This is a genomic window from Nonomuraea sp. NPDC049655 (genome assembly GCF_044465465.1).
Lineage (GTDB): Bacteria > Actinomycetota > Actinomycetes > Streptosporangiales > Streptosporangiaceae > Nonomuraea.
The window spans coordinates 1-113114 of the sequence record NZ_JBITLS010000010.1 but is presented as its reverse complement, the minus strand read 5'-3'; the positions used below and the strand labels follow the sequence as shown (position 1 = coordinate 113114).

Below are 113114 nucleotides of genomic sequence, written 5' to 3'. Positions count from 1 at the left end.
AACGAGATCTTCGCCGTCTACGGCACGCTGCCCTCCTACCGGGCCATGCTCGACCGCGAGGGCGCCGCCGGGCCCGGGAACGTCGCGGTGGTCGGCGACGAGGAGTCCGTGCTCGCCCAGCTCGAACGGCTGCGCCAGGCCGGGGTGACCGACTTCGTCGGCGCGACCTTCGCCGAGCGGGAACGCACCCGTGAGCTGCTCATCGGCGCGTCGAAGGGTTCATAGGGGGACATCTCAATAAACTCCGGCAAGGTGAAGCGCTTGCTGCATGGCATAGACGTGTCGAACTGGCAGGGCTCCGTCGACTGGGCCGGTCACGCCGAGGCCGGAGTCTCCTTCGCCTTCGCCAAGGCCACCGAGGGCGGCGACTGGACCGACCGGTGGTTCGCCCGCAACTGGTCAGGAATGCGCGAGAGCTGGCTGGTGTGCGGGGCGTACCACTTCGCCCGGCCCAAGGGCGACCCGATCGAGCACGCCCGGCACTTCCTGGCGGTGCTCAGATCGGCCGGCGGCCTGCGCAGGGGCGACCTGGTGGCGCTCGACCTGGAGACCGGCGACGGGCAGCGCCCCGAGCAGGTCGCCAGGTACGCGCGCCGCTGGTGCCACCACGTCGAGCGGCACGCCGGCCTGCGGCCCTTCATCTACACCTTCCACTGGTTCGCCCGCTCGGGGAACTGCGCCGGCCTGGCCGACTACCCGCTGTGGATCGCCTCCCCCGAGAGGCCGCGCGGCGAACCCCTCGTGCCGCCGCCGTGGCGCGACTGGACAATCCACCAATATGCCAGCAGTCCGCTCGACCGGAACATCTTCCATGGCACCCGCCAGGACCTGACAAGGCTGGGGTTTCACCCGCGATAGCATCGGTGTTCACCATCGAACCAGCCTCGGTGCCGCACATCGAGCGCGATCCAAGGGAGACACCGTGTCAGCCGAGCTACGCATCACCCTCGCCGGAGCCGAGCGTGTGGTCGCGGCCGGCACGACGGCCGGTGAGGCGCTGGAGGCCGACGGCCGCACCGTCATCGCGGCCCGGGTCAACGGCGAGCCGCGCGACCTCGCCCACCCGCTGGCCCAGGACGACGTGGTCGAGCCGATCGAGGTCTCCAGCGAAGACGGCCGGGCCATCGTCCGCCACTCCACCGCGCACGTCATGGCGCAGGCGGTGCAGGAGCTGTTCCCCGAGGCCAAGCTGGGCATCGGCCCGCCCGTGGAGAACGGCTTCTACTACGACTTCGACGTCAAGCAGGCGTTCAACCCCGACGACCTCAAGCGCGTCGAGAAGCGCATGCGGGAGATCGTCAAGCAGGGGCAGCTGTTCTCCCGCCGGGCCGTCAGCGACGACGAGGCGCGCGAGGAGCTGGCCGGCGAGCCGTACAAGCTGGAGCTGATCGGGCTCAAGGGCGGCGCGGCCGACGAGGAGAGCGTCGAGGTCGGGGCCGGGCAGCTCACGATCTACGACAACCTCGACGCCAAGACCGGCGAGCTGTGCTGGAAGGACCTGTGCCGGGGGCCGCACGTGCCCTCCACCCGGTCGATCCCGGCGTTCAAGCTCATGCGCTCCGGCGGCGCCTACTGGCGCGGCAGCGAGAAGAACCCGCAGCTCCAGCGCATCTACGGCACCGCCTGGGAGTCCCGCGACAAGCAGGACGAATACCTGAAGATGCTGGAGGAGGCCGAGCGGCGCGACCACCGCAGGCTCGGCGCCGAGCTCGACCTGTTCTCCTTCCCCGACGAGCTGGGCTCGGGCCTGGCGGTCTTCCACCCCAAGGGCGGCGTGATCCGCAAGGTGATGGAGGACTACTCGCGGCGCAGGCACGAGGAGGCCGGCTACGAGTTCGTCAACACCCCGCACATCACCAAGGAGAACCTCTACCAGGTCTCGGGCCACCTCGACTGGTACAAGGACGGGATGTTCCCGCCCATGGAGCTGGAGGGCGCCCGCTACTACCTCAAGCCGATGAACTGCCCGATGCACAACCTGATCTTCAGGGCGCGCGGGCGGTCCTACCGCGAGCTGCCGCTGCGGCTGTTCGAGTTCGGCACGGTCTACCGCTACGAGAAGTCCGGCGTGGTCCACGGCCTGACCCGGGTGCGCGGCCTGACCCAGGACGACGCCCACATCTACTGCAGCCGCGAGCAGATGCGCGACGAGCTGACCTCGCTGCTGCGCTTCGTCCTCGACCTGCTGCGCGACTACGGCCTGGAGGACTTCTACCTAGAGCTGTCCACCAAGGACCCGGAGAAGTTCGTCGGCTCCGACGAGGTGTGGGAGGAGGCCACCACCACCCTGCGCGAGGTGGCCGAGGCCGAGAACCTCCACCTGGTGATGGACCCGGGCGGCGCGGCCTTCTACGGGCCGAAGATCTCCGTCCAGGTGCGCGACGCCATCGGCCGCACCTGGCAGATGTCCACCATCCAGCTCGACTTCAACCTGCCCGAGCTGTTCGACCTGCAGTACCAGGCGGCCGACGGCTCCCGGCAGCAGCCGGTCATGATCCACCGGGCGCTGTTCGGCTCGGTCGAGCGTTTCTTCGGCGTCCTGGTCGAGCACTACGCCGGGGCGTTCCCCGCGTGGCTGGCGCCGGTGCAGGTGGTCGGCATCCCGATCGCCGACGCCCACGTGCCCTACCTCCAGGACGTCGCCAAGCGGCTGCGCGAGCGGGGCATCAGGGTCGAGGTCGACGCGGCCGACGACCGCATGCAGAAGAAGATCCGCAACGCCCAGAAGGCGAAGGTCCCGTACATGCTGCTGGCCGGTGACGACGACATCGCCAACGGCGCGGTGTCCTTCCGTTACCGCAACGGCGAGCAGAAGAACGGCGTGCCCGTCGAGGAGGCCATCGCCGAGATCGTCAACGCCGTGGAACGCCGCGTCCAGGTCTGACCCGCCGCTCCAGGCCCGGCGAGCCTTCCCGGCCTGCCGGGCCTGAGCCGTTCTCCGGGCGGCCCAGGCCCCGGCCGGGTGTTCAGTGCCGGCCGGAGGTCAGTGCCGGCCGGGCGTCAGCGGGGGAACAGGCGGAAGGCGACCGCCGGGCGGCCGTCGAAGCGTTCGGCGGCCTCCCGCGCGGAGCCCTCGATCAGCTCGCGGGCGTAGACCTCCGGGGCCTGGTCGGTCAGGGCCTCGATGTAGGCGCGGTGCTCCAGCAGCGAGCGCACGCCCCGCTCCAGCCCGTCGGTGACGTCCACGGCGTGGGTGGGGGAGTTGGAGCCGGCGACGGCGACCCAGCGCACGCCGTTCCAGGGGGCGGCGTGCGTGTCAGGAAATATCCAGCGATTTCCGGCGTCTCCGGCGGCGTCCAGCACGGCCCGGCCCACCGCCCGGTGGTCGGGCGTGTTCCAGTACGTGCCGCCCCACGTGTCGTCGGGGTTGAGGGTGATCACCAGCTCCGGGCGGTGCCTGCGGATGGCGGCGGCGATGTCCCTCCTGAGCGCCGTCCCGTACTCGACGACCCCGTCGGCGTGGTCGAGGAACTCCACGGTGGTCACCCCCACCACGGCGGCGCTGGCCCGCTCCTCGCGCTCGCGCACCGGCCCGCACGCGGCGGGGTCGAGCGTGTCGATGCCCGCCTCGCCGCGGGTGGCGATCAGGTAGGAGACCTCGCGCCCGGCGTCGGTCCAGGTGGCGACGGCGGAGGCGCAGCCGTACTCCAGGTCGTCGGGGTGGGCCACGACGGCCAGGGCGCGCTGCCAGTCGGCGGGCATGGGGTCGAGTCGCTGTGCCATGCCCTCACCTTAGGCCCGTCGCGGAGGGCGGCGGATCACGCCGGAAGAGCGGCCCCTCGGCGCGGGGTCCTATGCTGCTTGGTATGCACGATCAGGCAGGAGCCGGGGCGCCCGACAACTTCCAGCGGCTGTGGACCCCGCATCGCATGGCCTACATCAAGGGCGAGAACAAGCCGACGGGCACCGGGCCGGGCGACGGCTGCCCGTTCGACGAGATCCCCCGGATGAGCGACGAGGACGGCCTGATCGTGGCCAGGGGAGAGGTCGTCTACGCCGTCCTCAACCTCTACCCCTACAACTCCGGCCACCTGATGGTCGTGCCCTTCCGGCACGTGTCCGGCTACGACGAGCTGACCCAGGCCGAGGTCGCCGAGCTGGGCGAGTTCACCCAGCGGTCGCTGCGCGCGCTGCGCAAGGCCAGCGGCGCGCAGGGCTTCAACGTGGGCATGAACCTGGGCCAGGTCGCGGGCGCCGGCATCGCCGCCCACCTGCACCAGCACGTCGTGCCGAGGTGGGGCGGCGACACGAACTTCATGCCGGTCGTGGCCCAGACGAAGGTGCTGCCCCAGCTCCTGCACGACACCCGGCAACTCCTGGCCGACGCCTGGGCGGACTGACGACACCGGTCGCGGCGCCGGCCTGAGGCGCCGGTCGGCGGCGTCGATCCCGGGCCCGCCGCCCGAGGCGTCAGTCGCCGGCGTGGGCCAGGTGCGCGGGGGCGGCGGCCTCGGCCGGCTGCTCGCGGCCGAGCGCGCCGATGCCCGCCGCGAGCAGCAGCGGCACGGCCAGCGCCAGAGCCATCGACAACACCGCGGCGCCCGAGTCGTTGACCAGCATCCCGATCACCCCGCTGACCAGCGTGCCGATCAGCCCGGCCCGCAGGGCGGGGGAGTGGCGGAACGCCGCGGGCACCACGCCCGCGCTGGCCTGCTCGGGCCGCAGGATCGCGTAGACGAGGAAGGCCACGGCCGCGATCACGATGGGCATGAGGTTGGGGCTGAGCAGCGTGGCCAGCATGGCCTGGAGCTTACGGAAGATCACCTCGAACGCCTCGCCGCTGAGCACCTGGCCCACGAACCTGCCCAGGTGCGTCTGCTCGTCGGGCGGACGCAGGTAGTTGAGCACGGCGAACGTCATCACGATCACCGCCCCGGCCACGCAGAACGCACCCAGCTTCACGATCGACACCCGCTTGCCGGCCACCAGCAGCGCGGTCACCGCGATGCCCGGCACGAACGCGATCACGCCGCCGAAGTCGCTGCCCATGCCCGAGCCGCCCAGCACCATCGCGAACGCCCCGAGCACCACGATCGCGGCCACCCCCGGCCGCCCCGGCCAGCGGTGGGCGATCACGGTGGTGGCCAGCAGCGTGCCGGTGGCCAGCAGCGCGAACGGGATGTTGCCCAGGCCGTAGTAGCGGGCCCCGACCTCGGCGCTGTAGCCCATGACGCTGTTGAGCTGCAACGTCGTGCCCGTCAGCAGGTCGCCGGCGAGTGTGAGCGCGGTGATGCCGGCCACCACGGCGAGCGGGCCGAGCGGACGGCGCCGCCAGGGCCCGCCGAAGGCCAGCGCGGTGACCACGACGACCCAGCCCAGCACCCCGGCGACCAGTTGCGGCAGGGTGGACCAGGGCAGCAGGTTGACCAGGTAGCTGGAGACCGGCAGGGCGGCCAGCGCGACCGCGGCCAGGCGCACCGGCGACAGGCCCTTGCGCCGCCGCAGCAGCAGGAACGCGACCACATAGAACAGCACCTGCAACACCGCCACGACGGTGAAGTAGACGCCCTTGACCGACCGGATGGCCTGCGCGGTGGCGTCGGCCCGGCGCAGCCGGTCGATCGTCGCACCGGCGTCGCCGAGCTGCAGCGGCACCCCGACGACCGTGGCCGGCGCCGGCACGCCGAGCCGGGCCAGCACGGTCGCGGTCAGGTCGGGCAGGATCGAGATGTCGGCGCGGCGGGTGGAGGCCGCGCCCAGCAACCGCCCCTGCGCCCCCGGCTCACGCAGCGCGGCCACCCGCAGGTGCGGCACGGAACCGTGGTCGGACAGGCCGGCGAGCAGCACGGTGGTGCCGGGCGGCAGGATCGACAGCAGCGCGCCGGCCTTGGCGTCGGCCAGGCGCAGCGCGTCGCGGCGCTCCTTCGGGCCGAGCTGCTCGGGCACCTTGGGCAGCTTGCCGCCGGCCAGGTAGGGGTGGACGAGGTCGTCGACGTCCATGGCGATCAGCGGGCACTGCTCCAGGTCGGCCGTGCGGACCTGGAGCGGGGAGGCGTGGTAGCGCGGCACCGCGCCCTGCCGGTCGGCCAGCGCGAGCGCGGCGCCGGGGCCGATCGCGATCGAGCACCGGCCCGCGGCCTTCAGCGCCTCGCCCAGCGTGCCGGCGTTGCGCTGCCCGGCCACGTCGATGAGGTAGCGGTAGTCGGGGATGACCGCGCCCGCGCCCCGGGTCTCGGGGGCGGGAGGCGCGCCGCAGGCGTAACCGGCGGCCGACCTGGTGCCGGCCGACACCGTGAGCCAGCCGTCGTAGGGGCAGGTGATGTTGCTGACCGTGCGCACCGACAGCGAGCCGATCGCGCTGCCACGCGTCAGCTCCCACAGGTTGGGGGCGTCGGCCTGGTTGACGTCGTCCCAGCTGAGGCCGGAGACGCCGATGAGCGCCACCCTGCCCGCACCGGGAGCCGAGCCGCCGGCCGTGGCCGTGCCCTGCAGGCCGAGCAGTACGGAACCGGCCAGAACGGCCAGCACCACGAGCGCGCGCCTCACCCCGACGACCTCCCGCGATCGATGACGTCCGTGGCACGCTAGAGCACGTCGCGATCCGGCGCCACCGATTCCCCTACCTTCTCACGGGCGGCGGCGGGCGCGGTCCGTCAGCCGCGCACGGGGGTGAGCCAGTGGCGGTAGCGGTCGTCGCGCCCGTGCACGGCGGCCTCGTAGGCGTCGGCCAGCTTGCCGGTGACCGGTCCGGGGCCGCCGAACTCGCAGTGATCGATCGCGCTGACGTGCACGATCCCGGCCGCCGTGCCGCAGACGAACATCTCGTCGGCCGTGTACAGGTCGGTGCGCAGCAGATCCTCCCTGGTGACCGTCAGCCCCAGGTCGGTGGCCAGCCGCGTGACGGTGTCCTGCGTGATGCCCTCCAGCGCGCCGGCGTGCGGCGGAGGCGTGGTCAGCACGCCGTCGCGCACCACGAAGACGTTGGCGCCGGTGCACTCGCTGACGTTGCCGGCCGCGTTCAGCAGCACCGCCTCGTCGAAGCCCGCCTGCAGGGCCTCGGACTTGGCCATCACCGAGTTCAGGTAGGGGCCGGTGGCCTTGGCGGCGGTCGGCGTCACCCGGTGGTCGTTGCGCTGCCACGAGCTGGTCATCAGCCGCACGCCCGCCTCCAGCAGCGCACCCCACTCCCAGGACGCGATCGAGACCACCGTCGGGCAGCCGCGCGCCGCCACGCCCATCTCGCCGTAGCCGCGGTGGGCCAGGTGGCGGATGTAGCACGAGGACTGGCCGTTGGCCGCGACCGTGGCCAGCGTGGCCGCGCGCAGCTCCTCCAAGGTGTACGGCAGCGGCATCCCGATGATCCGCGCGCTGCGCGCCAGCCGCCGCAGATGCTCCTCCAGCCGGAACACCGCCGGGCCCTCCGGCGTGTCGAAGGCCCTGGTGCCCTCCAGCACGGCGGTGCCGTAGTGCAGGGCGTGCGTCAGGACGTGCACCCGGGCCTCGCCCCAGGGCACCAGCTCGCCGTCCATCCAGATGTGCTCGGCCTCGCGCATCGTGCCGCTCCTCTCCGTAAATGGCCGCCAACAGTCACAAGATGTAGGCCAATTCATTGATAAGTGGCACAGTAACCGGATAATAGTGGCGTGGGAAGAGAAGAAAACCTTGTCACCCTGGTCCGCGACCGGCTCCGGCTCCACAAGGGCACGGCCAGCCGGCGGCTCGCGGGCGCGCTGACCGACCTGGCCCAGACCGGCGCCATCGCCCCGGGCACCCGCCTGCCCTCCGAGCGCGACCTGGCCCAGGCGGTCGGGCTCAGCCGCGGGACGGTCGCCGCCGCCTTCAACGCCCTGTGCGAAGAGGGCCTGTGCGAACGCCGGCACGGCAGCGGCACGTACGTGCTGGGCGTCCCGACGTTCGGCGGCCTGCTCCAGGGCGGCGCGGTGCTGGCCGACCTGTCGACCTCGGTCGTCCCCGACCCCTCGCATCTGGCGGTGCCCCCGCTGGACGCCGCCGCCCTGATGCGCGCGCCGAGCGGCCACGGCTACGACGCCATGGGCGACTCGCGGCTGCGCGCCGTCCTGGCCGCCCTGGACGCCGGGCCGCATCGCGAGATCCTGGTGACCTCGGGCGCCCAGCAGGGCATCGACCTGGCGGCCCGGGTGCTGCTGCGGCCCGGCGACCGCGTGCTGGTCGGCGACCCGGCCTACGGAGGCGCGCTCAGCGTGTTCCGGCGCGCCGGGGCCCACGCCGTCCCCGTGGACCTCACCGACCCGGCCGCCGTGCGCGACGCCCTGGCCCGCCACCGCCCGGCCGCCGTGTACGCGCTGCCGGTGGACAACCCGACCGGCCGCGTGGCCGACCTGCGGCACGTGGCCGAGCTGGCCGCGGCGGCGGACGTCCCGCTGGTGGAGGACCGGACCCTCGCGCCCGTGGTGTTCGACGGCCGTACGCCTCCGGAGCCGCTGGCCCTGGCCCATCCGCACGGCACGGTGACGGTGGGCTCGTTGTCGAAGGTGTTGTGGGGCGGCCTGCGGGTGGGCTGGCTCACCGCCCCCGAGCCGCTGCTGGCCCGGCTGCTGGAGGCCAAGCTCGACGCCGACCTGGCCACCAGCGCCGTCTCCCAGCGGCTGGCCGCCGACCTGCTCGACGGCGACCCCGTGCCGGCCTGGCTGGCCGAGCTGGCCCGCCGCCGCGACCACTTCACCGCCGCGCTGTCCGCGCGCCTGCCGTCGTGGACCTGGTCACGCCCTCAGGGCGGCCTGTCGGCGTGGGTGCGGCTGCCGGGCGCCGACACCGACAGGTTCGCCGCCGTCGCCCGCGAGCAGGGCGTGGCCGTCGCCCCCGGCTCACTGTTCTCCCCCGACGGCCGCCACCGCGACCGCCTGCGCCTCAGCTTCGCCCTGCCGCCCGCCCTCCTCGACCAGGCGGTCGCCGCCCTGGCCCGCGCCTGGGAGCAGACCGGCCGCTGAGCTCCCCGCCCGGAACACGGCGACGCCACGCCGGGGATCCGGCGTGGCGTCGGCGGACGAACGTGGCGGGACGGGCCTCGGCTCAGCCCACCTTGACCTTCACCGGTTTGCTCTCGTGGTGCTGCCGGTCGAGCGAGGTGATCAGGTACGTGCCCGGCTTGGCCGGGTACGACGCCGTCGTCACCACGGCCGCCAGGTTGCGGGCGTCGGTGGTGTGGCAGTCCTTGCCCGACTCCGGCACCCGGTACACCGCGTAGGCCCGCGCCCCCTCGGACGGCGTCCAGGACACGGTGGAGCCGCTCGCCTTGACGCCGGCCGGCTTGCCGGGGGCCTCGCCGCCGCGGTCCTCCATGATCGGCAGCAGCGCCGGACGGCTGTAGTGCTCCTTGGCCACCCGGTCGATCGCGCCGAGCGGGTTGGTCAGGAGCTGCTTGGCGCTGAAGTAGATGTCGCCGTCGACCTGCTCGTAGCGCCGGTTCACCGTCAGGTGCGCCGACAGCTCGCCCGGGTTGGCCCAGGCGGCGTTGGTCCTGGTGCCGACCTGGTAGAGCGCCTGGCCGATGTAGAGCTGGACGTCGGTGCCCTTGACCGCGCCCGCCCACCAGGCCGTCAGCGTCTTGTAGTCGGCCGCCTTGAAGCCGCGCGGCCAGTAGAGCTGCGGGGCGACGTAGTCGACCGTGCCGTCCTCGATCCAGGAGCGGGCGTCAGCGTAGATCGAGTCGTAGGCGGACATGCCGGCCGTGGCCGACCCGTCGGGGTCGTTGGACTTGTTGCGCCAGATGCCGAACGGGCTGATGCCGAACTTCACGTGGTTCTTCGTGTCGTGGACGGCCGCGTCGACCTTGGCCACCAGCTTGTTCACGTTGTGGCGGCGCCAGTCGGCCAGCTTCCGGCCCTTGCCGTACTTGGCGAAGGCGGCCTTGTCGTCGAACGTGCCGCCGCCGCCCGGATAGGGGTAGAAGTAGTCGTCGAAGTGCACGCCGTCGACGTCGTAGCGGCTGACCACGTCGGTGATGACCTTGGTGACGTGCTCGCGCACCTGCGGCAGGCCGGGGTTGTAGTAGAGGCCGCCGCCGTACGTGACCGTCCAGTCGCGGTGCTGCTTGGCCGGGTGGTTCGCCGGGAGCTTGGACAGGTCGGCGGTCTCGGCCGCGCGGTAGGGGTTGAACCAGGCGTGGAACTCCAGGTTGCGCTTGTGGGCCTCGTCGATGAGGAACGGGAGCGGGTCCCAGCCCGGGTCCTTGCCCGCGGTGCCCGTCAGGTACTGCGACCAGGGCTCCAGCGAGGAGCGGTAGAGCGCGTCGGAGGCGGGCCGGACCTGGACGAAGACGGCGTTGAGATTGCGCTTGACCGCGCTGTCGAGGATCTTGACGTACTCGGCCTTCTGACGGGCCTGGCCGAGGCCGGCGCGCGAGGGCCAGTCGATGTTCTTGACCGTCGCGATCCACACCCCGCGCAGCTGGCGCTTGGGGTAGCGGGGGTCGGGCTTGCAGGCCGCCGTCGCCTCGGCGGTGGCGGGGGCGGTGGTCGTCGTCTTCTTGGTCGCTGCGGGGCTCTCGGTCGCGCCGGGGCCGAACACGTAGGCGGCGCTGGTGGTCACGACCGCGAGGGCTGCAGCGGCTAGGAGTGGGCGTCCAGTTCGCATAGTGCAAACCAGTCTGGCAGCTGCTCCCGCGTGATCGGACCTGAAAAAAGAAATGCAGTCGTGATGCTTCTGTTACGAAACGGTAGATGTGGTGATCAAACGTGCGGGCCGGGAGGGACATGCCGCCCTCCCGGCTCGGCGCCGCTCACCCCGTGCCCTTCACTCGGTGGCCGCCACCTTGCTCGCCAGGTTCGGCGGCAGCGGCTCGTAGCGCAGGAACGTGCGCGTGAACGTCCCGGTGCCGTGCGACATCGAGCGCAGGTCGATGGCGTAGCGGGTGATCTCCAGCTCGGGCACCTCGGCCTTGACCAGCGTGCGCCCGGTGCCCACCGGCTCGGTGCCGAGCACGCGCCCGCGCCGCGAGGACAGGTCGGACATCACCGAGCCCACGTGGTCGTCGGCCACCAGCACCGACAGCTCGTCCACCGGCTCCAGCAGCAGGGTCGGGACCTTCGAGGCCGCCTCCTTCAGCGCCAGCTGGCCCGCGATCTGGAAGGCCATGTCGGAGGAGTCGACCGAGTGGGCCTTGCCGTCGTAGAGCGTGACGCGCACGTCCACCATGGGGTAGCCGGCCACCACGCCGCGCTCCATCTGGGCCCGCACGCCCTTCTCCACCGACGGGATGAACTGCCGGGGCACCACACCGCCGACGATCTTGTCCACGAACTCGAACCCGCCGCCCGAGGGCAGGGGCTCGACCTCCAGGTGGCAGATCGCGTACTGGCCGTGGCCGCCGGTCTGCTTGACGTTGCGGCCCATCGCCTGGCACCGGCCGCCGAACGTCTCGCGCAGCGGCACCCGCAGCTCGATCCGCTCGACCTCGACGCCGTGCCGGTTGGCCAGACGGTCGAGCAGCACGTCGGTGTGCGCCTCGCCCATGCACCACAGCACGAGCTGCCGGGTCTCGGCGTTGTTCTCCAGGCGCAGCGTCGGGTCCTCGGCCACCAGCCGGCCGAGCGCCTGGGCCAGTTTGTCCTCGTCGGCCTTCGACTTCGCCCTGATCGCCACCGGCAGCAGCGGATCGGGCATCTGCCAGGACGTCATCAGCAGCGGACGGTCCACCTCCGACAACGTGTCGCCGGTCTCGGCCCGCGACAGCTTGGCCACGGCCACGATGTCCCCGGCCGAGCCCTTGGCCGCCGGGCGCTGGGTCTTGCCCAGCGGGCTGGTCAGCGTGCCGATGCGCTCGTCGACGTCGTGGTCCTCGTGCCCGCGGTCGGCCAGGCCGTGGCCGGAGACGTGCACGGTCATGTCGGGGCGCAGCGTGCCGGAGAAGACGCGGACGAGGCTGATGCGGCCCACGTACGGGTCGCTGGTGGTCTTGACGACCTCGGCCACGAGCGGGCCGTCGGGGTCGCACGCGATGCCGCCGACCGACTTGCCGGACAGGTCGGTGATCTCGGGCATCGGGTGTTCCAGCGGCGAGGGGAAGCCCTGGGTCACCAGCTCCAGCAGCTCCGTCATGCCCACCGCGTGGCCGTCGCCTAGCCCGCTGCACAGCACCGGGAAGAAGCTGCCGCGGGCGACCGCCTTCTCCAGGTCGTCCACCAGGACCTTGGTGTCGATGGGCTCGCCCGCCAGGTAGCGGTCCATGAGCGACTCGTCCTCGCTCTCCTGGATGATGCCCTCGATCAGCTCGCCGCGCCGCTCGTCGATCTGCGCCTCGTACTCGGCGCCCGGCTCCTTCTCGGTGCGGGCGCCGGTCGCGTAGTTGTAGAACTTCTGCGACAGCAGCCCGATCAGGCCGTTGACGTGGCCGTTGGTGATCACCGGCAGGTAGAGCGGCGCGACGCCGTCGCCGAAGACGTCCTGGCAGGTGGCCAGCACCTCGTCGAAGTCGGCGCGCTGGTGGTCGATCTTGGTGATCACGACCGCCCTGGGCATGGCGACCTGGGCGCACTCCTCCCAGAGCATCTGCGTGAGCCCGTCGATCCCCTCGGAGGCCGACACGACGAACAGGGCGGCGTCGGCGGCGCGCAGCCCGGCGCGCAGGTCGCCGACGAAGTCGGCGTAACCCGGGGTGTCGAGCAGGTTGATCTTGATGCCGTTGTGCACGAGCGGCGCCAGGGCCAGGTTGACCGACCGCTGCTGGCGCACCTCGACCTCGTCGAAGTCGGTGACCGTGTTGCCGTCCTCCACCCGGCCCGGCCGCTGGACGGTGCCCGTCGCCGCGAGCAGCTGCTCGACCAGGGTGGTCTTGCCCGCTCCCGAGTGGCCGACCAGCACGACGTTGCGTATCGCGTCCGCCCTGTCGGCCGTGGGTGCCCTGCCCGCGGCTCCCATGGCCCCGCCGGAGTTCCTTTCCGCCACTTCGCCTCCCACGTCGTCGGTGCATCCAACGCCGCGCCCGCGCGGAGGGTGTCAGGAACCGCATGGACGCGGTGTGTTCACCAAATACCCCTGTGGCGAATATCACAAGGGGTGCGGGGCAAAGAAAGTGGCCGCTCACGTGATGGCCTACGATCGGACCGCGATGCTCAAACTCCTGCGACCGGCCATGACCCGGATACTCACCCCGCTGGGCAGGGCTCTCGTCGGCCGCGGGATCGGCCCGAACGCCGTCACGGCGATCGGCACCCTCGGCACGGTGATCTCGGCCCTGCTCCTGTTCCCGCTGGGCCAGCTGGCCTGGGGGGCGCTGCTCATCACCGTCTTCGTGCTGTTCGACCTGCTCGACGGCGTCGTGGCCCGGCTCGGCGGCAAGGGGGGCACCGTCTGGGGCGCCTTCCTCGACTCCACGCTCGACCGGGTGGCCGACGCCGCCATCTTCGCCGGCCTGATCCTGTACTTCGTCGCCGGGGGCGACACGCTGATGGCCGGCGTGACGCTGGCCTGCCTCGTCGCCGGGTCCCTGGTCTCCTACGCCAAGGCCAGGGCCGAGGGCCTCGGGCTCACGGCGGACGTGGGGCTGGCCGAGCGTCCCGAGCGGCTGGTCGTGGCCCTGGTCGCGACCTTCTTCTCGGGGGTCGGGGTGCCGTATGTGCTGCCGCTCGGGATGTGGCTGCTGGCGGCGGCCTCCACCATCACCGTCGTGCAGCGGGTCGTGCACGTCCACCGGCAGACGAGGGAGCGATGAGCGAGAAGACCTCCATCGGCGACCGCATCGTGGCGGCGGGCTTCGCGGCGGGCTGGAAACTGGTCCCGCTGCTGCCCCAGCGGCCCACGGCGGCGGTCTTCCGCCTCCTGGCCGACCGGGTGTGGCGCAAGCGCGGCAAGTCCGTGCGCCGCCTGGAGTCCAACCTGGCCAGGGTCACCGGCATCGACGCCGGCAGCGCGGAGCTGCGCGAGCTGAGCAGGGCCGGCATGCGCTCCTACTTCCGCTACTTCCACGAGGTCTTCCGCCTGCCCTCGATCCCGCGGCCGGAGATCGTCCGGCGCACTCACGTCATCGGGGCCGAGCACATCCACGACACCCTGGCCACGGGCCGGGGCGTGGTGCTGGCCCTGCCGCACATGGGCAACTGGGACGCGGCGGGCGCCTGGCTGGTCGGCGTCGGCCATCCGTTCACCACGGTCGCCGAGCGGCTGAAGCCCGAGTCGCTGTTCCGGCGCTACGTCGCCTTCCGCGAGGGGCTCGGCATGGAGGTGCTGCCGCTCACCGGCGGCGACGGCCACAACTTCGGCACCCTCGCCGGCCGCGTGCGCAAGGGCGGCGTGGTCTGCCTGCCCGCCGAGCGCGACCTGACCAAGAGCGGCATCGAGGTGCGCTTCTTCGGCGCCGCCACCAAGGTGCCCGCAGGCCCGCCGCTGCTGGCCGTCCAGACCGGCGCCGCGCTGCTGCCGGCCACCGTCTACTTCGTGGGCGACGACTGGGGCATCCACATCCACGAGGAGATCCCGGTGCCCGCCGAGGGCACCCGGCAGGAGAAGGTGGCGGCCGTCGCCCAGGCCATGACGGACGTCTTCGAGAAGGGCATCGCCGAGCACCCGGAGGACTGGCACATGTTGCAGCGGCTCTGGCTGGAGGACCTGCCGAAATGAAGGTCGGCATCGTCTGCCCCTATTCCTGGGACATGCCGGGCGGGGTCAAGCAGCACATCGACGACCTGGCCCAGGCGCTGATGGCGCAGGGGCACGAGGTCTCGGTCATCGCGCCGGCCGCCGACGACGACGAGCTGCCCCCGTACGTGACGGGCGCCGGCCGGGCGGTGCCGGTGCCCTACAACGGGTCGGTGGCCCGGATGTCGTTCGGGTTCCTGTCGGCCGCGCGGGTGCGGCGCTGGGTGCGTACGGGCGACTTCGACGTGCTGCACATCCACGAGCCGCTGATCCCGAGCCTCGGCGTGCTGGCCTGCTGGGCGGCCAAGGGGCCGATCGTGGCCACCTTCCACGCCTCCTTCACCCGCTCACGCGCCATCGCGGTGGCCGAACCGCTGCTGCGCAGCGCGCTGGAGAAGCTGAGCGGCCGCATCGCGGTCTCCGACGCGGCGCGCAAGAGCCTGGTCGAGCAGTTCGGCGGCGACACCGTGCTGATCCCCAACGGGGTGACCGTGGCCCGTTACACCGAGGCCGAGCCGCTGCCCGGCTGGGGCCCCGACGGCGCCACCATCGGCTTCCTCGGCCGCATGGACGAAGAGCGCAAGGGCCTGCCGATCCTGCTCGACGCCTTCAACGCCCTGGCCGCCGAGCGTCCCGGCCTGAAGCTGCTCATCGCCGGGCCAGGCGACGCCAAGGACGTCTACGACAAGGTGCCCAAGCCCTTCCACGAGCGGGTCACCGTGCTCGGCATGGTGAGCGAGGCCGACAAGATCCGCGCCTACCACTCGGTCGACGTGTTCTGCGCCCCCAACACCCGGGGCGAGAGCTTCGGCATCGTGCTGGCCGAGGCCATGGCCTCGGGGGCGACGGTGCTGGCCAGCGACATCCCGGCCTTCCGCAAGGTGCTGGGCGAGGGGCAGGCCGGCGCGCTGTTCGCCAACGGCGACGCCGCCTCGCTCGCCCGCGAGGCCGCCGCGCTGCTCGACGCGCCCGAGCGGCGCGCCAAACTGGCCGCCGAGGCGCTGGTGGCGGTCAGGAAGTACGACTGGTCCACGGTCGCCCGCGACGTGGTGCGCGTCTACGAGACGGTGACCACCAGCGGCGCGGGCCGGGTGGAGGAAGACCTGTGACCGCCTGCCGAGAGCTCCTGTAGGGAACCGCTGTGACATCCACCATGATCGTGCTGATCGTGGGCATCGTCGTCGTGCTCACGGCCGTCTACATCTCCTGGCGCGCGGGCCGGCTCGACCGCCTGCACATCCGGCTCGAACTGGCCCGCGAGGCGCTGGACGCCGCGCTCATGCGGCGCCGGGCCGTGGTGCTCGAACTGGCTGGCTCGCGCCTGCTCGACCCCGCGACCTCGCTGGTGCTGGCCGCCGCCGCCCACGAGGCCAGGATCGCCGGGCCCGAGGAGCGCGAGCACGCCGAGAGCGACCTGTCGCGGGCCCTGCGGGCCGCGGCCGACCAGGAGCGTTTCAGGGAGAAGCTGGCCGAGGCGCCCGGCGGCGGCGACCTGCTGGAGGAGCTCGACGCGGCGGTGGCCAAGGTCGTCTATTCGCGTCGGTTCTACAACAACGCGGTCGGGGTCACCCGTACGGCGCAGCGGCGCTGGCTGGCCAGGACGCTGCGATTGGCCGGTCACACCGAGTTCCCGGAATTCTTCGAGATTGATGACAATCCGCCCGCAACTATGTCGCCTGAATGACCAATTGTGGGGAGGCCGGTAAGCTTCTCCCGATTTCTGGGCAAAGGCGAGGAGTTGTTGCAAGGTGCGGCTATCCCGGATGATCTCGGTGACTCTGGCAGGAGCGGCCGTGCTGGGGCCCGTCGCGGCCTGCTCGTCCGACGAGCCCCCCGCGTCCGGCAAGGCGCCGCAGGCGGCCACCGCCGCCCCCTCCGAGGAGCCCACCGAGCAGGCCGAGGGGCACCCGTTCACCGGGCAGCCCTTCGAGGAGCTCAAGCCGGTGCTCGCGGTGAAGATCGAGAACACCGCCGCGGGCAAGCCCCAGCTCGGGCTCAAGAGCGCGGACGTCGTCTACGTCGAGCAGGTCGAGGCCGGCCTGACCCGGCTCATGGCGATCTTCTCCTCGAAGATCCCGGCCAAGGTGGGCCCGGTGCGCAGCGCCCGCATCTCCGACCTGCACATCGTCCCGCAGTTCGGCAAGCCGGCGTTCGCCTACTCCGGCGCGCAGACCAAGATGTTGCCGTTCATCGCCAAGGCCCCGCTGTACGACGTGGGCGACACCCGCAACCCCGGCGCCTACTTCCGCCAGCCGGGCCGCTACGCCCCCTACAACCTGTTCGCCAACACCAGGAAGCTGCTGTCGGGTGCCCCCAAGGCCACCGAGGCCAAGGACATCGGCTTCACCTTCGGCGACGCGCCCGCCGAGGGCGGCGTGGACAAGAAGTCGTACACCGTCAGGTGGCCCGCGGCGCGCTTCACCTTCGCCTGGTCGGAGGCCAAGAAGCAGTGGCTGATCTGGCAGGACGGCAAGAAGGACATGGCGGCCGAGGGCGGCCAGCTCGGCGCGCCCACGATCGTCGTGCAGTACACCAAGACCGAGCGCTCGCAGTTCCACGACTTCCACCAGAGCTACACCCCGCTCGTGCACACCACCGGCAAGGGCAAGGCCGTCGTGCTGCGCGACGGCAAAGCCTACGCGGCCAACTGGGAACGGGAATCGGAGGAGACCGGTACGACGTTCACCACTGAGAGCGGCGAGCCGATGAACTTCGCCCCCGGCCAGGTCTGGATCGCGCTCGCCAGCCGCAAGCCCGTCACCCCTTAGATGACCGTTCTGTATAACTTGAGCGGCAAATCCTGACATCGTGGCATGTCGGGGGAGGGGTCCATCAGGACCTACGATGGGTTTGATAACTTACCGTCCGCCCTGAGAGCCCGTGAGGAAGACCGTGTCCAGCACGCCTGAAAGCACCCCCGTCACCGGAACGGCCCGCGTCAAGCGCGGCATGGCCGAGATGCTCAAGGGTGGCGTCATCATGGACGTCGTCACCCCCGAGCAGGCCAAGATCGCTGAGGATGCCGGCGCCGTCGCCGTCATGGCCCTTGAGCGTGTGCCCGCCGACATCCGCGCCCAGGGCGGCGTGTCCAGGATGAGCGACCCCGACATGATCGACGGCATCATCGCCGCCGTGTCGATCCCCGTCATGGCCAAGGCCCGCATCGGCCACTTCGTCGAGGCCAAGGTCCTGCAGTCGCTCGGCGTCGACTACGTCGACGAGTCCGAGGTGCTCACCCCGGCCGACTACGCCAACCACATCGACAAGTGGCAGTTCACCGTGCCCTTCGTCTGTGGCGCCACCAACCTGGGCGAGGCCCTGCGCCGCATCACCGAGGGCGCGGCCATGATCCGCTCCAAGGGCGAGGCCGGCACCGGCGACGTCTCCAACGCCGTCACCCACATGCGCACCATCCGCGCCGAGATCAAGCGCCTCACCACGCTGGCCGAGGACGAGCTCTACGTGGCCGCCAAGGAGCTGCAGGCCCCCTACGAGCTGGTCGCCGAGGTCGCCAGGAGCGGCAAGCTGCCGGTCGTGCTGTTCACCGCGGGCGGCATCGCCACCCCGGCCGACGCCGCCATGATGATGCAGCTCGGCGCCGAGGGCGTGTTCGTCGGCTCGGGCATCTTCAAGTCGGGCGACCCGGCCAAGCGCGCCGCGGCCATCGTCAAGGCCACCACGTTCTACGACGACGCCGACGTCGTCGCCAAGGTCTCGCGCGGTCTCGGCGAGGCCATGGTCGGCATCAACGTCGACGAGATCCCGCAGCCGCACCGGCTGGCCGAGCGCGGCTGGTGAACCGGCGCGTCGTCGCAGGCCGGCGGCACGCCGTAGGTCCATGATCGTCATGTGACGATGAAAAGCTTCGTAAGAGGCGGCATTCGCGAAGGATGTCGCCTCTTTCGTGTTGTCCGCGGTTCACCGGCCTGTCATGAGACTCGGTCAGGCTACGGGCGACCCTCACCCTTGATCGTCCCGAGGAGCGCACCGTGTCCCAGCTGAACCGACGGCACTTCCTGGTCACCGGCCTGGCGGCGGGCGCCGCCGCCGCGATCCCCGCCACGGCGGCGAGCGCCGAGCCGGACCCCGCCGCAGAGACCGCCACTGAGACCGCCACTGAGACCTCGCAGGCACTGGCCTCGCGCGGGCTGTCCACCGACCCCTTCACGCTCGGCGTGGCCTGCGGCGACCCCGACCACGAGGGGTTCGTGCTGTGGACCAGGCTGGCGCAGAACCCGCTGGCCGAGGACGGCTTCGGCGGCATGCCGCAGCGCCCGTTCCCGGTGCAGTGGCAGGTCTACGCCGACGAGCGCGGGCGCCGCGTCGTCCGGTCGGGGGTGGCCGTCGCCGTGCCGGCGTGGGGGCACAGCGTGCACGTCGAGGTCGACCGGCTGAGCTCGGACCGGGACTACTGGTACCGCTTCCGCGTCGGCCCGTACGTCTCGCCCATGGGACGGGCGCGCACGGCCCCGCATCCGCTGTCCTACGGCGGCGCGCTGTCGATGGCCTTCGTCTCCTGCGCCCAGTACGAGCACGGCTGGTTCACCTCCTACCGCAGGCTGGCCGAGGAGCACCCGGACCTGATCCTGCACCTGGGCGACTACCAGTACGAGTACACCAAGGACACCTACACCATCCCGGGCGGCAACGTCCGCGACCACGAGGGCCCCGAGACCGAGACCCTGGCCGGCTACCGCCAGCGGCACGCCCAGTACAAGGCCGACCCCGACCTGCAGGCCGCGCACGCCGCCGCGCCCTGGCTGGTCGTCTGGGACGACCACGAGCTGGACAACAACTGGGCCGACGAGGTGCCGGAGAAGCCGGAGGTGCCCCAGCCGGACTTCCTGGCCCGCCGCGCCGCCGCCTTCCGCGCCTACTACGAGAACATGCCGCTGCGCCGCACGTCGATCCCGCGCGGCATCGACATGCAGCTCTACCGGCGGATCCGGTGGGGCAGGATGGCCACCTTCCACATGATGGACACCCGCCAGTACCGCGACGACCAGGGCTGCGGCGACGGCTACCGCGACTGCCCGGCCGCCGTGGACCCGGCGCGCTCGATCACCGGCGCGGCGCAGGAGCAGTGGCTGATCGACGGCTTCCACCGCTCGCGGGCCCAGTGGGACATCCTGGGCCAGCAGGTGTTCTTCGCCCAGCGCGACAACAACGCCGGCCCCGCCAAGATCACCTCGATGGACGCCTGGGACGGCTACGTCGCCTCCCGCCGGCGCATCACCCAGGGCTGGGTGGACGCCGAGGTGCGCAACCCGGTGGTGCTGACCGGCGACGTGCACGCCCACTGGGCCAGCGACCTCAAGCTCGACTACGACGACCCGACCGGGCCCACCGTGGGCTCGGAACTCGTGGCCACCTCCATCACCACGGGCGGCGACGGCGCGGACTCCGACCCGGCGACGCATCCGTACCTGACGATCAACCCGCATCTGAAGTTCTACAACAACCAGCGCGGATACGTGCTGACGAAGATCGAGCGCGACCTGCTCACGGCCGACTTCAAGGTCGTGCCGCAGGTGCGCGAGCCTGGGGCGCAGGCGTACACGCGGGCGACGTTCGTGGTGGAGGACCGGGTGCCGGGGGTGCGGCAGACGTACCTGCGGCCGCTGGACCCGGCGATCGGCGCCAGGAAGCAGGTGACGGTGGAGGACACCGTCCGGCTGGAGACCGAACGCCCGTAGCCCTGAGGCAGGCGGCGTCCCCGGGGGCTGGGACGCCGCCTTTTCTTCGCCCGGAATATTAGCCAGGCTAAGTTAGTTGGGCTAAGTATGAGGGACGATCCCACCCAGATGGCCGAGCAGGTCTCCAAGGTGCTGCGCCACCTGGTCCTGCTGCTGCGGCGCTCCAGCGCCGGCCAGCCCGTCACCACCCAGCAGTACGCCGTGCTCGGCTCGCTCGAACACGGCCCGCGCCGGATGACCGAGCTGGCCGAGGAGCACGCCGTCCAGCTGCCGACCATGACCGTGCAGATCAACCGGCTGGAGTACGCGGGCCTGGTGGCGCGCGGCTCCGACCCGGCCGACGCCCGCGTCAGGACGGTCGAGCTCACCGGCGAGGGCCGCGACCGGCTGCACGCCGTGCGCCGGGCCAGGATCGCCCGCCTCGCCCAGGACCTGGCCGCGCTCACCGACGACGAACGCGACGTGCTCGCGGCGGCCCTGCCCGTCCTGGCCAAGCTCGGCATCGACAGAACCACCCAGTAAGGGGACAACATGCAAACCGGCGGCGGAATCCTGCGCCAGCCGATGTCCGTCTGGGCCACCGCGTTCGCCGCGGTCGTGGCCTTCATGGGCATCGGCCTCGTCGACCCCATCCTGCCCTCCATCGCCCAAGGGCTGCACGCCACGCCCAGCCAGGTGTCCCTGCTGTTCACCAGCTACTTCCTGGTCACCGCCGTGGCCATGCTGATCACCGGCTGGGTCTCCAGCCGCATCGGCGGCAAGCGCACGCTGCTGGCCGGGCTGGCGCTGGTCGTGGTGTTCGCCGCGCTGGCCGGCACCTCCGGCAGCGTCGCCGAGCTCGTCGGCTTCCGCGCCGGCTGGGGTCTCGGCAACGCCCTGTTCGTGGCCACCGCGCTGGCCGTCATCGTCGGCGCGGCCAGCGGCGGCGCGGAGTCGGCCATCATCCTGTACGAGGCCGCGCTCGGTCTCGGCATCTCCGCCGGCCCGCTGGTCGGCGCGCTGCTCGGCGACTGGAACTGGCGGGCGCCGTTCTTCGGCACCGCCACGCTGATGGCCGCCGGCTTCGTGCTGATCGCCACCCTGCTCAGGACGGGCCCCAAGCCCGCGGTCAAGACCAGGCTCAGCGCCCCCATCCGGGCCCTGGCCCACGGCGGGCTGTCCACGACCGCCTTCACCGCCCTGTTCTACAACTTCGCCTTCTTCACGATCCTCGCCTTCACCCCGTTCATCCTGCACATGTCGCCGTACGGCATCGGCGCGGTGTTCTTCGGCTGGGGCGTCTGCGTGGCGCTGGCCTCGGTGTTCGGCGCGCCGCCGCTGCAGCGCAGGATCGGCTCGGTGAACGTGCTGCACCTGGCCCTGGGCCTGCTCGCGCTCTTCCAGGTCGGCATCGCCGTGTCGGGGACGGCCGGGGCGCACGCCGGGATCATCGTGTTCACCGTCCTGTCCGGCATCCCGATCGGGCTGAACAACACCGTCTTCACCGAGTCGGCCATGGAGGTCTCCGACGCCCCGAGGCCCGTCGCCTCGGCCGGGTACAACTTCGTGCGCTGGATGGGCGGCGCGCTGGCGCCGTTCGTCGCGACCAAGCTCGGCGAGGAGATCGGCATCGCCGTCCCCTACGTCGTCGGGGCCGCCTGCTGCGCGATCGGCATGGCCTTCCTGTACGCCCGCCGCCACCACCTGAGCGCCCTGGCCCGCGTGGACGCCGTCCAGGCCGCCGCCTGACCCCGCTTTACGCCAGAGTGCTCTGGTAGGAAGATGCCGGGCCATCATGGTGTTGAATTGTCGGAAACCGGACCTTGACGGAAGGATCGCTGTGCCCACGATCGGTGTACTCGCTCTCCAGGGAGACGTGCGCGAGCATGCGCGCATGCTCCAGGAGGCCGGCGCGTCGGCCGTCGCCGTGCGCCGCCCGGCCGAGCTCGACGCGGTCGACGGCCTGGTGATCCCCGGCGGCGAGTCGACCACCATGTGGAAGCTCGCCGACACCTTCGACATGCTGGAACCGCTGCGGATGCGGATCAAGGAGGGCCTGCCCGCCTACGGCTCGTGCGCCGGCATGATCATGCTGGCCGACCGCATCGAGGACGGCATCGAGGGCCAGCAGACCATCGGCGGCATCGACATGGTGGTCAGGCGCAACGCCTTCGGCCGCCAGGTGGACTCGTTCGAGTCGGACCTGGACTTCGCGGGCGAACGCGTCCACGCTGTGTTCATCCGTGCTCCGTGGGTGGAATCGATCGGCACTGACGTTCAGGTGCTGGGCACGGCCGAGCCTGGGGATAGGATCGTCGCGGTCCGTCAAGGGCCGTTGCTCGCGACCTCGTTCCACCCCGAGCTGACCGGGGACACGCGCGTGCACCGTTACTTCGTAGACATGGTGAGGGAGCTCTAGGTAATGTCCGGCCACTCCAAATGGGCGACGACGAAGCACAAGAAGGCCGCGCTCGACGCCAAGCGCGGCAAGCTGTTCGCGAAGCTCATCAAGAACATCGAGGTGGCGGCACGGACCGGTGGCCCTGACCCGGACGCCAACCCCACCCTCTTCGACGCCATCTTCAAGGCCAAGAAGAACTCCGTGCCCAACGACAACATCGAGCGGGCGCGCAAGCGCGGCGGCGGCCTGGAGGCCGGCGGCGCCGACTGGCAGACCATCATGTACGAGGGCTACGCGCCCGGCGGCGTCGCGGTGCTCATCGAGTGCCTCACCGACAACCGCAACCGCGCCGCCTCCGAGGTCCGCGTCGCGCTGACCCGCAACGGCGGCTCGCTGGCCGACCCGGGCTCGGTGTCGTACATGTTCAACCGCAAGGGCGTCGTGATCGTGCCCAAGAACGGCCTCGACGAGGACACCGTCCTGATGGCCGTGCTCGACGCGGGCGCCGAAGAGGTCAACGACATGGGCGACTCCTTCGAGGTCGTCTCCGAGGCCGGCGACCTCGTGCCGGTCCGCAAGGCGCTCCAGGAGGCCGGCATCGACTACGACTCGGCCGAGTCGAGCTTCCTGCCGACGATGAGCGTGCCGCTCGACGAGGAGGGCGCCAAGAAGGTGTTCCGCCTGATCGACGCGCTGGAGGACAGCGACGACGTCCAGAACGTCTACGCCAACTTCGACGTCTCCGACGACGTCCTGGCCGCCCTCGACTGATCCCGCGCCACCGAGGGCCCGGGGGCGACCCCGGGCCCTCACTCTTTCCCAGGGCCGGTTTCCGCCCTTGACCTGCCACTTGCCGGGCCCGCGGGGGTTCGACACCAAATGCCCGCCCGGCCGTTACGCGTGCGCCCGCGCCCCGACGCGGCTAGGGTCGGGCGACGTGAATTCCCCCATCCCACCGACTCCTGTCCCCGTGCCCCCGGCAGTCCGGCCACCGGCGTCCTACCGCGCGCTGGGCTGGCTGCTGGCCGTGCCCGCCCTGCTCGGCACCCTGATCACGCTGGTCCTGCCGACGGTCCAGACGATCGTGCTCAGCCTGCACAGCGGCGGCGTGCTGCAGCCGAGCAGGTTCGTGGGCCTGGACAACTACGGCAAGGTGCTGGGCGGCGAGGAGTTCTGGCGGGCGCTCGGCTTCACGCTCTCGCTGACCGCGGGGCCGCTGCTGGTGGCCGTGGTCGTGGGGCCGCTGCTCGCCCTGGCGCTCGACCGGGGCGGCGCCCTGCCGCGGCGCGCGGGCCTGGTCGCGATGTCGCTGGCGATCGTCACGTTCTCGCCGATCGGCGTGGCGGCGGCCTGGCTGCGGGGGACGTCGCCCGACGGTCCGGGCATCGCCACGCTGGCCGAGGGCCTGCGCGACCCCGCCACGGCCCCCGGGACGCTGCGGCTCGTCGTCGTGGCCGCCACCTTCGGGGTGGTGTGCGCGCTGGCGCTGACGGCGTTCCTGCCCGCGCTGCGCGGCGGCACCGCCGGGCGCGCCACGGTCGTGGTGGCGGTGCTGGTGGCGCTGGCGACCGTCGCCGTGGGGGCGCAGGCGTTCTCGATCGGCATGGCGCTCACCCGGGGAGGCCCTGAGCGCGCCACACAGACCCTCGCGGGCCTCCAGTACGACTTCGCCTTCAGAATGGCCCAGTTCGGCCCTGGCGCGGCCGTCGCGGCCCTGACGGGCGTGCTTCTCGGCGTGCTCGGCATCGTCGCGGTGGTCGTCGCGGTGGCCGCCCGCCTCCGCGTCACCGTGCTCCCGAAGCGGGATCGGAGTGGAGCGTTCCCCGCGGAGCCTTCCGACCGGCCCGCCTCGGCTTCGGACCGGTCCGCCTCGGCTTCGGACCGGTCCGCCTCGGCTTCGGACCGGTCCGCCTCGGCTTCCGGGCGGGCGCCGACCCGGGGCGGCGTCGTCGCCGGGGCCGTCGCGCTGGTGCTGGTGGTGGCCGTCGGGCTGGTCTGCGCCTGGCCGTGGATCTCCGGCGTGCTCGCGGGCGGCGACGGCGCCGTGTCCGGCGGGCTGCGCGCGCAGGTCAACACCTGGGTCCCCGCGGTGGCCGGCGCGCTGGTGTCGGTCGGCGTGGCCTACCTGGCCGCCCTCGGCATCGGCGGCCTGCGTCCTCTGGGCGCGCGCAGCGAGTGGCTGCTGCTGCCGTTCGCCCCGTGGCTGTTCGTCGGCACCGGCCCCCTCGGCGTGGCCGACTGGCAGAACATGCGCAACCTGCGCCTCGTGGACACCTTCTTCGCCCTGTTCCCGCCGCTGCTGGTCAGCGTCCCGGCGCTGCTGGTGCTGACGCTGCTGTGCAAGGGCCTGGCCGAGCGCAACGACCGGGACTTCTTCGGCGGCGTCCTGCTGCCGTCCCTGCCGATGGCGGGCGTGCTGGCCGGCGCCGTCACGCTGGTCAACGCCCAGGACGTGCTCTGGCCGCTGCTGGTGGCCCAGAGCCCGGAGCTGTTCACCGTGCCCGTCACGCAGATGGGCCGGCTCGGCGGCTTCCACGGCGTCCCCGACGTCGGCGCGAGCACCCCGCTGGTCGTCGTCGTGGTCGCGCTGGCCGCCGTCGTGGCCGCCCAGCTGCGATACCTGGACAGGCTCGCCGTCAGCGTAAACGGATCGCGACCCGCCCGTACCAGCCCGTAGGTTGAGTGGTTGTGGAAATTCGCGATCTCACCCCCGACGACCTCGACGACGTTCTCGACCTGCGTAAACGTTCCTTCGGCCCGATCTCCGGCGCGGAGGCCGAACGGTGGCGCCACACCGTGACGCCCACGCTCGGCGAGGGCCGCTACCTGGGCGCGTTCGAGGGCGGCAGGCTCGCCGCCGCGGCCCGGCTGCGCGGCTTCACCCAATGGTGGTACGGCCGTCCGCAGCCCATGGCCGGCGTCGCGGGGGTCACGGTCAACCCGGAGGACCGCGGCCACGGCGTCGGCACCGCCGTCATGCGCGCCGTCATCGACCGCGCCGCCGCCCACGGCGACGCCGTCTCGGCGCTCTACCCGGCCACCACGCCCCTGTACCGCTCGCTCGGCTACGAGCACGCCGGAGCCCGGCACATGATCACGCTGCCCGCCGAGTCGCTGCGCCGCATCAGGCCGTCCGGCGAGGTCAAGCTGCGCAGGATGGGCCCCGCCGACGCCGCCGAGGTCGTCTCCCTGCTCCACCGCACGCACGAGGCGGCCCGCTCCAGCGGCCCCGTCGCCTGGGACGAGAACGCCTGGCGCGTCTGGCTGTCCAACGAGGACGACTTCCTCTACCTGGCCCCCGACGGCTACCTCGTCTACCGCTGGAACGGCGACGACATGCACGTCGAGAACCTGGTCGCCGGGTCGGGGGAGACGGCCAGGGCGCTGTGGTCGATGGTGGGCAGCTCGTCGTCCATCGCCAGGAAGGTCACCGCGCCGGTCGCCCCCGACGACCCGGTGCTGTGGCTGCTCGGCGAGCGCTCCACCGACCGCGTCACGCAGGTGCGCTGGATGTTCAGGGTGCTCGACGTGGCCGCGGCCGTGGCGCGCAGGGGCTTCCCCGCCGCCGTCACGGGCGGGGCCGTGGTCTCCGTGGACGACCCGCTGCGCGGCGGCGGCTCCTTCCGGCTGGAGTTCTCCGGCGGCTCCGGCACGGCCGTCCCGGCCGCCCCGGCAGGCGGCGGGGGCGCGGCGCTGAGCGTGGGCGGCTTCTCCGCCCTGTACGCCGGCGTGCCCACCGCGACGCTGCGCAGGACCGGCCTGATGTCCGGCGACGACCGTCACGACGAGCTGCTCGACACGGCCTTCGCCGCCAAGCCGTACATGCTCGACTACTTCTGACGGGCCCGCCCGCCGTTCGCGGCGGGCGATTCACGGTGCGCGGCCAGCTCAGCCGGGGTAGAGTCTCGTGCCGAACAGATGTTCGGCGGCGCGGGAGGCAAGCCGGTGCGGGTGATGGGCGTCGATCCGGGGCTGACCCGGTGCGGCCTGGGCGCGGTCGAGGGCCGGCCGGGCGCGCCGCTGTCGCTGGTGGCCGTCGGGGTGGTGCGCACGGGTTCCGACGAGGAGCTCGGCACCCGGCTGGTCGGCATCGAGGCCGGCATCGAGCGGTGGCTCGACGAGGTCCGTCCCGACGCCGTGGCCGTGGAGCGCGTCTTCGCCCAGCACAACGTCCGCACCGTCATGGGCACCGCGCAGGCGGCCGGGATCGCCGTGCTGTGCGCGGCCCGGCGCGGGCTGCCGGTCGCGCTGCACACGCCCTCGGAGGTCAAGGCCGCCGTCACCGGCAGCGGCACGGCCGACAAGAAGCAGGTCGGCACGATGATCACCCGGCTGCTGCGGCTGGCCGAGATGCCCAAGCCGGCCGACGCCGCCGACGCGCTGGCCCTGGCCATCTGCCACATCTGGCGCGGCGGCGCCCAGCACCGGCTGGCCGAGGCCATGGCCCGCGCCGGAAAGGGGCGCTGACCCGTGCGGCGAGCGCGGGCCGGCCGTTTCGTGGAGTTCGTGGAGAAGGAGATCGAGTCGTGATCGCGTCGGTGGCGGGCAGGGTGGCGTCGGTCGCGCCCGACGGAGCCGTGATCGAGGTCGGGGGTGTCGGCATCCTCGCCCACTGCACCCCCGGCACGCTGGCCACGCTGCGCGTGGGCGAGCAGGCCAGGCTGGCCACCTCGCTGGTGGTGCGCGAGGAGTCGCTGACCCTCTACGGCTTCGCCGGCGACGACGAGCGGGCCGTCTTCGAGATGCTCCAGACGGCCAGCGGCGTCGGCCCCAAGCTGGCGCTGGCGATGCTCGCCGTCCACACGCCCAACGCGCTGCGGGTGGCCGTGGCCGCCGCCGACCTCAAGGCGCTCACGCGGGTGCCGGGCATCGGGCAGAAGGGCGCCCAGCGCATCGTCCTGGAGCTGAAGGACCGGCTCGGCACCCCCGAGGAGGCCGTCAACGCGGCGATCGGCGGGGAGCGGCGCGCCGCCCTGTGGCGCGAGCAGGTGCACTCCGGCCTGGTGGGCCTGGGCTATTCGAGCAAAGACGCCGACGAGGCCGTGGCCGGGGTCGCGCCCGAGGCCGAGGCCGACCTCGCCGCCGGGCGCCAGCCGCAGGTGGCCGCGCTGCTGAAGGCCGCGCTCCGGTCGCTCAGCGTACGATGATCATGAAGTTCGAGACGACGCCCCGGCGCGCGGGAAGGAGCGGTGGCCATGGACTATGAGCGCGAGCTGGTCTCCGCCGACGCCGGCGGCGACGAGCTGCAGATCGAGGCGGCGCTGCGGCCCAAGCGGCTGGGCGAGTTCATCGGCCAGGGCCGGGTGCGCGAGCAGCTGTCCCTGGTGCTGGAGAGCGCCATGCGCCGGCAGCGTCCGCCCGACCACGTGCTGATGAGCGGGTCGCCCGGCCTGGGCAAGACCACCCTGGCCATGATCATCGCGGCCGAGCTCAACATGCCGCTCCGCATCACCTCCGGCCCCGCCCTGGAGCGGGCCGGCGACCTCGCCGCCATCCTGTCCACGCTGACGGAGGGCGAGGTGCTGTTCATCGACGAGATCCACCGCATGGCCAGGCCCGCCGAGGAGATGCTCTACCTGGCCATGGAGGACTTCCGGGTCGACATCGTCGTGGGCAAGGGGCCGGGCGCGACCGCGATCCCGCTCGACATCGCGCCGTTCACGCTGGTCGGCGCCACCACGCGGGCCGGCCTGCTGCCAGCGCCGCTGCGCGACCGGTTCGGGTTCACCGCCCACATGGACTTCTACGAGGTCGGCGAGCTGGAGCAGGTGCTCCACCGGTCGGCGCGGCTGCTCGGCGTCGTCCTGCCCGAGGAGGGCGCCCACGAGATCGCCCGGCGGTCGCGCGGCACGCCCCGCATCGCCAACCGGCTGCTGCGCCGCGTCCGCGACTTCGCCGACGTGCGCGCCGACGGAGTGATCGACCGAGACATTGCCTCGGCCGCGCTCAATCTTTACGAAGTCGACGCCGAAGGGCTCGACCGGCTCGACCGGGCGGTGCTCGGGGTGCTGCTGCGCAAGTTCGGCGGCGGTCCCGTCGGTCTCTCCACGCTCGCCGTGGCCGTGGGGGAGGAGCCCGAGACCGTCGAAGTGGTGGCCGAGCCGTTCCTCGTGCGGCAGGGGCTGCTGGCCAGGACCCCGCGCGGCCGGGTCGCGACCGCTTCCGCCTGGACACACCTGGGTATGACACCACCGCCGGACGCTTTCGGGGCCGCCGTTTCACCGTGATCACGAAACGGTTGCAACCATTTCAAATCGGGAACTTCCCCGCGCGCCGAATCGCTGCCTCGTTGCCGCGTTTCATAACAACCGCCTACACTCCGTGCCTTGGCTGGCTGTGTAGGCTGACGGGCTGAGCGGCGCGGCCCGAGAGCTACGCAACGGAATTTCCGGCGCGAGGCCGGTGTCAAATTCTTGAACGACTATGGAAGGTCGCCCCTATGGACATGGGACAACTCGGAAGCATCCTGCCGCTGATCCTTCTGGTGGTGGTGTTCTACTTCCTGCTGATCCGTCCGCAGCGCAAGCGCCAGCAGGAAGCGCAGCAGATGCAGAACTCCTTGACCCCGGGCGCCCGCGTCATGACCACGACCGGCCTGTTCGCCACGGTCGTCGCGGTGGACAACGAGGACGTCGTGCTGGAGGTCGCGCCCGGCATCGAGACGCGCTGGGTCAAGGCCGCCATCGGCCGTGTGGTCCAGCCCGGTGACGCTCCGGTGGTGGCCGACGAGCCGGCCGTGACCGACCTGGCCGACGGTGACGCCAAGGAGTCCGACACGACCGTCGAGCCCAACGGCGATCAGGGCTCCAGCAGCAAGCAGTCCTGACTAAGCTCTGCGACAAACCCCTATCTGAGAGAATCGACGACCAGTGGCCCGACCGACCAGCCGCCACAGCCGACCAGGGCGCACGCTCTTGGTGCTGCTGGCGCTCATCCTCGCCCTGGGCGGGACGATGTTCCTGCAGAAGGCGTTCACGCCGAAGCTGGGACTCGACCTCGCCGGCGGAACGACGGTGACGTTGTCACCCGTGACCCAGTCCGGTCAGTCTCCGCCTGAAGAGATCCTCGACCGCGCGGTCAACATCATCCGCGACCGGGTCAACGGCACCGGCATCTCCGACGCGGAGGTCGCCAAGTCCGGCGACAACATCATCATCTCCATCCCGGGCGTCGGACAGAGCGAGGCCATCAAGCTGGTCGCCACCACGGCGGAGCTGCGCTTCCGCCAGGTGCTCGCCATGGAGGCCACGCAGGTCCCGCAGAACCTGACCACCGAGGCGCCCACACCGGGCGCCTCGCCGTCTGCCAAGCCGTCCTCGACCGCCAAGCCGTCGGGCAAGCCGTCCGGCACGCAGTCGGCGACCACGCCGAGCGCGTCCCCGACGGGCAAGGCGCTGTCGTCCGCGCTGACCGCGCCGACGCCGGGCGCCACGCCCGAGGCCACGCAGACCGGCCGCGACCAGACGGCCCAGAACCAGACGGGTCAGAAGCAGAACACCAAGGGCAGGAACGCCACGCCGACGCCGTCGCCGAGCACGCCGCCCACGCAGCCGAACCAGGACCCCAACGCCGGCATCAACACGCAGGGCATCGACCCCGCGGTGCTGCAGCAGTTCCACAAGCTCGACTGCTCCGACCCCAAGAACCGCGGCCAGGGCGTCCAGGACGACCCGAACAAGCAGTACGCGGCCTGCGAGACCGACGGCAGCTACAAGTACGTCCTCGACGTCGCCAAGGTCGTCGGCACCGACATCGACACCGCCTCGGCCGGCGTGCGCCAGGGCACCGTGGAGTGGATCGTCCAGCTCGACTTCAAGAGCAAGGGCGCGGGCGAGTGGAGCAAGCTCACCACCACCGCCTACAACGCCCAGGAGCCGCGCAACAAGGTGGCGGTCGTCCTCGACGGCGTGGTCATCACGGCCCCCAACATCATCAGCCCGATCCCCGGCGGTCGCGCCGAGATCACCGGCGGCTTCGACCAGGTCAGCGCCACCAACCTGGCCGACCAGCTCAAGTACGGCGCCCTCCCGCTGAAGTTCCAGCGCAGCTCGATCGACACCGTGTCCTCGACGCTCGGCGCCGACCAGCTCGAAGGCGGCCTGATCGCCGGCATCATCGGCCTCGGCCTGGTGGTCGTCTACTCGCTGCTGTACTACCGCGGCCTCGGCATCGTCGCGGTGCTGAGCCTCGTCGTGGCCTCGATCCTGACGTACACGGCGGTGGTCGTGCTCGGCCACAACGCCGGCTTCCGGCTCTCGCTGCCGCACATCATCGGCCTGGTGGTCTCGATCGGCATCACCGCCGACTCCTTCATCGTGTACTTCGAACGCATACGTGATGAGATGAAGGAAGGTCGGCGGACGCTTCGCGCGGCCGTCGAGGTGGCCTGGGTCCGTGCCCGGCGCACGATCCTGATCGCCGACGCCGTCATGTTCATCGCCGCCATCGTGCTGTACTTCCTGGCGGTGGGCGGTGTGGCCGGGTTCGCCTTCGCGATGGGCCTGACCACGCTGATCGACATCGTGGTGGTGTTCCTGTTCACCAAGCCGTTCATCGCCCTGCTGGCGAGGCTGAAGTTCTTCGCCAAGGGGCACCCGCTGTCCGGCCTCGACGCAGAGCGCATGAGCACCGAGCCGGCCGCCACGACCACTCCGCAGGAGGCCTGAGATGGGACTGGGGCGTCGCCTCTACCGCGGCGAGATCGATGTCGACTTCGTCGGCAAGTGGAGGCTCTGGTACAGCCTGTCCGGCCTGCTGCTGGCCGTCTCCCTGGCCGGCATCCTGTTCAACGGGCTCAACCTGGGCGTCGAGTTCAAGGGCGGAACGGTCTTCACGTTCCCGGCCACCAGCGGCACCGTCGAGGAGGTCCGCGAGGACTTCCGCACGCAGGGCGCCCACCAGGTGATCGTGCAGCGGGCCCGCGACAACTGGCGGGTCACCACCGAGACCCTGACGGAGTCGACGCTCAACCAGATGCAGACCACGATCGCCAAGGAGTACAAGGTCCCGGTCAAGGACGTCAGCGTCCAGTCGATCGGCGCCTCCTGGGGCGGTGAGGTCTCCCAGAAGGCCTGGATCGGCCTGGGCGTCTTCATGCTCGCGATCATCCTGTACCTGTCGATGGCGTTCGAGCCGAAGATGGCGTTGTCGGCGATCGTCGCGCTCGTCCACGACCTCGTCATCACCGCCGGCGTCTACGCCTGGTCGGGCTTCGAGGTCACGCCGGCGACGCTGCTGGGCTTCCTGACCATCCTCGGTTACTCGCTCTACGACGCGGTCGTGGTGTTCGACATGATCAAGGAGGTCACGGCCAAGCTGGGCACGACCTCCAAGATGACGTACTCCATGGCGGCCAACAACGCGCTCAACCACACGCTGATCCGGTCGCTGAACACCTCGCTGGTCGCGATCCTGCCGGTGGCGGCCATCCTGTTCATCGGCACCACGCTGCTCGGCGCGGGCACGCTGAAGGACCTGTCGCTGGCCCTGTTCGTCGGCATGATCGTCGGCACCTACTCGTCCCTGTGCGTGGCCACGCCGATGCTGGTGACGCTCAAGGAGCGGGAGCCGAAGTACCAGGCCATCGCGCGCCGGCTCGCCTCCACCACCGGCAAGGGGGCGAAGGGTTCCAAAAGCGCAGCCGTAGCGAAGGGCTGAGCCCCGTCCGTGGCTCGTCCCGGCGCCCCCGTCCGTCAGGGCGGGGGCGCCGTCGCGTTCAGGGGGGCCTTGCGGCGCCCGGAGGGGGCCATGGGCTCTTGGGGCCTGGGCTCGTCCCCGGCGGGACTCTGGGGCCCGTCACAGGCCGTCCGGGACGTCGCGCGGTCCGAGGAGGGGCCGGAGTAGGCCATCATGGAGCGCGGCACCCACGAGGAAGGCGATGGAAGCACGATGAGCGAGCTCAGCCAGTTGATCCTGGACCGGATCAGGGACGTCCCCGACTATCCCAAGCCCGGCGTGCTGTTCAAGGACATCACCCCGCTGCTCGGCGACCCCGTCGCGATGGCGGCCGTGGTGGAGGAGCTGGCCGGCCTCACCGAGGTGGACAAGATCGTCGGCATCGAGGCCAGGGGCTTCATCCTGGCGGCGCCGGTGGCCTACCGGGCGGCGGCCGGGTTCGTCCCGGTGCGCAAGAAGGGCAAGCTGCCGGCCGCGACGCTGGAGGAGTCCTACGACCTGGAGTACGGCTCGGCCACCATCGAGGTGCACCGCGACGCCTTCGCGCCCGGCGACCGGGTGCTCATCGTCGACGACGTGCTGGCGACCGGCGGCACGGCCAAGGCCACCATCGAGCTCGTCGAGCGGGCGGGCGCGCACGTCGTCGGCATCGCGGTGCTGATGGAGCTGGCTTTTCTCAAGGGGCGCGAGCGTCTGCCGGCCGTCGACCTGCACTCCCTGGTGATCGTCTGAGACGGCCCGAGCGAGTCCGGGTTCCCAGCCTGGATACACTGGGGGGATCTGGACTCGAACGTGAGGAGTCTGAGTGCCCCGTGATGTGGTCGCGCCCGACGTAACCGACGCAGGTAATGCCGACGCGCCCGGCGTTCCTGCGGTGCGTCGACGGCGGTTTGGGGGTGGGGCCATGAATCCGGTGCTGGAGCCGCTGTTCCGCACGGTCCGGGCCACCCATCCCAAGGCCGATCTGCGCCTGATCGAACGCGCCTACGACATGGCCGCCTACCACCACCGCGACCAGAAGCGGAAGTCGGGCGACCCGTACATCACCCACCCGCTCGCCGTGGCGACGATCCTGGCCGAGCTGGGCACCGACGACGAGACGTTGTGCGCCGCGCTGCTGCACGACACCGTCGAGGACACCGCCTACAGCCTCGACGAGCTGCGCGCCGACTTCGGCGACACGATCGGCTCGCTGGTCGACGGCGTCACCAAGCTCGACAAGGTCAAGTTCGGCGACGCGGCGCAGGCCGAGACCGTGCGCAAGATGGTCGTGGCGATGTCGCGCGACATCCGCGTGCTGATCATCAAGCTCGCCGACCGGCTCCACAACATGCGCACCATGCGCTATCTGCCCGAGCACAAGCGCCACCAGAAGTCCCGCGAGACGCTGGAGATCTTCGCGCCGCTGGCCCACCGGCTCGGCATGAACACGATCAAGTGGGAGCTGGAGGACCTCGCGTTCGCCATGCTCTACCCCAAGCGCTACGACGAGATCGCGCGCATGGTGTCCGAGCGCGCGCCGCGGCGCGACCTGTTCCTGCAGGAGGTCATCGAGAAGGTCTCCGGCGACCTGCGCGAGGCCAAGATCCGCGCGGTGGTCAAGGGCCGGCCCAAGCACTACTACTCCGTCTACCAGAAGATGATCGCCCGCGACGTCGCCTTCGACGACATCTACGACCTGGTGGGCATCCGGGTCCTGGTCGACAGCGTGCGCGACTGCTACGCGGCGCTGGGCACGATCCACGCGCGCTGGAACCCGGTCCCCGGCCGGTTCAAGGACTACATCGCGATGCCCAAGTTCAACATGTACCAGTCGCTGCACACCACGGTGATCGGTCCCGAGGGCAAGCCGGTCGAGCTGCAGATCCGCACCCACGCGATGCACCACAGGGCCGAGTACGGCGTGGCCGCCCACTGGAAGTACAAGGAGGAGGTCGGCGCGCCGGGGCCCACCGGCAAGGTCAAGCCGGGCAGCGACATGGCCTGGCTGCGCCAGCTCCTCGACTGGCAGAAGGAGACCTCCGACCCGGGCGAGTTCCTGGAGTCGCTGCGCTTCGACCTGTCGGTCTCCGAGGTCTACGTGTTCACCCCGAAGGGCCAGGTCATCGCCCTGCCCGAGGGCGGCACGCCGGTCGACTTCGCCTACGCCGTCCACACCGAGGTCGGTCATCGCTGCATCGGCGCGCGCGTCAACGGGCGGCTGGTGCCGCTGGAGTCGCGGCTCGGCAACGGCGACACGGTCGAGATCTTCACCTCCAAGTCGCCCGACGCCGGGCCGTCGCGCGACTGGCTGAAGTTCGTCAAGTCCGGCCGGGCCCGCAACAAGATCCGGCAGTGGTTCTCCAAGGAGCGCCGCGAGACCGCGATCGAGGCGGGCAAGGAGGCCATCGGCCGCGCCATGCGCAAGCAGGGCCTGCCGCTGCAGCGCCTGATGTCCGGTGAGGCGCTGCTGGCGCTCGCCCGCGACCTGCGCTACCCCGACGTCTCGGCGCTCTACGCGGCCGTGGGGGAGGGGCACATCGCCGCGCAGGCGGTCGTGCAGAAGCTCGTGGCCTCGATCGGCGGCGTGGAGAGCGCCGAGGAGGACATCGCCGAGACGTCCCTGCCGACCCGGCTGCGCGGCCGTCCGCGCGGCGGCGGCGCGGGCGTGGTCGTGGCGGGCGACGCCGACGTGTGGGTGCGCCTGTCCAAGTGCTGCACGCCGGTGCCCGGCGACGAGATCGTCGGCTTCGTCACCCGCGGCCACGGCGTGTCCGTGCACCGCGCCGACTGCACCAACGTCCAGCAGCTCAGGGAGCAGCCCGACCGGCTGGTCGAGGTGAGCTGGTCGCCCGGCGACGACAGCGTGTTCCTGGTGGCCATCCAGGTCGAGGCCCTCGACCGGCCGCGCCTGCTGTCCGACGTCACGCGCACCCTGTCCGACCAGCACGTCAACATCCTCAGCGCGTCCGTGACGACCTCGCGCGACCGGGTGGCGATCAGCAAGTTCACCTTCGAGATGGGCGACCCGAAACACCTGGGCCACGTGCTCAAGGCCGTGCGCAGCATCCAGGGCGTCTTCGACGTCTACCGGGTGAGCGGCGCCGGCAGCTGAGCGGCCGCGGGTCAGCCCTTCAGGTCCGGCAGGTTGACCACGATGGCCTCCTGCGTGCTGCGCGCGATCACCACGACGGCCTCCCGCTCGGGGTCGGGGTTCTCCTCGCGGTGCGGGGTGTAGGGCGGCACGTAGACGTAGTCGCCGGGGGCCGCCTCGATGCGCCGCTCGCGGCCGTCCTGGAGGAAGACGAAGCGCGGCGTGCCGCTGACGACGTAGATGGCGGTCTCGGAGGCGCCGTGGTGGTGGTCGGAGGAGCGGGTGGCGGGCGCGACGTGCGTCTGGCCCATCCACAGGGCCGAGGAGCCGGCCGTGGCCCCGCTGACGGCGGCCAGCCTGCGCATCCCGGCGCTCTGCGCCGTGTCGCCCGACAGCGCGTCTGAGGCGATGTGACGCAGCGGGAGGTGGAAGGGGTCGCCCTCGGCCCGGTAGCCCTCCCACAGGCGCCCTCCGGCCCGTTCCAGGACGCCTGAGGCCACCGAGGTCAGCAGCTCCGGGTCGGCATGGGCCGCCAGCAGCTCGTCGGCCAGCGCCGGGTCGTGCCCGCGCAGCTCGCGCAGCAGCCACTTGCCGTTGCCCCGCCACCTGCCGCCCACGTCGAGGGCCAGCCTGGCGGTCTCCTGGACCACCTGCCAGCGGATGAACAGCTGCTCGCCGGGGTCGGTCGCGCCGGCCAGGTCGTCGAGCAGGTCGGACAGGGCGTACCGGGCCTGGTCGGCGCGGGCGGCGGCCAGGCCGCCGGGACCGGCGGCCAGCCGGTCGCCGAGCGCCGCCTGAAGGTCGCTGGCCCGGCCGCCGGTGCGGTCGACCAGCACCGCGCCGTCGGCGCACATGCGGGCCACGCCCGGCTTGCGCTCGGCCAGGTCGCGGTCGACGTAGGCGTCGAGGCTGGTCTCGCTGTGGACGTACAGCTCGACGGGCCAGCCGTGCCAGCGCAGGGACTCGCGGTAGGGCACGGCCAGCCCGTCGAGCACCACCACGACGTCGAGGTCGGAGGTGCTGGTGCGGCGCTCGGTGAGCACGCTGCCGCCGACGAAGGCGTACAGGGCGCCGGGGAACAGCTCGTCGACGAGGGCGCGCGCGACGCTGACGGGGTCCATGCCGTCAGCGTAGGACCCCGGCCGCCTTCCGAAGATCGGTTCAGCTGAACTCGGTCAGCGTGCGCTCGGCCTCCTCCAGCCACGAACGGCGGGCGACCAGCGCCTCCTCGGCCTCCTTGACGTCCTTGGCCCGGCCGGCGGCCTGCGCCTTGGACAGCCGCTTCTCCAGCTGCTCGATGGAGGCGCGCAGCTGGTCGACCGTGCTCTGGGCGCGGGCCCTGGCCTCGGGGTTGGACCGCTTCCACTCGGCGTCCTCGGCCTTGCGCACGGCCTCGTCGACCTTGCGCAGCCCGCCTTCGAGCCGGTCGCGCTGCTCGCGCGGCACCGGTCCGGCGGCCTCCCAGCGCTCCAGGACGTGCCGCAGCGCCGCCCTGGCCGTGCGCGCGTCGGAGACCGGGAGGATCTTCTCGGCCTCGGCCAGCAGCTCCTCCTTGACCTCGGCGTTGGCCGCCAGCGAGGCGTCGCGCTCGGCGAAGACCGCCGAACGGGCCTGGAAGAACTGGTCCTGGGCGGCCTTGAAGCGGCCCCACAGCTCGTCCTCGGCCTCGCGCGAGGCGCGCCCGGCGGTCTTCCACTGCTGCATCAGCTCGCGGTAGATCGCCGCGGTCGTGCCCCAGTCGGTGGAGCCGGCCAGGGCCTCGGCCTCGGCGACGATGCGCTCCTTGGCCGAGCGGACGCCCTCGCGCTGCTCGTCCAGGCCCGCGAAGTACTGCTTGCGGCGCTTGGCGAAGGCGGTGCGGGCGGCCGACAGCCGCTTCCACAGCGCTGCCTCGGTGACCCGGTCGATCCGGTCGGCGGCCTTCCACTCCTCCACGAGCTGGCGCAGCCGTTCGCCGCCCGACTTCCAGTGGGTGGTCTCGTCGGCGATGCGCTCGGCCTCGGCGACGATGCGCTCCTTGACCGCCCTGGCCTCGGCGCGCGCCTGGTCGCGGGCGGCCTTGACCTCCTCGCGGCGATGGCCGACCAGCTCGGTCAGCCCGTCGAGGCGGGCCGTCAGCGCCGCCAGGTCGCCCACGGCGTGGGCGTCGGCGACGGCCTCGCGCAGCTTGGCGATGCTCGCCTCGGCCTGCGCGGGCGCCAGGTCGGTGCCCTTGACCCGCTGTTCGAGGAGCTGTACCTGGCCGGACAGCTCGTCGTACTTGCGATGGAAGTAGGCCAGTGCCTCTTCGGGTTCACCGGCCTGCCAGGAGCCGACGGCCCGCTCTCCCTCAGCCGTACGCACGTAGACGGTGCCGTCGTCGTCTACCCGGCCCCACGGGTCGGTGCTCACCGTGTCCTCCCGCACTATCCATCAGACCCTTCGGGACTACTTCGTCCCTAGTTTGTATTACGTCAGCTCTTGCCGGCGATTGTCACGTCTTTGATTTCGAGGGTTTGCTTCGGTGCTCCGGTCCCATCTCCCATGTCAGCGATGACGCCCGCTTTGTTCACCTTGTCCAGGATGTCGAGCCCCTTGGTGATCGTACCCACCGGCGTGTAATCCGGGGTGAGTCCGAGATCGCCGTAAACGAGGAAGAACTGGCTCCCCGTGCTGCCCGGCGCCGAGGTCTTCGCCATCGCCACCGTGCCGCGCTTGTACGTGGCCCCCTGGAGGTTCTCCTCGGCCATCACGTAGCCGGGGCCGCCCGCGCCGTCCTGGCTCTTGCCGTCGGCCTTGGCCGTCGGGTCGCCGCACTGCAGCATGGGGAACTTGTCGCTGCCGAGCCGGTGGCACTTGCTGCCGTCGTAGAACTTCTTGCTCGCCAGGAAGGCCAGCGAGTTGGTCGTGCACGGCGCCTTGGCGTTGTCGAGCTCGACCACGATGTCGCCCAGGTTCGTGGCGAGCGTCATCGTCTTCTTGGCCGGCTCGGTCTTGACCTTGGCCGGCGGCATGCCGACGTCCTTGACCTGGCCGCCGGCGGCCTCCTTGACGTAGTCGCAGGTGCCGGTCGCCGCGTTGTACGGCTTCGGCCCCGTGCTGGCCGCGGCCGACGCGGTGTCCTGCGGGGCCGAGGCCGAGGGCGAGGCGGACGCCTCGGTCGTCGAGTCGCCGCCGCCGAGCAGCGCGACCGCGGCCACGATGCCGCCCACCACGACCACCACGCCGACCGTGGAGCCGATGATCGCGGTGCGCTTGGCCTTCTGCTCGCGCTCGATGCGGCGCTGCATCTGCCGCTCGTAGTGCTCACGTGCCAGCTGCTTCTGCCGGTCCTTGCCCGTGGCCACCGCTTTGCCTCCCATAGTCAATCAACTGAGGTGGGCGAATCGTATCGGCCAATGGGTAATGATTCGCAGCCCGGCGACCCGCACCGGTACCCTTCGGTTACATTCCCATTGGCTTTTCGACGAGATCACCTGAGGCAGATGCTCATCGCAGGCTTCCCCGCAGGGGCCCTCCAGACCAATTGTTACGTCGTCGCGCCCGCGGCCGGCGAGGAGTGCGTGATCGTCGATCCGGGCCAGGACGCGGCCGAAGGCGTCGACGAGCTGCTGCGCGAGCACCGGCTCAAGCCGGTCGCGGTGCTGCTCACGCACGGCCACCTCGACCACGTGTGGTCGGTCGCCCCCGTCTGCGGCGCGCGTGACGTCCCCGCGTGGATCCACCCCGACGACCGCCACCTGCTGAGCGACCCCTCGGCCGGCTGGGGCGGCGGCGTCTCGCTGTTCGGCGACATCAGGCTGAGCGAGCCCGACGACGTGCGCGAGCTGTCCGACGGCGCCGCGCTCAGCCTGGCGGGCCTCGATCTCGTGGTCGACCACACCCCGGGCCATACCAGGGGGTCGGTGAGCTTCCGGCTGCCCGGCGACGAGATCATGTTCTCGGGCGACCTGCTGTTCGCCGGCTCCATCGGCCGCACCGATCTTCCCGGCGGCGACTACGCGACCATCCTGAGCAGCCTGGCCACCAAGTGCCTGCCGCTGCCTGACGATACGGTCGTCCTGCCGGGCCACGGACCACAGACCACGATCGGCCGCGAGCGCGCCACCAACCCTTACCTGAAGGAAGCGGCGCCGCAGGCCGGTCCCACACGAGGGATCTAATGAGCTTCCAAGCACCCAAAGGCACCTTCGACTGGCTGCCGCCCAGCTCCGAGGCCATCCTGGCCGTGCGCGAGGCACTGGCCGCGCCGCTGCGGCAGGCGGGCTACGGCTACGTCGAGACCCCGGTCTTCGAGGACACCGAGCTGTTCAAGCGCGGCGTGGGCGAGTCCACCGACGTGGTGTCGAAGGAGATGTACACCTTCCCCGACAAGGCGGGCAGGTCGCTGACCCTGCGCCCCGAGGGCACCGCCTCGGTCGTGCGCGCCGTGCTCCAGCACAACCTGCACAACGGCCAGCTCCCGGTCAAGCTGTGGTACTCCGGCAGCCAGTTCCGCTACGAGCGTGCCCAGAAGGGCCGCTACCGCCACTTCTGGCAGGTCGGGGCCGAGGCCCTCGGCTCGGAGGACCCGGCGCTCGACGCCGAGCTGATCCTGCTCGGCGCGCGCGGCTTCGCCTCGCTCGGCCTGCGCCAGGTCAGGCTGCTGCTCAACTCGCTCGGCGACCGCAACTGCCGCCCCGCCTACCGGGCCGCGCTCCAGGACTTCCTGCGCGGGCTCGACCTCGACGAGGAGACCAGGGCCCGCATCGACATCAACCCGCTGCGGGTGCTCGACGACAAGCGGCCCGAGGTGCAGGCCCAGCTCACCGGCGCGCCGCTGGTCGTCGACCACCTGTGCGCGGCCTGCAAGGCCTACCACGAGGAGGTCCGCTCGCTGCTGACCGCCTCGGGCGTGGCCTTCGAGGACGACCCCCGGCTGGTGCGCGGGCTCGACTACTACACGCGCACCACGTTCGAGTTCGTGCACGGCGGGCTCGGCTCCCAGTCGGCCGTCGGCGGCGGCGGCCGTTACGACGGGCTCAGCGAGATGCTGGGCGGCCCGCCGCTGCCCAGTGTCGGCTGGGCGCTCGGCGCCGACCGCACGTACCTGGCCATGGAGTCCGAGGGTCTGCTCGGCGAGGCCGCGCCGGGCCGCGTCCAGGTGTACGGTGTCCCGCTGGGCGACGACGCGCGCCGCCGCATGTTCCTGCTCGTCTCCGAGCTGCGCGAGGCGGGCGTCAGCGCCGACATGGCCTTCGGCGGCAAGGGGCTCAAGGGAGCGATGAAGGGCGCCGACAGATCCGGCGCCCGCTTCGCGCTGATCCTGGGCGAGCGAGACCTCGCGGCCGAGGCCGTGCAACTGAAGGACCTGACCACCGCAGAACAGACCCAGGTGCCGCTGGCCCAGGTCGCCGACGTTTTGAAAGGGAAAGTGCAGTGATCCGCACGCATACGGCCGGGTCGCTCCGTGAGGAGCACGCCGGGCAGCAGGTGACGCTCGCAGGATGGGTGGCCCGCCGCCGTGACCACGGCGGCGTTGTCTTCATCGACCTGCGCGACGCCTCCGGCTCGGCGCAGGTGGTCTTCCGCGAGGAGGACCACGCCCACGACCTGCGCGCCGAGTACTGCGTGCAGGTGGTCGGCCAGGTCAGGGTGCGCCCGGAGGGCAACGAGAACCCCGAGCTGCCCACCGGCGCGATCGAGGTCGTGGCCGAGCGGGTCGAGGTGCTGAGCGAGTCCGCGCCGCTGCCGTTCCCCATCGAGGGCAACGTCGGCGTGTCGGAGGAGGCCCGGCTCAAGTACCGCTACCTCGACATCCGCCGCCAGCAGGTCGCCGCCGCCATGCGCACCCGCTCCAAGGCCACCTACCTGGCCAACGAGGTGATGCACGAGCTCGGCTTCGTCTACGTCGAGACCCCGACGCTGACCCGCTCGACCCCCGAGGGCGCGCGCGACTTCCTGGTGCCGGTCCGCCTGCAGCCCGGCAACTGGTACGCCCTGCCGCAGTCGCCCCAGCTGTTCAAGCAGCTCCTCCAGGTCGCCGGCCTGGAGCGCTACTACCAGCTCGCCAAGTGCTACCGCGACGAAGACCTGCGGGCCGACCGCCAGCCCGAGTTCACCCAGATCGACGTCGAGATGTCCTTCGTCGACCAGGAGGACGTCATCGAGGTCGGCGAGAAGCTGGTCGGCCGCCTGTGGCGGGAGATCCTCGGCTACGAGATCCCCATGCCGCTGCCGCGCATGACCTACGCCGACGCCATGGCCCGCTACGGCTCCGACAAGCCCGACCTGCGCTTCGGCCAGGAGCTCGTCGAGATGACCGACTACTTCTCGGCCACCTCCTTCCGCGTCTTCCAGGCCGACTACGTCGGCGCGGTGGTCATGCCGGGCGGCGCCTCGCAGACCCGCAAGGAGCTCGACGGCTGGCAGGAGTGGGCCCGCAGCCGCGGCGCCAAGGGCCTGGCCTACGTGCTGGTCCAGGAGGACGGCACGCTCGGCGGCCCGGTCGCCAAGAACCTGTCGGAGCAGGAGCTGTCCGGCCTGGCCGCCAAGGTCGGCGCCGCCCCCGGTGACGCGATCTTCTTCGCCGCCGGCGCCCGCTCGGCCTCCCGCGACCTGCTGGGCGCGGCCCGCCTGGAGATCGGCCGCCGCTGCGGCCTGATCGACGAGTCGCAGTGGTCGTTCCTGTGGGTGGTCGACGCCCCCATGTTCGAGGAGGACGGCGAGGGCGGCTGGACGGCCGTGCACCACCCGTTCACCGGCCCCAAGCCGGAATGGGCCGACAACTTCCAGGACCACCCGGGCGAGGCCCTGGCCTACGCCTACGACATGGTCTGCAACGGCATGGAGATCGGCGGCGGCTCGATCCGTATCCACCGGGCCGAGATGCAGCAGCGGGTCTTCGACGTGCTCGGCATCTCCAAGGAGGAGGCCGAGAGCAAGTTCGGCTTCCTGCTTGAGGCGTTCAAGTACGGCCCGCCCCCGCACGGCGGCATCGCCTACGGCTGGGACCGGATCTGCATGCTGCTGTCCGGCGGCGACTCGATCCGCGACGTGATCGCGTTCCCGAAGACCGCCTCCGGCTTCGACCCGCTGACCGGCGCGCCGACGCCGATCACGGCCGACCAGCGCAAGGAGGCGGGCGTCGACGCCCAGCCCAAGTCCGAGGCCTGACACGACGACGGCGGGCGCCCCCCTTTCGCAGGGGGGCGCCCGCCGTCGTGTTGCGCGTGCTACCGCACGGTGACGCGCTTGATGATGATCGGGTTCTTCGGCGCGGTCGAGCCGCCGTCGCCCACGATGTCGTCGCCGTTGACGATGACGCCGTCCTTGGCGACCTTCTCGATGATCTCCAGGCCCGAGCGGACCATGCCGAGCACCGAGTACTGCGGCTCCAGCTGGCCGTTCTCGTCCGACAGCGAGATGGCGAACTGGCTGCTGTTCTGCCCCGACGCGCCGTCGGGCTGGGTCAGGAACACCACGCCCTTGGTGTAGGGCATGCCGACGGCCTCGTCGGCGTACACGTAGCCGGCCGTGCCCTGCCCGTCGGTCGGGTTCCTGCCGTCGGCCTTGGCCTGCGGGTCGCCGCACTGCAGCAGGAACAGGCCGGCCGTCTCCGGGGTCACCAGCCGGTGGCACTTGGTGTTGTTGTAGAAGCCCTTCCTGGCCAGGAACGCCATCGAGTTGACCGAGCACGGGGTCGCGTTCGCGTCGACGTCGATCACGATGTCGCCGTGGTTGGTGCTCACGGTCATCGTCTTGAGCTTGAGGTTGGGCCGCTTGCCCGGCAGGCCGACGAACTTGTTGGGCGCGGACTCGTCCCGCTTGTAGGTGCACGACACCTTGCCCGCCTGCTTCGGCGGCGTGGTGCTGGGCAGCGACGTCGGCGCGGGGATGCTGGTGCTGGCGGAGGGCGAGGGCGTGCTCGCCGCCGCGGCCGTCTTCTGGTCGTCGCCCATCAGGGTGGTCGCGGCGAAGATGCCGCCCGCCACCACGACGACGGCCACGCCCGCGCCGATGAAGGTGTTCCGCCTGGCTTTGGCGGTCTGCTCGGCCGCGCGCCTCGCCTGCCGCTCCTTGTGCTCCCGGGCCAGCTCGCTCTGGCGGTCGTCGCCGCTCACCGGTTGTCTCCTTCATCTTTGCCGACACATGACCAAACAACTCCGCGAATGCTACCGGCCTCCGATATGTGCCGGGCGTAAGTGGCGGAAGCCGCAGGGTGGGGCAAGTGAGGAGAGAACCATTTCACCGGTAGATACGTAGTCCAGGTGAGCCCTCCAAGGAGTGACCGTGTTCGACCAGATCCTCGGCCTGCCGGCCCATCCGCTGATCGTGCACCTCGCCGTGGTGCTGACGCCGCTGCTCGTCCTCGTGGGCGGGGCGTACGCGCTGGCGCCTCGCGTGCGGGCCGTGACGGCGTGGGCGGTGGTGCTGCTGGCCGTGGCCGCCCCCGTGGCGGTCCTGGCGGCCAAGGAGAGCGGGGAGAGCCTCAAGCGGGCCCGCTTCACCGGCGTGGAGGGCCCGCTCGGCGCGCGGGTCGCCGTCCACGAGGGCTTCGCGACCCCGCTGCTGCTGTCGGCGGCCGGGCTCGCCGCCGCCTGCCTGGCCCTGGTGTACGCCACCACCCCCGCGCGCGGCTCGCTCACCCGCGACCGGTTCGGCAGGCCCGTCACGCTGGCGCTGTCGGCGCTGACGGTCGTCCTGGCCGCCGTGGCGGGCTACTTCTGCTTCCGGGCGGGCGACTCCGGGGCCAGGGCCGTGTGGGCCGCGGCGGGTCTGACCGGCGTGTAATCTCGCGTTGTGGATAGCCTGTTCGATTCGGCGGCTGAGGAGGCCACCCCGCAACCCCTCGCGGTGCGGATGCGCCCGCGCACCCTCGACGAGGTGATCGGCCAGCGGCATCTGCTGGGCTCCGGCACCCCGCTGCGGCGGCTGGTCGAGAGCGAGGCCCCCATGTCGCTGTTCCTGTGGGGCCCGCCCGGCACCGGCAAGACGACCCTGGCCTACGTGGTCTCCAACGTCACCAAGCGCCGCTTCGTCGAGATCTCCGCCGTCTCGGCCGGCGTCAAGGACGTCCGCGCCGCCATCGACAACGCCCGCCGCGAGCTGGGCATGAGCGGCCGGCAGACCGTGCTGTTCGTCGACGAGGTCCACCGCTTCAACAAGGCCCAGCAGGACGCGCTGCTGCCGGCGGTGGAGAACCGCTGGGTCACCTTCATCGGCGCCACCACCGAGAACCCGTACTTCTCGGTCATCTCGCCGCTGTTGTCCCGCTCGCTGCTGCTCACGCTGGAGTCGCTGTCCGACGACGACGTGCGCGCGGTCCTGGAGCGCGCGGTGGCCGAGCCGCGCGGCCTGGGCGGGCGGGCCCGGCTCGCGCCCGAGGCCCTCGACCACCTGGTGCGCCTGGCCGGCGGCGACGCGCGCAGGTCGCTGACCTACCTGGAGGCCGCCGCCCTGCTGGCCGACGACATCACCGTCGAGGTGGTGGAGAAGGCCGCCGACAAGGCGGCCGTGCGCTACGACCGCCAGGGCGACCAGCACTACGACGTCATCAGCGCGTTCATCAAGTCGATGCGCGGCTCCGACGCCGACGCGGCCCTCCACTACCTGGCCCGCATGATCGAGGCCGGCGAGGACCCGCGCTTCATCGCCCGCCGCATCGTCATCTTCGCCTCCGAGGACGTCGGCATGGCCGACCCCACCTGCCTGCAGACGGCGGTGGCCGTGGCCCAGGCCGTGCAGCTCATCGGGCTGCCCGAGGGGCAGATCAACCTGGCGCACGCCGTCATCCACTGCGCGATGGCGCCCAAGTCCAACGCGGTCGTCAAGGCCATCGGCGCGGCGGTCGGCGACGTCCGCAAGGGCCTGATCGGCCAGGTCCCCGGCCACCTGCGCGACGCCCACTACCCGGGCGCGGCCAAGCTCGGCCACGGCGGCGGCTACAAGTACCCCCACGACTTCGACCACGGCCTGGTGCGCCAGGACTACGCGCCCGAGCAGGTGCGCGACCGCCGCTACTACGAGCCCACCAGGCACGGCGCCGAGGCCCCGGTGGCCGACCGCTGGGCCCGGATCCGCGACTTCCTGCGCGGCTCCTGAGCCCTGCCCGCCGCGCTAGATTGAGCGCCATCATGACCGACCACCGCGCGAGCTTCGACGCCCGCATCACCTTCGGCAACGGCGGCGACCTCGCCGTCCACGGTTTCCGCGTCGACCTGCCCGGCCCCGACGCCGCCGAGGACGAGATCGCCGCGCTGTTCGTGGCCTCGCTCGGCCTGCTGATGACCGACGGCGTCGAGCTGGACAACGTCGAGATCTTCGCCGAGCCGCACAAGGGCACCAGGGGAGGGCCCTCCGACCGCGCCGCGCAGGCCGCGCCGGCGGCCGGGGGAGCGCTGGTCGAGCTGGCCCGCCCGCCCGCCGACGGCGGCACGTACCTGGTGGCGCCCGGCGGCGACCTGACCGGACTGCCTCTGGCCCGCACCGCCGAACTGCCCGCCGTGGTGGTGCGCGTGGCGGGCGCCGAGGCGCGGGAGATCGGCGTGGGCGCGCTGGCCGCCTTCGACGTGCGCGGCAGGGCGGTGCTGCTGCACACCGGCGCGCCCGGCGGGGGGCGGCTCACCCCGGAGGCCGCCTCGTGGCTGGCCGGGCGCGGCGCGTCCCTGGTCGGCACCGACGCCGACGGCCTCGACGGCCTCGACGGCGTCGGGGGGTCGGCGGCTCTTGACGTGCTGCTGGCGGCGGGCGTGCCGGTCGTGGAGCGGCTGGCCGGGCTCGACCGGCTGCCGCCCACCGGCGCCGTGTTCACGGCCGCGCCGCCGCTCCAGGAGGGCGTCGGGCGGGTTCCCGTACGCGCCTTCGCCCGCGTCCCCGAGGCGTGACAGGAGGCGTGACAGGAGGCGTGACAAGAGGCGGGCCGGGCGGCGGAACGCCTGGTCGGAGCGGCATGTGATCGGTCACGGAAGTGTCCGCAGGTGGCCTCGCCGCCGGATCCGGCCCGTTTTCCTCACTAACCTTGTCGCCGGGACGCGATAGGGTTCATGCCGTTCCGGCCCAGCGTACGAGGGAGATGAGCGGATGCTTACCGCTGGAGAGGTCGCCGGGCTGATCGCGGCCACGGGCTGGATTGTCCTGGTCTGCGTTCTCGCCATGGTGCTCGTCAAGCTCGCCAGGCTGCTCACCGAGACCACCAAGGCGGTCTCCGACCTGAACAACCGCCTGGTGCCGCTGCTCGACGACGTGAGCGTCACGGTCAACGAGACCAACAGGCAACTCGTCGCCGTCGAGGCCATCGCCCAGGACGTCAAGCAGGTCAGCGCGCACGCCGCCAAGCTCAGCGCGGTGACGCAGACCATCTTCACCGGCCCGTTGATCAAGGTGTCGTCGCTCGGCTACGGCGTGCGGCGCGCCATCGAGGCCCGCAGGCCCGCCCGGGTGAGGCGGTCCCGGTGATCAGACGGCTGTTCTACCTCTCGCTCGGCGCGTTCCTCGCCTTCTGGGTGATGCGCAGGCTGCAGGCGCTGCACCCGACCCACGTCGTGCGGCGCACCGCCGACGGCGCGGCGGGGATGCTCGCGCGGGTGAGAGACTTTACCTCTGACGCGCTAGGCGAGGCCGCCGAGCGCGAAACCCAGTTGCGGGCGCGCTTCGGGCTCGACAACGCTGAAATCGACAACTGACTACCAGCAAAGGATGGCCACAATGGAGTCGGCAGAGATAGCCCGCCGCTTCCTGCGCTTCTTCGAGGAGCGTGGGCACAAGGTCGTGCCCTCGGCCAGCCTGATCGCTGAGGACCCCACGCTACTCCTGGTTCCTGCCGGTATGGTGCCGTTCAAGCCGTACTTCCTGGGGCAGCGCAAGCCTCCGGCGTCACGGCTGGCCACCGCGCAGAAGTGTGTGCGCACGCCCGACATCGAAGAGGTCGGCAAGACCACCCGGCACGCCACCTTCTTCCAGATGCTCGGCAACTTCTCCTTCGGCGACTACTTCAAGTCCGAAGTGATCCCGTTCGCGTGGGAGCTGCTCACCAGGTCCGAGTCCGACGGCGGCTTCGGCTTCCCCGAGGAGCGGCTGTGGGCCACCGTCTACCTTGAGGACGACGAGGCCTACGACATCTGGCGCAACAAGGTCGGCGTGCCCGAGAGCCGCATCCAGCGCCGCGGCCTGGAGGACAACTACTGGCACATGGGCGTGCCCGGCCCCGGCGGCCCCTGCTCGGAGATCTACTACGACCGCGGCCCTGAGTACGGCAAGGAGGGCGGCCCCGTCGCCGACGAGGACCGCTACCTAGAGGTCTGGAACCTCGTCTTCATGCAGTACCAGCTCAGCCAGGTCCGCACCAAGGTCGACTTCGACATCTCCGGCGAGTTGCCGGCCAAGAACATCGACACCGGCATGGGCCTGGAGCGCATGGCGACGATCCTGCAGGGCGTCGACAACCTCTACGAGATCGACACCACCTACAAGATCCTCGACAAGGCGGCCGAGCTCACCAAGACCCGCTACGGCCGCGACCACCGCGCCGACGTGAGCCTGCGCGTGATCGCCGACCATGTGCGCACCGGCACCATGCTGGTCGCCGACGGCGTCATGCCCGGCAACGAGGGCCGCGGCTACGTGCTGCGCCGCATCCTGCGCCGCTCGGTGCGCAACCTGCGCCTGCTCGGCTCCGGCGACGAGCGCTACATGCACGAGCTGACCGACGTCGCGATCAACGTGATGGGCGAGCAGTACCCCGAGCTCAAGGTCGACGCGCCGCAGATCCACGCGGTCATCGACGCCGAGGAGACGTCCTTCCTCGGCACCCTCCGCACCGGCACCGCGATCTTCGACGTGGCCGTCGAGGAGACCAAGCGCAAGTCCGGCTCGACGCTCTCGGGCGACCAGGCCTTCCAGCTCCACGACACCTACGGCTTCCCCATCGACCTCACCCTGGAGATGGCGGCCGAGCAGGGACTGAAGGTCGACGAAGAGGGCTTCCGCCGCCTGATGAAGGAGCAGCGGCAGCGGGCCAAGGCCGACGCGGCGGCCAAGAAGACCGGCAACGCCGACATCTCGGTCTTCGGCCACCTGCTGGAGAAGGCCGGCAAGATCGACTTCCTGGGCTACGACGAGACCGAGGCCGAGACCACCGTCGTCGGCATCCTGGTCGACGGCGTCAGCGTGCCGGCGGCCGGCGCGGGCACGACCGTCGAGATCGTGCTCGGCCGCACCCCGTTCTACGCCGAGGGCGGCGGCCAGCTCGCCGACCAGGGCGTCATCCGCACGGCGGGCGCCGAGGTCGAGATCCTCGACGTGCAGTCGCCGCTCAAGGGCCTGATCGTCCACCGCGGCAAGGTCCGCAGCGGTGAGCTGAAGGCGGGCGACGAGGCGCAGGCCGAGATCGACGTCGAGCGCCGCCGGGCCATCTCGCGCAGCCACAGCGCCACCCACCTGGTCCACCGCGGCTTCAAGAACGCGCTGGGCGAGACGGCCGCGCAGGCGGGCTCGGAGAACTCCCCGGGCCGCTTCCGCTTCGACTTCACCGCGGCGGGCGCCGTCCCGGCCAGCGTGCTGCGCGACGTCGAGGACGAGGTCAACGCGGTGCTGATCAACGACCTCAAGGTCAACGCGTTCTACACCTCCCAGGCCGAGGCCAGGGCGATGGGCGCGCTGGCGATGTTCGGCGAGAAGTACGGCGACGAGGTCCGCGTGGTCGAGATCGGCGACTACTCGCGCGAGCTGTGCGGCGGCACGCACGTCCACAGCTCCGGGCAGCTCGGCCTGGTCAAGGTGCTGGGCGAGCAGTCGGTCGGCGCGGGCGTGCGCCGGGTCGAGGCGCTGGTCGGCATCGACGCCTTCCGCTTCCTGGCCCGCGAGAGCGTGCTGGTGGCCCAGCTGTCCGAGCAGCTCAAGGCGCGCCGCGAGGAGCTGCCCGAGCGCATCGAGGGCATCGTCACCCGCCTGCGCACCGCCGAGAAGGAGCTGGAGAAGGTCCGCTCGGCGCAGGTGCTCCAGGTGGCCGGCGAGCTGGCGTCCCAGGCCCGTGACCTGCACGGAGTCTCCGTGGTGACACACCGCGCGCCTGATGGCACCGGCGCCGACGACCTGCGTAAGCTCGCGCTTGATGTGCGTGGCAGATTCCCGGCCGACCGGCCGGCGGTCGTGGTGATCGCCGGCGCCCCCTCCGACCGGCCCGTGGTGGTCGCCGCGGTCAACGAGGCGGGGCGCGAGCGGGGGCTCAAGGCCGGAAGGCTGGTCGGCGTCGCCGCCAAGGCTCTTGGGGGTGGCGGTGGCGGCAAGGACGATGTCGCGCAGGGCGGCGGTACGCGGCCCGAGGCGATCGGCGACGCGCTCGGCCTGGTCGAACAGGCCATCGGCGAGCAGATCGGATGACATGAGGTTCGGTTCGCGGATCGGCGTCGACGTCGGTTCCGTCCGCATCGGCGTGGCGCGCAGCGATCCCAGCGGGACGCTGGCCACGCCGGTCGAGACCGTACGCCGGGGCAAGGGCGACCTCGACCGCCTCGCCGAGATCGTCGCCGAGCACGAGGCGATCGAGGTGATCGTGGGGTTGCCCACGTCGCTGTCCGGGCGTGAGGGGCAGGCGGCCGGGCTGGCGCGCGCGTTCGCCGCCGAGCTGGCCGGACGGCTGGCGCCCACGCCCGTGCGGTTGTTCGACGAGCGGCTCACCACGGTCGCGGCCCAGCACGGGCTGCGGGCCAGCGGCGTACGCGCCAAGAAGCAGCGCGGGGTCGTCGACCAGGCGGCCGCCGTCGTGCTGCTCCAGGACGCCCTCGACTCCGAACGCGCCACCGACAGACCACCAGGCAGGCCCGTCGAACCGCCCCCCGCGGCGGCCGACGGACCTGCCTCATGACCGGGCGGCACCCCGAGGCCCGTCACGAGGCCCGTCACGAGGCCCGTCACGAGGGCATGGTCTGTGCGCAGGCCCCGATGTCGCCCGGCGGGCGTCCGACCGGCGAGGTGGCCGCGTGAACACCACCCCCGACGACGACGGCGGCGAGGTGATCCCGTTCCTGCGGGCGGACTCCCAGCAGGAGACGCCCCCGGCGACCGAGGAGCACCCTGGACACAGCCCGCGGCCCGCGGGCGAGAACCCTGCCGGGAGCGGCTCGCGGCCGGCGGGTGGAGACTCTGCCAGGAGCATGCCGCATCCGCTGGGTGAGGGGACTGCCGGCAGCGGCCCGCACCCGGTGGGCGAGGAGGCTGCCGGGAGCATGCCTCACCTGGCAGGTGAGGCGTCTGCGGGGAGCGGCTCGCGCCCGGTGGCTGAGGAGGCTGCCGGGAGCAGTCGGTCGTCGCGCCGTGGCCGGGCCCTGGGCAAGGCGGGGCTGGTCTCCGCCGCGCTGGTCGCCGCCCTGGTGGCGGCGGGCGCGGGCGTGCTCACGGTGGTCAGGCCGTACCTGAGCCCCGAGGACTTCGAGGGCATCGGCAGCGGGACGGTCACCGTCCGCATCCCGCCCGGGGCGAACGCCGAGGAGATCGGCACGGCGCTGGCCGACGCCGGCGTCGTGGCGAGCTCGCGTTCGTTCGTGAACGCGGCCCAGGAGCGGGCCGTGGCCAACCGGCTGCGTCCCGGCCACTACCGGCTGCGCAAGGGCATGGCCGCGGGCGCGGCGCTCGACCTGCTGCTCGCGCCCGCCTCCCGGCTCGTCAGGAGGGTGGCGGTGCCGGAGGGGCTGCGCGCGGGCGAGGTGCTGCGGCGCGTCGCCCAGCTGGCCGCGCTGCCGCTGAAGGAGCTGCAGAGCGTGGACAAGAGCCTGCTCGGGCTGCCCTCGTACGCGCCCGGGATCGAGGGTTTCCTGTTCCCCGCCACGTACGACGTCGAGCCCGGCGACAAGGCGGTGGACGTCCTGGCCGCCATGGTGGAGCGGTGGGGTGTGGCCGCCCGGCAGATCCACCTGGCGGAGGGGGCCCGGCGGCTCGGCCTGACCCCGCTGGAGGCGCTCACGGTCGCCAGCCTGGTGCAGGCGGAGGGCGGCACCGACGCCGATTACCCCAAGATCGCCAGAGTGATCTACAACAGACTCAAGAGCAACACCCCGCTGGAGCTGGACACCACGGTTCTGTACGCGCAGAACCGCCGGTCACTGAAGGTCACCGAGAGCGACACCAAGGTGAACTCGCCCTACAACACCTACCACCGCCGCGGGCTGCCGCCCGGACCCATCGCCAATCCGGGGGAGAAGGCGCTGCTGGCGGCCCTGAACCCGGCTGCGGGTGATTGGCACTGGTTTGTGACGACGGATCCGGCGCATAGAATCACCAAATTCACCAACAAAGAGAGCGAGTTCGTGAGATACCGGGAAGAGTTGAACAAGAACCTCGGGACGGACTGATGTTCGGCGGGACCCCCCCTGTGCCCGCGCAAAAGCCCCATACCGGGTCATGCGCCCTCTTCCCATCCCCTAGCATGGCTACCCAGAGTGATCTCCGCTGGTCGTGGGAGCATGCCCGGCGGATCCCCCCGTTTCGCCCGGTGAGCTCCGCCGGTTCGGCACAACCGCTTGACGCCGAACGGGCCGTACCGGGAGATTGGCCAGCGCAGCTATGAGCGATCTCGACCTGAACTCCCTGCTCGGCACCGAGGACGACGAGGGCCGGTCCCGGCGCCGTGCCCGCGGCTCCGGCAAGCGCGGCGGCAACCGCCGGCGGCGCAGACGTCGTAACCGCGGCGGCTTCATCGCGCCGTTGCTCGCCTTCGTCGTGCTGGCGGGCATCATCGGCGGCGGCGGCTACTACGGCTACCTGTGGGTCAGCGACGCCCTCGTGCCCGACGACTACACCGGCCAGGGCACCGGCGAGGTGATCGTCGAGATCAAGGACGGCCAGAGCGCGTCGGAGGTCGCCGAGGAGCTGGTGCGCCTCGGCGTCGTGGCCAGCGCCAGGGCGTTCAGCACCGCCATCGGCAACGCCGGCAAGAGCGGGTCGCTGCAGCCCGGCCAGTACAAGATGCGCAAGAAGATGGCGGCGGCCGACGCGGTGGCGATGCTGAGCCCCGAGAACAAGCTGCTGGCCAAGGTGGGCGTCAAGGAGGGCCTGCGGCTGTCCGACACGCTGACCACGCTGGCCAAGGCGACGGGCAAGCCGGCCAAGGGCTTCGCGGCCGCGGCCAAGGACACCGCCGACCTCGACCTGCCGTCGTACGCCAAGGGCAAGCTGGAGGGCTACGCCTTCCCGGCCACCTACGAGTTCCCGCCCAACGCCACCCCGGCCCAGATCCTGGGCGCGATGGTCAAGCGGTTCAACCAGACGGCCGACGAGGTCGACCTCGAAGGCGGCGCCAAGGCCCTGGGCCGCAAGCCCCAGGACATCGTGGTCATCGCCAGCATCATCCAGGCCGAGGCCGGCCGGTTCGAGGACATGCCCAAGATCGCCCGCGTCATCTACAACCGGCTCGACCGCGACCCGGAGATGAAGCTGGAGATGGACAGCACGGTCATGTACGCACTCAACAAGTACCGCACCGCCGCCACCATCGCCGAGACGAAGACCAAGAGCCGGTACAACACGTACATGTACCTCGGCCTGCCGCCGGGCCCGATCTCGAACCCGGGCCAGCACGCCATCGAGGCGGCGCTCAACCCGGCCAAGGGCGACTGGCTCTACTTCGTCGCCACCGACCCCAACAGCCGCGTCACCAAGTTCGCCACCACCGAGGCCGAACGCCAGGCGCTGCTGGCCGAGTACAAGCGGAACGGCGGCTGACCTCCGCCGCGGGAGCCGTCCGACGACCGGCGGCCCCGCGGCGTGGTAGGAGTAGGGACCGTGTTTCCGGAAGGAGTGTCGATGCGGGCTGCGGTCATGGGCTCGCCGATCGGGCATTCGCTCTCGCCCCACCTGCACAGGGCCGCCTACGCGGCGATGGGGCTCGACGGGTGGAGCTACGAGGCGATCGAGTGCGACGAGGCGCGGCTGCCCGGCCTGCTCGCCGGGCTGACCCCCGTGCGCGGGCAGCGCGACGGTGAGCAGGGCGCAGTGCAGGGGGCCGGCGAGCGCGTCTGGGCGGGGTTGTCGCTGACGATGCCGCTCAAGCGCGCCGTGCTGCCGCTCCTCGACACCGTCTCCGACCTGGCCGTCGAGGTGGGCGGGGCCAACACCGTGGTCTTCGCCGACGGCCTGCGCCACGGGCACAACACCGACGTCCACGGCATCGAGCAGGCGCTGGCCGAGGCGGGGGTGCCCGCGCCGCGGTCGGCGACCGTGCTGGGCGGCGGCGCCACGGCCGCCTCCGCGCTGGCGGCCCTGCGCAACCTGGGGCTGTTCACGGCCACGCTGCTGGTCCGCGACCCGGCCAGGGCGGGGGAGACCGCCGAGGTGGCCGAACGACTGGGCGTGGCGCTGGCGGTGGAGACGTTCGACAAGCTCGACGCGTACACCGGGGTGGACCTGGTGGTCTCCACGCTGCCCGCGGGGGCCGCCGACGCCTTCGCCGGACGGCTGGCCCGCGTGCCGGCGCTGTTCGACGTGGTCTACGCCCCCTGGCCCACCAGGGCGGCCACGGCCGTCCGCGACGCGGGCGGCACGGTGGTCGGCGGCTTCGCGATGCTGCTGCACCAGGCGGCGCGCCAGGTGGAGCTGATGACCGGCCGCCCGGACGTGCCGGTCGAGGCCATGCGCGCGGCGGGCGAGGCCGAGATCGCCCGGCGGGCCGCGGCCCGTCCGCAGTGATCTTCCCGGCGATTAACCGCGCCGGCGGGATGATTCGAGGCGCGTGCGTGGTTGTGGTAATGTAGCTCTCTGATCGGTCCGGCATGCCTTGCTGGACGCGCAAGCGGAGGTCTCCCTCCCACCCGAGTCGCCGAAAGGTGGCCGGGTCCAGGATCACGCCGGACTCTCCGGGGAGCTCGAGGCCACGAAGCCACAGAGCTCAGTGGCCCCGCATGCGCGACGTGCGGGGCTTTTCGCGTCTTCGGCGCGGAAGGCCCCCGCCACGACGAGCACGTAGGGATCGCAAACCTAGGAGGCCCCATCAGCACTGAGCCCCGCATCAACGAGCGTATCCGAGTTCCCGAGGTTCGCCTCGTGGGCCCGAACGGCGAGCAGGTCGGCATCGTCAGCATTCATGACGCGCTGAAGCTCGCCCAGGAGGCCGACCTCGACCTCGTCGAGGTCGCGGCCACGGCTCGACCGCCCGTGTGCAAGCTCATGGACTACGGCAAGTTCAAGTACGAGTCCGCGATGAAGGCGCGCGAGGCGCGCAAGAATCAGGCGCACACGATCATCAAGGAGATCAAGCTCCGGCCGAAGATCGACCCGCACGACTACGAGACCAAGAAGGGTCACGTGGTGCGGTTCCTCAAGGCGGGGGACAAGGTCAAAGTCACGATCATGTTCCGCGGACGTGAGCAGTCCCGGCCGGAGCTCGGCTTCCGGCTGCTGCAGCGGCTGGCGGAGGACGTCCAGGAGCTCGGGTTCGTGGAGTCCCAGCCCAAGCAGGACGGCCGTAACATGATCATGGTGATCGGTCCGCACAAGAAGAAGGCCGAGGCCAAGGCCGAAAAGGCTGCCGCCAAGGCGCAGCGTGGCGAGGAGCCTTCCGCGTCGGAAGATGAGTCTTCCGTACAGGAAGCGGAACCTTCCGTACAGGAAGCGTGACCTGCGGCTGGGGTTAGCCTTACACCACGCGCCCCGGCAGCCACCGGCAGACGAACAAGCCGCGACCGGGCCGGCCAGCACCGGCCCGGCCACCGGCACGACCGAATTGAGGAGAGACGGCGACATGCCGAAGATGAAGACGCACAGCGGTGCGAAGAAGCGGTTCCGGCTCACCGGCACCGGCAAGCTCAAGCGCCGCCGCGCCAGCCGCGCGCACTACAACGAGTGGAAGTCGTCCACGCTGACGCGTCGTCTCAAGGGTGAAGTCGTCGTTTCGCCGGCAGACACCAAGAAGATCAAGAAGCTGCTCGCCAAGTAGCGCGAACCCCCGGGGAGAAGAAACATGGCACGCGTGAAGCGGGCGCTCAACGCCAAGAAGAAGCGCAAGGTCGTCCTCGACAGGGCGAGCGGTTACCGTGGCCAGCGGTCGCGGCTGTACCGCAAGGCCAAGGAGCAGATGCTCCACTCGATGACGTACGCCTACCGGGACCGCAAGGACCGTAAGGGTGCGTTCCGCCGTCTGTGGATCCAGCGGATCAACGCCGCTGCCCGCGCCAACGGCATCACCTACAACCGCCTGATCCAGGGCCTGCGCCTGGCCAACATCGAGGTCGACCGCAAGATCCTCGCTGACCTCGCGGTCAACGACGGCGCGACCTTCGCCACGCTCGTCGAGGCCGCCAAGAAGGCGCTCCCGGCGAACGTGAACGCTCCGGCCACCGCGAGCTGAGGTCGCCTTCAGACACAGAGGGCCCACCGTCACGGTGGGCCCTTTTGCTGTATCCACGCACGATCAGGGGGAGAGCATGGCCGGGTCCGAGCTGACCAACGTGAAGTCGCCGAGGGTGAAGGCCGCACGCAGGCTCACCAAGCGCGCCTTCAGGGAGCAGGACCGCAGGTTCCTGGCCGAAGGGCCGCAGGCGGTGCGCGAGGCGCTCAAGCTCGACGGGGTGACGCTGGAGCTGTTCACCACCGCCGAGGCCGAGCTGCGGCACGCCGAGCTCATCACCCAGGCCACGCTGCAGGGGGTGCCCGTCCACCGGGCCAGCGGCGAGGTCATGTCGGAGCTGTCCCAGACGGTGACCCCGCAGGGGCTGCTGGCGGTGTGCCGGCTGGTGCACGTGCCGCTGGAGGAGGCGCTGGCCGGGGAGCCGAAGCTGGTCGCGATGCTGGCGCACGTGCGCGACCCGGGCAACGCCGGCACCGTCATGCGGGCGGCCGACGCCGCCGGGGCGGACGCGGTGATCTTCACCGACGCCTCCGTCGACCCCTACAACGGCAAGTGCGTACGCGCCAGCGCGGGCAGCCTGTTTCATCTGCCGGTCGTCATCGGTGCACCGGTCGCCGCCGCCGTGCGTCAACTGAGGGAGCGGGGCATGCGCGTGCTGGCGGCCGACGGCGCGGGCAAGCACACGCTCGACGACGTGGATCTTTCCGGACCGACTGTGTGGATCTTCGGGAACGAGGCCTGGGGACTGCCGGAGGAGATACGCGCCGAGGCGGACGATGTGGTCAGAGTGCCCATCTACGGACAGGCTGAAAGTCTCAACCTGGCCACCGCCGCGGCGGTGTGCCTTTACTCCTCCGCCAGGGCTCAGCGAGTGCCCTAGGCGGCCGGAAACCCGCTATTGTCGGCGTTGTAGGCGGAGGAGGCGAGGTCGTGCACGGCGCAGAAACCGACGGGCGAGTCGTGGCCGCCGCGTGCACGATCTCCATCGACGACCTCCCCGACGGTCTTATCGTGACCGACCGATATGGGTGCGTGCTGGCCGTCAACCGGGCCGCCGCCCGGCTCACCCGGGTCGCCATGGAGCGCGCCGTGGGCCGGGAGATGAACGAGGTCTTCCCCTTCCGCGACCACGACGGGCGCGAGTGGTGGAAGGCGCTCGACCCCGAGGGCGGGCTGCGTACCAGGACCAGGGTGCCCGAGCGGCCGCTGCACCTGCCGGGCGGCCAGGAGCTCTACGTCGCGGCCCGGCTGGTGCGCGAGCCCGAGCGCGGCGGCGAGGTCGAGCGCGTCACGATCACCCTGCGCGACGGCGGCGCCCGCGCCCGGCTGGAGCGCAGCCGCGCCGACCTGGTCTCCACCGTGGCCCACGAGCTGCGCTCGCCGCTGACCAGCGTCAAGGGCTTCACCGCCACCCTGCTGGCCAAGTGGACGCGCTTCACCGACGAGCAGAAGCGCGTCATGCTGGAGACCGTCAACAACGACGCCGACCGCGTCACCCGGCTCATCACCGAGCTGCTCGACGTCTCGCGCATCGAGTCCGGGCGGCTGGAGGTGCGCCGCCAGGTCGTCGACGTGCCGGCCAGGGCGCGCCGGCTGGTCGCCGGCCGGGTCGCGGCGGGCGACTCGGAAGACCGCTACCGCCTGATCGTCGGCGACCGTTTGCCGGAGATGTGGCTCGACCAGGACAAGATCGACCAGATTCTGGGTAATCTGGTGGAGAACGCGGTGCGCCACGGGCGTGGCACCGTGACGATCGAGATCGAGTCCGTCGGATGGGGAGTGGCCGTGTCGGTGCGCGACGAGGGCGAGGGCATCGAGCCCGAGCTGGCTCCGCGCGTCTTCCGGCAGTTCTGGCGGGGCGGCAACAGCCGCCGGCGCGGCGGCACCGGGCTCGGCCTGTTCATCGTGAAGGGCCTGGTCGAGGCGCACGGCGGCACGATCACCGTGCAGCGTGCGCCCGAGGGCGGCGCGGAGTTCCGATTTACCGTGCCCACCGGCACACCCGACTTCGCCACGGTCTGAAGCCCCGAGCGGCTCGACACCCGTCGAAGTCGGTCCGGTGGGCGGGCCCCACTAGACTCATTTCCGCTCAAGCCCTGGATACGGAGCTCACTCTTGTCTGACTACGACCCCGTCGAGGTGACGCCGTTGCATGCCGACGAGCTGTCCCGCATGGAGGCCGACGCCCTCACGGCGATCAAGGCGGCCGACAGCCTCGACGCACTCAAGCAGGCCAGGCTGGCGCACGCGGGCGACCGCTCGCCCATCGCCCTGGCCAACCGCGAGATCGGCGCCCTGCCGCCGGCCGCCCGCGCCGAGGCCGGCAAGCGCGTCGGCGGCGCCCGCAGAGCGATCAACGAGGCGCTGGCCGCCCGCCAGGCCGAGCTGGAGGCCGAGCGCGACGCCCGGGTGCTCGTCGAGGAGACCGTCGACGTCACCCTGCCGTGGGACCGGCGGCCGCGCGGCGCCCGTCACCCGCTGACCACGCTGCAGGAGCGCGTCGCCGACGCGTTCGTCGCCATGGGCTACGAGGTCGCCGAGGGCCCCGAGCTCGAAGGCGAGTGGTTCAACTTCGACGCGCTCAACATCGCCACCGACCACCCCGCCCGCTCCGAGCACGACACGTTCTTCGTGGACTCCACCGAGTCGGGCATGGTGCTGCGCACCCAGACCTCGCCGGTGCAGATCCGCGCGCTGCTCCAGCGCGAGCTGCCGGTCTACGTCATCTCGCCGGGCAAGACGTTCCGCACCGACGAGCTCGACGCCACCCACACCCCGGTCTTCCACCAGACCGAGGGGCTGGCCGTCGACGAGGGCCTGACCATGGCCCACCTCAAGGGCACGCTCGACAGGTTCGCCGAGGTCATGTTCGGCGAGGGCATCACCACCCGGTTCAGGCCGAACTATTTCCCCTTCACCGAGCCGTCCGCCGAGATGGACCTGAAGTGCTTCGTCTGCCGCGGCGCCTCGGCGATCCCCGGCAACCCGCCGTGCCGCACCTGCAAGTCCGAGGGCTGGATCGAGTGGGGCGGCTGCGGCATGGTCAACCCGCGGGTGCTCATCGCCTGCGGCGTCGACCCCTCGCGCTACTCCGGGTTCGCGTTCGGCATGGGGATCGAGCGCACGCTGATGTTCCGCCACAACGCCGAAGACATGCGAGACATGATCGAGGGGGACGTGCGCTTCACGCTCCCGTTCGGAATGGAGATCTGATGAAGGTCCCGCTCTCCTGGCTGCGGGAGTACGTCGATCTCCCGGCGGCCACCGCGCACGAGGTGGCCGACAGGCTCACCATGGCCGGGCTCAAGCTGGAGGCCATCACCTCCTACGGCCACGACGTCAAGAACGTCGTCGTCGGCGAGGTGCTGGAGATCGAGGAGCTCACCGGCTTCAAGAAGCCGATCAGGCACTGCAAGGTCGAGGTGGGCGAGGCGACGCCGCGCGAGATCGTCTGCGGCGCCACGAACTTCGTCGCCGGCGACCGCGTCCCCGTCGTGCTGCCCGGCGGCGTGCTGCCGGGCGGGTTCGAGGTGGGCGCGCGCAAGACGTACGGGCGCATGTCCGAGGGCATGATCTGCTCCGAGCGCGAGCTGGGCCTCGGCGACGACCACAACGGCATCATGGTGCTGCCCGCCGGCACGCCCATCGGCACCGACGTGGTCGAGCTGCTCGGCCTGCGCGACGACGTGATCGAGCTGGAGATCACGCCCGACATCGGCTACGCGCTGTCCGTCCGCGGCGTGGCCCGCGAGGTGGCCACCGCGTTCGGCGTGGCCTTCCGCGACCCGGCCGACGTCGAGGTGCCCGCCGAGAGCGAGCCGTCCTGGCCGGCCTCCATCGGCGACCCGACGGCCTGCGACCGGTTCGTGCTGCGCGAGGTGCGCGGCTTCGACCCGGCCGCCCAGAGCCCGCTGTGGATGCGGGTGCGGCTGAGCCGGTCCGGCATGCGCCCGGTGTCGCTGGCCGTCGACATCACCAACTACCTGATGCTGGAGCTGGGCCAGCCGCTGCACGCCTTCGACCGGTCGAAGCTGACCGGCGAGATCGTCGTGCGGCGGGCCCGGGAGGGCGAGCGGCTGGAGACGCTCGACCACGTCGTGCGCGAGCTCGACCCCGACGACATCCTCATCACCGACCAGTCGGGCCCGATCTCCATGGCGGGCACGATGGGCGGCCTGGAGACCGAGATCTCCGACGGCTCGACCGACATCGTCATCGAGGCCGCCCACTTCTCGGCCACCGGCATCTCGCGCGAGTCGCGCCGGCACGGGCTGGTCTCGGAGGCGTCCAAGCGGTTCGAGCGCGGCGTCGACCGGGAGCTGCCGCTGGTCGCCTCGTGGCGGGCGGTGCGCATGCTGGCCGAGCTGGGCGGCGCGACCGTGCAGCCCGGCGTGACGCACGCCGAGGTCGACGTCACGCCGGCGCGTATCGCGATCCCGGCCGGTCATCCGTCGGCCGTGGCGGGCGTCCCGTACTCCAAGGAGGTCGTCGTCGGCCGCCTGGAGCAGGTGGGCTGCCTCGTGACCGACGGCGACGACCCGGCCGTGCGCCAGGGCGGCGTCGACCCGACCGGCGTCGTGACCGGCGGCGAGCTGGCCGCCAGGCTGGCCGTCACCGGCCCCGACATGATCACGGTCACCCCGCCGTCGTGGCGGCCCGACCTCACCGACCCCAACGACCTGGCCGAAGAGGTCATCCGGCTCGAAGGCTACGACCGGCTGCCGTCGGTGCTGCCCAGCGCCCCGGCGGGCGCCGGGCTGACCGAGGGGCAGCGGCTGCGCCGGCGGGTCGGCCGGGCGCTGGCCGAGGGCGGCTACGTCGAGGTGCTGAGCTACCCGTTCATCGGGGCCGACGACTTCGACCGGCTGCAGCTGCCCGCCGACGACGCGCGACGCCGGGCCATGCGCCTGGCCAACCCGCTGTCGGAGGACGAGCCGCTGATGCGCACGACGCTGCTGCCCGGCCTGCTCAAGACGCTGGTCCGCAACGTCGGGCGCGGCTTCGGCGACGTGGCGCTGTTCGAGACGGGCGCGGTCTACCGGCCCCGGGAGAACGCCCCCGCCGCCGCTCCGGTGCTCGGCGTCTCGCGCCGTCCCACCGAGGAGGAGCTGGCCTCGATCGAGGCGGCGCTGCCCGACCAGCCGCTGCGGGTCGCGGTCGTGCTGGCCGGGGAGTTCGAGCGGTCCGGCTGGTGGGGCTCCGGCCGGCAGGCTTCGTGGGCCGACGCCGTGCAGGCAGCCCGGCTGATCGCCGCCGAGTCGCGGGTCGAGCTGTCCATCAGCGCCGACCAGCACGAGCCGTGGCACCCGGGCCGGTGCGCCGCCCTCTACGTGGGCGACACGCTGGTGGGGCACGCCGGTGAGCTGCACCCGCGGGTCATCGAGGCGTACGGGCTGCCGCCGCGCACCGCGGCCATGGAGCTGGAGCTGTCGCGGCTGGAGTCGGCCATGCCGGGGCCGGTGCAGGCGCCGCCGGTGTCCCCGTACCCGGTGGCGACGCAGGACGTGGCGCTGATCGTGCCCGACTTCACGCCGGTGGCCGACGTGGAAGCGGCGTTGCGCGACGGGGCCGGCGAGCTGCTGGAGTCGGTGCGGCTGTTCGACGTCTACGCGGGTGAGCAGGTGGGCGAGGGGAACAAGTCGCTCGCCTACACGATGCGGTTCCGGGCGGCGGGCCGCACGTTGACGGTCGAGGAGACGACGGCGGCCAGGGACGCGGCGGTGGCGATGGCGGCCGACCGCGTGGGAGCCCAGCTCCGCAGCGCCTGAGCCGATCAGAGGGGGCCGGTACGGATTGTCGTACCGGCCCCCTTGTCATGTGGTGTAAAGCGTCGTGAGGTCGATGTCGATGTCGAACGGCGCGGTCAGCTTGAGCCGGTCGTGGTGGATGCCGGTGTTGGCATAGCTGTTGGTGGCCGGGTCGATTTCGTAGACGTAGACCACCGGCAGGCCCGAGACTTCTTCGATGCGCCAGAAGTGGGGGATGCCTGCCTCGGCGTAGAGAGTGGGTTTGCGCTTCCTGTCGCGGACCACCGAGTCAGGGGAGACGACCTCGACGGCGAGAAGGACGTCTTTGGCGTCGAAGTAGGTGACGTCTTGCTGGATGACGGCGTTGGGGCCTAGGACGATGAGATCCGGTTCAGGCCGTTGTCTGGGCCCCAGCTTCACGCTCATCTCCTGGCGAAGACGGTAGCCCTCGGGGGCCGCCTCTCGCAGGTGGAGATGGAGCTGGAAGATCACTGTGTGATGGAAGTCGCGCTGGGGGCTCACGAAGACCAAGCTTCCGTCTATCAACTCTGTGTGCGCAGGCAAATCCGGAATGTGATCGAGATCTTCGGCGACGTAGCCCTGCGGCGGGGGGAAGGCCCAGTCGGGGAGTGAAGAAGAGGACTCCATCTTGAGAATCACCGCTTCGGCAGTCATGGTCCGACGCTAACCAATGTATTCCGTGCACGCTCGGTGAACGAACGTACACGCGTTCAACTCGCGGGAGAATGTGGGGCATGAGGGAGTTGTTGGTGTTCGGCGAGCGTGGGGATGCCGAGGAGGTCGCCGAGACGCTGGGGGAGTGGTTCCCGGGGCTCGGGGTGCCGCGGGTGGTGCGGGAGACGCTCGCCGGTGAGGACGACGCCGAGGACGCCCAGTGGCTCGTCGTCGTGGAGGGGCTCGACGAGCAGGCCCTCGGCCAGGTCGATGAGCTGGTGGAGCGGTACGACGGCTGGCGGGAGCGGGAGTAGGGTCCCGCCCCCGCCGGTGGGGCTGAGCGGTCGGCCGGTCAGGCCGGGGTGGGGTGGTCGGATGACTGCTCGACGCGGCGGGCGCGTTCGGCGATCGCGTGTTCGTCGGTTCTGGCGTCGTAGCGGCGGAAGCTGGGCAGGGCGGCGGCCAGGCCCAGGACGGCGCCCACGCACAGCAGGCCGCCCGCGCCGAGCGAGAAGCGGGTGCCGCCGAAGTTGGCCATCAGGCTCGCGCGCGCGTTGCCCAGCATCGGGCCGCTGGCGTACGACAGCAGCTCGATGCCCGCCAGCCGCCCGCGCAGTTCCTGCGGGATGGTCTGGTTCCACATCGTCGTGCGGAAGATGCCGCTGATCATGTCGGCCGCGCCGGCCAGCGCGATGCACAGGAAGACCAGCCACACGCTCGGGGCCAGCGCGGTCAGCGTCATCGCCACGCCCCACAGCGCCGCCGCGACGATCACGCCGAGGCCCTGCCGCTGGACGCGGGCCGTCCAGCGGCCGGTCACCGAAGCGGCCAGGGCGCCCACGGCGGCGGCGGAGTACAGCAGGCCGAGCGACTCGGGCGAGCCCAGCTCGTCGGCCAGGAACGGGAACAGCGCGTTGGACATGGCGAACACCATGGCCGCGATGTCCACCAGGTACGTGCCCATGAGGTCGCCGCGGCCGGTGGCGTACCGCACGCCCTCGACCAGAGAGCTGAGCGAGGCGGGCGCGGCGTCCTCGACGGGCGGCAGCGACCTGATGCGCCACAGCAGCGCAAGGGAGAGCACGAAGGTCGCCGTGTCGATGGCGTAGGCGACGTGCGTGCCGAGGTGCACCAGCAACAGGCCGCCCAGCGCCGGGGCGACGATCGCGCCGACGTTCCAGCGCAGGCTGTTCAGCACCGCCGCCGCGGCCTGCTGATCGTGCCGGACCACCTGCTGCATCACCGCCTCCAGGCTCGGACGCTGCAGGCAGGCGATGCCGGTGGACAGGGCGCCCATCACGTACAGGACCCAGACCTGCGGGTGGGGGAGCATCGCGTTGACCACGAGGGCGGCGGTGGTGACCAGCAGGCCCAGCTCGCTCAGCACGATGATCCGGCGGCGGTCGAGCGCGTCGGCGATCGCGCCGCCCCACAGCCCGCACACCACCATCGGCACGAACTCGGCCAGGCTCATCATCCCGACCGCGACGTAGGAACCGGTCAGCTCCTTCATCTGGTACGGCAGCGCCACCATGGTGATCATCGTGCCGAACATGGTGACGACGCCCGCGCCGAACAGCAGGCGGTAGTCGCGGGAGTCGCGCAGCGGGCTCAGGTCGGGGGAGAGATGACGGAGCAGGCGCATGAGTGGTGCGGGCACGAAGTCTGATTGTCCGACGACGTCCGCGACGAGGGCAAATCATTTAGGGACGGCGAAGGCCCCCGGGGGGAACCGGGGGCCTTCGCGGGAGGGAGGTCAGGCGGCGGGCACCTTGTCGAGGAAGCCGAGGACCCTGCGGATCCGGCCGTCCTCGGCCAGCTCGACCACGTCGAAGCCGACGGCCAGGGGCTCCTCGCCGGCCGGGCCCAGGTGCCAGGTGAAGCGGGCGATGTGGTGGTGGGCGTCGAACACCTCGCCCGGCGTGAACACCAGGCCGGGGAACATGCCCTGCGCGCCCTCGATCATGGCGGCGATCCCGGCGTGCCCGGCCACGTCGGCCATCGGGTCGGTGTAGGTCGCGTCCTCGGTCCACAGCTCGGCGACGGCCTTGGCGCGGGCGTCGGCGTCGGTCTCGTTCCAGGCGGCGATGTAGCGCTCGACGAGTTCGGCGGTCATGATGATCTCACTTTCTTCAGAAGTTCTTTCAACGGTTCTCAGGAGACGGTTCTCAGGAGAGGCGTCAGCGGCGGGCCTTGCGCAGGCCGGTGATCTGCAGCTCGGCGAACAGCCCCACGACCAGGGCCTGGGCGATGGCCCAGACCGCGCCGAGCGTGCTGAACTCGAGCGCGCCGGTCACGACGGCGGCCACGCTGCCCAGGGTCCAGGCGATGTTCAGGCCGATGACGGCCTTGACGGCGGCCGGGTTGATCGCGGGGCGGGAGGCCAGCAGGCCGACGGCGGCGCCGTACACGAGCAGGAAGATCCCGATCTCGCGCAGCAGGCCCGCGCCCGGGCCGAGCAGGTCGCTCGCGGGGCCGGCCAGGGCCAGGTAGACCAGCCCGTTGACGCCGGTGACGACGGCGTCCGCAACAAGAGCGAGGCGCAGGAACCTGGTCCGGTCGGCGGTGACGGTGAGGGCGGTCATCTTGGCTCCTTCAAGTGCTGGTTGCGACACTTGAACGATGTCAGCCGGGGCGTAGGGGCCGCGATTACGCGCCAGGTAATGAAGTCCGCGAACCGGCCGCCGACCTGCGGGTTCTCCGGAGAAAAAGAACGGGGCGCCCCCTTGCGGAGGCGCCCCGGAGGGGTTTCGGGAGGGTGCGGGGTCCGGGAGTGGCGTTCCGGTTGCGGGGTCTCCCGACGGGTCAGGAGCCGAGGACCTCGCGGCGCAGGTGGGTCTTGAGGATCTTGCCGCCGGGGTTGCGGGGCAGCTCGCCCTCGCGGAACCACACGTGCGCCGGGATCTTGAACTTGGCGATCCGGTCCGCCAGGAACGAGCGCAGCTCCTCGGCCGTGACCGATTGGCCAGCCGCCGGCCGGATCACCGCGCCCACCTCCTCGCCCAGCTCGTCGTGCGGGACGCCGATCACCGCCACGTCGTCCACCGCCGGGTGCTCGAACAGGGCGGCCTCGACCTCGGCGCAGTAGACGTTCTCGCCGCCCCTGATCACCATGTCCTTGGCGCGGTCCACGATGTAGACGAAGCCCTCCTCGTCGATCCTGGCCAGGTCGCCGGTGTGCAGCCAGCCGTCCACGAACGTCTGCGCCGTGGCCTCGGGCTGGTTCCAGTAGCCCATGATCACGTTCGGGCCGCGCACGCACAGCTCGCCCACCTCGCCGGCGGGCAGCTCGGCGCCCATGGGGTCCACGACGCGCACGTCCACGACGGCCGAGGGCATGCCGATGCTGTCGGGCCTGGCGTGGTACTCGGCGCCGCCGTTGCCGATGGCCAGGGCGGTCGTCTCGGTCATGCCGTAGCCGTTGGAGGGGGCGCGGTCGGGCAGGTTCGTGGTGATGCGCTCCAGCAGCTTGGGCGGGGCGGGGGCGCCGCCGTAGCCGAGGGTGGTCAGCGACGACAGGTCGTACTTGCCGAAGTCGGGGTGCGACATGAGCTGCCAGGCGTTGGTCGGCACGCCGATCATCGTGGTGACGCGTTCCCGCTCGATCAGCCGCAGCGCCTGCTCGGGGTCCCACTTGTACATGAGCACCACGCCGCCGCCGGTGAACATCGAGGTGATCATGGCGGAGAAGCAGCCGGTGACGTGGAACAGCGGCACGGTCAGCAGCGTCACCCGGCGCACGCTCGCCGCCTCGCCCGCGTCCTTGCCGGCCATGGTGACCGAGCGGACGAGGCCGTAGGCCACGGTCATGGGGGACTGGCCGAGGTTGCGGTGGCTGCCCAGCGCGCCCTTGGGCCGGCCGGTGGTGCCGGAGGTGTAGAAGATCGTCGCCGGGTCCTCGGGGGACAGCTCGACGTCGGGCAGCCGCACGTCCGCCGTGACCTCGCCCAGCACGTCGCCGAACGACCGCGCGCCCTCGGGCGCCTCGCCCCTGGTCACGATCATCGGCACGCCCGTGGAGGCCAGCCTGACGGCCCGCTCGCCGTCGGCGATCAGCACCTTGGCCCCCGAGTCGTGCACGCCGTAGGCCAGCTCGGCCTCCGTCCACCAGGCGTTCAGCGGTACGGCGATGGCTCCGGCGGCCAGCGCGGCCGAGAACGAGACCACCCATTCCGGGTAGTTGCGCATGGCGATGGCGACGCGGTCGCCCTTGGTGACGCCGTACTCCTCGACCAGGCGGCGGGCGAGGGTGGCGGCGCGGCGGAAGTGCTCCTCGAAGGTGGTGTGCTCGTCCTCGTAGGCCAGGAAGACCTGCTCGCCGTGGAACCTGCTGGTCTCCAGCAGGGCGCGGAAGTGTGCCGGCGCGTGCTTCCACGTGCGTACCCCGGTGTCGCCGATCTCCTCGGTCTCGAAAAGCTGGCCGGGGCCGGTGAGCTGGGCTTGGACCTGGGCGTGCGAAAGGGACATGCGCAGAACTCCCGCATCAGACGATTCTTCTGGACTTTCACAGTACCGACCGGTAGGTACGTCGCGCTAGAGCAGCCAAAACCCTGGGGACAGGTGTCCGTGAAAGTTTCATGTGGAGGCCGATATTTTTCGCCCGTCAACTGCTCTTTTGGCGGCGGCGCGCGATCGGCATTGACCGCTCTCATGCATGTCAATACCGTCTGCGATGCGATCCGCTGGGGATCGAAAAGTTTCGGAACCGAGTGCCTGCCTCCGGAGGTAGATGCCCGTGCTCTCGTCCCTGTCCGTCAGAGTCCTCGCGCTGCTGGGCATTCTCGCAGCATTCCTCCTCCCCGCCACCGCGGCCGACGCCTCGGCGCCCCTGCGCGCGCACGCGTCCGCCAAGGGCAAGTTCATCGGCACGGCGCTAGCCACCACCCCGCTGTCCGGCGAGACCTCCTACCGCACCATCGCGGCGACCGAGTTCAGCCAGGTCACCCCCGAGAACGCGATGAAGTGGGACGCCACCGAGCCCAGCCAGGGCCAGTTCACCTACTCAGGCGCCGACGCGATCGTCGCCTTCGCCGCCCAGAACGACCAGCAGGTGCACGGCCACACCCTCGTGTGGCACAACCAGACGCCGGGCTGGGTGCAGGGCCTGAGCGCGACCGCGATGCGCGCGGCCATGCAGAACCACATCGCCAACGTCGTCGGCCACTTCGCCGACAACCCGGCCGTCGTCTCCTGGGACGTGGTCAACGAGGTCTTCGAGGACAACGGCAACCTGCGCACGTCGTTCTGGTACAACACGCTGGGCTCGGGTTACATCGCCGACGCCTTCCGCGCCGCGCGCGCCGCCGACCCCGACGCCAAGCTGTGCATCAACGACTACAACACCGAGGGCATCAACGCCAAGAGCACGGCGATCTACAACCTGGTCTCCTCGCTGCGCCAGCAGGGCGTGCCGATCGACTGCGTCGGCTTCCAGTCCCACCTGGCCATCCAGTACGGCTTCCCCAGCGACTTCCAGCAGAACCTGCAGCGCTTCGCCGCCCTCGGCGTCCAGGTCCGGATCACCGAGCTGGACGTGCGCATGCAGACCCCCAGGGACGCCACCAAGGACGCCACCCAGGCCACCTACTACCGCAACGTCGTCAACGCCTGCCTCGCGGTGACCGCCTGCCAGGGCGTGACGATCTGGGGCTTCACCGACAAGTACTCCTGGGTGCCCGACACCTTCCCCGGCCAGGGCGCCGCGCTGATCTACAACGAGAGCTACCAGCAGAAGCCGTCGTACACCGCCGTGCACGACGCCCTGGCCGGCGGCGCCGGCACCGACACCACCCCGCCCAGCACGCCGGGCACCCCCACGGCGGGCAACGTCACCGCGAGCTCGGCCACCCTCACCTGGGCCGCCTCCACCGACACCGGCGGCAGCGGCCTGGCCGGGTACGACGTCTACCGCGAGCAGGGCAGCACCGACACCCGGCTCGGCCAGTCCACCGGCAACAGCATCAACCTGACCGGCCTGACCGCGGGCACCCAGTACCAGGTCTACGTGCGGGCGCGCGACGGCGCGGGCAACCTGTCCGGCGAGTCCCCGTCGGCCACCTTCACCACCCTCACCGGGGGCGGCGGAGGCGGCTGCACCGCCGCGGGCACCGTGCAGACCCAGTGGAGCGGCGGGTACGTCATCCAGCCCGTGACCGTCACCAACACCGGCACGTCCCAGATCAACGGCTGGACGGTCACCTTCACCCTGCCCGCCGGGCACACCCTGACCGGCTCCTGGAACGCCGCCGTCACCGTCAGCGGGCAGAGCGTCACGGCCAGGAACGCCGGGTACAACGGCACGCTCGCGCCCGGCGCGAGCACCAGTTTCGGGTTCCAGGTCAGCAGGCCGGGCGGCGACACCGCGACGCCGTCCGCCTACACCTGCGCCTGACCCGCGCAACCTCCCCGGGCGGACATGGCCACCGCCCGGGGACCCGCGCGGCGGGGGCACGGGCGGGGGCACGGGAGGGTGCCCGAACGGGGCCCTTGGTGGGGCCTGCGCGCGGTGGTACACAGTGCACATGGCAGAGATCATCCTGTTGCACTCCGCACAGGGCCTGCGACCGGGGGTAATAGGGGCCGCGGAGGCGCTTCGCGCGGGCGGGCACGTCGTGCGCACGCCCGACTACTACGACGGCGAGGTCTTCGACGACCTCGAATCCGGACTGCGCAAACGGGACGCGATCGGCTTCGACGAGCTCGCGCGCCGCTGGCGGGAGATCGCCGCGCAGGTGCGCGGACCGGTCGTGTTCGCCGGGTTCTCGCTGGGCGGGTTCGGGGCCCAGCTCCTGGCCGCCACGCACCCGCTGGCCCGGGGGCTGCTGCTCTACCACGGCTGCGCGGCCGTGGCCGAGGTGAGCGCGGAGGGGTGGCCGGTCTCGGTGCCGGTGCAGCTCCACTACGCGGAGGGCGACCCGTGGGTGGACGCCGGTGACGTCCGCAGCCTGCGGACGGAGCTCGGGCCGTTATTCGAGTGCTTCATTTATCCGGGAAATGTGCACTTGTTCGCCGATCCCGATCTTCCCGGTTACTCCGAAGAGTCGGCGGCGCTTATGTGGAAACGATCCCGCGACTTTATTGCGCGGATATAAGACGATTTCGCGGATATTTCGTACTTGGGTCTATCAAAAGGGGCGATCTTTACTTTATGATCTCATCGGCCCATCAAGATCGACGGAAGGATCGCTCATGACGATCGAGATCAAGAAGGTCGAAGAAGTCGAGACCACCGGAAACAGCAACAGCTGCTGACCTCTTCGGGCCTCCCGCGACGCGGCCCGACCCCGCGGGAGGCCCTCACTCGCCCGGGAGCCGCCTTCATGCCCAGGATTCAGGTGAATCCGGTCTTCCCCCTGTTCATCGACGACGCCCGCGGGCGCGTACGGCTCGGCGACTTCCCCCCGACCGGCCAGATCCTCGACCCGGCGCCGCCACCCCTGCGCCGCCTGCTGCGCCTGTGCGCCGAGACCCCCGTCGAGCAGTCCGACCTGTACGACCTCCTCGACGACCTCACCCCCGCCGAGATCGACTCGGCCGTCGAACAGTTGCGCGCGGCCCGCTTCCTGGTCACCGACACGGAGCTCGTCACACTCGCCGCCGACGCCAGGCTGTCCAGGTTCGCGCTGTTCATGGCCATGTTCCAGCCGGCCGACCGGGCCGTGGCCGCGCTCGGAGACCTCGCCGGCCGGCACGTGGCGGTGCTCGGCGCCGGCGCGATCGGCGGCCAGGTCGCCCTGCACCTCGCCACCTCCGGCGTCGGCCGCCTGACTCTGCTCGACGACGACCGCGTCGAGATCGGCAACCTGCACCGCCAGCACCTCTACACCGTCCGCGACCTCGGCCAGCCCAAGACGGCCGCGGCCGCCCGCCGGCTGCGCGAGCACTGCCCGGACGTCCGCGTCACCCGCGTCGAGCGGCGCATCACCGGACCCTCCGACGTCGTCACCGACGCCGACCTCGTGGTCAACACCGTCGACACCCCGCAGCCGCACATCCGCCGCTGGGTCAACGAGGCCTGCGTGCGGGCCGGCACGCCGTTCGTCACCGGCGGCTTCAACCAGCACGTCGGCCTGCTCGGCCCGCTGGTCGTGCCCGGCAAGACCGGCTGCCTGGCCTGCCAGGAGGCCGCCCTGGCCGCGCGGTACGGCGCCACCGTCCTGCCGGCCAACGACAACCCCGGACGGGCCATCCCGTCGTTCGGGCCGTTGTGCGGGATCGTGTCGGGCATGCTCGCGTCCGAGGTGATCCGCTTCCTGACCGGCACCGGCGACCCCGCCGTCGAGGGCCGCAGCCTCTGGCTCGACCTGCTCACGCTGACCACCACGGCCTACGACTTCGACCGCCGCGACGGCTGCGAGGTGTGCGGGTGAAGGCCGAGCCGCTGACGGACCTGTCGTTCCTCAGCGTGGTGGCCGACGGCCCGGACGACTACGTCATCGGCAACGGCGAGACGTTCGTCAACGTGCCCGGCGTGGCGGCGGCCGTGGTCGAGGCGCTCGACGGCACCAGGACGGCCGCCGAGGCCCGCGCCCTGGTGCTGGCCGAACGCGGTCTGGACGTGGACGTCGCCGAGTTCGTGACCGGGCTCGGCGCGGCCGGGCTGCTCAGCCGGCCCCGGCGTCCGCCCAACCTGTGGGACCGGATCAGGCCCGGCCACGTGGCCTGGCTGTTCTCCCGCCCGGCGCACGCCGTGCTGGCCGCGCTGACCGTGTGCGCCCTGGCCGCGGCGGTCGCCAGGCCCGGCGTGCTGCCGTCGTTCTCCTCGCTGGTCTGGTCGGACAGCCTCACCTTCACCGTCGCCTTCGCCGCCGGCTCCTGGCTGCTGGTGCTGGTCCACGAGCTCGGCCACATCGCCGCGGCCCGGTCGCTCGGCGTGCGGGCCGAGCTGTCGCTCGGCACCCGCCTGCAGTTCCTCGTCGTGCAGACCAGGATCACCGGCATCTGGGGCGTGCCCAGGCGCGCCCGCTACCGCGCCCACCTGGCGGGCATGCGGGTGGACTGGTTCCTCGCCTGCGCCGGGACCTGCGTCCTGTACGCCGCCGACCTGCCCGTGGTGCGGCTGGTCGTGGTCATCTGCCTGTCGCAGATCGCCTGGCAGTTCCTGTTCTTCATGCGCACCGACGTCTACTACGCCATCGCCAACGCCGGCGGCAACAAGAACCTCATGGCCGACGCGCAGGCGTACCTGCGGGCGCGGCGCACCCGTACGGCGCCGCGCGGCGTCCGGGTGTACGCCTGGTTCCTCGTGGCAGGGCGGGTGCTCGGGCTGGCCTTCTTCGCGCTCTACACGGTCCCGGTGACGGTCGCCGTGTGCCGCCGGGCCGTCGAGGAGCTGCCGGGCTGGCAGCCGGTCGCCGCTCTGGCCGTGGTCGGCGCCGGCTGGGCGCTCTACCTGGCCGTCCTGGGCCGCCGCCTGCTCGCCTCGGCCCGCCGCCCGGCCTCCTGAAGAGGCCGACACAGGCCGCACGGTCCCGTACTCCTGAGAAGGCCGACGCAGGTCGGCGCGGTCTCGGCCGCCCCCTCCGCGGCCGGGACCGTGCCGATCAGGCGCCCCCGCGGCTCCTGGCGACGACCTCCTCCGTGGTGAGCGGCGCCTTCGGGTGGTGCGTCAGGCACATGGGCACGCGCGCCTTGGCGAACCCGCCGCCCTCACCGGCCACGTAGAACTCGCCCGCGCCCAGCCGGGAGATGTCCGGCACGTCGCCGCCGCCCTTGAACTGGGCCATCTCCCTGGCCGCGCTGATCTGGATCGGCGCGTTCAGCAGGCCGAAGAACTGCGTGGCGCAGTTGCCGGGGATCTGGTTGTGCAGTCCCTTGGGCGCCTGCGTGGCGAAGACCAGGCCCAGGCCGTACTTGCGGGCCTGGGAGGCGAGCAGCACCGTGCTGCGGGTGGAGACCGACGCGCCTCCCACCGCGGGGGCGAACGTCTGCGCCTCGTCCATGACGAACAGCGCGCCCAGCGGACGGTCCTGGGCCGGGTGCCGCTTGAACCAGACGAACAGCTCCATCTGCAGCCGGCTGACGAAGCTCTGCCGCTGCTCCAGGCCCGGCAGCCCGGCCAGGCTGATCACCGAGACGCGGGCCCGCCGGCCCGGCGGCGGCGTCACCAGCAACCCGGGATCGACCGGCTCGCCGGCCCCGCCGAACAGCGGGTCGTTGTCCATCGCCGCGGTCAGCGACTGGGACAGGTCGGCCGCGATGCGCCGGGCGCTGGCCAGCTCGCTCACCCCGTCGGGCAGGTCGGCCAGGTACGCCGCGAACCCTCTCAGACTGGTCGCGCCGCCACCTCCGTAGGCGGCCAGGGCCCGCCTGAGCACGGCCTGCCCGCGCAGCGCCTTTTCGGTGTTGGCGTCCAGCCTGACCCGCGGCACGATGAACGCGACCGCGGCCTCGACCGCCTCGGCGAACTCGTCGGGGTCGCCGGCCAGGCTCGCCAGGTCGGGCAGCGGCTGGAAGCTCAGCGGGCGTCCGCCCGTCCGTCCCGGCGTCCAGACGGTGACCTCGGTGGCCGCCAGGTACTCCTCGGCGCGGCGGGCGTCGCCCTCCGCCCACGTGCGCGGCGGCTCGGGCCACGGCTCGTCCAGCCGGGCCAGGTCGTTGTTCGGGTCCAGCACGATCGAGGAGACGCCGCGCAGCGCGCACTCCTCGACCAGCCGCCTGATCAGCACGGTCTTGCCCGAGCCGGAACCGGCGAAGATCGAGGTGTGCTTGCGCAGCGCCTCCAGCGCGATCCGCACCGGCTCGCCGTCCGCGATCCGCCGCCCGATCGTCAGGGAGCGGTCCTGGTCGCCGCCGTCCTGGCTCCGCGCCGCGACGGGGATCTCGGGGGCCGGTACGGCGGGAACGCTCCACGCGTCGGCCAATGCCTCGGTGAGGAAGCCGATCCCGGACGTCGGCCGCCGCGCGGCGAGCCAGGCGGCCAGGTCCGGCGGGCTCTCCGCGACCAGGGCGCGCAGCGCGGCGAGGACCAGCAGGTCCTGGCGGCTCATCCGCAGCGTCCTGCCGCCCGCCCGCTCGAACGCCGCGATCGCCTCCCGCGTCGCCGGCCCTGGCGACCACGGGGTGTCGCGCAGCAGGAACAACCGCCGTTTGGGCACCTCCGCGTCGAGCCCGGCCGCCACGCACGCCTTGCGGAGGCGGTTCAGCGCCGCGTTGCCGTGCGTCGCGCTGACCGCGCGGAAGGCCCAGTGGACCTCGTCCTCCCTGCTCTCGTCGAGCGTGCGGCGCAGCCGGGCGTGCAGCGGGGGCTTGGCGCTCGGCGGCGGGTCCAGGCTGAAGGCCCGGCCGGCGTCACCCTGCTCGGCGATCCACGCGGACAGCCCGGCGGCCAGCAGCGCGGGCATCGCCGTGTCCTCACTGGCCTGGTCGATCACCGGAGCCTGCGCGGTCGCCAGCAGCTCGGCGAAGCGGGCGTCGAGCGCGGTGAGATCGGCGGCGCCGGCCGCCGCGACAGGGCCGGCGTGGTCGGCGGGACGCGGCGCCGTCTCCGCCGCGAACCCGGTCAGCTCCCTGACCTCGCCGTCCAGCAGGCAGGCGCGGACGTGCCGGTCGATCCGGATGAGCAGCTCGCGCGGGGTGAACCCGGGCGCCTGCTCGAACGCCTCCGGCCGGACCGGCCATGTCGGGTAAGGCGGCTTGACGTCCGCCTCGCCGTACTGCACCTCGAAGCGCGTGGCGACCAGGGAGCGGGCGGTGGCCGCGTCGGGGATGGTCATGAGCGGGACCGCCTGGCGGAAGCGGTCGCGCACGGTGTCGACCGCGACCTGCTCGATGAGCGCCCACGTGGCCGGGATGCAGGTCACCACCGTCAACGTCCGGCGGGTGACCTCGCGCAGCGCCATCAGGCCGCCCGCGATGCGCTCGATCATGAGCTGCTCGGCCGGGTCGTGCCCGGCGCGGCCGGAGGTGGTGACCCGGGACTGGGCGACGAGCGGGTCGATCTGGTCCACCGCGACGATCGTGGGGCCGGTGAGCGCCATCAGCCGCGAGAGGTCCCTGACGATCTCCTGCGGCGTGCGCGCGAGCTGCCGGATGCCCCAGCGGGCCCGCTCGCCCGGCTCGCCCTCGGGCGCCGACGACAGGTACGACTCCCCGAGGTCCTGCAGCCCGGGATCGTCGCCGGCCAGCAGGACCAGGGCGCGCGCGGCGTCCTGGCTGTCGCGGCCGACCTGGCCCCCGACGCGGCGGAACGCGGTGACGAAGGCGTCCAGCTCGTCCCGGGTGAGGCCGCGCTTGCCGGTGATCGAGCGGCGGGCCATGCGGGACAGCCCCGCCATGATGGCCAGGCGGTCCAGGAGCACGGTGAGCTGTGTCTGCCCGTCGTGGCGGGGCCGGGAGAGGCTGTCCAGCAGGGAGACCACGATGCTCTCCCAGAACCCCTTGGCGTCCAGCAGGCCGACCAGGACGAAGTAGCCGTCCTCGCGCTGGGCGCGTTCGCGCAGCCAGCCGAGCAGGTGGGTCTTGCCGGTGCCGCGCTGGCCCTGCACGACCACGCCGATGGGGCTGCTCTCGGGCCGGTGGGCGGCCTCGGCCAGCCCGTCGAGGAGGATCTTCGTCGACGCGCCGTGCAGGCCCTCGACGTGGAAGGGGGAGCGGCGCCACACGTCGTCGGCGCCCTCGGTGTAGTTGAACGTCAGCGCGGCCAGGTCTGCGATGCCGCCGCCGCTCACAGCTCGCCGATCCACAGCAGATGCTTGTCCTGCCCGCCTATGATCACCGCCGCTTCGCGGTCCTCGGGCGTGAGCGTCTTCTGGTTCGACTCCGGGACCAGGTTCACGTCCGGGAGGCGTTCCATCAGGACGAGCGTCTCGTCCACCTCGTGCTTCGGCACGGCGGGGAGCAGCCGCCGGAGCGGGGTCAGGCTCACCCACGAGCCGGGCGCGGCGGCCAGCTCGGCGTACGCGGCCCGGATGCGGGACTCCAGGCCGGCGGGAACGACGTCCGGCTCCGGCTGGAAGATCTCCGACAGCCGCTGGTCGGTGCGCCGCATGAACCGGGGCAGCCATTCGAGCAGGGCCCGCGCGATGGCCCCCGACGAGCCGGTCTGCGGCGGGATCGCCCCCGCCCGCAGGTCCTCGGCCAGCCTGGCCCACCCGGAGTCGGTGAGCACGTGCACGAAGGCGCGGCCGCGCCTGGGCCGGTGGCTCTCCACCAGCTTCAGCTCGTTGAGCTTCAGCCGCCGCTGACCGTCGATGGTCAGCTTGTAGCGCTCCTTGAGCTCGCTGTTGGAGACCTCGCGGGCTTCGACGGCCAGCACCAGCAGGGCAGTGAACTCGGGCAGGGTCAGCCCTTTGTCCGGCATATCTCATCCTTCCGCTCTGCGGCGGTTCCGCAGAAACTGGCCGATCTGACGGACGACGGTGTCCATGTCAGTCATCACCTGAGCATCGGGAAAGCGCAGCACGGCGTAACCGTCGAGTTGCAGGAGCACGTCCCGCTGCCGGTCCGCGGCGAACTTGGCCGGCGCCCGGTGGTCGGGGCCGTCGATCTCCACGACGCACCGCTCCCGCTCCCAGAGCAGGTCCACCCGGATCGGCACGGCCAGCGGCCCCGGCCGGTACGTCTGGTTCCAGGCCCGGCCCCCGGCCCACGCCCGCGCGGACAAGGCGGCCTCCAGCGCCCGCTCGCTCGCGCTGCCCGGATGCGGCCTGCCCGCCACCGGCGGATATGCGACGGCGGGCGCCCGATCGGCGGTCGCGGGAACCGGGACGGCTTCGCGGGCGCCAACTGCAGCTGCCGGGAGCGGGTTCGCAGGGAGCGGGGTGGTGATCGTCCGCACGCGGTCGTCGTGCAGGGGCGCGCCCGCCAGCCAGACGCCGGCCCGGCCCCGGTGCGCCAGCCACTCGCACCCGGCGACCAGCACTTCCCGGGCCGCCGCGCCGAGCCCGTCCGGCACCCGCACCAGGACCGCCAGCCGGGCCCGGCCGAAGCTGTCGGCCAGCACCCTGGCCAGCCCCGCCGCCCGGACCTCCGGCGCCAGAGCGCTGGGTGCGCCCGTCAGCGCCCGCCGGGCCAGCTCGGCGAGGAACGGCCCGAAGTGGCCGGTCACCGAGGCCCTGCGCAGGGCCAGCGCCTGGACCGCGGCCACGTTCACCCCGGACGGGCCCTCGATGCCCTCGGCACCCGGTAACCAGGCCGGGAACAGCGCGATGGCCGCCTTGTCCAGCTCGCGCAGGACGGAGGCGGCCAGGTCGGCGACGGAACGTTCCCCGGCGGCGAAGTAGGTGACGACGGCCGGGGCGTCGTCCGGCAGGGGATCGAGGGCCAGCGCCACGGCGTCGGGGTCGGCGTCGAGCCGAACCACCTGGCCGATCGGCAGCTCTGCCCACGACGGCACGGCTTCCCTGCCCTCACAAGATCGGAAACGTCGGCACTTGGGAGGGTAGCCCCGTCCCTAGCGGGCTGTCACCCAGACCGGGGAGGCGCCCTCCACGGACGGGACGTGGGCGCGGGTCAGCAGGGCCTGGGACACGCTCGCCTTCACCAGGGCCGCCGTCCGCACCACCGGGACGAGCGTGAGCGCGAACAGCAGGCCCACCGCCGTGTTGAACACCACGAACGGCACGGTTCCGGTGCCGAGGCCGAGCAGGGCGGGCAGGCCGCCGTCCACGCCGGGGATCGCGGCGATCGCCCAGCCGTAGACCGGGAAGGTCAGGCCGAGCAGCGCGCCCGCCCACCACACCGCGCTCACGACGGCGGCGGCCAGCGAGACAGGGAAGGTGATGATCGCGTGCAGCAGGTCCATCGCCGCCTGGCCGGAGGCCAGCGGGTTCATCATGCGGCGGAAGGAACCCGCCCCCGCGGGGGTCTGCGCGTAGCGGGGGCGGGCGATCGGGTGGCCGAGCACTCCGGGGAGCGCGGCGCGCTCCAGGTCGGCGAAGTGGCGGGCCATGGCGGCGGTGGCGGCCAGGACGGGCAGCCCGACGAACACGACCGCCGAGCCGAGACCGGCCGAGACTCCGGCGACGGCGAGGGTGAAGGAGGCGGCGGCCGCGGGGAGGCCGAGCAGGGTGTAACGGGTGTCGGTGGCGACGCGGTGCCGGAGGGTTGTCATGGCTACGACGCTACGGGCCCGGCGGGGGAGCGCTCGATCCTGGCGGCGGGCCATTGCGTGGTAGGGCAGGCCCTACCACGACCCCCGGCGGACCCTGGGAAGACGGTCCCGCTACTGCGGTCGGTCCATCAGGACGGCCGTTCCGCTACCGCGGCTGGTCCACCCGGATCACGGTCAGCTCCTGTGGACGCACCGGCTCCCGGCAGTGCGCGCACACCGTGAGCGGCTCCAGGGGCTCGCCGCACGAGTGGCGCCACACGGTGGGCGGCTCGCCCTCGGTGACGTACCGGTCGCCCCAGTCCATCAGGGCGAGCAGGACCGTGTGCAGGGCCTGGCCCGACTCGGTGAGGACGTACTCGTGGCGCGGCGGGTGCCGCTCGTACGGCACCCGCTCCAGCAGGCCCACCTCGACCAGCTTGCGCAGCCGGGCGGTGAGGATGTCGCGGCTGGCGCCGGTGTTGCGGGCGATCTGGTCGAAGCGGCGCACCCCGAGCATGATCTCGCGCATCGCCAGCAGGCTCCACCGCTCGCCCACGACGGCCAGCGCGTTGGCGATCGAGCACTCTCTCGGGCGGGACAAGGCCCCTCCGCTCAGGTAGGTCCGGATTTCCAACTTACCATCAGGCGGCCCGTCCAGGGATGGCGGCGAGCAGCTCGCGGGTGTAGTCGGCGCGCGGCGAGCCGAAGATCTCGGCCGCCGTGCCGCTCTCCACGATCCGGCCCGCCTGCATCACGTGCACCCGGTGCGAGATCATCCGGACGACGGCCAGGTCGTGGCTGATGAACAGGTAACTGAGCCCGAGGTCGCGCTGCAGGTCGGCGAGCAGCTCCAGGATCTGGGCCTGGACCAGCACGTCCAGCGCGGAGACGGCCTCGTCGAGCACGACCAGCTCGGGGGAGAGCGCCAGCGCCCGCGCGATCGCCACCCGCTGCCGCTGGCCGCCGGACAGCTCGTGCGGCAGCCGCTCGGCCACCGACGCCGGCAGCGACACCTTCTCCAGCAGCTCGGCGACGGTCCGCGCGCGCTCGGCCGGGGTGCCCACGCGGTGCACGCGCAGCGGCTCGGCGATCGACTTCTCGACCGTGTAGCGGGGGTCGAGCGAGGCGTACGGGTTCTGGAAGACCGGCTGCACCCGGCGGCGGAAGGCGAACAGCTCCCGGCGGCCGAGCGAGGTCAGGTCGGTGCCGTCGAACAGGATCCGGCCGGAGGTGATGCCGTCCAGGCCGAGCAGCAGGTTGGCGGTGGTCGACTTGCCCGAGCCCGACTCGCCCACGACCGAGACGGTACGGCCGCGCGGGATCGTGAAGGAGACCCCGTCCACCGCCGTGAACTCCCCGGCGCCGCCCCGCAACGGGAACACCTTGCGCAGGTCCTCCACCACGACCAGGTCCTCGGCGCTCTCCTCGGGGCCGGGCTCGGCCACCCGCACCGACGACAGGCTCGGCACGGCCTTCAGCAGCCGCCGGGTGTACTCGTGCCGCGGGTCGGCCAGCAGCTCGGCCGCCGGGCCGGTCTCCACGATCTCGCCCCGGTACATGACGGCCACCACGTCGGCCCGCTCGGCGGCCAGCGCCAGGTCGTGCGTGATGAGGAAGACGGCGGTGCCCATCTCGGCGGTGAGCTGCCCGAGCTGGTCGAGGATGCGCCGCTGCACGGTCACGTCGAGGGCCGAGGTCGGCTCGTCGGCGATGAGCAGCTTGGGCCGGCAGGCCAGGCCCATGGCGATGAGCGCCCGCTGCCGCATGCCGCCGGAGAACTCGTGCGGGTACTGCCCGGCCCGCCGCTCAGGCTCGGGGATGCCGACCATCTCCAGCAGCTCGCTCACGCGCCCGCGCGCCGCCCTGCCCGCGGCCAGGCCGTGCACCTCCAGGGCCTCGGCGATCTGGTCGCCGATGCGCATGAGCGGGTTGAGGTTGGACATCGGGTCCTGGGGCACCAGGCCGATGCCCGCGCCCCGGACGGCGGTCATCTCGCGCTCGCTCACCCCGGCCAGGTCGCGGCCGTCGAACAGCACCTGGCCGGTGGTGATGCGGCCGCCCGCGGGCAGCAGCCGGTTGACCGCCGCGGCCGTGGTGGACTTGCCCGAACCCGACTCGCCGACCACGGCCACGGTCTGTCCCGGCAGGATCTCCATCGAGACGTTCTTGACGACGGTGACGTCCTGCTTGCGGGTGCGGAAGGCGACGGAGAGGTCGCGGATCTCCAGGAGCGGGGTCATGCGGTCCTCGATCGGTGGGTGATGGCCTGCAGCAGGCCGGTCCAGAGGGCGTCGGTGGGCGTCGGCGCGGCCGTCGTCAGCAGGCGGTTGCTCGCCAGCGCGATCGCGACGTCCCGGCCGGGGACGAACCCGACGGCGCACCCGACGTAGCCGGGGTGGCCGAGCACGGTGACGGTCTCCTCCCGCAGGTCGAGCCGGTAGGTGCGGAAGCCGAGCGCCTGGCCGGGGTCGGGGCCGGGGGTGAAGAACTCGCGGGCGACCTCGGGCCGCCACAGCCGGTCGTGCTCCTCGTAGCGGGACAGCGCGGTGGCGTACCGCAGCAGGTCCGGGACGGTGGAGAACAGCCCGGCATGGCCCGCCACGCCGTCGAAGGCGTGGTAGGCGTTGCCGTCGGCGACCTGGCCGAGCACGGGCTCGTGCCGCCAGCCGGCGAAGTCCGCGCTGCGGAAGGGCACCGGGTACGGCTCGGAGGTGTCGAGCATGCGCATCTCGACCCGGTCGTCCAGGGCGCTCATGGCCGCCCCGGGCCCGGCAGGCCGCGCGTACGTGGTGTCGGCCAGCCCGAGCGGGCCGGTGACCAGCTCGGCCACCGCCCGGTCCAGCGACGTGCCGGTGACGCTCTCGACCACCCGGCCGAGCAGGATGAAGCCCAGGTCGGAGTAGTGCCGTTCGCGGCCGGGCGCGTAGCGCGGGGCGGGCATCCGCGCATCGAGGTACATCGGCCACCACTCCCACAGCCCGGCCCGGTGCAGCAGCAGGTCCCGCACGGTGACCTGGTCGGGGCAGCCCTCCGGCAGGTACGCGGCCACCCGCTCGTCCAGGTCCACCAGGCGGTCGGAGACCAGGCGGACGAGGGCCGTCGTCGTGGCGACGACCTTGGTGACCGAGGCCAGGTCGTGGTACGTGCCGAGGGTCATGGGGGCCTCGCCGGCCAGCGCGCCGCCGTCCGCCCGGCGCACGGTGCGGTGGCCGGTGCACTCGGTCAGGTCGAACCACGGCGTGCGGGCCGCCCGGACCAGGCCCGCGGGCGGACCGGGCTCGGGGCTCGGCGGCCCTGAACTCTCGGGCCCTGGGCTCGTGGACTCTGGGCCGGGCGGCGCGGCGGGGACCGGGGTCATCGGCGCAGCACCAGCGAGCGCGGCGGCGTGGGCAGCGGGGCGGGCAGCACGAGCGGGCCCGCGCCCGGCGTCAGCGTGCCGAGCACCCGGGCGGCCTTCGCGCCCGTGCCGCCGGGGACGGTGCCCGGCAGGCCGTGGGCGGTCAGCCAGCCGATGAGCGCGAAGGCGATGGCCTCCTTGTCGTCGGCCGGGGCGCCGAGCTCGTCGGACAGCGACACCCGCACGCCGGGCAGGGCGGCGCGCAGGCCGTCCATGATGACCGGGTTGCGGCAGCCGCCGCCGGAGACGACCAGCACGTCCACGCCCGCCGCGGCGACGTCGGCCGCCACCGTGCGGACCGTCAGCTCGGTCAGCGTCGCCACCAGGTCGGGGCCGGACGGCTCGCGGCCCGCCCTGGCGATCGCCGCCTCGACGTAGGCCAGGTGGAACAGCTCCTTGCCGGTGCTCTTCGGCGCGGCCAGCCGGTAGTACGGCTCGTCGAGCAGCACGTCGAGCAGGCGTTCGTCCACCTGGCCGGAGGCGGCGATCCGGCCGTCCTCGTCGTAGCCGCGCGGGTTCAGGCCGCGGCCGGACACCACGGCGTCGACGAGGGCGTTGGCCGGGCCGATGTCGTAGGCGCTCAGGCCGCCGTCGCGCACGACGGTCATGTTGGAGATGCCGCCCAGGTTGAGCGCCGCCGCGCCGCCCGCGCCGCCCGTGCCGCCCCTGCCGCCCGTGCGTCCGTCCGACAGCAGGCCGCCGAGCAGCAGGTCGTCGAGCACGGAGACCAGCGGGGCGCCGTGCCCGCCCGCGGTGATGTCGCGGATGCGCACGTCCGACAGCACGGGCGCGCCGGTGCGCTCGGCGATCCAGGCGGGCTGGCCGATCTGCAGGGTGCCGCGCGCGTGCGCGCCCTCCACCCAGTGGAAGACCGTCTGGCCGTGGGAGACGATCAGGTCGGCCGGACCGGCCTGCTCGGCCGCGGCCGCGGCGGCCTCGGCGAAGCACTGGCCGATCAGCGTGTCGAGCACGCACACCTCGGCCAGCGTGACGGGCGCGGGCGGCAGCGCGGCCACCAGCCGGGCGCGCAGCTCGTCCGGATAGGGGGTGCTCGCGGTGTGCAGCACGCGGCCGGTCAGCACGTCGCCGTCGAGGCCGAAGTCGACCAGGGCCACGTCGATGCCGTCGTGCGAGGTGCCGGAGATCATGCCGAGGATCTTCATGCCGGCTCTCCCAGCGCCACGCGCAGCCGTCCCTCGCTGCGGTCCAGCAGCGCCGCCGCCTCCTGCGGCCCGAGCCCGAGCCGGGCGCCGAGCACCGCCTGCTTGACGTTGAAACCGTGCTGGTCGAGCACCCGTTCCGCCTCCTCGCGGTCCACACCGGCGATCGTGCGCACGATCCTGATCGCCCGTTCCCGTAGCTTGCCGTTGCTGGCCTTGACGTCGACCATCAGGCTCCCGTACGTCTTGCCGAGCCGGACCATGACGATGGTCGAGAACATGTTGAGCACGAGCTTCTGCGCCGTGCCCGCCTTGAGCCGGGTCGAGCCGCTGACCACCTCGGGCCCGACCAGCACCTCGATCGCGTGCTCGGCCTCGCCGCTGAGCGGGGTGCCCGGGTTGCAGGACAGGCCGACGGTCAGCGCGCCGCGCTCGCGGGCCCGCCGCACCGCGCCCAGCACGTACGGCGTGCGCCCGCTGGAGGCGATGCCCACCACCGTGTCCAGCGGCCCGACGCCGGCCGCGTCGATCGCCGCCGCGCCGGCCCCTGCGTCGTCCTCGGCGCCCTCGCACGGGTGCACGATCGCCCGCTCGCCGCCGGCGATGACGGCGAAGACCTGCTCGGGCGGGGTGCTGAAGGTGGGCGGGCACTCGGAGGCGTCCAGGACGCCGAGCCGGCCCGGCGTGCCCGCGCCCACGTAGACCAGCCGGCCGCCGGCTCGTACCAGCTCGGCGGCGGCCTCGATGGCCGGGGTGATCTGCGGCAGCGCCGCGGCGACCGCGGCGGGGACGGTGGCGTCGGCCGCGTTCATGGTCGCGGCGAGCTCGGCCACGCTCATGGTGTCGATGCCCGCGAAACGCGGGTCGGCCGATTCCGTGGTCAGTTCTGAGAGGTTCACCGCTTGCCTCGGGTTCTGGGGTCGAGAGTGTCACGCAGGCCGTCGCCGAGCAGGTTCAGGCCCACCACCAGCAGCACGACGACCGCGCCCGGCGCGATCAGCGTCCAGGGGGCGACGAACACCAGGCTGCGCGCCTCGAAGATCATCGAGCCCAGCGAGGGGGCGGGCGGCGGCGTGCCCAGGCCGAGGAAGCTCAGCGACGCCTCGGTCAGCACCGCCCACGACAACGACAGCGCCACCTGGATGACGATGATCGAGGTGATGTTGGGCAGCACGTGCCTGAGCATGATCTGCCAGCGGCTCTGGCCGGTGGAGACCGCGGCCTTGACGTACTCGATCTCCCGGAGGGAGAGCACGGGGCCGCGCGTGACACGGATGAAGATGGGGACGTACACGATCGCGATGGCGACGGCGACCGTGAACCAGTTGCGGTCCAGCACCGAGGCCAGCGAGAGCGCGAGCAGCAGCGGCGGGAACGCGAACAGCACGTTCGTCACGCCGCCGATGGCGCCGTCGGCCAGGCCGCGGTAGAACCCGGACACCAGGCCGCCCAGCGTGCCGACCACGGTGGCGAAGGCCACCGCGACCACCGCGATGAGCGCCGAGTTGCCGACCCCGGCCGCCACCCGGGAGAAGACGTCCCGGCCGAACTGGTCGGTGCCGAACAGGTGCGTCCCGGACGGCGACAGGAACCGCTCGGGCGGGTTCTGGGCGATCGGGTCGTAGGGGAGCAGCCCGGCGTACGACAGCGCCGCCACCACGGCCAGCACCAGCAGCACGATCGTGCCCGCCAGCATGGCGGGGCTCCTGCGCAGCGCGGTCACGACGCCCTCACCCGCGGGTCGATGATCCGGTACAGCCCGTCGGTCAGCAGGTTGACCAGCACGAACGCCAGCGCGATGACCAGGACCGTGCTCTGCACGACCGCGTACTCCTTCTGCTGGATGCCGAGCAGCACCTGCCGGCCCACGCCGGGCACGGAGAAGATCTGCTCGACCACGACCGCGCCGCCGAGCAGGTAGCCGAACTGCAGCCCGGTCATCGTCACGATCGGCACCAGCGCGTTGCCCAGCACGTGCCGGACCTGCAGGCGGCGCGGCGGCACGCCCTTGGCGCGGGCGGTGCGCACGAAGTCCTCCGAGCGCACCTCCAGCACCGCCGTACGGGTGGTGCGCAGGATCGGCGCGGCGATGCCGAAGCCGAGCACGAGCGCGGGCAGGAACATCTGCTGCAGGTTGAGCAGCGGGTCCTCGGCGAGCGTGGCGAAGCCCTGGCCGTTGGGGTTGAAGCCGAACGACGCCGCGAAGATCGACAGCAGCGTCGTGGCCAGCAGGAACGCCGGGACCGACAGCCCGGCCAGGCTCACGACCTGGCCGAAGGCGTCCCGCGGCGAGTTCGTCCTGGACGCCGACAACATGCCGAGCGGCACGCCCAGCAGCAGCGCCAGCACGATCGAGAACACCGCCAGCTCGAACGTCACCGGCAGCGAGTGCAGCGTCATCTCCAGCACGCCCTGCTGCGAGCGGGCCGAGTAGCCGAAGTTGCCGGTGAGCATGTTGCCCAGCCAGGAGAAGAACTGCGTGACCGGCGACTGGTCCAGCCCGTAGTACTGCTCCAGGGCCACGCGCTGCGCCGGGGTGAGGGCAGCCGCCTCCGTGCCGAGCCCCGCGGTGATCTGGTCGCCCGGGATCGCCCGGAGCATGACGAAGACGAACACGGCCACCCCGAACAGGGTGCCGATCGTCGAGGCCACGCGCCGGACGGCCCGGCTTGCGAGGATCCGGCGCATCAGGCGACGGACGTCGTGCGCAGGTACTGCAGCGACCCGCTGACCATCGGTACGAACCCGGACACGTTGGAGGTGGTGCCGGTGTAGGTGTAGCTGGTGAACAGCCAGATCCAGGGCGCGTTGGCCTCCAGCTCGGCCGAGACCTTCTCGTAGATCGCCTTGCGGGCGGCCGGGTCGGTCGTGGCCTTGCCCTCGGCGAACAGCTTGTCCAGCTCCGGCGAGCTGTACCCGGCGACCTTGTTCAGGTTGCCCTTGCTGGTGAAGTAGCGGCCGTAGGAGCCGTCGGGGTCCGGGCGCCCGCCGTTGAGCGCGACGGCCGCGTCGAAGTCGGCCGCCACCCAGCGGTCCACGAACGCGCCGGACTCCAGCACCTCCAGGTCCAGGGTGATCTTCGCCTCGGCGAGCTGCGCCTTGAGGTTCTGGGCCTCGTTCACGGAGGTGGCGTACTCGCCCTGGGAGACGATGGCCTTGACCGTCACGCCGCCGGACTTGCCCGCCTTGCCGAGGTACTCGGCGGCCTTGGCCAGGTCGCGGGCCGGGCAGGGACGCTTGGCCGGGTCGGACTTGAAGGCCGGGGCGGTGATCGGCCCGGTCACCTCGCCCTCGCCGAGCGCGGCGGTGTCGAGCACCTGCTTGCGGTCGATCGCGCACTGGATCGCCAGGCGCACGTTGACGTCCTTGAGGTCGCCGCGCTGGGCGTTGAGCTGGAGGGCGTGGTAGCTGAGCTGCGGCGTCTTGGTGACGGTGATCGTGCCGCCGCCCTGCGCGGTCTGGGCGACCAGCGGGTCGTTGAAGACCGCGAGCTGCACGTTGCCCGACTGCATGGCCGAGACGATGGACGACTCGTCCGGGATCACCCGGAACTCGACGCTGCCCACCTTCGGCTTCTCGGCGCCCCAGTACTTGTCGTTCCTGGCCAGCGTCAGCGACTGGCTCGGGACGCGCTTGCCCAGCGTGAACGGGCCGGTGCCGTTGGGGGTGGCGTTGAGCTTCTCCTCGGTGTCGTCGGAGGAGAGCATCGCCATGTTGACGGTGGCCAGGTTCGCCGGGAGCGCGGCGTCGGGGCCGGTCAGCTCCAGCACCACCGTGCTCTCGTCGGGGGCCTCGACCGACTTCACCGACGCCAGCGACGCCCGCGCCACGGCCGCCGTCTTCTCGTCCATGATCTTCTCCAGGGACGCCTTGACGTCCTTGGAGTCGAAGGCGCTGCCGTCGCCGAAGGTCACGCCCTTGCGCAGGGTGAGGGTCAGCTTCTTGCCGTCCTCGGACGCCTGCCACGACTCGGCCAGGCCCGGCACGACGTTCAGGTCCTTGTCGAACTCGGTGAGGGTGCCGTAGATGTTCTGCAACACGTTCACGGCCGTGAACTGGGTGGCCTTCCAGGGGAAGAGCGTGTCGGGGTCGGAGGTCACGCCGACGACCAGGGCGCCGCCGGACTTGCCCGTGGCGCCGGTGCTGGTCGCGGGCCCGGAAGATGACGAACAGGAGGTCAGGGCGATGGACAGCACTGCGGCGGCGCCGATCGCGGAGAGCGCGCCACGGGGCATGTGGTCTCCTCAGGGGCAGTAGGTCATAAAATTACGCAGACCCTACCACTGGTGTACTAAATTTCCTCAACAGGGATGGATGACGAATGGTCGAGGACGACGGAAGCCTGCTGATCCGCATCCGTGCGGCCATGCCCGCATTACGGCCGTCGGAGCGGCGCATCGCCGAGACGTTCACCGGCGACCCGGCCGCCGCCGCGAACCTGTCCATCGCCGAGCTGGCCGCCCGCTGCGCCACCTCGACGACCTCGGTCGTGCGCTTCTACCAGCGCATGGGATACGCCCACTTCAAGGACTTCCGGATCGACCTGACCAGGGCCGCCGCCCGGGAGGAGCTGACCACGTCGAGCCTGCCGGAGGTGTCGGGCGACATCGACCGCCACGACAGCCTGGAGGGCATCGTCTCCAAGGTCGCCACCAACGAGACGCTGTCCATCGCCGACACGGCCCGTTCCCTGGACATGCGGGCCCTGGGCCGGGCGGTCGCCCTGCTGCTGGCCGCGCGCCGGATCGACACCTTCGGTGTGGGCGCGAGCGCGCTGGTCGGCCTCGACCTGCAGCAGAAGCTCTCGCGCATCGGGCGTACCGCGATCAACTGGCACGACGCCCACTCGGCCTGGACGTCGGCGGCCACGCTCGACGCCGGCTGCGTGGCCGTCGCGGTCTCGCACACCGGCGCGACCGTGGACACGGTCGAGTTCCTGGCCATCGCCCGCCGGTCGGGCGCGGCCACGGTGGCGATCACGAACTTCCGCGACTCACCGCTGGCCGCCACCGCCGACGTGACGCTGACGACGGCCGCCCGCGAGACCCAGTTCCGTTCCGGCGCGCTCGGCAGCCGCATCGCCCAGCTCATGGTCGTCGACTGCCTGTTCACCGGCGTGGCCGCGGCCAGTTACGACGAGTCGATGGCGGCCCTGCGCAACACGTACGCGGTCGTCCACGACCGAACGGTGCACAAGCGGGGGTGAACCGGCCTGACCAGCATGGAAGTCTTTCTTTGGCGGCACGTGAATCTAGTGACAAAAAGTGATGACACGGCTACTTTAAGTTGACATTCTGGTGGCGAGGCATCGTCTACCAGGAGAGACACCACATGCAGCTGATCACCCGTGCCGACTGGCACGCCAAGAAGCCCACCACCAGTTACACCCGGCTGGCGTCCACCAGAGGCGTCAAGATCCACTACACCGGCGGGAAGGTGCCCTCCGACCTGCCGGACGCCGACAACCACGACAAGTGCGTCGACCTGGTCAGGGACATCCAGCGCATGCACATGTCCGGCGGGCGCGGCGAGACCTACATCGACCTCGGCTACAACATGGTGTGCTGCCCGCACCGGCGCACCTTCATGGGCCGGGGTCCGCACGTCCTGCCCGCCGCCAACGGCCCGGGGCTCAACTCCGGCCACTACGCCGTGCTCGCCCTGCTCGGCAACACCGGGTTCACCGAACCGAACGACGACCTGCTCAACGCCCTCGTCGACGCCATCGAGTACCTGCGCGAGCACGGCGACGCCGGCGACGAGGTCAAGGGCCACCGGGACGGCTACGACACCGACTGCCCCGGCGACCCGCTCTACCACTGGGTGCGAGGGGGCGCCGAACGCCCCTGAGCCGCATGCGTCCCGAGGGACACCCCGCGAGCGGCGGCCGCCATGGACGTCCATGGCGGCCTCAACGGCCACGGGGTGCGCGACGAGTTCTCCCCCATGCCAGGCCGGGGGCCAGGGCGGGGCGCTAGACCAGGCGGCCCACGTGGGCCAGTGCCTGCTTGAGCAGCACGCCTTGGCCGCCGGTCATCTCCTGCTGCACGGCCGGCGAGGACGCCTCCTCCGGGGTGAACCAGACCAGGTCCAGGGCGTCCTGCCGGGGCCGGCAGTCACCGGCGACGGGCACGATGTAGGCCAGCGACACCGCGTGCTGGCGCGGGTCGTGGTACGGCGTGACGCCGGGCGTCGGGAAGTACTCCGCGACGGTGAAGGGCTGCGGCGAGACGGGGATGCGGGGAAGGGCCACCGGCCCGAGGTCCTTCTCCAGGTGGCGCAGCAGCGCGTCGCGGATGCGCTCGTGGTGCAGCACCCGCCCCGAGACCAGCGCCCGGCTGACCGTGCCGTCCGCCGCGATCCGCAGCAGCAGGCCCACGCGGGTCACCACGCCGGTCTCGTCGACGCGTACCGGCACGGCGTCGATGTAGAGGATCGGCAACTGGCCGCGCACCGACTCGAGCTCTTCGGGTGCCAGCCATCCAGGCGCGGTTTCGGTCTTTTCGGTCATCTGCCGATCGTATGCCCCGCGCCGCCACTGACGGCGTAAGCCCCACCGACCGATCCCCGGACGGGGTCAGGCCCGCCTGGCCGGCCTGCTCCTGCCCGCGATCCAGGACGCCGTGCAGACGACCAGCACGATACCCATGAACGGCAGGTACTCGGCGACTCTTCTCATGACAGATCACGCTCCGCTCTCGACTTGGCGAGCCGCCGGCGTTGCGGCTCGACGGTGTACCGGGGGTCGCACGCCGAGGCCGTCCCGGCGTGGAAGATCCCGAACCGGGTGCACACCGACCCGGCCAGCAGGGCCGCCCCCGCGGCCACCGCCGCGACCCTGCTGCGCGCGCCCAGGCCCTGACCGAGCAGGGCGCCCGCGACCGACAGCGCCTGGCCCGCCCTGAGCAGGCGGCTGCGCCGCAGCGGCTCGGCGGTCAGGCCCATCCGGCGTTCCATGCGGACGGCCGCCGCGCACTCCAGGGCCGCCCCCAGCAGCGCCGCCCGCCGGGCCGGGGCCGCCTGCGCGACCGGCGCGGCCAGCATGCCGAGCCCGCCCGCCGACGCGGCGGCCGAGCCCGCGAACAGGAACGGCATCTCCCTGAACCCGTCGTGCCAGGCCGGGACGGCGGTGTCGCAGATCAGCGCGGCGGTGTAGGTGGCCAGCGCCGGCCCGGTCAGCCCGGCGCCCACCGTGGCCGCCCGGCCCAGCCGGGGGAACCGCCCGGTCACCCCGGTGAGCGCGGCCAGCCCGGCCTGCGGCCCGTACGCGGTCAGGATCCAGGTGCCGACGCTCATCGGCGAGGTCACCTTGAACACCCGCAACATGTTCAGGAAGCGCGACGGCTTGCCCAGGTCGTGGATCAGCGCGTACAGCGAGCCGCCGACCGCGCCCAGGGCGGCCACCTTGGCGGCGCGGGCCAGCGCCGGGCGTCCGGTCAGCTCGGCGGCGGCGGCCAGCGTGGAGGAGGCGCCGGCCAGGCCGCCGAGGAACAGGTAACCGGCGATGTCGTGGTCGCTCCAGGGCGTGCTGTTCAGCACCGGCAGGCCGTAGTAGGAATCCGCCTCCGGCTCGGGCGGCCGCAGGGAGCGGCTGCCGCGGCCCGCCGAGCCGGGCGTGGCCTCGCGCTCGGTGCGCAGGCCGGGCGCGTCGTCCAGGCGCACGTCGGTCTGGTTGCTCATCCGCCCCTCCTCCAGGCCGCCGCGGCGGCCATCCCGGCCAGCAGGACCAGCGCCGCCGCGCCGGCGTGCCGCCACATCGACGGCAGGTCCGCGGTGGTCACCACGGGGTCCGGCGGCAGGCCGTACACCTGGGGCTCGTCCAGCAGCAGGAAGAAGGCGCCGGTGCCGCCCACCCCGTCGGCCGGGTCGTGGCCGTACAGGCGGGCCGAGGACACGCCCGCCGCGCGCACCTGCTCCAGACGGCGGTCGGCGCGCTCGCGCAGCTCGTCCAGCTCGCCGAACTGGATGGAGTCCGTCGGGCACGTCTTGGCGCAGGCCGGCTCCTGGCCGACCTCCAGCCGGTCGTAGCACATCGTGCACTTGGCGGCCGTGCCGGTCTCCGCGCGCCGGCCGATCACCCCGAACGGGCAGGCGGGCACGCAGTAGCCGCACCCGTTGCAGACGTCCTCCTGGACGACGACCGTGCCGTACTCGGTGCGGAACAGCGAGCCGGTCGGGCAGACGTCCAGGCAGGCCGCGTGCGTGCAGTGCTTGCACACGTCGGAGGCCATCAGCCAGCGGAAGTCCAGGTCACGGGCGCCGGTCTCCTGGTGGCCCAGCGGCTTGCGCTGCTCGACGAACGCCACGTGCCGCCAGGTGTCGGCGCCGAGCCCGACGGAGTTGTCGTAGGACATGCCGGTGAACAGCAGCCCGTCCTCCGGCACCGCGTTCCACTCCTTGCAGGCCACCTCGCACGCCTTGCACCCGATGCAAACGCTGGTGTCGGTGAAGAAGCCCATGCGCCTGGGCGGGTCGTCGTAGCCGGCGTCGAGCGGCGCCCGGTCGAGGTCGAAGGCCACGGCTCACACCTCCGTTCCGGTGTGCTCGGTCACGCCCGCCCGCCGCCGGTAGGCCAGCACCAGCTCCGGCAGGGCCGGGCCGCGCGGCCTGCGCCCGGGACGGATGTCCGCCGACATGGCCTTGACCTCCTGGATGTGGGAGTTGGGGTCGAGCGAGACGGCCGACAGCTCGTTGGCCGCGTCGCCGGTGGCCAGGCCGTTGGGGCCGAAGTGGAAGGGCAGCCCGATCTGGTGCAGGACCTTGCCGTCCAGGTGCAGCGGCGCCATCCGGTCGGTGACCAGCACGCGGGCCTCGATGGCGCTGCGCGCGGTGATGATCGTGGCCCACTCGCCGTGCACGAGCCCGCGCTCGGCGGCCAGCTCGGGCGAGACCTCGCAGAACATCTCCGGCTGCAGCTCGGCCAGGTACGGCGTGTGCCGGCTCATGCCCCCCGCCGTGAAGTGCTCGGTCAGCCGGTACGTGGTCACCACGTACGGGTAGACCGACGCGCCCGGCTCGGCCCCGCTCGGCTGGTAACGGTTGTCCTCGTGCCGGTAGAGCTTGCGGGCCGGGTTGCGCTGCCGCCCGTAGAGCGGGTTGGGGACCGGCGAGTCCTGGGGCTCGTAGTGGCTGGGCAGCGGGCCGTCCACCACGCCCGAGGGGGCGAACAGCCAGCCCTTGCCGTCGGCCTGCATGATGAACGGGTCGATGCCCGACAACGCCGCCGGTCCCTGCGCCCCCGGCTCGGGCCGGTAGGACGGCGGTTTGCGCTCCTCGAAGTCCGGCACGTCGAGGCCGGTCCAGCGGCCGGCGCCCGCGTCCCACCAGACGAGCTTCTTGCGCTCGCTCCACGGACGGCCGTCCGGCGCGGCCGAGGCCCGGTTGTAGAGCACCCGCCGGTTGGCCGGCCACGCCCACGCCCACTCGGCGGCCACCCAGTCCTGCTCGGCGGCCGGTTTGCGGCGGGCGGCCCGGTTGACGCCGCCGGCGTACACGCCGCAGTAGATCCAGCAGCCGCACACCGTCGAGCCGTCGTCCTTGAGCTGGCTGTAGCCGTCGAGCGGCCGGCCCTCGGCGTCCCAGCCGTTGATCTCGGCGAGCACCGCCTCGGCGACCGGCTCGGCCGTCTCGCCCTCGACGGGGTAGTCCCAGGTGAGGTCGAGCAGGGGCCGGTCCATCGGGTCGGCGGAACCGGCCAGCTTCTGCCGGATGATCCGCCCGAGGTGGTACATGAACCACAGGTCGCTGCGCGCGTCGCCGGCCGGCTCGACGGCCCGGTGGTGCCACTGCAACCAGCGGTTGGTGTTGGTGAAGCTGCCGCTCTTCTCGGTGTGGGCCGCGGCGGGGAAGAAGAACACCTCGGTGCCGATCCTGGACGTGGTCAGCTCGCCCGTCTCGATCTCGGGGCCGTCCTTCCACCAGGTGGCGCTCTCGATCAGGTTGAGGTCGCGCACCACCAGCCAGTCGAGCTCGGCCATGCCCAGACGTTGCAGCCGGGAGTTGGCCGAGCCCACCGCCGGGTTCTCGCCGAGCAGCAGGTAGCCCTTGCAGGTGCCGTCGAGCTGCGCGAGCACCGTGTCGTACGTGCTGTGCGAGCCGGTCAGGCGCGGCAGGTAGTCGAAGCGGAAGTCGTTGTCGCGCGTGGCCGCCGGCCCCCACCACGCCTTGAGCAGGCTCACCAGGTAGGCGGGCATGTTCGCCCAGAAGCCGCGGCAGGAGGCGTCGGCGTGCAGGAAGTCGCGCATCTTCTCGTGCTCGTGGGCGTGCGGCATCGGGATGTAGCCGGGCAGCAGGTTGAACAGCGTCGGGATGTCGCTGGAGCCCTGGATGCTGGCGTGCCCGCGCAGCGCCTGGATGCCGCCGCCGGGGCGGCCGATGTTGCCCAGCAGGAGCTGCAGGATGCTGGCGGTGCGGATGAACTGGGCGCCGTCGCTGTGCTGCGTCCAGCCCACCGCGTAGACGAACTCGGCGGTCCGCTCCGGCCCCGAGTTCTCCGTCAGGTGGCGGCAGACCTGGGCGAACAGCTCCGGCGGCACCCCGCACACCTGCTGGACCATCTCCGGCGTGTAGCGGGCGAAGTGGCGGCGCAGCACCTGCAGCACGCAGCGCGGGTGCCGCAGCGTCTCGTCCCGCCGCATCTCGCCGCCCAGCGGGACGCCGGTGCCGCCCTGCACCTCGGCGCGGCCGGCCGGGAGGCTGCCCGCCGGGCGGTCGTAGTCCTCGTCCCGCTCGCCGGAGGCCGCGACGGTGTGCATGCCCTCGTACTGCCAGGTGTCGTCCTCGTAGCAGCGGTTCTCGGCGTCGAAGCCGGAGAACAGGCCGTCGAGGTCCTCGGCGTCGCGGTAGTCCTCGCGCAGGATGGTCGCCGCGTTGGTGTAGTGCAGGACGTAGTCGCGGAAGAACAGCTCGTTCTCCAGCACGTGGTTGACGATCGCGCCGAGGAAGGCCACGTCCGAGCCCGCCCTGATCGGCACGTGCAGGTCGGCCAGCGCGCTGGTGCGGGTGAACCGCGGATCCACGTGGATGACCACCGCGCCGCGGGCCTTGGCCTCCATCACCCACTGGAACCCGACCGGATGCGCCTCGGCGAAGTTCGACCCCTGGATCAGCACGCAGTCGGAGTGCTGCAGGTCCTGCAGGAACGTCGTGGCCCCGCCGCGCCCGAACGACGTGCCGAGCCCCACCACGGTCGAGCTGTGGCACACCCGCGCCTGGTTCTCGATCTGCACCACGCCGAGCGCGGTGAGCAGCTTCTTGATGAGGTAGTTCTCCTCGTTGTCCAGCGTCGCGCCGCCCAGGCTGGCGATGCCCATCGTGCGGGCCACCCGGCGGCCCTTGTTCTCCCACTCCCAGGTCGCCCGGCGGGTGGCGATGATCCGGTCGGCCACCATGTCCATGGCGGTCTCCAGGTCGAGCTCCTGCCAGTCGGCGGCGTACGGCGGGCGGTACAGGACCTTGCTCAGCCGTCCGGAGCCGGTGGTGAGCTGGAGGCTGGAGGCGCCCTTCGGGCACAGCCGGCCCCGGCTGATCGGGGAGTCGGGGTCGCCCTCGATGTGCACGACCTTCTCATCACGGACGTAGACGTTCTGGGCGCAGCCCACCGCGCAGTACGGGCACACCGACTTGACCACGCGGTCGGCGGCGGCCGTCCGGGCCGGGTGCGCGCCCGTGCGCGGCGACTTCACCGCAGCGGCCCGGCCGAGCTTGTCCTTGCCGGTGAGCTGCCGCAGCAGCGGCCAGGAGAACCCCATGCCGCTCACGCGCCCGTCTGGCGCATGCGCCGGTCGCTCCAGGCCCGCTCGCGCATCCAGGCGCGCACGTCGCCGCGCTCGACCGGCCCGACCTCGCGCGGGTTGACCAGGTGCTGGGTACGCCCGGCGAGCAGGCCCGGCCGTCCGCGCCGGCGTGCCACCGCGTCGCTCCCGTCGGCCGGCACGCCCGTCGCGATCAGGTACGCGCGCCCCGCGGGCACGCCCAGCAACCTGGCGATCTCGGCGTAGTCCAGCCCCTGCGACAGCAGCCGCAGCACCCGCTCCTTGCTCGGCATCGTTCCCCCCGGCGCCCGTGCCCCCCGGTTCCGGTCCTCCCCTTCGCAGGCAGGAGGAAACCCGAAGTCCCAGGTCAAAGGCATACTTGGGGGACAGTTGGCGTCAGGCCAGGCGGGCGGCGGCCTCCGTCCAGGCGGCGGCGTCGCCGGAGGGCTCGTACCGGCGCAACTCCTGCGTGTCGGCCACCAGCGCGCGCATCCCGGCCAGGTCGGCGACCAGCCCGGCCGTGCGCGCCTGCACCAGGACGTTGCCGAGCGCGGTCGCCTCGGCCGGCCCGGCCACGACCGGCAGCCCGCAGGCGTCGGCGGTGAACCGGCACAGCAGCTCGTTGCGCGACCCGCCGCCCACCAGGTGCACGACCTCCACCTCGCGGCCGGACAGCTCCATCGCCTGCCGGATCGCGTTGCGGTGCCCGAGCGCCAGGCTCTCCAGCACGCAGCGGACGATGCCCGCCGGCGTCGAGGGGGGCCGCTGCCCGGTGCGGCGGCACTCGGCGGCGATCCGCGCGGGCATGTCGCCCGGCGGCAGGAACACCGGCAGGTCGGGGTCCACCACGGCGGCGAACGGACGTTCGCGCGCCGCCGCCGCCAGCAGGTCCTCCAGCGAGGAGCCGGGCCAGGCCCGCAGGCACTCCTGTAACAGCCACAGCCCCATGACGTTGCGCAGGTAGCGGACGGTGCCGTCGATCCCGGCCTCGTTGGTGAAGTTGGCCGCCCGGCCCGCCTCGGTGAGCACGGGGGCGGGCAGCTCCACCCCGGCCAGCGACCAGGTGCCGCACGAGACGTAGGCGAACGCGGGCCCGGCGGCCGGCACGGCGGCCACGGCCGAGGCGGTGTCGTGCGAGGCCACCGCCCGCACCGGCGCCGAGAAGCCGATCTCCGCCGCGACGTCGCGGCGCACCCCGCCGATCGGCTCGCCCGGCTGCCGCAACCGGGGGAAGATCCCCTCCGGCAGGCCCAGCCGGCCGATCAGCGGCACCGCCCAGGACCGGGTGCGCACGTCGAGCAGGCCGGTGGTCGAGGCGTTGGTCACCTCGGCGCCGATCTCGCCGGTCAGCCAGTAGCCGATCAGGTCGGGGACGAGCAACATCGTCGCGGCCCCGTCCAGCCGGTCGGCCAGGAGCTGGTAGATCGTGTTGAACGGGAGCACCTGCAGCCCGGACACCGCGTACAGCGCCTCGGCCCCGATCAGCTCGGCCACCTGCCCGGCCACCCCCCGCGTACGGTCGTCGCGGTAGTGGACCGGGTTGCCGAGCAGCGCGCCGGTCTCGTCCAGCAGGCCGTAGTCGACGGCCCAGGAGTCGACCCCGATCGAGGTGACCGGCCCGGCCGCGCGCAGACCGGCCAGGATCTCGCGGTAGAGGCCCAGGACGTCCCAGTGGAGGCGGCCGGCCAGGCGGACCGGGCCGTTGGGGAAGCGGTGGACCACGGACGTGGCGAGCCCGTCCGACAGGTCGGCGACCAGCACCCGGCCGCTGGAGGCGCCCAGGTCCACGGCGGCGAATCGGCTCATTGGGTGGACTCCCTCGCGACCAGTTCGGGCTGGAACATGATGTGCTGGTGGGCGTGCTCGGCCGGGTTGTCGCACTCGTCCAGCAGCAGCTCGGTGGCGATGCGGCCGAGCTGGTACGTCGGCTGCCGCATCGAGCTGAGCGACACGGCCGAGGCGGCGGCGAACTCGATGTCGTCGTAGCCCATCAGCGCCACGTCGTCGGGCACCCGCACCCCGGCGCGCAGCAGGGCCCGCAGCACGCCCAGCGCGAGCAGGTCGTTGGCGCAGAACACGGCCTCGGGCAGGCCGTCCGCCATCAGGTCGGCGGCGGCCTTCTCACCCGCGCGGGCGGTCATCGCGGCCGCCCCGACCAGCCGCAGCGAGGCGGGGTCGAGCCCGGCCGCGGCCAGCGCCTGCGCCGCGCCGCGCCGCCGCTCGGCGCACTGCCGGATGGTCAGCGGCCCGGTCACGTACGCCACGCCGTTCCCGCCCCTGGCCAGCAGGTGCCGGACCGCGGCCCGGCCGCCCGCGACGTCGTCCACCGCGACCGCGCACTGGTCGGGCCGGTGGGCCGGATGGTCGACGAGCACGACGCTGATGCCGCGTTCGCGCAGCCGGTCCAGCCGGGCCGGGTCCTCGCCGGACGGGGTGATCAGCACGCCGCGCACCCGCTGCTCGGCCAGCACGCCGAGGTTGCGCTGCTCCTTGTCCGGGGAGCCGGCCGAGTTGCCGAGGATCACCGCGTAGCCCAGCTCGCTGGCGACGTCCTCGACCCCGGCGGCGACCTCGGTGAAGAACGGGTTGCCGATGTCGATGACGCTCAGGCCGATCGTCCTGCTGTGGCCGGCGCGCAGGGTCGAGGCCGAGCCGTGCCGGACGAACCCGAGCTCCCGGATCGCGGCCTCCACCCGTTCGCGGGTCGCCGGGGCGACCTTCGCCGGTCTGTTCAGGACGTTGGAGACCGTCCCGGGGGAGACGCCGGCGCGGGCGGCGACGTCCTTGATGCTGACCATGGCCATGGCGCCACATTAAAACGTACCAACGGTGAAGTTGGCCAGTGCCGTCGATCTGACCGGGCGACGCATTGACAGCGCCCCCATGTGATCGTAGTTTCCTCCGCGACAGATTAAAACGTTTTGAAGAGGGGTGACCGTGCGACGCGTCTGCTTCCTGCTCAAGGTCCGTCCCGAGCGGCTGGCGGAGTACCGCGAACGCCATCGGGCCGTCTGGCCGGACATGCTCGACGCGCTGCGCCGCGCCGGCTGGCACAACTACTCGCTCTTCCTGCGCGACGACGGCCTGCTGGTCGGCTACCTGGAGACCGCCGACTTCGAGGCCGCCAGGAAGGCGATGGAGGCCGCCGAGGTCAACGCCCGCTGGCAGGCCGAGATGGCGCCCTTCTTCGAAGACCTCGACGGCCGGCCCGACGAGGGCATGCGGCCGCTGGACGAAGTGTTCCACCTGGACTGATCGGGAAGTCATGACCACTGACATCAAGGCCGCCCTGCGCGCGCTGCACATCGAGACGCCCTCGTGGGCGTACGGCAACAGCGGCACCCGGTTCAAGGTGTTCGCGCAGCGGGGCGTGCCGCGCGACCCGTACGAGAAACTGGCCGACGCCGCCCAGGTGCACGCCCACACCGGCGTCGCGCCCACGGTCGCCCTGCACATCCCCTGGGACAAGGTGGCCGACTACGGCCACCTGGCCGCCCACGCCCGCGAGCTCGGCGTCGGCATCGGCGCGATCAACTCCAACGTCTTCCAGGACGACGCCTACATGCTCGGCAGCGTCACCAACCCCGACCCGGCGATCCGCCGCAAGGCGCTGGCGCACCTGCTGGAGTGCGTGGACATCATGGACGCCACCGGCTCGGACACCCTCAAGCTCTGGTTCTCCGACGGCACCAACTACCCCGGCCAGGACGACATCCGCGCCCGCCAGGACCGCCTGGCCGAGGCCCTGTCCGCGGTGTACGCCCGGCTCGGCGAGGGACAGCGCTTCCTGCTGGAGTACAAGCTGTTCGAGCCCGCCTTCTACACCACCGACGTGCCCGACTGGGGCACCGCCTACGCCCACTGCCTCAGGCTCGGCCCCAAGGCGCAGGTCGTCGTGGACACCGGCCACCACGCGCCGGGCGTCAACATCGAGTTCATCGTGGCGTTCCTGCTGCGCGAGGGGAAGCTCGGCGGCTTCGACTTCAACTCCCGCTTCTACGCCGACGACGACCTCATGGTGGGCGCGGCCGACCCGTTCCAGCTCTTCCGCATCATGTACGAGGTCGTGCGCGGAGGCGGTCTGGCGGCGGGCGTGGCGTTCATGCTCGACCAGTGCCACAACATCGAGCCCAAGATCCCCGGCCAGATCCGCTCGGTCATGAACGTCCAGGAGGCCACGGCCAAGGCGCTGCTCGTCGACCGGGACGCGCTGGCCGCCGCCCAGGCCGGGGGAGACGTGCTGGGCGCGAACGCCGTGCTCATGGACGCCTACAACACCGACGTGCGGCCGCTGCTCGCCGAACTGCGCGAGGAGACGGGCCTCGCGCCCGACCCGATGGCCGCGTACGCCAAGTCCGGATATTTCGAGAAAATCGCTGCCGAGCGCGTCGGCGGCACGCAGGCCGGCTGGGGGGCCTGACCATCATGGACGTCATCAACGAGCTCCTGGACCGCTCCCACCGCCTGGGCGCCGACCCGCGCAACACCAACTTCGCCGGCGGCAACACCTCCGCCAAGGGCCGCGCCGCCGACCCGGTCACCGGCCAGGACGTCGACCTGCTCTGGGTCAAGGGCTCCGGCGGCGACCTCGGCACGCTCAAGGAGGCGGGGCTGGCCGTCCTGCGCCTGGACCGCCTGCGCGCGCTGGCCGCCGTCTACCCCGGCGTCGAGCGCGAGGACGAGATGGTCGCCGCCTTCGACTACTGCCTGCACGGCAGGGGCGGCGCCGCCCCCTCGATCGACACCGCCATGCACGGCCTGGTCGAGGCCGCCCACGTGGACCACCTGCACCCCGACGCCGGGATCGCCCTGGCCACCGCCCGCGACGGCGAGGAGCTGACCCGGCGCGTCTTCGGTGACCGCGTGGTGTGGGTGCCGTGGCGGCGGCCCGGCTTCCAGCTCGGCCTGGACATCGCCGCCGTCCAGGAGGCCAACCCGCAGGCCATCGGCTGCGTGCTCGGCGGCCACGGCATCACCGCCTGGGGCGCCACCTCGCAGGAGTGCGAGGCCCGCTCCCTGGAGATCATCCGCACCGCCGAGGAGTACCTGGCCGCGAACGGCCGTCCCGACCCCTTCGGGCCGGTGCTCCACGAGCCGCTGCCCGAGGACGAACGGCACGCGCGGGCCGCCGCGCTGTTCCCGGTCGTGCGCGGGCTGGCCTCCTCCGACGCGCGGCAGGTCGGCCACTACACCGGCACCCCGGAGGTGCTGGACTTCCTCTCCCGCGCCGAGCACCCGCGCCTGGCCGCGCTCGGCACCTCCTGCCCCGACCACTTCCTGCGCACCAAGGTCGCCCCGCTGGTCCTGGACCTGCCGCCGGACGCGCCCCTGGACCAGGCGGTCGCCCGGCTGCGCGAGCTGCACGCCGCCTACCGCGCCGACTACACCGCCTACTACGAGCGCCACGCCACCCCGGACTCGCCGCCGATGCGCGGCGCGGACCCGGCGATCGTGCTGGTGCCCGGCGTCGGCATGTTCTCCTTCGGCAAGGACAAGCAGACCGCTCGCGTGGCCGGCGAGTTCTACGTCAACGCGATCAACGTCATGCGCGGCGCCGAGTCCGTCTCCGCCTACGCGCCCATCCCGGAGTCGGAGAAGTTCCGGATCGAGTACTGGGAGCTGGAGGAGGCCAAGCTGCGCCGGATGCCGAAGCCGAAGCCGCTGGCCGGGCGGGTGGCGCTGGTCACCGGCGCGGGCTCGGGCATCGGCGCGGCGACCGCGCGGCGGCTGGCCGCCGAGGGCGCGTGCGTGGTGCTCGCCGACCGCGACCAGGCCGCCGCAGGGAAGGTCGCCGCCGAGATCGGGGCCGGGGCGTACCGGGCGTCCGACGTCGCGGTGGCCGTGGAGGTGGACGTCACCTCCGAGGAGCAGGTCGTGGCCGCCGTACGGGCCGCCGTGCTCGCCTTCGGCGGCGTGGACCTGGTGGTGAACAACGCCGGCCTGTCGTTGTCGCGCTCCCTGCTGGAGACCAGCCTGGACGACTGGGACCTGCAGCACGACGTGATGGCGCGGGGCTCGTTCCTGGTCTCCCGCGAATGCGCCCGGGTGCTGATCGATCAGGCGATGGGCGGGGACATCGTCTACATCTCCTCCAAGAACGCCGTCTTCGCCGGGCCGAACAACGTCGCCTACGGCGCGGCCAAGGCCGATCAGGCCCACCAGGTCCGTCTGCTGGCCGCCGAGCTGGGCGAGCACGGCGTCCGCGTCAACGGCGTCAACCCCGACGGCGTGGTGCGCGGCTCGGGCATCTTCGCCTCCGGCTGGGGCGCCAACCGCGCGGCGGTGTACGGCGTGGAGGAGGAGCGCCTGGGCGAGTTCTACGCCCGGCGCACCCTGCTCAAGCGCGAGGTCCTGCCCGAGCACGTGGCCGCCGCGGTCTACGCGCTCACCGGCTCCGACCTGACCCACACCACGGGCCTGCACGTCCCGGTGGACGCGGGCGTCGCCGCCGCCTTCCTCAGGTGAGCCCGGGTGGCGGCCTCACGAGTAGGCCGCCACCACCCCCACCACCATCAGCAGCGCCCCGGCGGCGGTGACCACGCTTCCCGCCGCCACGGCCGCCCGCCTGGCCCGCCGCCCCGCCCCGGCCCAGTAGAGCAGCACGTAGGGCAGGAACCCGATCCCGCCCAGCCCCACCGCGGGCAGGGCCATCGCGGCCAGCACGCCCCTGGTCCCGGCCGGCGCCGCCCGGTCGCCCTCGGGCGTGAGCTGCGCCCGCGTCACGTCGCCCGCCGCGGAGTCGGGGGAGGCGTCCACCGGGACGGACGGGCCGCCGGAGTCGGGCGTGAACCGCCCCTTGCAGTCGTAACGCCCCTGGCCCAGATCGGCGCAGGAGAGCACGGTCAGCGTCCCCGGCGTGCCGGTCCGCCCGGTGGCCAGCCGGAAGTCCTGGACCGACAGCACCGCCGGCAGCACGCAGATCCCCACCCACAGCAGCACGATGACGACGCGCCCGAACGGTCCGGGACCGGGCCCGCGCGACGGGGTGACGAAGGTGAGATCGGGCAGGAAGTCGCTCATGCCCGGCAGCATCCCGCCCGCCACTTGGGATTGGCCTGGAAAGGACTGGGACATGGACCCGTCACCGGCGCGGGCCGTCCCGGCTTGCATAATCATCCTCTTGAGTGCATCATCTTCACAAGCAAGGTCATGAGACAGGGTGCATGGTTATGCAGGAGGGCCGGATGAGAGCAGCGATCGCGGGAGCCAGCGGCTACGCCGGAGGTGAGCTGCTCCGCCTCCTGCTCGGCCATCCCGAGTTCGAGATCGGCGCGCTCACCGCGGCCTCCAACGCCGGCAGCCTGCTCGGCGCCCACCAGCCGCACCTGCCGCAGCTCGCCGACCGCGTCCTGGAGGAGACCACGCCGGGCGTGCTCGCCGGGCACGACGTGGTCTTCCTCGCGCTGCCGCACGGCCACTCGGCCGCCGTCGCCGCCGAGCTCGGCGAGGACACGATCGTGGTCGACTGCGGCGCCGACCACCGGCTCGCCGACCCCGCGGCCTGGCAGGAGTTCTACGGCGGCGACCACGCCGGCACCTGGCCCTACGGCCTGCCCGAGCTGCCCGGCCGGCGCGAGGTGCTGCGCACGGCCCGGCGCGTCGCCGTCCCCGGCTGCTACCCGACCTCGGTGCTGCTGGCCCTGTGGCCCGCCTTCGCCGCGGGCCTGGCCGGTCCCGACGTCGTCGTGGTGGCCGCCAGCGGCACCAGCGGCGCGGGCAAGGCGGCCAAGGCCCACCTGCTGGGCAGCGAGGTCATGGGGTCGGTCAGCGCGTACGGCGTGGGCGGCGTCCACCGCCACACCCCCGAGATGGAGCAGGGGCTGTCCGCCGTCGCCGGCGCCCCCGTACGCGTCTCCTTCACCCCCACCCTGGCCCCCATGAGCCGCGGCATCCTGGCCACCTGCACCGCCCCCGCCGCCCCCGGCCTCACCCGCGAGTCGCTGCGCACCGCATACGAGGTCGCGCTCAAGGCCGAGCCGTTCGTCCGGCTCCTGCCCGAGGGCGTCTGGCCGGCCACCTCCATGACGTACGGCGCCAACACCGCCGCCCTCCAGGTGACGCTCGACGAGCGCGCCGGCCGCGTGGTCGCCGTCATCGCCATCGACAACCTCACCAAGGGCACGGCCGGAGGCGCCGTCCAGAGCGTCAACCTCGCCCTCGGCCTGCCGGAAGAGCTCGGCCTTCCCCTGACAGGAGTTGCTCCATGAGTGTCACCGCCCCACTGGGCTTCCGGGCCGCGGGCATCGCCGCCGGCATCAAGTCCGGCGACGCCCGCGACCTGGCCCTCGTCGTCAACGACGGGCCCAGCCGCGCCGCCGCGGGCGTCTTCACCGCCAACCGCGTCAAGGCCGCTCCCGTGCTCTGGTCGCAGCAGGTCCTGGCGGGCGGGCGGCTGCGCGCGGTGGTGCTCAACTCCGGCGGCGCCAACGCCTGCACCGGCCCCGAGGGCTTCCAGGACACCCACGCCACCGCCGAGAAGGTCGCCGAGGTCATCGGCGACAGCGCCGGCGAGATCGCGGTCTGCTCCACCGGCCTGATCGGCGAGCGGCTGCCGATGGAGGCCCTGCTGACCGGCGTCCAGACCGCCGCGGGCCAGCTCTCCCGCGACGGCGGCCTGGCCGCCGCCGACGCCATCCGCACCACCGACACCGTCTCCAAGATCTCCTTCAAGCGGGCCGACGGCTACATGGTCGGCGGCATGGCCAAGGGCGCCGGCATGCTCGCCCCCGCCCTGGCCACCATGCTCTGCGTGATCACCACCGACGCCGACCTGACCAGCGAGGAGCTCGACACGGCGTTGCGCGCCGCCACGGCGACCACCTTCGACCGGCTCGACTCCGACGGCTGCATGTCCACCAACGACACCGTGCTGCTGCTGGCCAGCGGCGCCGCCGGGGTCAGGCCCGACCTGGCCGAGTTCGGGCAGAAGGTGCAGGAGGTCTGCGCCGACCTGGCCAGGCAGCTGCTCGTGGACGCCGAGGGCGCCTCCAAGGCGATCGCCGTCGAGGTCGTCGGCGCCGCCTCCGAGGACGACGCCGTCGAGGTGGGCCGCACCGTCGCCCGGTCCAACCTGCTCAAGTGCGCCATCCACGGCGAGGACCCCAACTGGGGCCGCGTCCTGGCCGCCGTCGGCACGACGAAGGCCGCCTTCGAGCCCGACCGCGTCAACGTCGCCATCAACGGCATCTGGATCTGCCGCGACGGCTCCGTCGGCGACGACCGCTCCAAGGTCGACATGCGCCCCCGGGACGTGACGATCACCATCGACCTGTCGGCCGGCCGCCACAGCGCCACGATCCACACCACGGACCTGACCGCCGAGTACGTCCACGAGAACTCGGCGTACTCCTCGTGAGGGCCGTCACCGCGGCCACCAAGGCCGAGGCGCTGATCGAGGCGCTGCCCTGGCTGACCCGCTTCCACGGCGCGACCGTCGTCATCAAGTACGGCGGCAACGCCATGACCGACGAGTCCCTCAAGGAGGGCTTCGCCGAGGACGTCGTGTTCCTGCACCACGCCGGCCTGCGCCCGGTCGTCGTCCACGGCGGCGGCCCGCAGATCAGCAGCGCCCTCGACAGGCACGGCATCGAGTCCACCTTCACCGCCGGCCTGCGCGTCACCACGCCCGAGGCCATGCAGGTCGTCAGGATGGTCCTGGTCGGGCAGGTGGGCCGCGACATCGTCGGCCTGGTCAACCGGCACGGCCCGTTCGCCGTCGGCATGTCCGGCGAGGACGCCTGCCTGTTCACCGCCGAGCGCAAGCCCGCGCTCGTCGACGGCGAGCCGGTGGACATCGGCCAGGTCGGCGAGATCGTCAAGGTCGATCCCGGCGCGGTGCGCGCGCTGATCGACGACGGCCGCATCCCGGTCGTCTCCAGCGTCGCCGCCGGCGTCGACGGAGAGATCTACAACGTGAACGCGGACACCGCGGCCGCCGCGCTGGCCGTGGCGCTCGGCGCGCAGAAGCTGATCGTCCTCACCGACGTCGAGGGCCTGTACGCCAACTGGCCCGACGACACCGACGTGATCGACCAGCTCGACGCCGACGAGCTGGAGAAGCTGCTGCCCACGCTGTCCAGCGGCATGGTCCCCAAGATGGAGGCGTGCCTGACCGCCGTGCGCGGGGGAGTGCCACAGGCGCACGTCCTCGACGGCCGCGTGCCCCACTCGATGCTGCTGGAAATCTTCACCAACGAAGGAATCGGAACCATGGTGATGCCCTCATGAGCCTCCACGAGCGGTTCGAGCAGGCGTTCATGCCCAACTACGGCGTCCCCCCGATCGCCCTGGCCCGCGGCGAGGGCACCCGCGTCTGGGACGTCGACGGCAAGGAGTACCTCGACTTCATCGGCGGCATCGCGGTCAGCTCGCTCGGCCACGCCCACCCCGCCCTGGTCGAGGCCGTCTCCAAGCAGGTCGCCACGCTCGCCCACACCAGCAACCTGTTCCTGCACGAGCCCGAGGTGCTGCTCGCCGAGCGGCTGCTCGGCCTGCTCGACGCGCCCGCCCGGATCTTCTTCGCCAACTCCGGCACCGAGGCCAACGAGGCCGCCTACAAGCTCGCCCTCAAGTACGGCAAGCGCGAGGGCCGCTCCTACTTCGTGGCCGCCGAGAACGGCTTCCACGGCCGGACCATCGGCGCCCTGTCGCTGACCGGCAAGAAGGCCATCCGCGACCAGTTCGGCCCGTTCCCCGTCGACGTGCGCTTCGTCCCCTACGGCGACGCCGACGCGCTCAAGGAGGCGGTGACCGGCGACTGCATCGCGGTGTTCCTGGAGCCGACGCAGGGCGAGGCCGGCGTCGTCCCGCCGCCCGAGGGCTACTTCGAGGCCGCCCGCGAGATCTGCGACGCCACCGGCGCGCTGCTGGTCGCCGACGAGATCCAGTCGGCGATCGGCCGTACCGGCCACTGGTTCGCCCACCAGGCCGACGGCGTCACCCCCGACATCCTGACCCTGGCCAAGGGCCTCGGCGGCGGCCTGCCGATCGGCGCGTGCGTCGGGTTCGGCGAGGCCGGCCGGCTGTTCGACAAGGGCGACCACGGCTCGACGTTCGGCGGCAACCCCGTCTCGTGCGCCGCGGCGCTGGCCGTGCTGGACAACCTCGACCTCGACCACGTCACGTCGGTCGCCGCCAGGCTGCGCGGCGGCCTGGAGGCCGTCCGCCACCCGCTGCTGAAGGGCGTGCGCGGGCGCGGGCTGTGGCTGGCCGCCGTCCTGAAGGAGGAGCGGTCCGCGCGGGTGCAGCAGGCCGCCGCCGAGGCGGGCTTCCTGGTCAACGCCGTGCAGCCGGACGCCGTCCGCCTCGCGCCGCCGCTCGTGGTCACCCACGAGGAGGTGACCGCCTTCGTCGAGGCGTTCCCCGCGATCCTTGAGGAGGCGTCGGCGTGATCCGGCATTTCCTGAGGGATGACGACCTGACGCCGGAGGAGCAGGCGGAGGTTCTCGACCTGGCCGCCGCGATGAAGAAGGACCGGTTCGGCTACCGGCCGTTCGAGGGCCCGAAGACCGTCGCCGTCCTGTTCGACAAACCCTCGGCCCGCACCCGCGTCTCCTTCCACACCGGCATCGGCGAGCTCGGCGGCCTGCCGCTCGTCGTGGACAACGTCGCGGTGCTGATGGGCAGGGGCGAGCCGACCGCCGACATCGCCCGCGTGCTCGACCGCCAGGTGGCCGCCATCGTGTGGCGCACCACCGGGCAGCGACTCGTCGAGGAGATGGCCGCCGCCTCGGCGGTGCCCGTCGTCAACGCGCTCACCGACGACTTCCACCCCTGCCAGATCCTCGCCGACCTGCAGACCGTCCGCGAGCGGCTGGGCGGCACGGCCGGGCTGACGCTGACCTACGTCGGCGACGGCGCCAACAACATGGCCCACTCCTACCTGCTCGGCGGCGCCACGGCCGGCATGCACGTCCGGATCGCCGCCCCGGCCGGCTACCAGCCCGACGCGGTGATCCTCGGCCAGGCCGCCGCCGTCGCGGCCAGGACCGGCGGATCGGTGGTCGCGATGACCGACCCGGCCGCCGCCGCCCAGGGGGCGCACGTGATCGCCACCGACACGTGGGTGTCCATGGGACAGAGCGGCGAGCAGGAGCGGGCGGCGGCGTTCGCGCCGTACCAGGTGAACGCCGGGCTGCTGGAGCACGCCGCGCCCGAGGCGATCGTCCTGCACTGCCTGCCCGCCTACCGCGGCAAGGAGATCACCGCCGACGTCCTCGACGGGCCGGCCAGCGTCGTGTGGGACCAGGCGGAGAACCGGCTGCACGCCCAGAAGGCCCTGCTCCACTGGCTGGTGACCCGCGGATGACCATCCCGATGACCAAGGCCGCGCGGCAGGCGAAGATCACCGACCTGCTGCAGCGCAAGGCCGTGCGCTCCCAGCCGGAGCTGGCCAAGCTGCTGGCCGAGAGCGGCGTCGAGGTCACCCAGGCCACCCTCTCCCGCGACCTGGACGAGCTCGGCGCGCTCAAGCTGCGCGCCGACGACGGCTCCCTGGTGTACGCGCTGCCCGGCGAGGGCGGCGACCGCATCCCGCTCACCAGGACCGGCGGCGGCGAGACCCCGGCGGCGCGGCTGCACCGCATCGCCGAGGAGCTGCTGGTGGCCGCCGAGGCCTCGGCCAACCTGGTCATGGTCCGCACCCCGCCGGGCGCCGCCCAGTTCCTCGCCTCCGCCATCGACCACGCCGACTGGGAGTCGATCCTCGGCACCGTGGCGGGCGACGACACGATCCTCGTCATCAGCCGGGATCCGGCAGGCGGCCAGGCCGTCGCCGAGGCGCTGCTGCGCGTGGCGGACCGGCGTGGCTGAACCGGTCGCCGGGATCGCGGCCGCCCCTGACGCAAAGAAGGGCTGAGTTGCACTATGGTCGCGTGGGAAATGGAGGAGATGACGGTGAGTGATGGCAAGCCGATGCGGCTGTGGGGCGGGCGCTTCGAGAGCGGTCCGTCCGACGCGCTGGCCCGGCTGTCGGTGAGCGTGCACTTCGACTGGCGGCTGGTGCCGTACGACCTGGCGGCGTCCAGGGCGCACGCCCGCGTGCTGCACAGGGCGGGGCTGCTGAGCGACGAGGAGCTCGAGCGCATGATCGGCGCGCTCGACGACCTGGAGGCCGCCTGCAAGGCGGGCGAGTTCCGCCCGACCGTGGCCGACGAGGACGTGCACACCGCACTGGAGCGCGGCCTGCTGGAGCGGCTCGGCTCGCTCGGCGGCAAGCTGCGCGCGGGCCGCAGCCGCAACGACCAGATCGCCACCGACCTGCGCCTCTACCTCCGCGACCACGTGCGCAGCATCGTCTCCCGCCTGGTCGAGCTGGAGACCGCGCTGATGGCCCAGGCCGAGCAGCACGCCGAGACCGCCGCGCCGGGCATGACGCACCTGCAGCACGCCCAGCCCGTCTCCTTCGGCCACCAGCTCCTGGCCCACGTCCACGCCTTCACCCGCGACATCGACCGCCTCACCGACTGGGACAAGCGCGCCGCGGTCTCCCCGCTCGGCTCCGGCGCCCTGGCGGGCTCCTCGCTGCCGCTCGACCCGCAGGCGGTGGCCGAGGAGCTCGGCTTCTCCGCCGCCGCGCCCAACTCCATGGACGCCGTCGCCGACCGCGACTTCGCCGCCGAGTTCCTGTTCGACGCGGCGATGATCGGCGTGCACCTGTCGCGGCTGGGCGAGGAGATCGTCCTGTGGGCCTCGCAGGAGTTCCGCTGGATCGAGATGGACGACGCCTACTCCACCGGCTCGTCGATCATGCCCCAGAAGAAGAACCCCGACGTCGCCGAGCTGGCCCGCGGCAAGTCCGGCCGCCTGATCGGCAACCTCATGTCGATGCTCACCACGCTCAAGGGCCTGCCGCTGACCTACAACCGCGACCTGCAGGAGGACAAGGAGCCGGTGTTCGACTCGGTCGACACGCTGCTGCTCGTCCTGCCCGCGATGGCCGGGCTGGTCGCGACCATGCGCGTCAACACCGCCCGCATGGAGGCCTCGGCCCCCGACGGCTTCGCCCTGGCCACCGACCTGGCCGAGCTGCTGGTGCGGCGCGGCGTGCCGTTCCGCGACGCGCACGAGGCCGTCGGCCACCTGGTGGTCTGGTGCCAGGTCAACGACAAGGACCTCGGCGACCTGAGCGACGACGAGCTGGCCAAGGTCTCGCCGCACCTGACGCCCGACGTCCGCGACGTGCTCAACGTGCCCGGCGCGCTGGCGGCCCGCAAGGCCCACGGCGGCACCGCGCCCGACCGCGTACGCGACCAGCTCGTCGCCCTGCGCGAGGCGGTCGACGCGCAGGCGGCATGGGCCTCGGGCAACTGAGCGCCGCGCCGCTGCCGCGGAGTTTCTTCGACCGGCCTTCGCACGAGGTCGCGCCCGACCTGCTCGGACGCGTCCTCGTGCACGGCCCGGTCGCCGTCCGGCTCACCGAGGTCGAGGCGTACGGCGGCCCCGGCGAGGACCCGGCGGCCCACACCTACCGCGGCAGAACCCCCCGCAACGCCGTCATGTTCGGCCCGCCCGGCCACCTGTACGTGTACTTCACCTACGGCATGCACTTCTGCGCGAACCTCGTCTGCCTGCCCGAGGGCCACGGCTCAGCCGTGCTGGTCCGCGCCGGCGAGATCGTCGCCGGCCTGGACGAGGCCCGCACCCGCCGCACCCCCACCGGCGGCCGGGGCAGGCGGGTCCCGGACCGTGACCTCGCCCGCGGCCCCGCCCGGCTGGCCGTCGCGCTGGGCCTGCTGCGCGAGCACAACGGCCTCGACGCGATCTGGGAAGGCGCACCCGCCGCCCTCGATCCCCTCACCGGGCACTCCGGGCGTTTCGGTCACGGGCCGGAGCACGCGACCTGGCTCACCGGCCTGCCCCACGGGTCGGCCGCCGTGCTCGAAGGCCGGCCCGCCGACCCCGGCACGATCCAGTCAGGCCCGCGCACCGGCGTCTCGACCGCCAAGGAGACCCCGTGGCGGTTCTGGATCGACGGAGACCCGACCGTCTCGCCGTACCGGGCTCACGTGCCGCGCCGGCGCAGCTCCGCGGCCACCTCCGTGGGGGAGACGCCCAGCTCGTGAGCGCTGAAGACGTGCAGGTGGTCGCCGGTGTCGATCTCCAGCATCTCGCTGCGCAGCCCGAACCGCCTGCGCACGTCCACCGTGACGTCCTCGATCGCCGCCCACGGCACCTGCCGCCGGCCGGCGAACCCGTGCACCACCGTGATCCCGTCCGCGTCGGCCGACAGCCGCACCGGCACCAGCACGTCGCGCAGCCCCATCCCGCCCACCAGCACGGCCGCCGGCACCGCGAGGATCACCCCGCGCACGTCCCCGGCCACCCACCAGAAGACGGCGAGCCCGGCGCACGCCAGAGCCCCTAAGATCTTGAAAACGGCCAGCTCGCGACGGACCCTCCACATGGACACCGAGCGTATCCAAGTGGCGCGCCGGCACACCGATCGGGCAGGCTAAAGGCACCGACTCCGACTCAGGGAAGCCACATCACCGTGACCGACATCATCGACGACCTCGCGTGGCGAGGATTGATCGCCCAGTCCACCGACCTCGACGCCCTGCGCGCGTCCATGGCCAAGGCACCGATCACGGTCTATTCCGGTTTCGACCCCACAGCGCCGTCCCTGCACATCGGCCACTTCGTGCCGCTGCTCACGCTGCGCCGCCTGCAGCTCGCCGGGCACAACCCGATCGGCCTGGTCGGCGGCGCCACCGGCCTGATCGGCGACCCGAGCGGCCGCAACACCGAGCGCTCGCTCAACTCCAGCGAGATCGTCGCCGAGTGGGTGGAGCGCCTGCGCGGCCAGGTCGGCAAGTTCCTCGACTTCGACGCGGAGTCCAACCCGGCCCGCCTGGTCAGCAACCTCGACTGGACCGGTGAGCTCAGCGCCATCGACTTCCTGCGCGACATCGGCAAGCACTTCCCGGTCAACCGCATGCTCGCCAGGGAGTCGGTCTCGGCCAGGCTCACGGGGGAGGGGCTCAGCTACACCGAGTTCAGCTACCAGATCCTGCAGTCCAACGACTACCTGGAGCTGTTCCGCCGCTACAACTGCACCCTGCAGATCGGCGGCAGCGACCAGTGGGGCAACATCACGGCGGGCGCCGACCTGATCCGCCGCATCGAGGGCGGCCACGTGCACGTCCTGACCCAGCCGCTGATCACCAAGGCCGACGGCACCAAGTTCGGCAAGACGGCGGGCGGCGCGCTCTGGCTCGACCCCGAGATGACCTCCCCGTACGCCTTCTACCAGTACTTCCTCAACTCCGACGACCGGGACGTGATCCACTACCTGAAGGTGTTCACGTTCCGCAGCCGTGAGGAGATCGAAGAGCTGGAGAAGGCGGTCGCCGAGCGTCCCTTCGCCCGCGAGGCCCAGCGCACGCTGGCCGAAGACCTCACCGAGCTGCTCCACGGCCGCGCCGAGCTGGAAGCGGTCATGGCCGCGTCGAAGGCGCTGTTCGGACAGGGGTCGCTGGAGGACCTGCCCGCCGCCACGCTGGAGGCCGCCCTGGCGGAGGTTCCCAAGGCCACCGTCGCCGAGCTCGGGGCGTCCTTCGTCGACCTGCTGGCCGACAGCGGGCTGGTCGAGTCGAAGTCGGCGGCCAGGCGCGCGGTCAAGGAGGGCGGCGCCTACCTGAACAACGTCAAGATCACCGACGAGGCGTACGTGCCCGAGGCGTCCGACCTGCTGGCGGGCCGGTTCATGGTCCTGCGCCGCGGAAAGAAGTCGATCGGCGGCGTCGAGGTCGCCTGATCCCCACCGGCGAGGCGGGCCCTACGGGGCCCGCTTCGTACGACCGGGCGGGTCTTGCGGGGCCCGCTGTCCATGGCGAGGCGGCCCCCCGGGAGGCCCGCTGCCGCATGCGAGGCGACGCCCCCGGAGGCCCGTCCGTTCTATTTCCGCGCTGACGTCCGTGTGGGCGTCCGCGTCGGCGTCCGTGCTGGTTTCCGTTCTGGCTTCCGTTCGAACAGGGCCACCGTCAGCCCCGGCAGATCCGCCGAGTGCTTGACCGACACGGGCTCGAACCCCGCCTGCCTCACCTGCGCCACCCGCGGCACGGAGTCGCCCTGCAACCCCGCCTGCTTGGTGCCCCGCCACACCACCCAGACCCGGTCGCGCCCCTTCAACGCCGCCGCGACCTCCGACCTTTCGGGGTAGCCGAACCCGTCGGCGTCCGGCATGTCCCCTGTCTTCAGTACGTCGTCCGGCATCGCCGCGTCCGCGTAGTAGTCGAACCCGGCCCGGAGCTGGCTCTGCCCGTACACGATCGCGTCCTCCGGCTCCGCCTTGACCACTCGCAACGCCCACGGGATGTTCTCGAACCGCCCGTTCTCCTCGCGTACCGTCACATGCTCGGAAGCCGCGAGCAGACCCCCCACCAGCACGAGGGCCACCCCCGCCGGCACCGGGAACCGCGGCACCCCCGCCACGGCCACCCCCGCCAGCAGCGCGAGCGCCGGTGCCGTCACGAACAGGTACCGGTCCACGTACGCCGGCGTCACCAGCTGCGAGACCGCGAGCAGCAGCAGCGGCGGCAACACCAGCCACCCCACCCCCGCAACAGCCCACCGACCACCTTCCCCGGCCACCGGATCAAGCCCCGCAAAACCGTCACCTTCCCCTCCCACCCGCTCAGCCCTCGCAGAACCGTCACCCAGCCCCCAAGCCTGACGAGCTCCCGCTGACCGGCTCCCGTCGTCGCGCACCTGATCGCGGCCCGCCGTCGACTTCCAGAGCACCACCGCGCCGGCCAGCGCGACCGCGAACAGCAGCACCCCGGCCCCGGTCGAGCCCGCCGCCATCTTCGGGAACTTGAGCCAAACCTCCGGCCCCCGCTGCGGGATCCAGCTGATCGCGTGCCGCTCCCCGAACCCGACCAGTCCCAGCACGACCGCGGGCAGACCTCCGATCCCCAGCGCCACCGCCATCCGCACCAGGACCCCACGCCGCGCCAGTGCGAGGTGCGCGGGCAGCGCCAGCACCGCGAACAGATGCGTGCAGCACACCAGCGCCACCGCCACCCCGTACGCCACCCACCTCCGTCCGCTCGGCCGCTCCACCGCCCGGCGCAGCGCCCAGAACGAGAACACCACCGCGGCGGCCGCGAACGCGTAGGACCTGGCGAAAGCCCCGTAATAGGAGACGGACGGCAGGATCGCGAACAGCGCCGCCCCGATCACGCCCGCCCGCACACTGTGCAGCCGCCTTCCGAGGTCGGCGAGAAACCAGGCCGCCACCCCGATCGCCACCGCCGACGGCAGCCGCAACCACAGCTCAGCCGTGCCGACCTTGATCCAGAAGTGCATGAACAGGTAGTACGGCAGGAAGTGCCCGTCAATGTTCCGGGCCAACTCCCACAACCCCGCCAGTGATCGGGAAGCCGCGCTGATGGTGGCCAGCTCGTCACCGTTCAGGGTGGCCGCCCCCGTCCCCGAGAACGCCACCGCCCCCGCGACCAAAGCCATCCACCAAGGGGCAGAGGAACGCAGACGGGTCGCAGGTCGAACCGAGGGGGCAATTGTGGCGGCAGTGGTCACCGGGGCAGAATACGCGCCCCTCCGAACCCCCGCCCTGCACTCTGAACCCGACAACCGTCCGAGCGACCTGACCTCACCACCGCCCCCACACGCCAGTCACTGCCTTCGTCGCGAACGCGCTGGAGCACCGGTCACAGAACACAACCCCGCACCTCAGAGCAGCAAGTACTGCAGTCGCTCCCGCTCCCCGCCCGCAGAGCCCGAACGAGCCACCCCACCCCACCCCACTGCCTCCGCCACATCGAGCCGACCCCACTCTCACCCCGTGCCGGCCTTCCCGAATCCCTTTCGAACCCGCTGATCACTCCCTCTCACCGCCAATCGCCACCCACCCCCGCTGCGAGCCCGCCTTCGCCGACGGTGGGCTCGCGCAGCACGCGGTGGCGAGCACACTCATCCCGCGTTCCGCCATGCTCCCGTCCGTCGATTTGACGTGTCGTGGATCGCGACCTAATCTTTCACTTCGTCCCGGGAGCGAGCCGGACGCCGATCAGGCGGACGGGCCCCAGGACAAGCCCCTTGAGATGACAAGCCACCTCGGTTGAGGCGCTTCAACGCGCTTTGGCATGGGTTGTCCTCTGGCGCCCGAAGCACGCCGAATAATCGGTTGATTCGACAAGTGCCGGATGACACGGTAAGTTACGAGGGTTGCCTCGGAAGCGGGGCATCCAATCCTAGACAGGTTTGGCCCGGTTTGTTCAAGTCTCCGGATTTGACACGAAATCGGCGGGCCTGCTAAGATTGAGAACACGAAATGAACGCCTCTGAGCGGGGATCCGGGAACGGGTTCTGGTGAGGAAGTACGCGTCCGTTTCTTGAGAACTCAACAGTGTGTTAAAAGCCAGTGCATGAAACACATGCATAACCCCGTCCACGTCTGCTTCGGCGGATGGACGGATTCCTTTTTGGTTGGGTTCAACCACTTTTCCAAGCATTGTTTGGAGAGTTTGATCCTGGCTCAGGACGAACGCTGGCGGCGTGCTTAACACATGCAAGTCGAGCGGAAAGGCCCTTCGGGGTACTCGAGCGGCGAACGGGTGAGTAACACGTGAGCAACCTGCCCCTGACTCTGGGATAAGCCCGGGAAACTGGGTCTAATACCGGATACGACCGCCCCCGGCATCGGGTGGTGGTGGAAAGT

General features: G+C 71.9%; 102 protein-coding genes and 1 rRNA gene (1 of these 103 running past the window's edge). 67 read left to right on the top strand and 36 right to left on the bottom strand.

What is annotated here, in order from left to right; translation table 11 throughout:
- The 3 genes from ACIBQ6_RS30195 to thrS form a co-directional block, all read left to right on the top strand.
- A protein-coding gene (locus ACIBQ6_RS30195) for an LLM class F420-dependent oxidoreductase (protein WP_352361378.1) crosses the window boundary here: on the top strand, positions 1-225 show its final stretch. Its footprint begins 678 nt before the window's first position; only the last 225 of its 903 coding nucleotides appear in the window; its start codon lies beyond the left edge, outside the window; it ends in the stop codon at positions 223-225.
- Positions 226-261: 36 nt separating this feature from the next.
- Positions 262-858: a glycoside hydrolase family 25 protein gene (locus ACIBQ6_RS30190; protein WP_352361380.1), complete on the top strand. Its 597-nt coding sequence runs from the start codon at positions 262-264 to the stop codon at positions 856-858.
- 64 nt (positions 859-922) lie between these two features.
- Complete coding sequence (thrS, locus tag ACIBQ6_RS30185) at positions 923-2884, top strand: threonine--tRNA ligase (RefSeq protein ID WP_358285709.1); 1962 nt, start codon at positions 923-925, stop codon at positions 2882-2884.
- Between the two features lie 116 nt (positions 2885-3000).
- Here thrS and ACIBQ6_RS30180 read toward each other — a convergent pair whose 3' ends face one another.
- The gene (locus tag ACIBQ6_RS30180; RefSeq protein ID WP_397215998.1) at positions 3001-3723 is read right to left on the bottom strand and encodes a PIG-L deacetylase family protein; all 723 of its coding nucleotides are present in this window, start codon (positions 3721-3723) and stop codon (positions 3001-3003) included.
- 83 nt (positions 3724-3806) lie between these two features.
- On the opposite strand from ACIBQ6_RS30180, the gene ACIBQ6_RS30175 reads away from it, so the two are divergent.
- Positions 3807-4340 carry an HIT family protein gene (locus ACIBQ6_RS30175; protein ID WP_387665085.1) on the top strand — a complete coding sequence of 178 codons (534 nt, stop codon included), beginning with the start codon at positions 3807-3809 and terminating at the stop codon, positions 4338-4340.
- Positions 4341-4410: 70 nt separating this feature from the next.
- Here the strand turns inward: ACIBQ6_RS30175 and ACIBQ6_RS30170 are convergent, their stop codons facing one another.
- Positions 4411-6486: a hypothetical protein gene (locus ACIBQ6_RS30170; RefSeq protein WP_397215995.1), complete on the bottom strand. Its 2076-nt coding sequence runs from the start codon at positions 6484-6486 to the stop codon at positions 4411-4413.
- A gap of 107 nt (positions 6487-6593) precedes the next feature.
- Complete coding sequence (locus tag ACIBQ6_RS30165) at positions 6594-7493, bottom strand: branched-chain amino acid transaminase (protein ID WP_397215993.1); 900 nt, start codon at positions 7491-7493, stop codon at positions 6594-6596.
- Positions 7494-7583: 90 nt separating this feature from the next.
- On the opposite strand from ACIBQ6_RS30165, the gene ACIBQ6_RS30160 reads away from it, so the two are divergent.
- Entirely contained in the window at positions 7584-8909 is a 1326-nt protein-coding gene (locus ACIBQ6_RS30160; RefSeq protein WP_397215991.1) for a PLP-dependent aminotransferase family protein, read from the top strand.
- Positions 8910-8991: 82 nt separating this feature from the next.
- On the opposite strand, the gene ACIBQ6_RS30155 is transcribed toward ACIBQ6_RS30160, so the two are convergent.
- Both ACIBQ6_RS30155 and ACIBQ6_RS30150 read right to left on the bottom strand, forming a co-directional pair.
- Complete coding sequence (locus ACIBQ6_RS30155; RefSeq protein ID WP_397215989.1) at positions 8992-10509, bottom strand: glycoside hydrolase family 10 protein; 1518 nt, start codon at positions 10507-10509, stop codon at positions 8992-8994.
- A gap of 204 nt (positions 10510-10713) precedes the next feature.
- Entirely contained in the window at positions 10714-12864 is a 2151-nt protein-coding gene (locus tag ACIBQ6_RS30150) for an elongation factor G-like protein EF-G2 (protein WP_397215987.1), read from the bottom strand.
- Between the two features lie 163 nt (positions 12865-13027).
- Between ACIBQ6_RS30150 and pgsA the strand changes: the two genes are divergently transcribed.
- The 21 genes from pgsA to ACIBQ6_RS30045 all read left to right on the top strand — a co-directional run bounded on the left by pgsA (position 13028) and on the right by ACIBQ6_RS30045 (position 35398).
- The gene (pgsA, locus tag ACIBQ6_RS30145; protein ID WP_358285727.1) at positions 13028-13630 is read left to right on the top strand and encodes a phosphatidylinositol phosphate synthase; all 603 of its coding nucleotides are present in this window, start codon (positions 13028-13030) and stop codon (positions 13628-13630) included.
- Positions 13627-14535: a phosphatidylinositol mannoside acyltransferase gene (locus ACIBQ6_RS30140; protein ID WP_397215985.1), complete on the top strand. Its 909-nt coding sequence runs from the start codon at positions 13627-13629 to the stop codon at positions 14533-14535. The genes pgsA and ACIBQ6_RS30140 overlap by 4 nt, the downstream gene beginning before the upstream one ends.
- Positions 14532-15662 (top strand): glycosyltransferase family 4 protein, encoded by a 1131-nt coding sequence (locus ACIBQ6_RS30135; RefSeq protein ID WP_352361402.1) that lies wholly within the window; start codon positions 14532-14534, stop codon positions 15660-15662. The genes ACIBQ6_RS30140 and ACIBQ6_RS30135 overlap by 4 nt, the downstream gene beginning before the upstream one ends.
- A 32-nt stretch (positions 15663-15694) precedes the next feature.
- Positions 15695-16237 carry a hypothetical protein gene (locus tag ACIBQ6_RS30130; RefSeq protein WP_352322557.1) on the top strand — a complete coding sequence of 181 codons (543 nt, stop codon included), beginning with the start codon at positions 15695-15697 and terminating at the stop codon, positions 16235-16237.
- Positions 16238-16316: 79 nt separating this feature from the next.
- Positions 16317-17321 carry a DUF3048 domain-containing protein gene (locus ACIBQ6_RS30125; protein WP_358285731.1) on the top strand — a complete coding sequence of 335 codons (1005 nt, stop codon included), beginning with the start codon at positions 16317-16319 and terminating at the stop codon, positions 17319-17321.
- Between the two features lie 124 nt (positions 17322-17445).
- Positions 17446-18351 (top strand): pyridoxal 5'-phosphate synthase lyase subunit PdxS, encoded by a 906-nt coding sequence (gene pdxS, locus ACIBQ6_RS30120; protein WP_397215983.1) that lies wholly within the window; start codon positions 17446-17448, stop codon positions 18349-18351.
- A 191-nt stretch (positions 18352-18542) separates the two neighbouring features.
- Positions 18543-20249, top strand: a complete 1707-nt coding sequence (locus tag ACIBQ6_RS30115) for an alkaline phosphatase D family protein (protein ID WP_397215981.1) — start codon at positions 18543-18545, stop codon at positions 20247-20249.
- Between the two features lie 87 nt (positions 20250-20336).
- Positions 20337-20771, top strand: coding sequence for a MarR family transcriptional regulator (locus ACIBQ6_RS30110; RefSeq protein ID WP_352361412.1), 435 nt, complete (start codon positions 20337-20339; stop codon positions 20769-20771).
- Positions 20772-20780: 9 nt separating this feature from the next.
- A complete protein-coding gene (locus tag ACIBQ6_RS30105) occupies positions 20781-21977 on the top strand; it encodes an MFS transporter (RefSeq protein ID WP_358285740.1) in 1197 nt (398 codons plus the stop codon).
- Positions 21978-22023: 46 nt separating this feature from the next.
- The gene (pdxT, locus tag ACIBQ6_RS30100) at positions 22024-22647 is read left to right on the top strand and encodes a pyridoxal 5'-phosphate synthase glutaminase subunit PdxT (protein WP_358285742.1); all 624 of its coding nucleotides are present in this window, start codon (positions 22024-22026) and stop codon (positions 22645-22647) included.
- 3 nt (positions 22648-22650) lie between these two features.
- Positions 22651-23400 (top strand): YebC/PmpR family DNA-binding transcriptional regulator, encoded by a 750-nt coding sequence (locus ACIBQ6_RS30095; RefSeq protein WP_352322550.1) that lies wholly within the window; start codon positions 22651-22653, stop codon positions 23398-23400.
- A 199-nt stretch (positions 23401-23599) separates the two neighbouring features.
- On the top strand, positions 23600-25306 hold the full coding sequence (locus tag ACIBQ6_RS30090) for a carbohydrate ABC transporter permease (protein ID WP_397215978.1): 1707 nt from the start codon (positions 23600-23602) through the stop codon (positions 25304-25306).
- Between the two features lie 11 nt (positions 25307-25317).
- On the top strand, positions 25318-26469 hold the full coding sequence (eis, locus tag ACIBQ6_RS30085) for an enhanced intracellular survival protein Eis (RefSeq protein WP_397215976.1): 1152 nt from the start codon (positions 25318-25320) through the stop codon (positions 26467-26469).
- A gap of 105 nt (positions 26470-26574) precedes the next feature.
- Positions 26575-27096 carry a crossover junction endodeoxyribonuclease RuvC gene (gene ruvC, locus ACIBQ6_RS30080; protein ID WP_358285996.1) on the top strand — a complete coding sequence of 174 codons (522 nt, stop codon included), beginning with the start codon at positions 26575-26577 and terminating at the stop codon, positions 27094-27096.
- Between the two features lie 59 nt (positions 27097-27155).
- On the top strand, positions 27156-27776 hold the full coding sequence (gene ruvA, locus ACIBQ6_RS30075; protein ID WP_358285749.1) for a Holliday junction branch migration protein RuvA: 621 nt from the start codon (positions 27156-27158) through the stop codon (positions 27774-27776).
- Between the two features lie 48 nt (positions 27777-27824).
- Positions 27825-28856: a Holliday junction branch migration DNA helicase RuvB gene (gene ruvB / locus ACIBQ6_RS30070; protein WP_358285751.1), complete on the top strand. Its 1032-nt coding sequence runs from the start codon at positions 27825-27827 to the stop codon at positions 28854-28856.
- Positions 28857-29074: 218 nt separating this feature from the next.
- Entirely contained in the window at positions 29075-29455 is a 381-nt protein-coding gene (gene yajC, locus ACIBQ6_RS30065; protein ID WP_397215974.1) for a preprotein translocase subunit YajC, read from the top strand.
- 91 nt (positions 29456-29546) lie between these two features.
- Complete coding sequence (gene secD / locus ACIBQ6_RS30060) at positions 29547-31295, top strand: protein translocase subunit SecD (protein WP_397216336.1); 1749 nt, start codon at positions 29547-29549, stop codon at positions 31293-31295.
- Position 31296: 1 nt separating this feature from the next.
- Positions 31297-32286, top strand: coding sequence for a protein translocase subunit SecF (secF, locus tag ACIBQ6_RS30055; RefSeq protein WP_358285757.1), 990 nt, complete (start codon positions 31297-31299; stop codon positions 32284-32286).
- A gap of 231 nt (positions 32287-32517) precedes the next feature.
- The gene (locus ACIBQ6_RS30050) at positions 32518-33036 is read left to right on the top strand and encodes an adenine phosphoribosyltransferase (protein WP_358285759.1); all 519 of its coding nucleotides are present in this window, start codon (positions 32518-32520) and stop codon (positions 33034-33036) included.
- Positions 33037-33208: 172 nt separating this feature from the next.
- Positions 33209-35398: a bifunctional (p)ppGpp synthetase/guanosine-3',5'-bis(diphosphate) 3'-pyrophosphohydrolase gene (locus ACIBQ6_RS30045; protein ID WP_352330550.1), complete on the top strand. Its 2190-nt coding sequence runs from the start codon at positions 33209-33211 to the stop codon at positions 35396-35398.
- An 11-nt stretch (positions 35399-35409) separates the two neighbouring features.
- Here ACIBQ6_RS30045 and ACIBQ6_RS30040 read toward each other — a convergent pair whose 3' ends face one another.
- The 3 genes from ACIBQ6_RS30040 to ACIBQ6_RS30030 form a co-directional block, all read right to left on the bottom strand.
- Positions 35410-36498, bottom strand: coding sequence for a cupin domain-containing protein (locus ACIBQ6_RS30040; protein WP_358285762.1), 1089 nt, complete (start codon positions 36496-36498; stop codon positions 35410-35412).
- 40 nt (positions 36499-36538) lie between these two features.
- Positions 36539-37768: a DUF349 domain-containing protein gene (locus tag ACIBQ6_RS30035; RefSeq protein ID WP_397215971.1), complete on the bottom strand. Its 1230-nt coding sequence runs from the start codon at positions 37766-37768 to the stop codon at positions 36539-36541.
- Between the two features lie 62 nt (positions 37769-37830).
- Positions 37831-38718 carry a peptidylprolyl isomerase gene (locus tag ACIBQ6_RS30030; protein WP_352361441.1) on the bottom strand — a complete coding sequence of 296 codons (888 nt, stop codon included), beginning with the start codon at positions 38716-38718 and terminating at the stop codon, positions 37831-37833.
- Between the two features lie 123 nt (positions 38719-38841).
- Between ACIBQ6_RS30030 and ACIBQ6_RS30025 the strand changes: the two genes are divergently transcribed.
- From ACIBQ6_RS30025 to aspS, 3 genes are read left to right on the top strand one after another with little or no spacing between them, the layout of a single operon-like run.
- Entirely contained in the window at positions 38842-39519 is a 678-nt protein-coding gene (locus tag ACIBQ6_RS30025; protein ID WP_364340882.1) for an MBL fold metallo-hydrolase, read from the top strand.
- Positions 39519-40778: a histidine--tRNA ligase gene (gene hisS, locus ACIBQ6_RS30020; protein WP_358285769.1), complete on the top strand. Its 1260-nt coding sequence runs from the start codon at positions 39519-39521 to the stop codon at positions 40776-40778. Before ACIBQ6_RS30025 ends, hisS begins: the two co-directional genes overlap by 1 nt.
- Positions 40775-42511, top strand: a complete 1737-nt coding sequence (gene aspS, locus ACIBQ6_RS30015; protein WP_358285771.1) for an aspartate--tRNA ligase — start codon at positions 40775-40777, stop codon at positions 42509-42511. Before hisS ends, aspS begins: the two co-directional genes overlap by 4 nt.
- A 59-nt stretch (positions 42512-42570) precedes the next feature.
- Here the strand turns inward: aspS and ACIBQ6_RS30010 are convergent, their stop codons facing one another.
- Entirely contained in the window at positions 42571-43458 is an 888-nt protein-coding gene (locus ACIBQ6_RS30010) for a peptidylprolyl isomerase (RefSeq protein ID WP_358285774.1), read from the bottom strand.
- 169 nt (positions 43459-43627) lie between these two features.
- On the opposite strand from ACIBQ6_RS30010, the gene ACIBQ6_RS30005 reads away from it, so the two are divergent.
- The 18 genes from ACIBQ6_RS30005 to ACIBQ6_RS29920 all read left to right on the top strand — a co-directional run bounded on the left by ACIBQ6_RS30005 (position 43628) and on the right by ACIBQ6_RS29920 (position 61438).
- Positions 43628-44128, top strand: a complete 501-nt coding sequence (locus ACIBQ6_RS30005; protein ID WP_397165450.1) for a hypothetical protein — start codon at positions 43628-43630, stop codon at positions 44126-44128.
- A gap of 9 nt (positions 44129-44137) precedes the next feature.
- Positions 44138-45439: a replication-associated recombination protein A gene (locus tag ACIBQ6_RS30000; protein ID WP_364340872.1), complete on the top strand. Its 1302-nt coding sequence runs from the start codon at positions 44138-44140 to the stop codon at positions 45437-45439.
- A 32-nt stretch (positions 45440-45471) separates the two neighbouring features.
- A complete protein-coding gene (locus tag ACIBQ6_RS29995) occupies positions 45472-46221 on the top strand; it encodes a hypothetical protein (RefSeq protein ID WP_397215968.1) in 750 nt (249 codons plus the stop codon).
- Between the two features lie 196 nt (positions 46222-46417).
- Entirely contained in the window at positions 46418-46792 is a 375-nt protein-coding gene (locus ACIBQ6_RS29990; RefSeq protein WP_352327837.1) for a DUF948 domain-containing protein, read from the top strand.
- Positions 46789-47019, top strand: coding sequence for a hypothetical protein (locus ACIBQ6_RS29985; protein ID WP_352327836.1), 231 nt, complete (start codon positions 46789-46791; stop codon positions 47017-47019). The genes ACIBQ6_RS29990 and ACIBQ6_RS29985 overlap by 4 nt, the downstream gene beginning before the upstream one ends.
- 22 nt (positions 47020-47041) lie before the next feature.
- Positions 47042-49714, top strand: coding sequence for an alanine--tRNA ligase (gene alaS / locus ACIBQ6_RS29980; protein ID WP_387665143.1), 2673 nt, complete (start codon positions 47042-47044; stop codon positions 49712-49714).
- 1 nt (position 49715) lies between these two features.
- Positions 49716-50198: a Holliday junction resolvase RuvX gene (gene ruvX / locus ACIBQ6_RS29975; RefSeq protein WP_352327834.1), complete on the top strand. Its 483-nt coding sequence runs from the start codon at positions 49716-49718 to the stop codon at positions 50196-50198.
- Positions 50195-50317: a hypothetical protein gene (locus ACIBQ6_RS29970; RefSeq protein WP_397215966.1), complete on the top strand. Its 123-nt coding sequence runs from the start codon at positions 50195-50197 to the stop codon at positions 50315-50317. Before ruvX ends, ACIBQ6_RS29970 begins: the two co-directional genes overlap by 4 nt.
- Positions 50318-50607: 290 nt before the next feature.
- Positions 50608-51681 (top strand): endolytic transglycosylase MltG, encoded by a 1074-nt coding sequence (gene mltG / locus ACIBQ6_RS29965; RefSeq protein WP_397215964.1) that lies wholly within the window; start codon positions 50608-50610, stop codon positions 51679-51681.
- 211 nt (positions 51682-51892) lie between these two features.
- On the top strand, positions 51893-53050 hold the full coding sequence (gene mltG, locus ACIBQ6_RS29960; protein WP_358285788.1) for an endolytic transglycosylase MltG: 1158 nt from the start codon (positions 51893-51895) through the stop codon (positions 53048-53050).
- An 81-nt stretch (positions 53051-53131) separates the two neighbouring features.
- Positions 53132-54013, top strand: coding sequence for a shikimate dehydrogenase (locus tag ACIBQ6_RS29955; protein ID WP_397215962.1), 882 nt, complete (start codon positions 53132-53134; stop codon positions 54011-54013).
- A gap of 300 nt (positions 54014-54313) precedes the next feature.
- Positions 54314-54940 carry a translation initiation factor IF-3 gene (gene infC / locus ACIBQ6_RS29950; RefSeq protein WP_397216334.1) on the top strand — a complete coding sequence of 209 codons (627 nt, stop codon included), beginning with the start codon at positions 54314-54316 and terminating at the stop codon, positions 54938-54940.
- A gap of 124 nt (positions 54941-55064) precedes the next feature.
- Positions 55065-55259: a 50S ribosomal protein L35 gene (gene rpmI, locus ACIBQ6_RS29945; RefSeq protein WP_125635662.1), complete on the top strand. Its 195-nt coding sequence runs from the start codon at positions 55065-55067 to the stop codon at positions 55257-55259.
- A gap of 24 nt (positions 55260-55283) precedes the next feature.
- Entirely contained in the window at positions 55284-55670 is a 387-nt protein-coding gene (gene rplT / locus ACIBQ6_RS29940) for a 50S ribosomal protein L20 (protein ID WP_358285792.1), read from the top strand.
- 76 nt (positions 55671-55746) lie between these two features.
- Complete coding sequence (locus tag ACIBQ6_RS29935; RefSeq protein ID WP_357986153.1) at positions 55747-56550, top strand: RNA methyltransferase; 804 nt, start codon at positions 55747-55749, stop codon at positions 56548-56550.
- Positions 56551-56600: 50 nt separating this feature from the next.
- Positions 56601-57692 carry an ATP-binding protein gene (locus tag ACIBQ6_RS29930; RefSeq protein WP_352364892.1) on the top strand — a complete coding sequence of 364 codons (1092 nt, stop codon included), beginning with the start codon at positions 56601-56603 and terminating at the stop codon, positions 57690-57692.
- A 150-nt stretch (positions 57693-57842) separates the two neighbouring features.
- Complete coding sequence (gene pheS / locus ACIBQ6_RS29925; protein ID WP_352364980.1) at positions 57843-58883, top strand: phenylalanine--tRNA ligase subunit alpha; 1041 nt, start codon at positions 57843-57845, stop codon at positions 58881-58883.
- Complete coding sequence (locus ACIBQ6_RS29920; protein WP_397215960.1) at positions 58883-61438, top strand: phenylalanine--tRNA ligase subunit beta; 2556 nt, start codon at positions 58883-58885, stop codon at positions 61436-61438. Before pheS ends, ACIBQ6_RS29920 begins: the two co-directional genes overlap by 1 nt.
- Positions 61439-61483: 45 nt before the next feature.
- On the opposite strand, the gene ACIBQ6_RS29915 is transcribed toward ACIBQ6_RS29920, so the two are convergent.
- Positions 61484-62092 (bottom strand): Uma2 family endonuclease, encoded by a 609-nt coding sequence (locus ACIBQ6_RS29915; protein ID WP_397215958.1) that lies wholly within the window; start codon positions 62090-62092, stop codon positions 61484-61486.
- An 80-nt stretch (positions 62093-62172) separates the two neighbouring features.
- Here ACIBQ6_RS29915 and ACIBQ6_RS29910 point away from each other — a divergent pair, with 80 nt between their 5' ends.
- A complete protein-coding gene (locus ACIBQ6_RS29910; protein ID WP_358285799.1) occupies positions 62173-62406 on the top strand; it encodes a hypothetical protein in 234 nt (77 codons plus the stop codon).
- A gap of 38 nt (positions 62407-62444) precedes the next feature.
- On the opposite strand, the gene ACIBQ6_RS29905 is transcribed toward ACIBQ6_RS29910, so the two are convergent.
- The 4 genes from ACIBQ6_RS29905 to ACIBQ6_RS29890 form a co-directional block, all read right to left on the bottom strand.
- On the bottom strand, positions 62445-63752 hold the full coding sequence (locus tag ACIBQ6_RS29905; RefSeq protein ID WP_397215956.1) for an MFS transporter: 1308 nt from the start codon (positions 63750-63752) through the stop codon (positions 62445-62447).
- A 96-nt stretch (positions 63753-63848) separates the two neighbouring features.
- A complete protein-coding gene (locus ACIBQ6_RS29900; RefSeq protein ID WP_397215954.1) occupies positions 63849-64208 on the bottom strand; it encodes a nuclear transport factor 2 family protein in 360 nt (119 codons plus the stop codon).
- A gap of 64 nt (positions 64209-64272) precedes the next feature.
- A complete protein-coding gene (locus tag ACIBQ6_RS29895; RefSeq protein WP_397165435.1) occupies positions 64273-64677 on the bottom strand; it encodes a hypothetical protein in 405 nt (134 codons plus the stop codon).
- 220 nt (positions 64678-64897) lie between these two features.
- A complete protein-coding gene (locus ACIBQ6_RS29890) occupies positions 64898-66559 on the bottom strand; it encodes a class I adenylate-forming enzyme family protein (RefSeq protein WP_397215952.1) in 1662 nt (553 codons plus the stop codon).
- 262 nt (positions 66560-66821) lie between these two features.
- Between ACIBQ6_RS29890 and ACIBQ6_RS29885 the strand changes: the two genes are divergently transcribed.
- The 4 genes from ACIBQ6_RS29885 to ACIBQ6_RS29870 all read left to right on the top strand — a co-directional run bounded on the left by ACIBQ6_RS29885 (position 66822) and on the right by ACIBQ6_RS29870 (position 71537).
- The gene (locus ACIBQ6_RS29885; protein WP_397215950.1) at positions 66822-68483 is read left to right on the top strand and encodes an endo-1,4-beta-xylanase; all 1662 of its coding nucleotides are present in this window, start codon (positions 66822-66824) and stop codon (positions 68481-68483) included.
- A gap of 130 nt (positions 68484-68613) precedes the next feature.
- Entirely contained in the window at positions 68614-69183 is a 570-nt protein-coding gene (locus ACIBQ6_RS29880; RefSeq protein WP_358285813.1) for a dienelactone hydrolase family protein, read from the top strand.
- Between the two features lie 228 nt (positions 69184-69411).
- Complete coding sequence (locus ACIBQ6_RS29875) at positions 69412-70461, top strand: TOMM precursor leader peptide-binding protein (RefSeq protein ID WP_397215948.1); 1050 nt, start codon at positions 69412-69414, stop codon at positions 70459-70461.
- A complete protein-coding gene (locus tag ACIBQ6_RS29870) occupies positions 70458-71537 on the top strand; it encodes a hypothetical protein (RefSeq protein ID WP_397215946.1) in 1080 nt (359 codons plus the stop codon). The genes ACIBQ6_RS29875 and ACIBQ6_RS29870 overlap by 4 nt, the downstream gene beginning before the upstream one ends.
- Positions 71538-71634: 97 nt before the next feature.
- Here the strand turns inward: ACIBQ6_RS29870 and ACIBQ6_RS29865 are convergent, their stop codons facing one another.
- From ACIBQ6_RS29865 to ACIBQ6_RS29810, 12 genes are all read right to left on the bottom strand, one after another.
- Entirely contained in the window at positions 71635-74775 is a 3141-nt protein-coding gene (locus ACIBQ6_RS29865) for a helicase HerA domain-containing protein (protein ID WP_397215944.1), read from the bottom strand.
- Positions 74757-75392 (bottom strand): hypothetical protein, encoded by a 636-nt coding sequence (locus ACIBQ6_RS29860; protein ID WP_358285825.1) that lies wholly within the window; start codon positions 75390-75392, stop codon positions 74757-74759. Before ACIBQ6_RS29860 ends, ACIBQ6_RS29865 begins: the two co-directional genes overlap by 19 nt.
- Positions 75393-75395: 3 nt before the next feature.
- Entirely contained in the window at positions 75396-76427 is a 1032-nt protein-coding gene (locus ACIBQ6_RS29855) for a DUF559 domain-containing protein (RefSeq protein ID WP_397215942.1), read from the bottom strand.
- A gap of 57 nt (positions 76428-76484) precedes the next feature.
- Positions 76485-77144: a sensor domain-containing protein gene (locus ACIBQ6_RS29850; protein ID WP_397215940.1), complete on the bottom strand. Its 660-nt coding sequence runs from the start codon at positions 77142-77144 to the stop codon at positions 76485-76487.
- Between the two features lie 145 nt (positions 77145-77289).
- Positions 77290-77724: a helix-turn-helix domain-containing protein gene (locus ACIBQ6_RS29845; protein ID WP_358285834.1), complete on the bottom strand. Its 435-nt coding sequence runs from the start codon at positions 77722-77724 to the stop codon at positions 77290-77292.
- A gap of 40 nt (positions 77725-77764) precedes the next feature.
- Positions 77765-79363 (bottom strand): ABC transporter ATP-binding protein, encoded by a 1599-nt coding sequence (locus ACIBQ6_RS29840; protein WP_397215938.1) that lies wholly within the window; start codon positions 79361-79363, stop codon positions 77765-77767.
- Complete coding sequence (locus ACIBQ6_RS29835; RefSeq protein WP_397215936.1) at positions 79360-80481, bottom strand: serine hydrolase domain-containing protein; 1122 nt, start codon at positions 80479-80481, stop codon at positions 79360-79362. The genes ACIBQ6_RS29840 and ACIBQ6_RS29835 overlap by 4 nt, the downstream gene beginning before the upstream one ends.
- Positions 80478-81683, bottom strand: coding sequence for an anhydro-N-acetylmuramic acid kinase (locus ACIBQ6_RS29830; RefSeq protein WP_397215934.1), 1206 nt, complete (start codon positions 81681-81683; stop codon positions 80478-80480). Before ACIBQ6_RS29830 ends, ACIBQ6_RS29835 begins: the two co-directional genes overlap by 4 nt.
- A complete protein-coding gene (gene murQ / locus ACIBQ6_RS29825; RefSeq protein ID WP_358285846.1) occupies positions 81680-82579 on the bottom strand; it encodes an N-acetylmuramic acid 6-phosphate etherase in 900 nt (299 codons plus the stop codon). Before murQ ends, ACIBQ6_RS29830 begins: the two co-directional genes overlap by 4 nt.
- Positions 82576-83403, bottom strand: a complete 828-nt coding sequence (locus ACIBQ6_RS29820) for an ABC transporter permease (protein WP_358285849.1) — start codon at positions 83401-83403, stop codon at positions 82576-82578. The genes murQ and ACIBQ6_RS29820 overlap by 4 nt, the downstream gene beginning before the upstream one ends.
- Complete coding sequence (locus ACIBQ6_RS29815) at positions 83400-84368, bottom strand: ABC transporter permease (protein WP_358285852.1); 969 nt, start codon at positions 84366-84368, stop codon at positions 83400-83402. The genes ACIBQ6_RS29820 and ACIBQ6_RS29815 overlap by 4 nt, the downstream gene beginning before the upstream one ends.
- Complete coding sequence (locus tag ACIBQ6_RS29810; protein ID WP_358285855.1) at positions 84368-85915, bottom strand: ABC transporter substrate-binding protein; 1548 nt, start codon at positions 85913-85915, stop codon at positions 84368-84370. Before ACIBQ6_RS29810 ends, ACIBQ6_RS29815 begins: the two co-directional genes overlap by 1 nt.
- Positions 85916-86001: 86 nt before the next feature.
- Here ACIBQ6_RS29810 and ACIBQ6_RS29805 point away from each other — a divergent pair, with 86 nt between their 5' ends.
- On the top strand, positions 86002-86886 hold the full coding sequence (locus ACIBQ6_RS29805; protein WP_387665209.1) for a MurR/RpiR family transcriptional regulator: 885 nt from the start codon (positions 86002-86004) through the stop codon (positions 86884-86886).
- A gap of 125 nt (positions 86887-87011) precedes the next feature.
- The gene (locus ACIBQ6_RS29800; protein WP_358285861.1) at positions 87012-87530 is read left to right on the top strand and encodes a peptidoglycan recognition family protein; all 519 of its coding nucleotides are present in this window, start codon (positions 87012-87014) and stop codon (positions 87528-87530) included.
- A 124-nt stretch (positions 87531-87654) separates the two neighbouring features.
- Here the strand turns inward: ACIBQ6_RS29800 and ACIBQ6_RS29795 are convergent, their stop codons facing one another.
- The 7 genes from ACIBQ6_RS29795 to ACIBQ6_RS29765 form a co-directional block, all read right to left on the bottom strand.
- A complete protein-coding gene (locus ACIBQ6_RS29795; RefSeq protein ID WP_352324412.1) occupies positions 87655-88191 on the bottom strand; it encodes an NUDIX hydrolase family protein in 537 nt (178 codons plus the stop codon).
- A gap of 164 nt (positions 88192-88355) precedes the next feature.
- Positions 88356-89360, bottom strand: a complete 1005-nt coding sequence (nrfD, locus tag ACIBQ6_RS29790) for an NrfD/PsrC family molybdoenzyme membrane anchor subunit (RefSeq protein ID WP_397215930.1) — start codon at positions 89358-89360, stop codon at positions 88356-88358.
- Positions 89357-90139 carry a 4Fe-4S dicluster domain-containing protein gene (locus ACIBQ6_RS29785; RefSeq protein WP_352364982.1) on the bottom strand — a complete coding sequence of 261 codons (783 nt, stop codon included), beginning with the start codon at positions 90137-90139 and terminating at the stop codon, positions 89357-89359. Before ACIBQ6_RS29785 ends, nrfD begins: the two co-directional genes overlap by 4 nt.
- Positions 90140-90202: 63 nt before the next feature.
- Positions 90203-93430: a formate dehydrogenase gene (gene fdh / locus ACIBQ6_RS29780; RefSeq protein ID WP_397216332.1), complete on the bottom strand. Its 3228-nt coding sequence runs from the start codon at positions 93428-93430 to the stop codon at positions 90203-90205.
- Between the two features lie 5 nt (positions 93431-93435).
- Positions 93436-93726, bottom strand: coding sequence for a hypothetical protein (locus ACIBQ6_RS29775; protein WP_352364948.1), 291 nt, complete (start codon positions 93724-93726; stop codon positions 93436-93438).
- 103 nt (positions 93727-93829) lie between these two features.
- Entirely contained in the window at positions 93830-95239 is a 1410-nt protein-coding gene (locus tag ACIBQ6_RS29770) for a rhamnulokinase family protein (protein ID WP_397215928.1), read from the bottom strand.
- Positions 95236-96237, bottom strand: coding sequence for a LacI family DNA-binding transcriptional regulator (locus tag ACIBQ6_RS29765; protein WP_397215925.1), 1002 nt, complete (start codon positions 96235-96237; stop codon positions 95236-95238). Before ACIBQ6_RS29765 ends, ACIBQ6_RS29770 begins: the two co-directional genes overlap by 4 nt.
- 133 nt (positions 96238-96370) lie before the next feature.
- On the opposite strand from ACIBQ6_RS29765, the gene ACIBQ6_RS29760 reads away from it, so the two are divergent.
- The 3 genes from ACIBQ6_RS29760 to ACIBQ6_RS29750 are packed head-to-tail and all read left to right on the top strand — an operon-like array spanning position 96371 to position 99898.
- Entirely contained in the window at positions 96371-96688 is a 318-nt protein-coding gene (locus ACIBQ6_RS29760; RefSeq protein WP_397215923.1) for an L-rhamnose mutarotase, read from the top strand.
- 10 nt (positions 96689-96698) lie between these two features.
- A complete protein-coding gene (gene rhaI / locus ACIBQ6_RS29755; RefSeq protein WP_358285878.1) occupies positions 96699-97853 on the top strand; it encodes an L-rhamnose isomerase in 1155 nt (384 codons plus the stop codon).
- Positions 97854-97858: 5 nt separating this feature from the next.
- Positions 97859-99898, top strand: a complete 2040-nt coding sequence (locus ACIBQ6_RS29750) for a bifunctional aldolase/short-chain dehydrogenase (RefSeq protein WP_358285881.1) — start codon at positions 97859-97861, stop codon at positions 99896-99898.
- Between the two features lie 15 nt (positions 99899-99913).
- Here the strand turns inward: ACIBQ6_RS29750 and ACIBQ6_RS29745 are convergent, their stop codons facing one another.
- On the bottom strand, positions 99914-100453 hold the full coding sequence (locus tag ACIBQ6_RS29745) for a hypothetical protein (RefSeq protein ID WP_358285884.1): 540 nt from the start codon (positions 100451-100453) through the stop codon (positions 99914-99916).
- 164 nt (positions 100454-100617) lie between these two features.
- Between ACIBQ6_RS29745 and argC the strand changes: the two genes are divergently transcribed.
- From argC to ACIBQ6_RS29705, 8 genes are all read left to right on the top strand, one after another.
- The gene (gene argC / locus ACIBQ6_RS29740; protein ID WP_358285886.1) at positions 100618-101640 is read left to right on the top strand and encodes an N-acetyl-gamma-glutamyl-phosphate reductase; all 1023 of its coding nucleotides are present in this window, start codon (positions 100618-100620) and stop codon (positions 101638-101640) included.
- Positions 101637-102788: a bifunctional glutamate N-acetyltransferase/amino-acid acetyltransferase ArgJ gene (gene argJ / locus ACIBQ6_RS29735; RefSeq protein WP_352364964.1), complete on the top strand. Its 1152-nt coding sequence runs from the start codon at positions 101637-101639 to the stop codon at positions 102786-102788. The genes argC and argJ overlap by 4 nt, the downstream gene beginning before the upstream one ends.
- Positions 102785-103660, top strand: a complete 876-nt coding sequence (gene argB, locus ACIBQ6_RS29730; protein WP_364340797.1) for an acetylglutamate kinase — start codon at positions 102785-102787, stop codon at positions 103658-103660. Before argJ ends, argB begins: the two co-directional genes overlap by 4 nt.
- Positions 103657-104823: an acetylornithine transaminase gene (locus ACIBQ6_RS29725; protein ID WP_397215920.1), complete on the top strand. Its 1167-nt coding sequence runs from the start codon at positions 103657-103659 to the stop codon at positions 104821-104823. Before argB ends, ACIBQ6_RS29725 begins: the two co-directional genes overlap by 4 nt.
- Entirely contained in the window at positions 104820-105740 is a 921-nt protein-coding gene (gene argF / locus ACIBQ6_RS29720; protein ID WP_397215918.1) for an ornithine carbamoyltransferase, read from the top strand. The genes ACIBQ6_RS29725 and argF overlap by 4 nt, the downstream gene beginning before the upstream one ends.
- Entirely contained in the window at positions 105737-106243 is a 507-nt protein-coding gene (locus ACIBQ6_RS29715; RefSeq protein ID WP_397215916.1) for an arginine repressor, read from the top strand. The genes argF and ACIBQ6_RS29715 overlap by 4 nt, the downstream gene beginning before the upstream one ends.
- Positions 106244-106321: 78 nt before the next feature.
- Positions 106322-107743: an argininosuccinate lyase gene (gene argH, locus ACIBQ6_RS29710; RefSeq protein WP_358285899.1), complete on the top strand. Its 1422-nt coding sequence runs from the start codon at positions 106322-106324 to the stop codon at positions 107741-107743.
- Positions 107725-108495 carry a DNA-3-methyladenine glycosylase gene (locus tag ACIBQ6_RS29705; RefSeq protein ID WP_397215914.1) on the top strand — a complete coding sequence of 257 codons (771 nt, stop codon included), beginning with the start codon at positions 107725-107727 and terminating at the stop codon, positions 108493-108495. The genes argH and ACIBQ6_RS29705 overlap by 19 nt, the downstream gene beginning before the upstream one ends.
- On the opposite strand, the gene ACIBQ6_RS29700 is transcribed toward ACIBQ6_RS29705, so the two are convergent.
- Entirely contained in the window at positions 108435-108836 is a 402-nt protein-coding gene (locus ACIBQ6_RS29700) for a PH domain-containing protein (RefSeq protein WP_397215912.1), read from the bottom strand. The two genes, ACIBQ6_RS29705 and ACIBQ6_RS29700, sit on opposite strands and share 61 nt — an antisense overlap.
- Positions 108837-108923: 87 nt before the next feature.
- On the opposite strand from ACIBQ6_RS29700, the gene tyrS reads away from it, so the two are divergent.
- Positions 108924-110189 (top strand): tyrosine--tRNA ligase, encoded by a 1266-nt coding sequence (tyrS, locus tag ACIBQ6_RS29695; protein WP_397215909.1) that lies wholly within the window; start codon positions 108924-108926, stop codon positions 110187-110189.
- Between the two features lie 140 nt (positions 110190-110329).
- Here the strand turns inward: tyrS and ACIBQ6_RS29690 are convergent, their stop codons facing one another.
- Positions 110330-111901, bottom strand: a complete 1572-nt coding sequence (locus ACIBQ6_RS29690) for a glycosyltransferase family 39 protein (RefSeq protein WP_397215907.1) — start codon at positions 111899-111901, stop codon at positions 110330-110332.
- A gap of 1007 nt (positions 111902-112908) precedes the next feature.
- Here ACIBQ6_RS29690 and ACIBQ6_RS29685 point away from each other — a divergent pair.
- Positions 112909-113114 (top strand): 16S ribosomal RNA (locus ACIBQ6_RS29685); the annotation flags it as partial.

What these genes read in the sequence shown, in the direction of transcription:
- ACIBQ6_RS30180 (WP_397215998.1), bottom strand. Translation starts at nt 3,723, where the DNA reads ATGGCACAGCGACTCGACCCCATGCCCGCCGACTGGCAGCGCGCCCTG.
- ACIBQ6_RS30175 (WP_387665085.1), top strand. Translation starts at nt 3,807, where the DNA reads ATGCACGATCAGGCAGGAGCCGGGGCGCCCGACAACTTCCAGCGGCTG.
- ACIBQ6_RS30165 (WP_397215993.1), bottom strand. Translation starts at nt 7,493, where the DNA reads ATGCGCGAGGCCGAGCACATCTGGATGGACGGCGAGCTGGTGCCCTGG.
- pgsA (WP_358285727.1), top strand. Translation starts at nt 13,028, where the DNA reads ATGCTCAAACTCCTGCGACCGGCCATGACCCGGATACTCACCCCGCTG.
- ACIBQ6_RS30140 (WP_397215985.1), top strand. Translation starts at nt 13,627, where the DNA reads ATGAGCGAGAAGACCTCCATCGGCGACCGCATCGTGGCGGCGGGCTTC.
- ACIBQ6_RS30135 (WP_352361402.1), top strand. Translation starts at nt 14,532, where the DNA reads ATGAAGGTCGGCATCGTCTGCCCCTATTCCTGGGACATGCCGGGCGGG.
- ACIBQ6_RS30125 (WP_358285731.1), top strand. Translation starts at nt 16,317, where the DNA reads ATGATCTCGGTGACTCTGGCAGGAGCGGCCGTGCTGGGGCCCGTCGCG.
- ACIBQ6_RS30110 (WP_352361412.1), top strand. Translation starts at nt 20,337, where the DNA reads ATGAGGGACGATCCCACCCAGATGGCCGAGCAGGTCTCCAAGGTGCTG.
- ACIBQ6_RS30105 (WP_358285740.1), top strand. Translation starts at nt 20,781, where the DNA reads ATGCAAACCGGCGGCGGAATCCTGCGCCAGCCGATGTCCGTCTGGGCC.
- pdxT (WP_358285742.1), top strand. Translation starts at nt 22,024, where the DNA reads ATGGTGTTGAATTGTCGGAAACCGGACCTTGACGGAAGGATCGCTGTG.
- ACIBQ6_RS30095 (WP_352322550.1), top strand. Translation starts at nt 22,651, where the DNA reads ATGTCCGGCCACTCCAAATGGGCGACGACGAAGCACAAGAAGGCCGCG.
- ruvB (WP_358285751.1), top strand. Translation starts at nt 27,825, where the DNA reads ATGGACTATGAGCGCGAGCTGGTCTCCGCCGACGCCGGCGGCGACGAG.
- yajC (WP_397215974.1), top strand. Translation starts at nt 29,075, where the DNA reads ATGGGACAACTCGGAAGCATCCTGCCGCTGATCCTTCTGGTGGTGGTG.
- secF (WP_358285757.1), top strand. Translation starts at nt 31,297, where the DNA reads ATGGGACTGGGGCGTCGCCTCTACCGCGGCGAGATCGATGTCGACTTC.
- ACIBQ6_RS30050 (WP_358285759.1), top strand. Translation starts at nt 32,518, where the DNA reads ATGAGCGAGCTCAGCCAGTTGATCCTGGACCGGATCAGGGACGTCCCC.
- ACIBQ6_RS30045 (WP_352330550.1), top strand. Translation starts at nt 33,209, where the DNA reads ATGAATCCGGTGCTGGAGCCGCTGTTCCGCACGGTCCGGGCCACCCAT.
- ACIBQ6_RS30040 (WP_358285762.1), bottom strand. Translation starts at nt 36,498, where the DNA reads ATGGACCCCGTCAGCGTCGCGCGCGCCCTCGTCGACGAGCTGTTCCCC.
- ACIBQ6_RS30030 (WP_352361441.1), bottom strand. Translation starts at nt 38,718, where the DNA reads ATGGGAGGCAAAGCGGTGGCCACGGGCAAGGACCGGCAGAAGCAGCTG.
- ACIBQ6_RS30025 (WP_364340882.1), top strand. Translation starts at nt 38,842, where the DNA reads ATGCTCATCGCAGGCTTCCCCGCAGGGGCCCTCCAGACCAATTGTTAC.
- hisS (WP_358285769.1), top strand. Translation starts at nt 39,519, where the DNA reads ATGAGCTTCCAAGCACCCAAAGGCACCTTCGACTGGCTGCCGCCCAGC.
- ACIBQ6_RS29995 (WP_397215968.1), top strand. Translation starts at nt 45,472, where the DNA reads ATGACCGACCACCGCGCGAGCTTCGACGCCCGCATCACCTTCGGCAAC.
- ACIBQ6_RS29990 (WP_352327837.1), top strand. Translation starts at nt 46,418, where the DNA reads ATGCTTACCGCTGGAGAGGTCGCCGGGCTGATCGCGGCCACGGGCTGG.
- alaS (WP_387665143.1), top strand. Translation starts at nt 47,042, where the DNA reads ATGGAGTCGGCAGAGATAGCCCGCCGCTTCCTGCGCTTCTTCGAGGAG.
- ruvX (WP_352327834.1), top strand. Translation starts at nt 49,716, where the DNA reads ATGAGGTTCGGTTCGCGGATCGGCGTCGACGTCGGTTCCGTCCGCATC.
- ACIBQ6_RS29970 (WP_397215966.1), top strand. Translation starts at nt 50,195, where the DNA reads ATGACCGGGCGGCACCCCGAGGCCCGTCACGAGGCCCGTCACGAGGCC.
- mltG (WP_358285788.1), top strand. Translation starts at nt 51,893, where the DNA reads ATGAGCGATCTCGACCTGAACTCCCTGCTCGGCACCGAGGACGACGAG.
- ACIBQ6_RS29955 (WP_397215962.1), top strand. Translation starts at nt 53,132, where the DNA reads ATGCGGGCTGCGGTCATGGGCTCGCCGATCGGGCATTCGCTCTCGCCC.
- rpmI (WP_125635662.1), top strand. Translation starts at nt 55,065, where the DNA reads ATGCCGAAGATGAAGACGCACAGCGGTGCGAAGAAGCGGTTCCGGCTC.
- rplT (WP_358285792.1), top strand. Translation starts at nt 55,284, where the DNA reads ATGGCACGCGTGAAGCGGGCGCTCAACGCCAAGAAGAAGCGCAAGGTC.
- ACIBQ6_RS29935 (WP_357986153.1), top strand. Translation starts at nt 55,747, where the DNA reads ATGGCCGGGTCCGAGCTGACCAACGTGAAGTCGCCGAGGGTGAAGGCC.
- pheS (WP_352364980.1), top strand. Translation starts at nt 57,843, where the DNA reads ATGGAGGCCGACGCCCTCACGGCGATCAAGGCGGCCGACAGCCTCGAC.
- ACIBQ6_RS29920 (WP_397215960.1), top strand. Translation starts at nt 58,883, where the DNA reads ATGAAGGTCCCGCTCTCCTGGCTGCGGGAGTACGTCGATCTCCCGGCG.
- ACIBQ6_RS29915 (WP_397215958.1), bottom strand. Translation starts at nt 62,092, where the DNA reads ATGACTGCCGAAGCGGTGATTCTCAAGATGGAGTCCTCTTCTTCACTC.
- ACIBQ6_RS29910 (WP_358285799.1), top strand. Translation starts at nt 62,173, where the DNA reads ATGAGGGAGTTGTTGGTGTTCGGCGAGCGTGGGGATGCCGAGGAGGTC.
- ACIBQ6_RS29900 (WP_397215954.1), bottom strand. Translation starts at nt 64,208, where the DNA reads ATGACCGCCGAACTCGTCGAGCGCTACATCGCCGCCTGGAACGAGACC.
- ACIBQ6_RS29895 (WP_397165435.1), bottom strand. Translation starts at nt 64,677, where the DNA reads ATGACCGCCCTCACCGTCACCGCCGACCGGACCAGGTTCCTGCGCCTC.
- ACIBQ6_RS29890 (WP_397215952.1), bottom strand. Translation starts at nt 66,559, where the DNA reads ATGTCCCTTTCGCACGCCCAGGTCCAAGCCCAGCTCACCGGCCCCGGC.
- ACIBQ6_RS29885 (WP_397215950.1), top strand. Translation starts at nt 66,822, where the DNA reads ATGCCCGTGCTCTCGTCCCTGTCCGTCAGAGTCCTCGCGCTGCTGGGC.
- ACIBQ6_RS29880 (WP_358285813.1), top strand. Translation starts at nt 68,614, where the DNA reads ATGGCAGAGATCATCCTGTTGCACTCCGCACAGGGCCTGCGACCGGGG.
- ACIBQ6_RS29875 (WP_397215948.1), top strand. Translation starts at nt 69,412, where the DNA reads ATGCCCAGGATTCAGGTGAATCCGGTCTTCCCCCTGTTCATCGACGAC.
- ACIBQ6_RS29860 (WP_358285825.1), bottom strand. Translation starts at nt 75,392, where the DNA reads ATGCCGGACAAAGGGCTGACCCTGCCCGAGTTCACTGCCCTGCTGGTG.
- ACIBQ6_RS29850 (WP_397215940.1), bottom strand. Translation starts at nt 77,144, where the DNA reads ATGACAACCCTCCGGCACCGCGTCGCCACCGACACCCGTTACACCCTG.
- ACIBQ6_RS29840 (WP_397215938.1), bottom strand. Translation starts at nt 79,363, where the DNA reads ATGACCCCGCTCCTGGAGATCCGCGACCTCTCCGTCGCCTTCCGCACC.
- ACIBQ6_RS29835 (WP_397215936.1), bottom strand. Translation starts at nt 80,481, where the DNA reads ATGACCCCGGTCCCCGCCGCGCCGCCCGGCCCAGAGTCCACGAGCCCA.
- ACIBQ6_RS29830 (WP_397215934.1), bottom strand. Translation starts at nt 81,683, where the DNA reads ATGAAGATCCTCGGCATGATCTCCGGCACCTCGCACGACGGCATCGAC.
- ACIBQ6_RS29815 (WP_358285852.1), bottom strand. Translation starts at nt 84,368, where the DNA reads ATGCGCCGGATCCTCGCAAGCCGGGCCGTCCGGCGCGTGGCCTCGACG.
- ACIBQ6_RS29810 (WP_358285855.1), bottom strand. Translation starts at nt 85,915, where the DNA reads ATGCCCCGTGGCGCGCTCTCCGCGATCGGCGCCGCCGCAGTGCTGTCC.
- ACIBQ6_RS29805 (WP_387665209.1), top strand. Translation starts at nt 86,002, where the DNA reads ATGGTCGAGGACGACGGAAGCCTGCTGATCCGCATCCGTGCGGCCATG.
- ACIBQ6_RS29800 (WP_358285861.1), top strand. Translation starts at nt 87,012, where the DNA reads ATGCAGCTGATCACCCGTGCCGACTGGCACGCCAAGAAGCCCACCACC.
- ACIBQ6_RS29795 (WP_352324412.1), bottom strand. Translation starts at nt 88,191, where the DNA reads ATGACCGAAAAGACCGAAACCGCGCCTGGATGGCTGGCACCCGAAGAG.
- nrfD (WP_397215930.1), bottom strand. Translation starts at nt 89,360, where the DNA reads ATGAGCAACCAGACCGACGTGCGCCTGGACGACGCGCCCGGCCTGCGC.
- ACIBQ6_RS29785 (WP_352364982.1), bottom strand. Translation starts at nt 90,139, where the DNA reads ATGGGCTTCTTCACCGACACCAGCGTTTGCATCGGGTGCAAGGCGTGC.
- fdh (WP_397216332.1), bottom strand. Translation starts at nt 93,430, where the DNA reads ATGGGGTTCTCCTGGCCGCTGCTGCGGCAGCTCACCGGCAAGGACAAG.
- ACIBQ6_RS29775 (WP_352364948.1), bottom strand. Translation starts at nt 93,726, where the DNA reads ATGCCGAGCAAGGAGCGGGTGCTGCGGCTGCTGTCGCAGGGGCTGGAC.
- ACIBQ6_RS29770 (WP_397215928.1), bottom strand. Translation starts at nt 95,239, where the DNA reads ATGAGCCGATTCGCCGCCGTGGACCTGGGCGCCTCCAGCGGCCGGGTG.
- ACIBQ6_RS29765 (WP_397215925.1), bottom strand. Translation starts at nt 96,237, where the DNA reads ATGGCCATGGTCAGCATCAAGGACGTCGCCGCCCGCGCCGGCGTCTCC.
- rhaI (WP_358285878.1), top strand. Translation starts at nt 96,699, where the DNA reads ATGACCACTGACATCAAGGCCGCCCTGCGCGCGCTGCACATCGAGACG.
- ACIBQ6_RS29750 (WP_358285881.1), top strand. Translation starts at nt 97,859, where the DNA reads ATGGACGTCATCAACGAGCTCCTGGACCGCTCCCACCGCCTGGGCGCC.
- ACIBQ6_RS29745 (WP_358285884.1), bottom strand. Translation starts at nt 100,453, where the DNA reads ATGAGCGACTTCCTGCCCGATCTCACCTTCGTCACCCCGTCGCGCGGG.
- argC (WP_358285886.1), top strand. Translation starts at nt 100,618, where the DNA reads ATGAGAGCAGCGATCGCGGGAGCCAGCGGCTACGCCGGAGGTGAGCTG.
- argJ (WP_352364964.1), top strand. Translation starts at nt 101,637, where the DNA reads ATGAGTGTCACCGCCCCACTGGGCTTCCGGGCCGCGGGCATCGCCGCC.
- ACIBQ6_RS29725 (WP_397215920.1), top strand. Translation starts at nt 103,657, where the DNA reads ATGAGCCTCCACGAGCGGTTCGAGCAGGCGTTCATGCCCAACTACGGC.
- ACIBQ6_RS29715 (WP_397215916.1), top strand. Translation starts at nt 105,737, where the DNA reads ATGACCATCCCGATGACCAAGGCCGCGCGGCAGGCGAAGATCACCGAC.
- argH (WP_358285899.1), top strand. Translation starts at nt 106,322, where the DNA reads ATGACGGTGAGTGATGGCAAGCCGATGCGGCTGTGGGGCGGGCGCTTC.
- ACIBQ6_RS29705 (WP_397215914.1), top strand. Translation starts at nt 107,725, where the DNA reads ATGGGCCTCGGGCAACTGAGCGCCGCGCCGCTGCCGCGGAGTTTCTTC.
- ACIBQ6_RS29700 (WP_397215912.1), bottom strand. Translation starts at nt 108,836, where the DNA reads ATGTGGAGGGTCCGTCGCGAGCTGGCCGTTTTCAAGATCTTAGGGGCT.
- ACIBQ6_RS29690 (WP_397215907.1), bottom strand. Translation starts at nt 111,901, where the DNA reads ATGGCTTTGGTCGCGGGGGCGGTGGCGTTCTCGGGGACGGGGGCGGCC.